At 43.9% G+C, this 113,161-nt stretch carries 120 protein-coding genes and 10 tRNA genes (2 of these 130 cut by a window edge); 41 read left to right on the forward strand and 89 right to left on the reverse strand.

Annotation, left to right across the window (positions count from 1 at the left end):
* From COPRO5265_RS03845 to COPRO5265_RS03940, 20 genes are all read left to right on the forward strand, one after another.
* Positions 1–572, forward strand: partial view of a hypothetical protein gene (locus COPRO5265_RS03845; protein WP_236608181.1) — the 3' portion only. It extends 1 nt beyond the left edge of the window; only the last 572 of its 573 coding nucleotides appear in the window; its start codon straddles the left edge of the window (only 2 of its three bases are visible, at positions 1–2); the stop codon is at positions 570–572.
* Positions 572–1,846 carry a MiaB/RimO family radical SAM methylthiotransferase gene (locus COPRO5265_RS03850; RefSeq protein WP_012543454.1) on the forward strand — a complete coding sequence of 425 codons (1,275 nt, stop codon included), beginning with the start codon at positions 572–574 and terminating at the stop codon, positions 1,844–1,846. Before COPRO5265_RS03845 ends, COPRO5265_RS03850 begins: the two co-directional genes overlap by 1 nt.
* A gap of 13 nt (positions 1,847–1,859) precedes the next feature.
* Entirely contained in the window at positions 1,860–2,240 is a 381-nt protein-coding gene (locus COPRO5265_RS03855) for a CinA family protein (RefSeq protein ID WP_234397947.1), read from the forward strand.
* Positions 2,237–2,761, forward strand: coding sequence for an RNA 2',3'-cyclic phosphodiesterase (gene thpR / locus COPRO5265_RS03860; protein WP_012543778.1), 525 nt, complete (start codon positions 2,237–2,239; stop codon positions 2,759–2,761). The genes COPRO5265_RS03855 and thpR overlap by 4 nt, the downstream gene beginning before the upstream one ends.
* Before the next feature lie 23 nt (positions 2,762–2,784).
* A complete protein-coding gene (gene recA, locus COPRO5265_RS03865; RefSeq protein ID WP_012544648.1) occupies positions 2,785–3,819 on the forward strand; it encodes a recombinase RecA in 1,035 nt (344 codons plus the stop codon).
* A 4-nt stretch (positions 3,820–3,823) separates the two neighbouring features.
* A complete protein-coding gene (locus tag COPRO5265_RS03870) occupies positions 3,824–4,234 on the forward strand; it encodes a regulatory protein RecX (RefSeq protein WP_012543768.1) in 411 nt (136 codons plus the stop codon).
* Positions 4,234–5,799: a ribonuclease Y gene (rny, locus tag COPRO5265_RS03875; RefSeq protein WP_012544472.1), complete on the forward strand. Its 1,566-nt coding sequence runs from the start codon at positions 4,234–4,236 to the stop codon at positions 5,797–5,799. Before COPRO5265_RS03870 ends, rny begins: the two co-directional genes overlap by 1 nt.
* Complete coding sequence (locus COPRO5265_RS03880; protein WP_012543495.1) at positions 5,796–6,551, forward strand: TIGR00282 family metallophosphoesterase; 756 nt, start codon at positions 5,796–5,798, stop codon at positions 6,549–6,551. The genes rny and COPRO5265_RS03880 overlap by 4 nt, the downstream gene beginning before the upstream one ends.
* 14 nt (positions 6,552–6,565) lie before the next feature.
* Positions 6,566–7,846: a tRNA (N6-isopentenyl adenosine(37)-C2)-methylthiotransferase MiaB gene (gene miaB / locus COPRO5265_RS03885; RefSeq protein WP_012544275.1), complete on the forward strand. Its 1,281-nt coding sequence runs from the start codon at positions 6,566–6,568 to the stop codon at positions 7,844–7,846.
* Positions 7,827–8,765, forward strand: a complete 939-nt coding sequence (gene miaA / locus COPRO5265_RS03890) for a tRNA (adenosine(37)-N6)-dimethylallyltransferase MiaA (protein WP_041735695.1) — start codon at positions 7,827–7,829, stop codon at positions 8,763–8,765. Before miaB ends, miaA begins: the two co-directional genes overlap by 20 nt.
* Positions 8,737–9,828, forward strand: coding sequence for a methionine gamma-lyase family protein (locus COPRO5265_RS03895; protein ID WP_012544820.1), 1,092 nt, complete (start codon positions 8,737–8,739; stop codon positions 9,826–9,828). Before miaA ends, COPRO5265_RS03895 begins: the two co-directional genes overlap by 29 nt.
* Before the next feature lie 23 nt (positions 9,829–9,851).
* A tRNA-Val gene (locus COPRO5265_RS03900) sits at positions 9,852–9,926 on the forward strand.
* A gap of 25 nt (positions 9,927–9,951) precedes the next feature.
* The gene (gene thrS / locus COPRO5265_RS03905) at positions 9,952–11,850 is read left to right on the forward strand and encodes a threonine--tRNA ligase (protein WP_012544816.1); all 1,899 of its coding nucleotides are present in this window, start codon (positions 9,952–9,954) and stop codon (positions 11,848–11,850) included.
* A complete protein-coding gene (locus COPRO5265_RS03910; protein WP_012544130.1) occupies positions 11,847–13,238 on the forward strand; it encodes a hypothetical protein in 1,392 nt (463 codons plus the stop codon). Before thrS ends, COPRO5265_RS03910 begins: the two co-directional genes overlap by 4 nt.
* Before the next feature lie 25 nt (positions 13,239–13,263).
* The gene (gcvH, locus tag COPRO5265_RS03915) at positions 13,264–13,647 is read left to right on the forward strand and encodes a glycine cleavage system protein GcvH (RefSeq protein WP_012544449.1); all 384 of its coding nucleotides are present in this window, start codon (positions 13,264–13,266) and stop codon (positions 13,645–13,647) included.
* Positions 13,648–13,677: 30 nt separating this feature from the next.
* Entirely contained in the window at positions 13,678–15,063 is a 1,386-nt protein-coding gene (gene rho, locus COPRO5265_RS03920) for a transcription termination factor Rho (protein ID WP_012544022.1), read from the forward strand.
* 19 nt (positions 15,064–15,082) lie between these two features.
* On the forward strand, positions 15,083–15,772 hold the full coding sequence (thyX, locus tag COPRO5265_RS03925) for an FAD-dependent thymidylate synthase (RefSeq protein WP_012543950.1): 690 nt from the start codon (positions 15,083–15,085) through the stop codon (positions 15,770–15,772).
* A complete protein-coding gene (locus tag COPRO5265_RS03930) occupies positions 15,760–16,356 on the forward strand; it encodes a thymidine kinase (RefSeq protein ID WP_012544187.1) in 597 nt (198 codons plus the stop codon). Before thyX ends, COPRO5265_RS03930 begins: the two co-directional genes overlap by 13 nt.
* A gap of 32 nt (positions 16,357–16,388) precedes the next feature.
* Positions 16,389–17,444: a peptide chain release factor 1 gene (gene prfA / locus COPRO5265_RS03935; RefSeq protein WP_041736087.1), complete on the forward strand. Its 1,056-nt coding sequence runs from the start codon at positions 16,389–16,391 to the stop codon at positions 17,442–17,444.
* The gene (locus COPRO5265_RS03940) at positions 17,431–18,231 is read left to right on the forward strand and encodes a N5-glutamine methyltransferase family protein (RefSeq protein ID WP_012544809.1); all 801 of its coding nucleotides are present in this window, start codon (positions 17,431–17,433) and stop codon (positions 18,229–18,231) included. The genes prfA and COPRO5265_RS03940 overlap by 14 nt, the downstream gene beginning before the upstream one ends.
* A gap of 201 nt (positions 18,232–18,432) precedes the next feature.
* Here COPRO5265_RS03940 and COPRO5265_RS03945 read toward each other — a convergent pair whose 3' ends face one another.
* The 3 genes from COPRO5265_RS03945 to COPRO5265_RS03955 are packed head-to-tail and all read right to left on the reverse strand — an operon-like array spanning position 18,433 to position 22,298.
* Positions 18,433–19,623: a sugar ABC transporter permease gene (locus COPRO5265_RS03945; RefSeq protein WP_012544157.1), complete on the reverse strand. Its 1,191-nt coding sequence runs from the start codon at positions 19,621–19,623 to the stop codon at positions 18,433–18,435.
* 15 nt (positions 19,624–19,638) lie between these two features.
* Positions 19,639–21,162: a sugar ABC transporter ATP-binding protein gene (locus COPRO5265_RS03950; protein ID WP_012544331.1), complete on the reverse strand. Its 1,524-nt coding sequence runs from the start codon at positions 21,160–21,162 to the stop codon at positions 19,639–19,641.
* A 23-nt stretch (positions 21,163–21,185) separates the two neighbouring features.
* Positions 21,186–22,298, reverse strand: coding sequence for a sugar ABC transporter substrate-binding protein (locus COPRO5265_RS03955; protein ID WP_012544846.1), 1,113 nt, complete (start codon positions 22,296–22,298; stop codon positions 21,186–21,188).
* Between the two features lie 137 nt (positions 22,299–22,435).
* Here COPRO5265_RS03955 and rd point away from each other — a divergent pair, with 137 nt between their 5' ends.
* The 4 genes from rd to COPRO5265_RS03975 all read left to right on the forward strand — a co-directional run bounded on the left by rd (position 22,436) and on the right by COPRO5265_RS03975 (position 27,502).
* Positions 22,436–22,594: a rubredoxin gene (gene rd, locus COPRO5265_RS03960; protein WP_012544518.1), complete on the forward strand. Its 159-nt coding sequence runs from the start codon at positions 22,436–22,438 to the stop codon at positions 22,592–22,594.
* A gap of 140 nt (positions 22,595–22,734) precedes the next feature.
* Positions 22,735–25,215, forward strand: coding sequence for an ATP-dependent Clp protease ATP-binding subunit (locus tag COPRO5265_RS03965; protein ID WP_012543635.1), 2,481 nt, complete (start codon positions 22,735–22,737; stop codon positions 25,213–25,215).
* Positions 25,216–25,321: 106 nt separating this feature from the next.
* Positions 25,322–26,440: a DUF4388 domain-containing protein gene (locus COPRO5265_RS03970; protein WP_012544103.1), complete on the forward strand. Its 1,119-nt coding sequence runs from the start codon at positions 25,322–25,324 to the stop codon at positions 26,438–26,440.
* Positions 26,441–26,443: 3 nt separating this feature from the next.
* Complete coding sequence (locus COPRO5265_RS03975; RefSeq protein WP_012544562.1) at positions 26,444–27,502, forward strand: DUF4388 domain-containing protein; 1,059 nt, start codon at positions 26,444–26,446, stop codon at positions 27,500–27,502.
* Positions 27,503–27,622: 120 nt separating this feature from the next.
* Here the strand turns inward: COPRO5265_RS03975 and COPRO5265_RS03980 are convergent, their stop codons facing one another.
* Both COPRO5265_RS03980 and COPRO5265_RS03985 read right to left on the reverse strand, forming a co-directional pair.
* Complete coding sequence (locus tag COPRO5265_RS03980; protein ID WP_012543461.1) at positions 27,623–27,925, reverse strand: PTS sugar transporter subunit IIB; 303 nt, start codon at positions 27,923–27,925, stop codon at positions 27,623–27,625.
* A 12-nt stretch (positions 27,926–27,937) separates the two neighbouring features.
* Positions 27,938–29,293 carry a PTS ascorbate transporter subunit IIC gene (locus COPRO5265_RS03985; RefSeq protein ID WP_012544796.1) on the reverse strand — a complete coding sequence of 452 codons (1,356 nt, stop codon included), beginning with the start codon at positions 29,291–29,293 and terminating at the stop codon, positions 27,938–27,940.
* A gap of 180 nt (positions 29,294–29,473) precedes the next feature.
* On the opposite strand from COPRO5265_RS03985, the gene COPRO5265_RS03990 reads away from it, so the two are divergent.
* Genes COPRO5265_RS03990 through COPRO5265_RS04000 form a run of 3 tightly spaced genes read left to right on the forward strand, consistent with a single transcriptional unit; the run spans position 29,474 to position 31,710 of the window.
* Positions 29,474–30,469 (forward strand): thiamine pyrophosphate-dependent dehydrogenase E1 component subunit alpha, encoded by a 996-nt coding sequence (locus COPRO5265_RS03990; RefSeq protein WP_012543651.1) that lies wholly within the window; start codon positions 29,474–29,476, stop codon positions 30,467–30,469.
* Position 30,470: 1 nt separating this feature from the next.
* On the forward strand, positions 30,471–31,481 hold the full coding sequence (locus COPRO5265_RS03995; RefSeq protein ID WP_012544225.1) for an alpha-ketoacid dehydrogenase subunit beta: 1,011 nt from the start codon (positions 30,471–30,473) through the stop codon (positions 31,479–31,481).
* Between the two features lies 1 nt (position 31,482).
* A complete protein-coding gene (locus COPRO5265_RS04000; protein WP_012543475.1) occupies positions 31,483–31,710 on the forward strand; it encodes a lipoyl domain-containing protein in 228 nt (75 codons plus the stop codon).
* Between the two features lie 65 nt (positions 31,711–31,775).
* Here COPRO5265_RS04000 and COPRO5265_RS04005 read toward each other — a convergent pair whose 3' ends face one another.
* The 4 genes from COPRO5265_RS04005 to COPRO5265_RS04020 form a co-directional block, all read right to left on the reverse strand.
* Positions 31,776–32,462 (reverse strand): lipoate--protein ligase family protein, encoded by a 687-nt coding sequence (locus COPRO5265_RS04005; protein WP_012544514.1) that lies wholly within the window; start codon positions 32,460–32,462, stop codon positions 31,776–31,778.
* Positions 32,463–32,471: 9 nt separating this feature from the next.
* Positions 32,472–33,464, reverse strand: coding sequence for an ATP-NAD kinase family protein (locus COPRO5265_RS04010; protein ID WP_012543698.1), 993 nt, complete (start codon positions 33,462–33,464; stop codon positions 32,472–32,474).
* A 57-nt stretch (positions 33,465–33,521) separates the two neighbouring features.
* Positions 33,522–34,307: a dihydrolipoamide acetyltransferase family protein gene (locus COPRO5265_RS04015; RefSeq protein WP_012544694.1), complete on the reverse strand. Its 786-nt coding sequence runs from the start codon at positions 34,305–34,307 to the stop codon at positions 33,522–33,524.
* Between the two features lie 99 nt (positions 34,308–34,406).
* Positions 34,407–35,042: a hypothetical protein gene (locus COPRO5265_RS04020; protein WP_236608182.1), complete on the reverse strand. Its 636-nt coding sequence runs from the start codon at positions 35,040–35,042 to the stop codon at positions 34,407–34,409.
* A gap of 57 nt (positions 35,043–35,099) precedes the next feature.
* Between COPRO5265_RS04020 and COPRO5265_RS04025 the strand changes: the two genes are divergently transcribed.
* Positions 35,100–35,909, forward strand: coding sequence for a TIM barrel protein (locus COPRO5265_RS04025; protein ID WP_012544463.1), 810 nt, complete (start codon positions 35,100–35,102; stop codon positions 35,907–35,909).
* A gap of 57 nt (positions 35,910–35,966) precedes the next feature.
* Here COPRO5265_RS04025 and COPRO5265_RS04030 read toward each other — a convergent pair whose 3' ends face one another.
* The 4 genes from COPRO5265_RS04030 to COPRO5265_RS04045 form a co-directional block, all read right to left on the reverse strand.
* Positions 35,967–36,845, reverse strand: a complete 879-nt coding sequence (locus COPRO5265_RS04030; protein WP_049750678.1) for an ABC transporter permease — start codon at positions 36,843–36,845, stop codon at positions 35,967–35,969.
* 1 nt (position 36,846) lies between these two features.
* Positions 36,847–37,983 (reverse strand): ABC transporter permease, encoded by a 1,137-nt coding sequence (locus COPRO5265_RS04035; protein WP_012544077.1) that lies wholly within the window; start codon positions 37,981–37,983, stop codon positions 36,847–36,849.
* Complete coding sequence (locus COPRO5265_RS04040) at positions 37,980–39,515, reverse strand: ABC transporter ATP-binding protein (RefSeq protein WP_012544370.1); 1,536 nt, start codon at positions 39,513–39,515, stop codon at positions 37,980–37,982. Before COPRO5265_RS04040 ends, COPRO5265_RS04035 begins: the two co-directional genes overlap by 4 nt.
* A 255-nt stretch (positions 39,516–39,770) precedes the next feature.
* Positions 39,771–40,922 (reverse strand): BMP family lipoprotein, encoded by a 1,152-nt coding sequence (locus COPRO5265_RS04045; protein WP_012543922.1) that lies wholly within the window; start codon positions 40,920–40,922, stop codon positions 39,771–39,773.
* A gap of 171 nt (positions 40,923–41,093) precedes the next feature.
* On the opposite strand from COPRO5265_RS04045, the gene COPRO5265_RS04050 reads away from it, so the two are divergent.
* A complete protein-coding gene (locus COPRO5265_RS04050) occupies positions 41,094–42,128 on the forward strand; it encodes a 6-phosphofructokinase (protein ID WP_012544741.1) in 1,035 nt (344 codons plus the stop codon).
* A 3-nt stretch (positions 42,129–42,131) separates the two neighbouring features.
* Positions 42,132–43,082: an ATP-dependent 6-phosphofructokinase gene (locus COPRO5265_RS04055; protein WP_012544261.1), complete on the forward strand. Its 951-nt coding sequence runs from the start codon at positions 42,132–42,134 to the stop codon at positions 43,080–43,082.
* On the opposite strand, the gene COPRO5265_RS04060 is transcribed toward COPRO5265_RS04055, so the two are convergent.
* Genes COPRO5265_RS04060 through pyk form a run of 10 tightly spaced genes read right to left on the reverse strand, consistent with a single transcriptional unit; the run spans position 43,046 to position 54,212 of the window.
* Complete coding sequence (locus COPRO5265_RS04060; protein WP_012543520.1) at positions 43,046–43,762, reverse strand: TrmH family RNA methyltransferase; 717 nt, start codon at positions 43,760–43,762, stop codon at positions 43,046–43,048. The two genes, COPRO5265_RS04055 and COPRO5265_RS04060, sit on opposite strands and share 37 nt — an antisense overlap.
* A gap of 4 nt (positions 43,763–43,766) precedes the next feature.
* On the reverse strand, positions 43,767–45,149 hold the full coding sequence (cysS, locus tag COPRO5265_RS04065) for a cysteine--tRNA ligase (protein ID WP_012544380.1): 1,383 nt from the start codon (positions 45,147–45,149) through the stop codon (positions 43,767–43,769).
* On the reverse strand, positions 45,146–46,234 hold the full coding sequence (locus tag COPRO5265_RS04070) for a 2-C-methyl-D-erythritol 2,4-cyclodiphosphate synthase (RefSeq protein ID WP_012543892.1): 1,089 nt from the start codon (positions 46,232–46,234) through the stop codon (positions 45,146–45,148). Before COPRO5265_RS04070 ends, cysS begins: the two co-directional genes overlap by 4 nt.
* 3 nt (positions 46,235–46,237) lie before the next feature.
* On the reverse strand, positions 46,238–47,242 hold the full coding sequence (locus COPRO5265_RS04075; RefSeq protein WP_012544893.1) for a PIN domain-containing protein: 1,005 nt from the start codon (positions 47,240–47,242) through the stop codon (positions 46,238–46,240).
* 21 nt (positions 47,243–47,263) lie between these two features.
* On the reverse strand, positions 47,264–48,487 hold the full coding sequence (locus tag COPRO5265_RS04080; protein WP_012544062.1) for an ATPase domain-containing protein: 1,224 nt from the start codon (positions 48,485–48,487) through the stop codon (positions 47,264–47,266).
* Complete coding sequence (locus tag COPRO5265_RS04085; RefSeq protein ID WP_012543583.1) at positions 48,484–50,901, reverse strand: ATP-dependent Clp protease ATP-binding subunit; 2,418 nt, start codon at positions 50,899–50,901, stop codon at positions 48,484–48,486. The genes COPRO5265_RS04080 and COPRO5265_RS04085 overlap by 4 nt, the downstream gene beginning before the upstream one ends.
* Before the next feature lie 14 nt (positions 50,902–50,915).
* Positions 50,916–51,845: a thioredoxin-disulfide reductase gene (gene trxB / locus COPRO5265_RS04090; RefSeq protein ID WP_012544247.1), complete on the reverse strand. Its 930-nt coding sequence runs from the start codon at positions 51,843–51,845 to the stop codon at positions 50,916–50,918.
* Positions 51,838–52,323: a DUF501 domain-containing protein gene (locus tag COPRO5265_RS07385; protein ID WP_083760222.1), complete on the reverse strand. Its 486-nt coding sequence runs from the start codon at positions 52,321–52,323 to the stop codon at positions 51,838–51,840. Before COPRO5265_RS07385 ends, trxB begins: the two co-directional genes overlap by 8 nt.
* Positions 52,292–52,582 (reverse strand): hypothetical protein, encoded by a 291-nt coding sequence (locus tag COPRO5265_RS04100; protein ID WP_012543464.1) that lies wholly within the window; start codon positions 52,580–52,582, stop codon positions 52,292–52,294. Before COPRO5265_RS04100 ends, COPRO5265_RS07385 begins: the two co-directional genes overlap by 32 nt.
* Positions 52,563–54,212 (reverse strand): pyruvate kinase, encoded by a 1,650-nt coding sequence (pyk, locus tag COPRO5265_RS04105; protein ID WP_012544536.1) that lies wholly within the window; start codon positions 54,210–54,212, stop codon positions 52,563–52,565. Before pyk ends, COPRO5265_RS04100 begins: the two co-directional genes overlap by 20 nt.
* A gap of 80 nt (positions 54,213–54,292) precedes the next feature.
* On the opposite strand from pyk, the gene COPRO5265_RS04110 reads away from it, so the two are divergent.
* A complete protein-coding gene (locus COPRO5265_RS04110) occupies positions 54,293–56,212 on the forward strand; it encodes a DNA translocase FtsK (protein WP_012543437.1) in 1,920 nt (639 codons plus the stop codon).
* A 14-nt stretch (positions 56,213–56,226) separates the two neighbouring features.
* Here COPRO5265_RS04110 and purB read toward each other — a convergent pair whose 3' ends face one another.
* The 5 genes from purB to COPRO5265_RS04135 all read right to left on the reverse strand — a co-directional run bounded on the left by purB (position 56,227) and on the right by COPRO5265_RS04135 (position 59,272).
* A complete protein-coding gene (gene purB / locus COPRO5265_RS04115; RefSeq protein WP_012544662.1) occupies positions 56,227–57,525 on the reverse strand; it encodes an adenylosuccinate lyase in 1,299 nt (432 codons plus the stop codon).
* Positions 57,500–57,964, reverse strand: a complete 465-nt coding sequence (locus COPRO5265_RS04120) for a fumarate hydratase C-terminal domain-containing protein (RefSeq protein ID WP_012544334.1) — start codon at positions 57,962–57,964, stop codon at positions 57,500–57,502. The genes purB and COPRO5265_RS04120 overlap by 26 nt, the downstream gene beginning before the upstream one ends.
* Positions 57,957–58,652 carry a fumarate hydratase gene (locus COPRO5265_RS04125; protein ID WP_236608183.1) on the reverse strand — a complete coding sequence of 232 codons (696 nt, stop codon included), beginning with the start codon at positions 58,650–58,652 and terminating at the stop codon, positions 57,957–57,959. The genes COPRO5265_RS04120 and COPRO5265_RS04125 overlap by 8 nt, the downstream gene beginning before the upstream one ends.
* Positions 58,653–58,768: 116 nt before the next feature.
* Complete coding sequence (rpsU, locus tag COPRO5265_RS04130; RefSeq protein ID WP_012544522.1) at positions 58,769–58,915, reverse strand: 30S ribosomal protein S21; 147 nt, start codon at positions 58,913–58,915, stop codon at positions 58,769–58,771.
* 27 nt (positions 58,916–58,942) lie between these two features.
* Positions 58,943–59,272, reverse strand: a complete 330-nt coding sequence (locus COPRO5265_RS04135) for an HIT domain-containing protein (RefSeq protein ID WP_012544156.1) — start codon at positions 59,270–59,272, stop codon at positions 58,943–58,945.
* Between the two features lie 70 nt (positions 59,273–59,342).
* Between COPRO5265_RS04135 and COPRO5265_RS04140 the strand changes: the two genes are divergently transcribed.
* Together COPRO5265_RS04140 and COPRO5265_RS04145 are read left to right on the forward strand one after the other, a co-directional pair.
* The gene (locus tag COPRO5265_RS04140) at positions 59,343–60,290 is read left to right on the forward strand and encodes a FecCD family ABC transporter permease (RefSeq protein WP_236608184.1); all 948 of its coding nucleotides are present in this window, start codon (positions 59,343–59,345) and stop codon (positions 60,288–60,290) included.
* Entirely contained in the window at positions 60,274–60,933 is a 660-nt protein-coding gene (locus tag COPRO5265_RS04145) for an ATP-binding cassette domain-containing protein (protein ID WP_012544636.1), read from the forward strand. The genes COPRO5265_RS04140 and COPRO5265_RS04145 overlap by 17 nt, the downstream gene beginning before the upstream one ends.
* On the opposite strand, the gene COPRO5265_RS04150 is transcribed toward COPRO5265_RS04145, so the two are convergent.
* The 4 genes from COPRO5265_RS04150 to COPRO5265_RS04165 are packed head-to-tail and all read right to left on the reverse strand — an operon-like array spanning position 60,921 to position 64,550.
* Positions 60,921–62,087, reverse strand: a complete 1,167-nt coding sequence (locus tag COPRO5265_RS04150) for a radical SAM protein (protein WP_012543963.1) — start codon at positions 62,085–62,087, stop codon at positions 60,921–60,923. The two genes, COPRO5265_RS04145 and COPRO5265_RS04150, sit on opposite strands and share 13 nt — an antisense overlap.
* Positions 62,084–62,812: an RsmE family RNA methyltransferase gene (locus COPRO5265_RS04155; RefSeq protein WP_012544800.1), complete on the reverse strand. Its 729-nt coding sequence runs from the start codon at positions 62,810–62,812 to the stop codon at positions 62,084–62,086. Before COPRO5265_RS04155 ends, COPRO5265_RS04150 begins: the two co-directional genes overlap by 4 nt.
* Before the next feature lie 3 nt (positions 62,813–62,815).
* Complete coding sequence (locus COPRO5265_RS04160) at positions 62,816–63,607, reverse strand: 50S ribosomal protein L11 methyltransferase (RefSeq protein ID WP_143708100.1); 792 nt, start codon at positions 63,605–63,607, stop codon at positions 62,816–62,818.
* Positions 63,573–64,550, reverse strand: coding sequence for a LexA family protein (locus COPRO5265_RS04165; protein WP_012543492.1), 978 nt, complete (start codon positions 64,548–64,550; stop codon positions 63,573–63,575). Before COPRO5265_RS04165 ends, COPRO5265_RS04160 begins: the two co-directional genes overlap by 35 nt.
* A 61-nt stretch (positions 64,551–64,611) precedes the next feature.
* Between COPRO5265_RS04165 and COPRO5265_RS04170 the strand changes: the two genes are divergently transcribed.
* The gene (locus COPRO5265_RS04170) at positions 64,612–65,094 is read left to right on the forward strand and encodes an adenosine-specific kinase (RefSeq protein ID WP_041736102.1); all 483 of its coding nucleotides are present in this window, start codon (positions 64,612–64,614) and stop codon (positions 65,092–65,094) included.
* A 254-nt stretch (positions 65,095–65,348) separates the two neighbouring features.
* On the opposite strand, the gene COPRO5265_RS04175 is transcribed toward COPRO5265_RS04170, so the two are convergent.
* The 6 genes from COPRO5265_RS04175 to COPRO5265_RS04200 form a co-directional block, all read right to left on the reverse strand.
* Positions 65,349–65,422 (reverse strand) — tRNA-Cys (locus COPRO5265_RS04175).
* Positions 65,423–65,428: 6 nt separating this feature from the next.
* Positions 65,429–65,503 (reverse strand) — tRNA-Gly (locus COPRO5265_RS04180).
* A gap of 115 nt (positions 65,504–65,618) precedes the next feature.
* A tRNA-Phe gene (locus COPRO5265_RS04185) sits at positions 65,619–65,694 on the reverse strand.
* Positions 65,695–65,701: 7 nt separating this feature from the next.
* A tRNA-Asp gene (locus COPRO5265_RS04190) sits at positions 65,702–65,778 on the reverse strand.
* Positions 65,779–65,782: 4 nt separating this feature from the next.
* Positions 65,783–65,857 (reverse strand) — tRNA-Val (locus COPRO5265_RS04195).
* 4 nt (positions 65,858–65,861) lie between these two features.
* Positions 65,862–65,949: transfer RNA gene (locus COPRO5265_RS04200), tRNA-Leu, on the reverse strand.
* A gap of 117 nt (positions 65,950–66,066) precedes the next feature.
* On the opposite strand from COPRO5265_RS04200, the gene COPRO5265_RS04205 reads away from it, so the two are divergent.
* A tRNA-Ala gene (locus COPRO5265_RS04205) sits at positions 66,067–66,141 on the forward strand.
* Between the two features lie 13 nt (positions 66,142–66,154).
* Here COPRO5265_RS04205 and COPRO5265_RS04210 read toward each other — a convergent pair.
* The 43 genes from COPRO5265_RS04210 to COPRO5265_RS04420 all read right to left on the reverse strand — a co-directional run bounded on the left by COPRO5265_RS04210 (position 66,155) and on the right by COPRO5265_RS04420 (position 100,698).
* Positions 66,155–67,015 carry an ABC transporter permease gene (locus COPRO5265_RS04210; protein WP_012544424.1) on the reverse strand — a complete coding sequence of 287 codons (861 nt, stop codon included), beginning with the start codon at positions 67,013–67,015 and terminating at the stop codon, positions 66,155–66,157.
* Entirely contained in the window at positions 67,012–67,935 is a 924-nt protein-coding gene (locus COPRO5265_RS04215; protein WP_012543774.1) for an ABC transporter ATP-binding protein, read from the reverse strand. Before COPRO5265_RS04215 ends, COPRO5265_RS04210 begins: the two co-directional genes overlap by 4 nt.
* A 309-nt stretch (positions 67,936–68,244) precedes the next feature.
* On the reverse strand, positions 68,245–68,589 hold the full coding sequence (locus COPRO5265_RS04220) for a carboxymuconolactone decarboxylase family protein (RefSeq protein WP_012544030.1): 345 nt from the start codon (positions 68,587–68,589) through the stop codon (positions 68,245–68,247).
* A gap of 200 nt (positions 68,590–68,789) precedes the next feature.
* On the reverse strand, positions 68,790–69,218 hold the full coding sequence (gene dtd, locus COPRO5265_RS04225; RefSeq protein ID WP_012544817.1) for a D-aminoacyl-tRNA deacylase: 429 nt from the start codon (positions 69,216–69,218) through the stop codon (positions 68,790–68,792).
* A complete protein-coding gene (locus COPRO5265_RS04230) occupies positions 69,215–71,332 on the reverse strand; it encodes a RelA/SpoT family protein (RefSeq protein WP_322785166.1) in 2,118 nt (705 codons plus the stop codon). The genes dtd and COPRO5265_RS04230 overlap by 4 nt, the downstream gene beginning before the upstream one ends.
* A complete protein-coding gene (locus COPRO5265_RS04235) occupies positions 71,320–71,847 on the reverse strand; it encodes an adenine phosphoribosyltransferase (RefSeq protein ID WP_012544278.1) in 528 nt (175 codons plus the stop codon). Before COPRO5265_RS04235 ends, COPRO5265_RS04230 begins: the two co-directional genes overlap by 13 nt.
* Before the next feature lie 2 nt (positions 71,848–71,849).
* Positions 71,850–72,737 carry a protein translocase subunit SecF gene (gene secF / locus COPRO5265_RS04240; protein ID WP_012544447.1) on the reverse strand — a complete coding sequence of 296 codons (888 nt, stop codon included), beginning with the start codon at positions 72,735–72,737 and terminating at the stop codon, positions 71,850–71,852.
* Positions 72,734–74,011, reverse strand: coding sequence for a preprotein translocase subunit SecD (locus COPRO5265_RS04245; protein ID WP_012544623.1), 1,278 nt, complete (start codon positions 74,009–74,011; stop codon positions 72,734–72,736). Before COPRO5265_RS04245 ends, secF begins: the two co-directional genes overlap by 4 nt.
* 64 nt (positions 74,012–74,075) lie before the next feature.
* Positions 74,076–75,170: a tRNA guanosine(34) transglycosylase Tgt gene (gene tgt, locus COPRO5265_RS04250; protein WP_012543948.1), complete on the reverse strand. Its 1,095-nt coding sequence runs from the start codon at positions 75,168–75,170 to the stop codon at positions 74,076–74,078.
* A gap of 17 nt (positions 75,171–75,187) precedes the next feature.
* A complete protein-coding gene (queA, locus tag COPRO5265_RS04255) occupies positions 75,188–76,219 on the reverse strand; it encodes a tRNA preQ1(34) S-adenosylmethionine ribosyltransferase-isomerase QueA (protein WP_012544593.1) in 1,032 nt (343 codons plus the stop codon).
* Positions 76,216–76,689, reverse strand: coding sequence for an epoxyqueuosine reductase QueH (locus tag COPRO5265_RS04260; RefSeq protein WP_236608185.1), 474 nt, complete (start codon positions 76,687–76,689; stop codon positions 76,216–76,218). Before COPRO5265_RS04260 ends, queA begins: the two co-directional genes overlap by 4 nt.
* A 46-nt stretch (positions 76,690–76,735) precedes the next feature.
* Complete coding sequence (gene ruvB / locus COPRO5265_RS04265) at positions 76,736–77,698, reverse strand: Holliday junction branch migration DNA helicase RuvB (protein ID WP_012544296.1); 963 nt, start codon at positions 77,696–77,698, stop codon at positions 76,736–76,738.
* On the reverse strand, positions 77,665–78,213 hold the full coding sequence (gene ruvA / locus COPRO5265_RS04270; protein WP_012544330.1) for a Holliday junction branch migration protein RuvA: 549 nt from the start codon (positions 78,211–78,213) through the stop codon (positions 77,665–77,667). Before ruvA ends, ruvB begins: the two co-directional genes overlap by 34 nt.
* The gene (locus COPRO5265_RS04275) at positions 78,197–78,676 is read right to left on the reverse strand and encodes a crossover junction endodeoxyribonuclease RuvC (protein ID WP_012543634.1); all 480 of its coding nucleotides are present in this window, start codon (positions 78,674–78,676) and stop codon (positions 78,197–78,199) included. Before COPRO5265_RS04275 ends, ruvA begins: the two co-directional genes overlap by 17 nt.
* Positions 78,676–79,422: a YebC/PmpR family DNA-binding transcriptional regulator gene (locus tag COPRO5265_RS04280; protein ID WP_012544537.1), complete on the reverse strand. Its 747-nt coding sequence runs from the start codon at positions 79,420–79,422 to the stop codon at positions 78,676–78,678. Before COPRO5265_RS04280 ends, COPRO5265_RS04275 begins: the two co-directional genes overlap by 1 nt.
* A 63-nt stretch (positions 79,423–79,485) precedes the next feature.
* The gene (locus tag COPRO5265_RS04285) at positions 79,486–80,910 is read right to left on the reverse strand and encodes an aromatic amino acid ammonia-lyase (protein ID WP_012544637.1); all 1,425 of its coding nucleotides are present in this window, start codon (positions 80,908–80,910) and stop codon (positions 79,486–79,488) included.
* Positions 80,911–80,916: 6 nt separating this feature from the next.
* Positions 80,917–82,110, reverse strand: a complete 1,194-nt coding sequence (locus tag COPRO5265_RS04290; protein WP_012544527.1) for a sodium ion-translocating decarboxylase subunit beta — start codon at positions 82,108–82,110, stop codon at positions 80,917–80,919.
* Between the two features lie 9 nt (positions 82,111–82,119).
* Complete coding sequence (locus COPRO5265_RS04295) at positions 82,120–82,569, reverse strand: biotin/lipoyl-containing protein (RefSeq protein WP_012543678.1); 450 nt, start codon at positions 82,567–82,569, stop codon at positions 82,120–82,122.
* Position 82,570: 1 nt separating this feature from the next.
* A complete protein-coding gene (locus tag COPRO5265_RS04300) occupies positions 82,571–82,906 on the reverse strand; it encodes an OadG family protein (RefSeq protein WP_012543822.1) in 336 nt (111 codons plus the stop codon).
* A 12-nt stretch (positions 82,907–82,918) separates the two neighbouring features.
* Entirely contained in the window at positions 82,919–84,463 is a 1,545-nt protein-coding gene (locus COPRO5265_RS04305) for an acyl-CoA carboxylase subunit beta (protein WP_012544207.1), read from the reverse strand.
* 3 nt (positions 84,464–84,466) lie between these two features.
* Positions 84,467–84,871 (reverse strand): methylmalonyl-CoA epimerase, encoded by a 405-nt coding sequence (mce, locus tag COPRO5265_RS04310; protein WP_012544033.1) that lies wholly within the window; start codon positions 84,869–84,871, stop codon positions 84,467–84,469.
* Complete coding sequence (meaB, locus tag COPRO5265_RS04315; protein WP_012544889.1) at positions 84,861–85,775, reverse strand: methylmalonyl Co-A mutase-associated GTPase MeaB; 915 nt, start codon at positions 85,773–85,775, stop codon at positions 84,861–84,863. Before meaB ends, mce begins: the two co-directional genes overlap by 11 nt.
* Positions 85,754–86,146, reverse strand: a complete 393-nt coding sequence (locus COPRO5265_RS04320; RefSeq protein ID WP_012543886.1) for a cobalamin B12-binding domain-containing protein — start codon at positions 86,144–86,146, stop codon at positions 85,754–85,756. The genes meaB and COPRO5265_RS04320 overlap by 22 nt, the downstream gene beginning before the upstream one ends.
* A gap of 20 nt (positions 86,147–86,166) precedes the next feature.
* Positions 86,167–87,825 (reverse strand): acyl-CoA mutase large subunit family protein, encoded by a 1,659-nt coding sequence (locus COPRO5265_RS04325; RefSeq protein WP_012544401.1) that lies wholly within the window; start codon positions 87,823–87,825, stop codon positions 86,167–86,169.
* A gap of 2 nt (positions 87,826–87,827) precedes the next feature.
* Positions 87,828–89,645 (reverse strand): ATP-dependent zinc metalloprotease FtsH, encoded by a 1,818-nt coding sequence (gene ftsH / locus COPRO5265_RS04330; RefSeq protein ID WP_012544657.1) that lies wholly within the window; start codon positions 89,643–89,645, stop codon positions 87,828–87,830.
* Positions 89,646–89,713: 68 nt separating this feature from the next.
* On the reverse strand, positions 89,714–90,262 hold the full coding sequence (hpt, locus tag COPRO5265_RS04335) for a hypoxanthine phosphoribosyltransferase (protein ID WP_012543820.1): 549 nt from the start codon (positions 90,260–90,262) through the stop codon (positions 89,714–89,716).
* Positions 90,262–91,206 carry a tRNA lysidine(34) synthetase TilS gene (gene tilS / locus COPRO5265_RS04340; RefSeq protein ID WP_012544814.1) on the reverse strand — a complete coding sequence of 315 codons (945 nt, stop codon included), beginning with the start codon at positions 91,204–91,206 and terminating at the stop codon, positions 90,262–90,264. Before tilS ends, hpt begins: the two co-directional genes overlap by 1 nt.
* A 24-nt stretch (positions 91,207–91,230) precedes the next feature.
* Positions 91,231–91,305, reverse strand: a tRNA-Met gene (locus COPRO5265_RS04345).
* A gap of 13 nt (positions 91,306–91,318) precedes the next feature.
* Positions 91,319–91,395: transfer RNA gene (locus tag COPRO5265_RS04350), tRNA-Met, on the reverse strand.
* Positions 91,396–91,439: 44 nt separating this feature from the next.
* Positions 91,440–91,658 (reverse strand): hypothetical protein, encoded by a 219-nt coding sequence (locus COPRO5265_RS04355; RefSeq protein WP_012543570.1) that lies wholly within the window; start codon positions 91,656–91,658, stop codon positions 91,440–91,442.
* Positions 91,639–92,190, reverse strand: coding sequence for a 4Fe-4S dicluster domain-containing protein (locus COPRO5265_RS04360; RefSeq protein WP_012544198.1), 552 nt, complete (start codon positions 92,188–92,190; stop codon positions 91,639–91,641). Before COPRO5265_RS04360 ends, COPRO5265_RS04355 begins: the two co-directional genes overlap by 20 nt.
* A gap of 1 nt (position 92,191) precedes the next feature.
* Positions 92,192–92,665, reverse strand: coding sequence for an NADH-quinone oxidoreductase subunit B family protein (locus COPRO5265_RS04365; protein WP_012544189.1), 474 nt, complete (start codon positions 92,663–92,665; stop codon positions 92,192–92,194).
* A 13-nt stretch (positions 92,666–92,678) separates the two neighbouring features.
* On the reverse strand, positions 92,679–93,629 hold the full coding sequence (locus COPRO5265_RS04370; protein ID WP_012544863.1) for a respiratory chain complex I subunit 1 family protein: 951 nt from the start codon (positions 93,627–93,629) through the stop codon (positions 92,679–92,681).
* Positions 93,626–96,700, reverse strand: a complete 3,075-nt coding sequence (locus COPRO5265_RS04375; RefSeq protein WP_012544061.1) for a proton-conducting transporter transmembrane domain-containing protein — start codon at positions 96,698–96,700, stop codon at positions 93,626–93,628. The genes COPRO5265_RS04370 and COPRO5265_RS04375 overlap by 4 nt, the downstream gene beginning before the upstream one ends.
* The gene (locus tag COPRO5265_RS04380; RefSeq protein ID WP_012543670.1) at positions 96,697–97,038 is read right to left on the reverse strand and encodes a sodium:proton antiporter; all 342 of its coding nucleotides are present in this window, start codon (positions 97,036–97,038) and stop codon (positions 96,697–96,699) included. Before COPRO5265_RS04380 ends, COPRO5265_RS04375 begins: the two co-directional genes overlap by 4 nt.
* On the reverse strand, positions 97,039–97,461 hold the full coding sequence (locus COPRO5265_RS04385) for a Na(+)/H(+) antiporter subunit B (RefSeq protein ID WP_012544584.1): 423 nt from the start codon (positions 97,459–97,461) through the stop codon (positions 97,039–97,041).
* Positions 97,458–97,838, reverse strand: a complete 381-nt coding sequence (locus COPRO5265_RS04390; RefSeq protein ID WP_012543501.1) for a hydrogenase — start codon at positions 97,836–97,838, stop codon at positions 97,458–97,460. The genes COPRO5265_RS04385 and COPRO5265_RS04390 overlap by 4 nt, the downstream gene beginning before the upstream one ends.
* On the reverse strand, positions 97,835–98,086 hold the full coding sequence (locus COPRO5265_RS04395; protein WP_012544280.1) for a Na(+)/H(+) antiporter subunit B: 252 nt from the start codon (positions 98,084–98,086) through the stop codon (positions 97,835–97,837). The genes COPRO5265_RS04390 and COPRO5265_RS04395 overlap by 4 nt, the downstream gene beginning before the upstream one ends.
* Positions 98,079–98,429: a monovalent cation/H(+) antiporter subunit G gene (gene mnhG / locus COPRO5265_RS04400; protein ID WP_012544790.1), complete on the reverse strand. Its 351-nt coding sequence runs from the start codon at positions 98,427–98,429 to the stop codon at positions 98,079–98,081. The genes COPRO5265_RS04395 and mnhG overlap by 8 nt, the downstream gene beginning before the upstream one ends.
* A 1-nt stretch (position 98,430) precedes the next feature.
* Complete coding sequence (locus COPRO5265_RS04405; RefSeq protein WP_012544158.1) at positions 98,431–98,685, reverse strand: monovalent cation/H+ antiporter complex subunit F; 255 nt, start codon at positions 98,683–98,685, stop codon at positions 98,431–98,433.
* Positions 98,682–99,191 carry a Na+/H+ antiporter subunit E gene (locus COPRO5265_RS04410; protein ID WP_012544205.1) on the reverse strand — a complete coding sequence of 170 codons (510 nt, stop codon included), beginning with the start codon at positions 99,189–99,191 and terminating at the stop codon, positions 98,682–98,684. Before COPRO5265_RS04410 ends, COPRO5265_RS04405 begins: the two co-directional genes overlap by 4 nt.
* 18 nt (positions 99,192–99,209) lie before the next feature.
* Positions 99,210–100,292, reverse strand: a complete 1,083-nt coding sequence (locus tag COPRO5265_RS04415; RefSeq protein ID WP_012543586.1) for a hydrogenase large subunit — start codon at positions 100,290–100,292, stop codon at positions 99,210–99,212.
* Between the two features lie 10 nt (positions 100,293–100,302).
* Positions 100,303–100,698, reverse strand: a complete 396-nt coding sequence (locus tag COPRO5265_RS04420; RefSeq protein ID WP_012544304.1) for an NADH-quinone oxidoreductase subunit C — start codon at positions 100,696–100,698, stop codon at positions 100,303–100,305.
* Between the two features lie 141 nt (positions 100,699–100,839).
* Here COPRO5265_RS04420 and hypF point away from each other — a divergent pair, with 141 nt between their 5' ends.
* Genes hypF through hypB form a run of 6 tightly spaced genes read left to right on the forward strand, consistent with a single transcriptional unit; the run spans position 100,840 to position 106,352 of the window.
* Positions 100,840–103,131 (forward strand): carbamoyltransferase HypF, encoded by a 2,292-nt coding sequence (hypF, locus tag COPRO5265_RS04425; protein WP_049750681.1) that lies wholly within the window; start codon positions 100,840–100,842, stop codon positions 103,129–103,131.
* The gene (locus tag COPRO5265_RS04430; RefSeq protein WP_234397962.1) at positions 103,064–103,276 is read left to right on the forward strand and encodes a HypC/HybG/HupF family hydrogenase formation chaperone; all 213 of its coding nucleotides are present in this window, start codon (positions 103,064–103,066) and stop codon (positions 103,274–103,276) included. The genes hypF and COPRO5265_RS04430 overlap by 68 nt, the downstream gene beginning before the upstream one ends.
* A complete protein-coding gene (gene hypD, locus COPRO5265_RS04435; RefSeq protein WP_012543489.1) occupies positions 103,254–104,297 on the forward strand; it encodes a hydrogenase formation protein HypD in 1,044 nt (347 codons plus the stop codon). Before COPRO5265_RS04430 ends, hypD begins: the two co-directional genes overlap by 23 nt.
* Positions 104,290–105,249, forward strand: a complete 960-nt coding sequence (gene hypE, locus COPRO5265_RS04440; protein ID WP_012544832.1) for a hydrogenase expression/formation protein HypE — start codon at positions 104,290–104,292, stop codon at positions 105,247–105,249. The genes hypD and hypE overlap by 8 nt, the downstream gene beginning before the upstream one ends.
* Before the next feature lie 12 nt (positions 105,250–105,261).
* Positions 105,262–105,621: a hydrogenase maturation nickel metallochaperone HypA/HybF gene (locus COPRO5265_RS04445; RefSeq protein WP_012543990.1), complete on the forward strand. Its 360-nt coding sequence runs from the start codon at positions 105,262–105,264 to the stop codon at positions 105,619–105,621.
* 8 nt (positions 105,622–105,629) lie between these two features.
* Complete coding sequence (gene hypB / locus COPRO5265_RS04450; protein ID WP_012543819.1) at positions 105,630–106,352, forward strand: hydrogenase nickel incorporation protein HypB; 723 nt, start codon at positions 105,630–105,632, stop codon at positions 106,350–106,352.
* On the opposite strand, the gene COPRO5265_RS04455 is transcribed toward hypB, so the two are convergent.
* The 8 genes in view from COPRO5265_RS04455 to COPRO5265_RS04490 are tightly spaced (at most 20 nt apart) and all read right to left on the reverse strand, a layout consistent with a single transcriptional unit that may run on beyond the window.
* On the reverse strand, positions 106,304–107,239 hold the full coding sequence (locus COPRO5265_RS04455) for a riboflavin kinase (RefSeq protein ID WP_236608186.1): 936 nt from the start codon (positions 107,237–107,239) through the stop codon (positions 106,304–106,306). The genes hypB and COPRO5265_RS04455 overlap by 49 nt on opposite strands.
* Before the next feature lie 5 nt (positions 107,240–107,244).
* Positions 107,245–108,117, reverse strand: coding sequence for a tRNA pseudouridine(55) synthase TruB (gene truB, locus COPRO5265_RS04460; RefSeq protein ID WP_012543850.1), 873 nt, complete (start codon positions 108,115–108,117; stop codon positions 107,245–107,247).
* Complete coding sequence (locus tag COPRO5265_RS04465) at positions 108,105–109,340, reverse strand: DHH family phosphoesterase (protein WP_012544567.1); 1,236 nt, start codon at positions 109,338–109,340, stop codon at positions 108,105–108,107. The genes truB and COPRO5265_RS04465 overlap by 13 nt, the downstream gene beginning before the upstream one ends.
* Positions 109,282–109,695 carry a 30S ribosome-binding factor RbfA gene (gene rbfA / locus COPRO5265_RS04470; protein WP_012543979.1) on the reverse strand — a complete coding sequence of 138 codons (414 nt, stop codon included), beginning with the start codon at positions 109,693–109,695 and terminating at the stop codon, positions 109,282–109,284. The genes COPRO5265_RS04465 and rbfA overlap by 59 nt, the downstream gene beginning before the upstream one ends.
* A gap of 20 nt (positions 109,696–109,715) precedes the next feature.
* Positions 109,716–109,997, reverse strand: coding sequence for a DUF503 domain-containing protein (locus tag COPRO5265_RS04475; protein ID WP_012544641.1), 282 nt, complete (start codon positions 109,995–109,997; stop codon positions 109,716–109,718).
* The gene (gene infB, locus COPRO5265_RS04480; protein WP_012544148.1) at positions 109,998–111,752 is read right to left on the reverse strand and encodes a translation initiation factor IF-2; all 1,755 of its coding nucleotides are present in this window, start codon (positions 111,750–111,752) and stop codon (positions 109,998–110,000) included.
* Positions 111,742–112,773 (reverse strand): transcription termination factor NusA, encoded by a 1,032-nt coding sequence (gene nusA / locus COPRO5265_RS04485; RefSeq protein WP_012544801.1) that lies wholly within the window; start codon positions 112,771–112,773, stop codon positions 111,742–111,744. The genes infB and nusA overlap by 11 nt, the downstream gene beginning before the upstream one ends.
* Positions 112,733–113,161, reverse strand: the 3' portion of a protein-coding gene (locus tag COPRO5265_RS04490; protein ID WP_012543579.1) for a ribosome maturation factor RimP. 81 nt of this gene lie beyond the right edge of the window; 429 of the gene's 510 nt are visible here — the last part of the coding sequence; its start codon lies beyond the right edge, outside the window; it ends in the stop codon at positions 112,733–112,735. The genes nusA and COPRO5265_RS04490 overlap by 41 nt, the downstream gene beginning before the upstream one ends.

Below are 113,161 nucleotides of genomic sequence, written 5' to 3' on the forward strand. Positions count from 1 at the left end.
TGGCTGGAAATTTTGCAAAGACGAAAATTGTTGAAGCAAGTAGACCTGTGTACACGGTTCTATTACCTTACGACACATACATGGGGAATCTTTGGCAGGTCAGACAATTGCCTGATATAATTCAGAGTTTGACAGATAAAGGGGTCGTCGCTCTCGTGTACTATCCTTTTCAAGATGTGGGAAGAATAATAGACGGGATAGGTGGCAACGTGATATTGATTTCTGAGAGCCCAATTCATCTATCAGAGAGGGTCTTATGGGTAAACATCGGAGTTAATTCGGATGCGAGTGCCTATCTGGATCTGTCCTATGAATCATTACTAAAAGACCAGAACACTGTAAACGTTGTAAAGAACAAGAAGGTTTGCGCACGCGATGATCTGCTAGCACTGACCACGCAATACCTTTGGTCAGGAACGCAGGGCGTGTTTTCTGTAAAGGAATGTCCAAATGAGGCAATGATTATCGGCTATAGTGAGTCTAATGGTCATGTTGTTGTATCATATGATGTTAAAACCTCACTGGACAACCTAATCCAAGGTAAAAGGGCTAGAAAGGTGACGACTTATTGATGAAGAGAACAAAGATCTACGTGGAGACTTTAGGCTGTCCTAAAAACCTTGTTAGAACACAAGATTTTTACAGGCAACTAGACTATAGTAATTACGAAGTTGTTTACTCACCTGAAGAAGCTGACGTGATTGTGGTCAATACCTGCGGTTTCATTGCAGATGCCGTAGAAGAATCGCTGACTGTGGCATTACAACTTAAAGAGGAGTATCCGGACAGCGTTTTGGTGTTTGCAGGATGCGTTCCTTTGCGGTTTGGGACAGAGCTGGTTCAAAGCGAATTGCCGGAATTTGATTATGTTGTTCCAGGATTTAACATGCCAAGTGCTTTTTCTGAATATCAAGGGCCGCTACAGACTTCTGTTCTGACGTATCCTTATGCGTACGTTTCCATAGCTGAAGGGTGCAACGGTAGATGCAGCTACTGCACAATACCGAAGTTCTGGGGAAGTCTAAAGTCACGGCCGGCTGTTGAGATTGTTGATGAAATCAATGAGCTTTACGAAATAGGTATCAGAGAAGTAATCCTTGTCTCACAAGATACTGGTGCTTGGGGCACAGATCTTTATGGTAGACCTTCATTGGAGCTTTTGCTAAGGGCTCTGCGAGATACACAAATTCCTTGGATTCGTCTTATGTACGTCAATCCTACGTTCATAACCGAAAAACTACTTTTAGCTTGGAAAGACACTGGCAGGGTTCTACCTTACTTTGACATACCTGTGCAGTCAGGTTCGGACAAGGTGCTAAGGCAGATGCGTCGAGGCTACGACAGAAATCAGATTCTACAAGCTTTAAAATTGATTGACGGTGTCTTTGCTGAGAATACAAAAAGAACATCAATAATGGTTGGATTTCCAGGCGAAACTGAAGACGATGTACAGGCTACCTTGGACCTGCTGATTCAAGGGGAGTTTCATCACGTAGGAGTATTTGGCTACTGCGACGAGGAAGAAGCTGATTCTCATAAACTGGTGCCCAAAGTTGATCCTGAGATCATTAATACTAGAAAGACAGCTACAGAAGCTGTAGCTCTTGAGTTGCATCGTCTTTGGGAGGAGAAGTGTGTGGGGAAAACATACCAGTGTCTGGTAGAAGCATCAAGCGGGAGCGAATTCATAGGTAGAATTTGGGGACAAGCACCAGAAATTGACGGAATGTTCTTGGGAAAAGGGGAAGTTGAACCGGGGGAGATGGTAGAAATTGTTGTGGAAAAAACAAAACCTGGCCAGCTCATTGGCCGTAAAAAAGTGCAAAAAGCTACTTCGAACACATAAAACATTTGTTACTGTGGAATCATGTACCGGTGGTCAGCTGGCCAGTTGGCTAAGCATGTTACCTGGTTCTTCAAAAAGTTTCTTTGGCGGGTACGTTGTGTACACCAGTGAGGCGAAGGCGGGCTTTTTGGGAGTTCAGACTTCGCAGCCAACGTCGGCGGACACTGCTATTCGGTTGGCCCGAGCGCTACCGAGAAAGGATGTTAGAGTGTCTGTGGTGGGAAATCTCGGACCTTCATGCGAACCTGGTAGTCCAAAAGGCTCAGTTACAGTTTGTTTGATAACCGAAAAGGCAGAGAAACTACTGGTCAAAAAGTTAAATCATGGTCGAATTAGAAACCGCTGGATCAGTGGTTACTGGGTCTTGAATGTTTTGGCGAGGGAGGTACAATGAGACTCTTTTTTGGAATACCAGTTTCCGAAGAGGTTAGAGCGTTTTACATAGAAACCTTAAAACCTCAACTGGAGGCAGAATTTATCGGGAAATTTGTTGAAACAGAGAATTTGCATATCACCATGTTATTCTTGGGGGAAGTTGAAAAGGTAGACTTCCTAAATGAAGTTAAGGAAAATCTGAAAGCTATTACTCATTTCCAAGTTACTGTTGGCGGTTACGGGTATTTTGGACGGCCACCACGCGTTTTGTTTATGGATGTGACTCGCGGCATAGATGACTTAACTGTTGTTCATGATGCTATATGCCGTAGCATGAAGATAAGAGATACAAGATTTGCTCCGCATGTGACTTTGGCAAGAATAAAAAAATCGCCGAGAGACATTGATGCAGTACTTGAGCTCATGCCACATAAAGAGTTTTCCTGGCTTGTACCAAGTGTAGTGCTATATGAATCAAAATTGACAAGTAAAGGCCCGATTTATACGGTTTTCGAAGAAATTCGGCTCAAGGCCTTATAATCTAACTAAGGAGGAAATGCTCTATGGAAACAACTGATAGACAAAATCAAGACGATAAACAAAAAGCATTGGACATGACTGTCCAATATGTGGAAAAACGGTTTGGAAAAGGTTCTTTAATGCGTTTGGGTGAGACTGGAAGCAGGATGCAGGTGGAAACTATATCCACTGGCGCTCTGACTTTGGACTTGGCTTTAGGTATTGGTGGAATTCCCAGAGGCAGAATTGTGGAGATTTACGGACCAGAAGGGTCTGGTAAAACAACGCTGGCTCTGCATATTATCGCCAATGCGCAGAAGAATGGAGGAACAGCAGTCTTCATTGATGCTGAGCACGCGCTTGACCCGGTCTATGCAAGGAAACTTGGGGTAGATGTGGAAAACCTTTACATTTCTCAACCTGACTACGGTGAGCAAGCGCTAGAAATTGCTGAAGAACTTAGTAAAAGCGGCGCAGTAGACGTCATCGTTATTGACTCCGTTGCTGCCTTGGTACCGAAAGCCGAACTCGACGGTGAGATTGGCGACTCTTTTATGGGGTTGCAGGCTCGATTGATGTCACAAGCGTTACGGAAACTCACTGGTATAGCCTCAAAAACAGGGACAGCCATAGTGTTCTTGAATCAACTGCGTGAAAAGGTTGGTATTACTTTTGGAAACCCCGAAGTTACCCCGGGAGGCCGTGCACTGAAGTTTTTCGCTTCAGCAAGGATCGAACTAAGGAAGTCTGAGAACATTGGCGGAAGCGGGGATGCAAGTGAGGGAGCAGTTATCAAAGCTAAAATTGTGAAGAATAAGTTAGCTCCGCCTTTTAGAACGGCTACCTTTGATCTTTATTTTGGTAAAGGCATATCTTGGACAGCTTCAGTAGTTGATGCAGCATTGATCGCAGGTGTTATACAGAAAAGCGGAAGTTGGTATTCCTACAACGACATAAGACTAGGACAGGGTAAGGAAAACGCTGTGAGCTTCTTGGAGGAGCATCCAGAAACTCTGGCTGAGATAGAAAGTGCCGTTAGGGGAACCCTGCAAGAGCTTCCAGTGGAGATCGAAGAGTAGATGCATGAATTCTTGCGAAAAATTCTGGGCGGAAGCCTTGAGGCGGCTTTCTCGAAAGGACTATTCTGTAGAGGAAATACTTTCTAAGGTTTCGCCTGATTGTAGGAATTTTGTCTTAGAAAGAATTAATTCATACTTTCCTGATTTAGATGAAAGGGTTTATCAGAGCGAACTTAGGCGAACTGTGAATCATGGTAAAGGTCCTTTGTACTTGAGAAACCGTTTACGAGAAAGAAAATTATCCACTGATGAAGTCCGTGAAGTGGACTACGAGGTTTGGCTAGATAGCCTACAAAAAGCAATGGAAAAAGCAAGAAGGAAGTATTCTGACAAAGAGAAAGTATTTCAATTTCTACTCAGACAAGGGTTTACTTATGAGATGGTTTCACGATTCATGAAGGAGGTAGAGATGTGATGCAATTGATTATAAGGATAATTCTAGGTTTTGTAGTTGGTGCCGCAGCTGGCGGTTTGATTACCTATCTTTACGTAACGACTTCTGCAAAATCTAAGATACAAGAAATGCTGGATAATGCCGAAAAGGAAGCTTCTTCAATCATAAAGTCAGCTCGTGAAGAGGAGAAGAAAGCGCAAGAGCGCTCTGAGGCATTGCTGAAACAGGCTCAAGAGCAGGTTTCTTCGATGCTTTCTGAAGCAGGTAAAGAGCTAAAGTCCAGGCGTGAGCAGCTTGAAAAGTTGGAACAACGTTTATCTCAAAGAGAACAACAGCTTGATCGACGTCTTGACTCGGTAGAGGCAAAAGAAAGAAAAGCAGAACAGAAGCTACAGCTTGCTGAGGAGAAATTAAGGTCAGCAGAGGCCTTTGAGCAGGAAGCTGTAAAAAAGCTTCAGGAAATCGCTGCCATGAGCACCGAGGAAGCAAAACAATTTCTGTTCTCGAGATTGGAAGAGGAACTAAGAGAAGAATTCGGTGAAAGGATTAGACGTTTCGAGGAGAATTTCAAGGAAGAAGCAGATAGAAAAGCGTCAGAGATGATTGTCGCGGCTATGCAACGTGTCATAATGGAAAAACCTGAAGATCCTGTGATTTCGGTAGTGGAATTGCCATCTGAGGAGATAAAAGGGAGAATCATAGGTAGAGAAGGAAGAAACATTAGGACCTTTGAACGAATAACGGGAGTTGACCTAATCGTGGACGACACTCCTGAGGTAGTGGTGTTGTCCTCTTTTGATCCAGTGCGCAGAGAAATCGCAAGAAGAACACTTGAAAAGCTCATCCTTGATGGACGTATACAACCTGCTCGTATTGAAGAAATCTTCACGAAAGAGAAAGAAGCCATTGAGCAAGAAATCATTGAAGCTGGCGATAAAGCTGTTCGTGACTTAGGCATACGTGAAATGCATCCTGATTTGAAGCACTTAGTGGGACAGTTGAAATTCCGCTCGTCCTACGGCCAAAATGTATTGCACCACTCCATAGAGGTTGGTTTTATAGCGGGTATGTTAGCTAGTGAGCTTCATTTGGATACTCAATTAGCAAAAAGGGCTGGCCTTTTGCACGATATCGGTAAAGCTCTAGATCATAATGTGGAAGGCAGTCATGCTTTGATAGGGGCTGAGGTGGCTAGGAAATACAGAGAGAATCCATTGGTAGTAAACGCTATAGCTTCGCATCACAATGAAGTGGCACAAGAAAGCATATACGCTGTCATAACACAGGTAGCTGATGCTATAAGTGCTTCTAGGCCCGGAGCTCGTCGAGAAAACTATGCTGCATATATCAAGAGAGTTCAGCAACTAGAGGAGATAGCAAAGGGTTTTGATGGTGTTGAATCAGCATTTGCCATACAAGCTGGTAGGGAGATCAGAGTCATAGTTCACCCAGAGGTAATCGGTGACAATGAGGCTTTCGCTTTAGCTCGTGACATAGCTAAGAAAATTGAAGAGGAATTGATTTATCCTGGTCAAATAAAGGTTACAGTGGTTCGCGAGACTAGGGTGGCCGAATACGCAAAATGAGGATACTGTTTTTTGGGGACGTCGTAGGCAAAAGCGGTCGCCAAGCTATTCAAAAGTATTTGAAGAAGTTGAGAGATGAACTAAGCGCTGACGTAGTGGTCGTCAATGGAGAGAACTCAGCTGGAGGATTGGGTATAAACCGTAAATCCATAGAGGAGCTTCTTGACGCTGGAGCGAACGTTATAACCACTGGAAACCATGCGTTTCACTGGAAGGAATGGAAAGAGGTTTTTGATAACTACCCCATGGTGCTCTTTCCTGCAAATTATCCTGGGCTCTTGGAGCGATCGCATTACACCACAAGTAGCGGTCTCACAGTTATGAACATACAAGGGCGAGTTTTTATGGAATGCATTGACAATCCTTTCTTAGCAGCTGACAGGCTTCTAGAGGTTGTACCAAAAGACACCTTTAAGCTGGTGGACTTCCATGCCGAAGCAACCAGTGAAAAACTAGCCATGGGCTACTATCTCGATGGGCGCGTCCATGCTGTGGTAGGTACCCATACTCATATTCAAACGGCAGACGAACGCCTTTTGCCTAATGGAACTCTTTATATTACCGATGTAGGAATGACTGGCCCCTATGATGACTCAATACTGGGCATGCATAAGGATGCTGTAATCTCGAAGTTCCTCAACAACAGACCAGCACGCTATGAAGTTGCAAGCGGTAGGTGTACGGTAAATGCCGTATTGATAGAGATTAACAAGGAAAATAGGGACATTAAGCGTTTGTCATTTATCGAATAAGGAGCGATGTTCACGTGAAATACTACATTTTTACTTACGGTTGCCAAATGAACAAGAATGATAGCGAAATGGTTAGCGGTATTCTAAAAAGCTCCGGCTGGGAAGAGGCAAAAAACGTCGTTGATAGCGACTTAGTTGTTATCAATACGTGTTCGGTAAGGTTACATGCAGAAGAAAGGGCTATCGGAACAATTTCAGCTTTAAAAAAACTTGGCAAGAAAGTGGTAGTGATGGGCTGCATGTCTGAAGTAAGGGGAAACGAGATTATGAGTCGGTTTCCTCATGTTCAGGCTGTGCTGGGCCCGTCCTATGAAGCTCATATTTTAGATGTCTTAAATGGTGAAAGACGAATTCTTGTTGGAGATGAGAAAGTCGACTTTGAAAAATACAGCAGCGCAAACAGAAAGGAAAAGCATTCTGTTTATGTAAGTATAATGAAAGGCTGCGATGATTTTTGTACTTACTGCATAGTCCCGTTCACTCGAGGCCGCGTTCAATCGAGGGATCCAGAATCCATACTAGAGGAAGTGCGCGTGTGTGTAGACAACGGCGCTGTGGAGATTACTCTTCTTGGCCAGAATGTCAATGATTATGGTAAAGACCTCAGCGGGTGGGATTTTGTTTCCTTGGTTGAGCGAGTTGCCACTATCGACGGCGTAAGAAGGATACGGTTCATGTCGCCTCATCCAGCCAATTTCAAAAAAGATGATATTACCCGTTTGGCTAATCTTCCTCAGGTAGCACCGTATTACCATCTGCCTTTGCAGTCTGGCGATGATGAAATACTGAGGCGTATGAATAGGAAGTACACAACAGGTGAGTTTGCGGAATTAGTTGGTTTTATAAGAGAAAGCGTGCCTAATGTGGCGATTGGTACAGACCTCATCGTTGGCTTCCCAGGAGAATCTGATGAGCACTTTCAAAACACCTTTAAATTTCTCGAAAAAATGCAGTTTGATGTTGTCTATATGGCGATTTACTCTCCACGACCAGGTACTGCAGCTGCCCGCCAAGAGACTTCCTTTGTGCCTGCTGAGGTGGCTAAAGCTCGCTATGATGAGCTTCTCAGACTTCAAGAGAAAATTTCCTATAGTATCAACCAGCGATACGTAGGAACCTTGCAAGAGGTTTTGATAGACCGTGAAGACAAAACCACTGGTAAATTCATAGGTAGAACTCCTACAAATAAGACTGTAGTCTTTACGAGTATTCGTCATGTTTCACCAGGCGAGTTTGTTGACGTCAGGATTAATGAAGCAAAATCATGGGTGTTGTATGGGGAAGCCGCTGATTAGTATTCTTGGCCCAACTGGTGTCGGAAAAACAGACTTGGCTTTTCGCTTAGCATGTTCTTTGGATAAGGCTAATATCCTCTCCGTGGACACTGGATCCTTTTACAAAGCTGCCACCATTGGAACGGCGAAGCCACCTAAAGAGTTCACGAGCCGTGTGAGGCATTGGTTTATCGATATACTTGAATGCCAAGAAGTGTACTCTGTGGGAGCGTTCGTTTCTGATTGCTCTTCTATCTTGCAAGATCTTTGGGCTGAGGGAGTAACGCCGATTGTTGTGGCTGGAACACTGTTTTATTACTACGCACTTGTTGGGGAACGTTCTTTCTCTGCCGTCCCTAGTGATAGCACTGTTAGGGAAAAAGTGGAAGAAAAGGCAAGAGTCTACGGTGAAGAATACCTCAGACAGGAACTTCGAAAAGTTGATCCAGAAAGAGAAAAAAACATACTTCCCGGGGACATTAGAAGACTGACTCGAGCTTTGGAAATAGCCGAATTGGGATTTAAACCAACGGAAGCTGTTGTTACTAATAAACTTGATTTTGATATAAACCTAAAGATAGGTTTAAAAATGCCGAGGGACCTTTATCGCACTAGACTGAGGGATCGCGTGGAGTACATGATCAGCGCTGGACTCATAGAAGAAGTGCAAGATATTTTGAGCAAGACTGGTAATAGTAGTCTTCCATGTCTTAACCAAATCGGATATAAAGAAGTTTGCTCTTATTTGAAAGGTGAGATAAAAAACAAGGATGAACTGGTTGAAAGGATCTTTCTGAGCCATTGGACATACGCTAGAAAGCAAATCAAATGGCTTAAGAAAGACAAAACAATAGTCTGGTTTGATGTGTCTGAAAAGTCTCCAGACACGCTAGTCGAGGAGGTTTTAACTCTTGTTCAATCAACTTTGGAAAACTGCTGAATCAAATTCTGTGAAGGTACTAAAGGCTCTTAAAGAGGTTCGTCTTGCAGAATCAGATCTTTGGGGAAGTACAGGCTATGGTTTAGATGACTTTGGACGTGAAAAACTTGAAAAGGCATACGCTTATTGTTTTGGGGCTGAAGCCTCACTGGTCAGACCGAACATTTCTTCTGGCACTCATGTAGCATACCTGGTAGCCATGAGCCTGGATTTAGCAAAAAAGAAGGTTGCTTTTTCCCCTTGTGAGCCTTATGATAGTGTTTTTGAAAATATTAAGCACCTGCTGTGGAAGTGGGTTGTTTGGGATTTAAACGATGAACCAATCAATGCTGATGTTCTGTGGCTACAAAGGTCTGGAGGCTACAGATGGCACGAAGGGTTGAACATAGATGAGCTAAGGAAGGCTATCGACCTGTTTAGGTCGTTAAACCCTGATGCTGTCATTGTGGTGGACAATTGTTATGGCGAGTTCGTTGAAGACTTAGAACCATCTCAGGTGGGGGCAGATATTGTGTTTGGTTCCCTGATAAAGAATTTAGGAGGTACTGTGACGCCTACTGGTGCCTATGTTGCTGGCAAGAAAGAACTAGTAGACAAGGTTAGCGAAGTCTTATTTGGCCCTGCCCTAGCAAAAGAGCAAGGAGCAACTGGTAATTTTCTTAAAGGTGCTTTTCAAGGATTGTTCTTGGCTCCCATAATGGTTTATAACGCTTTGCTCTCTAAGCAGCTAATGTTAGAACGCTTGAACAACACACTTAAGGAACGCTTTCCTTTTTCGGACATCATAGTGCGTACCAGATGGGATGATGAAGAGCACATGCTGGCCGCCGCTCACATCATACAATCGACTGGTCCAGTGAACAGTCATGTAACTCCCACACCATTTGAGATGGGTGGCTATGCAGACCCGATTGTAATGGCATGGACCGGCTTTATACAGGGCGAGTCGTTGTCTTTAAGTGCAGATGGCACTGTCAAACCGCCTTACGAACTGTTTATCCAACCTGGTGTTAACCCTTTCATAATCGAAGGGTTATCGGCAGAGTTGAAGTCGTTGCTCTGAGTGTGTTATCATATAATCCAGTTGGGTGCGTAGCTCAGTGGTAGAGCGCTACTCTGACACAGTAGAGGTCGAAGGTTCGATTCCTTCCGCACCCACCATTTAACTGCTATTGGGGTGATGTGAATGGACTCCGTAAAAATCAACGTGAACCCAGGCGAAACATATAAGGTAAAAGATCTGATTTCGAAGGCTGATGTGGATGCCTTTGGTATAATAACCCGCGGTTTACTATTTACTGCTGATGAAAGCGCTACCGTGGGTGAAGATGGCGTTGAGTTTATCTCTAAAGAAGAGGCTTTATCAGTACTAAGGCACTCCGCATCTCATCTAATGGCTCAAGCTGTCAAAAATCTTTTCCCAGGTACTAAACTAGGCATTGGCCCTGCCATCGAAAATGGTTTCTATTACGACATGCTCATACCAGAAGGTTTGACTGAAGCCGATTTGACACGGATTGAAGAAGAAATGGTAAGGCTTTCTAAAGAGAGTTTGCCCGTAGAACGTCAGGTGATGACTAAGGAAGATGCTAAGAAATTGTTTCAGTCTCTAAATGAACCATTCAAAGTTGAACTCATAGAAGAAATTGAAGGCGATTATGTCACCGTTTACAGACAAGGAGAGTTTGTGGATCTTTGCCGGGGTCCGCACGTTAACAATACGGGGCTCATTAAACACTTCAAGTTACTTAGTATAAGTGGCGCTTATTGGCGTGGTGACGAAAACCGTGAACAGCTTACTAGAATCTATGGAACCTGTTTCTGGACTAGCGACGAACTCGAGGAGTTCTTGCATAACTTAGAAGAAGCCGAAAGAAGGGACCACCGTAAACTTGGCAAACAACTCGATTTATTCTCCATAAACGAGGACATTGGCCCAGGCCTCATACTCTGGCACCCCAATGGTGCTGTTATTAGAAAAGAAATTGAGGACTTTTGGAGGCAGTCACACATCGACAACGGATACCAACTTGTCTATACACCTCATGTTGCTCGAACTAAGCTTTGGGAGATCTCAGGGCACCTCTCCTTCTACAAGGAAAACATGTTCCCTTCGATGGAGCTTGAGAATCAATCGTACCTGGTAAAACCAATGAACTGTCCGTTCCATGTACAAATTTATAAAACGAAAACAAGAAGTTACAAAGAGCTCCCCATAAGGTTTGCTGAGCTTGGAACCGTATACCGATTCGAGAGAAGCGGGGTGCTACACGGCTTACTAAGAGTCCGTGGTTTTACGCAGGACGATGCACACATCTTCTGCGCTCGTGAACAGGTCGAGGAAGAAGTGGAAAAGGTCTTGGACATGGCATTGGGAATTTACAGATTGTTCGGTTTTGAGGACTTGAGAATTGAACTTTCAGTCCGTGATCCGAAGAACAAGGATAAGTATGTGGGTGACGACGATGTTTGGGAACTGGCGGAATCAGCTTTGTCGGGTGCACTCAAAGCAAGAGACTTAGATTTCACAGTAGCTGAAGGTGAAGCTAAATTCTATGGGCCAGCTATTGATATCAAAGTGAAAGACGCACTGGGCAGATATTGGCAGGGGCCAACCATACAAGTGGATTTCAACTTGCCTAGAAGGTTCAACATGAAATACACTGGGCAAGACGGTTTAGAACATGAGCCAGTCATGATACATCGTGCGCTTCTCGGTTCATTGGAGCGGTTCTTTGCACTTCTCATCGAGCAATACAGTGGTTGGTTCCCACTGTGGGTAGCTCCTGAGCAGGTTCGCATATTGCCCATAACAGAAGACCAAATGCAGTATGCTCAGAGCGTTGCAGAGGGTTTGAAGGAGTTTAGGGTGAAACTAGACACTGACACTGGCTCGAAACTGGGATATCGCATCAGAAGAGGTCAAACGGAAAAGGTGCCCTACATGCTAGTTGTAGGTTCTAAGGAAGTCGAGTCTGGTGTTGTCTCGGTCAGACATGGTGTAAAAGGTGATCTGGGACAAATGTCCTTAGACGAATTCAAAAGCATGATAAAAGAGGAAATAGAAAACAAGGTTCACTTATGAGAACTTTAGTAAACATTGAAATTTCAATTGAATCTGCAGTTTATAAAGTTGCGCATAAGGCATTGCCAGACCCTAATGCCCCAGAACGCCATCTCATTGTTGTGAGCAAGAATGAAAAACTGGCAAATGTACTTCTTCGAGAGCTGGAAAACCGAGAGACTCTGGAGGAATACAAAGAAATAGCTGACTTTTATGAAAATGAGCAACCATGGCTTTTCATCGCTATTTACGGGATGAATCTGCTGGTCATAAACAACTCCAACCTGGTGGTGTATCATGAACAATCAGGCAAAACCACCTGTTTGACAGACCCTCTGTTTGATTTTACTCACAGGCTGACATGGCAAGAGGAAGAAGGAAGCAGGGTTAAGACGGTTAGCCAAGCTACTGCTCATGAAGACGACGTACTACGTATCGAAGAGAATGGACTTAGAGTGGGTAGGATTTTTATACGATACATCGAGCAGTTATTCGATGAAGAAATGTATGAGGAGTCTTCGGCAACTCGGGTTCACGTCAGTCCGCTTAGGTCAAAAGCTGCTCCCTTAATCTTGGTGGCAGTAATTCTTGTTACAGTCATGGGCCTTCTAATTGGATTCAACAGTTCTCATTTCATTGGATGGCGAAAACCAACTCCAGTCGTTCCTGAAACTCCCACTACTTCTACCACCAATATAGGTAGCGAAGTTTTGGAATTCGTAAAAACTGCCACGAAAGCAAGTCTGGGAAACGTAAGTGGAAAGTGGGTTGCAGTAAAGAATAGTCATTGGTACGTGTCAGATGGCTCCTATCTTTATACTGACTATGGGAAGAATGCCGTGAGTTCGTCGAAAGGAATTTACGTTGGGAAGCTGTGGTATGTGGACAGTATTTGGTTCTTGGAGTACAGCGATGGCATGGTTCATCTTAGCTCCCTTAAAGGTAACCAGGTTTCTTTAATAGGAACAGACAAGTCGGATTTTGATAACATTGTTGACTTTACAACTTATTCTTCAGAAAAAACTGCTACAGCTTTAGTGCTCGTTGAGGATGGAATGCACATTTACAGTGGTGAAAACTATTTGTCACTAAAAAGAAGTGTTGGCTATCCTAGCGGCTATAAGTACTTTGGAACAGTAGGTAGAGATCCTTTAACGTTTTTGGTGAGCAACGGCAAGGATGTCAAAATCTTGCGTGTAAAAGGTGAAGTTTTGGAGAACGTCGGCAGCGTTGATTCTTCTCGGTGGGCAATGCTTTATGGCAATCAGGTGTATACTATTGACGGTAACGTATTTCATACTCAGTCAGTTGATTTACAACTTCCGTTTACTGCAAGTCGCATAGCTGCCATCGATGGAAATAACGTATTGCTGAAACAACCGTGTGAACTATTGGAAGTAAAACCATAACACATATCCAAGGAGGTAGGTAAAGATGAAAGTTTTGGAAGGTTTAAAGTATTCGAAGGAACACGAGTGGGTAAAGGTCTTGGAAGACAACAAGGTTTCAGTGGGTATTACGGACTTTGCCCAGGACGAGCTGGGAGATATTGTATTCGTTAACCTGCCAGCAGTGGGTCAGGAAATTAAGGTGGGAGAGACGTTAGCTTCATTAGAGTCTGTGAAGTCTGCAAGCGATGTATACAGCCCTGTTTCAGGAAAAGTGGTAGAAGTTAACGAGAAACTCAAGAACTCTCCAGAAATCATAAATGATGATCCTTATGGAGAGGGATGGATTGCGGTTATTGAACTGAGTGACGTCAGTGTATTAGACACATTGATGAGCGCTGAAGAATATAAGCAATTCATCGGAGAATAATCAACGAAAGTGTATGTAGGAGGGAAATAAGTGGATTTAGTTACGATACAGAAGGAGATTCAAAACAAGAAGATCTTCGAGCTGCGTCAAATAGCGAATCAGCTTGGCGTTAAAAACGTAAAGACTATGACAAAGCAAGAACTCATTGATGCCATATTAAAGTTGGCTGAGGCAGAACTGCAAGGTGAGCAAAAGCCAGGGGAGACTAAACCTCAAAGTTCTGCTCAACCTATAGAGGTTAAAGACAAGAGCACTGCTCGGGCGGGAGAAGAGGAAAGTGCACCTACTGCCACTACTGAGCATAGAGGTTCTGGCATACTGTATTTCCCCGATGAACAGCAGGGTTACGCGTTGCTTAAGAGCAAATTTGGACCCACAGGTGTGGACATTTACCTGTCCATATCACAGGCGAGGAAATTTAAGCTCCGTGAGGGTGATTACGTAGAAGGTATCATCCGTCCACCACGCGAAAAGGAAAAATACCCGGCTTTACTTCGCATTGAAAAAGTGAACGGAATCCCTGTTGAGAAGATAGCAGATCGTGTCAAGTTCGATGAACTTGTTCCTGTATTCCCTCATGAACGCTTTAACTTGTATTTGGGGCCTCAAGAAATAACTAACAGAATGATTGACCTGTTTGCACCCATTGGTAAAGGGCAAAGGGGACTCATCGTTGCACCGCCAAAGGCTGGAAAAACCACAATCCTGAAAAAAATAGCTCAAGCAGTTACTACTAATCATCCCGAAGTCCATGTGATCATTCTTTTGGTAGACGAAAGGCCCGAAGAAGTAACAGATATGATTAGGTCTGTACCAGGAGCAGAAGTTGTGGCATCGACTTTCGATTTACCACCGGAAAACCATATACAGGTGGCTCACATTGTCCTGGAGAGAGCAAAGCGTTTGGTAGAACTTGGTAGAGACGTGGTTATTCTACTTGACGGTATAACTCGTCTGACTAGGGCATATAACCTTGTTATCCCGCCTTCTGGAAGAACTTTGTCAGGAGGGCTTGACCCAGCATCTATTAGGGGTCCGAAACATTTCTTTGGAGCAGCTAGAAAAGTGGAGAGTGGAGGTAGCTTAACCATATTAGCCACGGCTCTAGTAGAAACGGGATCTCGGATGGACGAAGTAATCTTTGAAGAATTCAAAGGTACTGGTAATATGGAGCTCATATTGGACAGAAAACTCGCTGAACGTAGGTTATTCCCTGCAATTGACATTAAGAGGTCAGGAACTAGGCACGAAGAAAAACTTTACACACCTGAAGAGCTTGAAGCCATTTGGAAACTTAGAAGAGCCATAGCTGGTCAAGAGCTTGAAAATGCCGTCGAGGAAGTTATAAAGTTTTTGGCTAGAACAAAGGACAATTCTGAATTCTTGGAACAGATTAACAGGCTCCAGATTCTCTAAAAAGAGGTTGAAATCCACTGTGAGTGATATCAAAGTAAAACTGCTTTCATGGACGAACGATCCCGAGAAGATAGTTGGCTATGCAGCAAGGATTTGCTATAGCGCTGAGGAGCCCTTGAAACTTCTCGAGAACCTAGGGTCAGAGCAAATTCAAAAAAGCATTAGAACAGTGAAGAAGAGAGGACATCTTAGTGTGCTGGAACATGCTTCTTTTACTTTTCTCATAGATGGTTGCTCAAGGGTCTGTACCCACCAATTGGTAAGGCATCGGCTAGCCTCGTATTCTCAGCGTTCACAACGCTATGTGAACGAAGAAGATGAGGGATACGTGGTACCTAATACTATTGCGAAGGACTCAGGTGCTCTGGAAGCTTATCGAAAGCACATAGATGAAAGTAAAGAGCTTTATAAACAGCTTTTGGCTATGGGTATACCAAAAGAGGATGCTCGGTTTGTTATACCTCAGAGTGTAAAAACAACTATCGTTGTTACCATGAATGCGCGGGAGCTATTGCACTTTTTTGGTTTGAGGATGTGTCGAAGAGCACAATGGGAGATAAGAGAAGTTGCAGCATTGATGCTAAATGAGGTTAAAAAAGTGGCACCGACAATATTTGAGGATGCAGGTCCAGAATGCATATCGAAGGGATTCTGTCCAGAAGGTAACATCAAATGTTACGAAGAGGTAAAACAGCAATGGAAATCATAACTCAGGATGGATGGTTAGAAGTAATAACTGGATGCATGTTCTCAGGAAAAACCGAAGAATTAGTAAGAAGACTCAGAAGAGCAGTTATAGCCAAGAAGGAGACCATCGCTATAAAGCCAGCTTTAGACACGCGATATGATCTGGTAGCTGTGGTTTCTCATTCAGGTTTTAGCTTCAATGCTATTCCAGTTGAAGATCCCAAAAGTATTCTAGGTATGGCAAAGGATGCTGAAGTGGTAGGCATCGATGAAGCTCAGTTTTTCACGGGAGAGTTGGTACCTGTCATACGAGAGCTGCTGCAGAACAAAAAAAGAGTTATCGTAGCTGGCTTGGACCTAGATTTTAGGGGAGAGCCTTTTGGGATTATGCCAACCTTGTTGGCATTAGCAGACGAAGTCACCAAACTTCATGCCATATGCAGCGTTTGTGGAAACATTGCCACCAAGACGCAAAGGCTTATAAATGGAAGACCAGCTCGATATGATGACCCCACCATCTTGGTTGGTGGACTGGAGACGTATGAAGCAAGATGTAACTTGCACCATGAAGTTCCCGGTAAAACGCTTACGCTTTTCAAGGAGTGATAGTTTTGGCCCTAGATAATATCATTCGTGCTATGGAAGAACGTTACGAATCTTTGGTAAGAGATCTTGAGAATCCTGAGATTGCATCGGATCCGGAACAGCTGATGAAACTCATGAGAGAAAAAAGTCAGCTTGATCCGATTATAGAGAAAATCGCAGACTATAGGAAGCTGATTAGGGATATTGAATCAGCAAAAGCTATCCTCGAAGAACCAGGAGAAGACGAGCTTAAAGAACTAGCAGAAGAAGAACTTCGAAATCTAGAAGACATTCTTCCTCAAAAAGAAAAGGAACTAAAGCTGCTGCTGGTGGAACCTGACCCTATGGATGAGAAACCAGTCATTGTAGAGATTAGAGCTGGTGTGGGCGGTGAGGAAGCAGCTTTGTTTGCAGGAGATCTTTTCAGAATGTACACTAGGTATGCTGAGAGAAAGGGTTGGAAGGTAGAACTAGTTGACTCTAACCCCACAGATCTTGGTGGATTCAAAGAAGTTGTCTTCTCAGTGGAAGGGGATAGGGTATATTCGCGGCTCAAATACGAATCCGGGGTTCACCGCGTTCAAAGGGTGCCTGAAACAGAATCCTCTGGAAGGATTCACACGTCAACTGCGACGGTAGCAGTTTTGCCTGAAGTAGATGAGGTAGAAATTGAAATAAACGAGGAAGACTTGGAAATAGACACTTTCAGAGCAGGTGGACATGGTGGCCAAAACGTGCAGAAAAACGAAACCGCCGTCAGAATAAAGCATAAACCAACAGGTATAGTGGTTACTTGTCAAGACGAAAGATCTCAGCTACAAAACAAAATGAAAGCACTCAAAGTGCTCAGGGCAAAACTTTACGAGCGTCAGCTCGAAGAAAGACAAAAAAGCATGTCAAGTTTCCGTAGATCGCTCATCGGATCAGCCGAACGAGGAGAAAAAATACGGACGTACAACTTCATGCAAAATAGGGTAACAGACCACAGGATCAATTACACAATCTACTATTTGGACAGGTTTTTGGACGGAGACTTGGACGAGATGATCGACGCATTGGAAACAGCAGATAGGGAAACCAGACTGCTGGAAATGGATGAAAGCGCTTGATTTATTCAAGACGCTAAGACGTTCTGCTTCATCTGATGTTCCAGATTCTACCATCTACAACTTAATAAGTTATGTTTTCGGTGTTAGCAAAATAGATGTTGCTCTTGACAAAGACATTATTGTTGACGAAGGTGAGTTCAGGAGGGTTATTTACTTACTTGGTGAAAACGTTCCCTTTGCCTACATCACAGGCTACGAAGCTTTTTATGGAAGAGACTTTTATGTATTGCCAGGCGTTTTCATCCCACGTAATGAAACAGAGCTTCTAGTGGAGCTTGCACTAAAGGAGCCGTTCAATTCTTTTCTGGACTTCGGAACCGGCAGTGGTGCAATTGCTATCTCTTTGCTTTTGGAGAATCCTAAGAGCCAAGGCGTTGCAGTTGAAATATCACATGTAGGTCAACTGTGTACGAAATACAACGCAGAGAAATTTGAAGTTCAAAACAGACTTGCTATTGTTAGTACTTTGCCCGAAAACGGTATGTTTGACCTTATCATTTCCAACCCACCGTACGTTGCTTATGAATTGTTTGAAGAGGTGGATTACAGCGTGAAAGCTTTTGAACCTCTTCAAGCGGTATTCCCAGAAGATCCTGTTTTGGTTTTCCGTGATATTTTGACCTACTCTTTGTCACACTTGTCTGATGCAGGCAGAGTAATACTCGAAATAGACAGCTATGTTGAAAGCGACCTGCAGAAGCTTGCTTCATCCTTAGGTTTCTATTACCAAGTTACTAAGGACCTTTCACAATTCGATCGCATCTGTATTCTTTCTCGAAGTTCGTGATTCTTTGCTAGATACAGTAAGAAAGGAACTCAAGTATTACCTAAAATCTCCGCCATCCTTGTTCTTGTTGTTTTCCGTCCTTAAAGATGGTGAAAATGTTCATTCTGCTAAGTGGTTTAAAGAACCTAAAGGAAAAGGTTTTTAGTGAAAACAAGGCGGCAATCCTATGCCGCCTTGTTTTAGCTTCTAATATGGACTGATTTAGTGCACCCGAGAACGTGTAGCTACGTCAAAGATAACGGCAATGGCAAGAACTACACCTAAGATGATGTATTGAAGTGAAACGTCTACTCCCAGCAACAACATGCCATTCTGCAATGTTTGCATGACGAAGGCGCCTATAAGTGAGTTAACGACTTTTCCTACACCTCCTGCAGCTGATACACCGCCTATGTATGCTCCAGCGATAGCGTACAGCTCGAACATTGTTCCTGCAGTGGTAGTGGCAGATTTTAGTCGTGAGGCGAACAGAATACCAGAAAGGCCCGCCAGCATCCCCATGGACGTGAAAACGATGAGGATGATCTTTTTCACATTGATACCACTGAGTTGAGCAGCTTCTGGGTTACCTCCAACAGCATAAATGTGGCGACCAAGCACTGTTCTCTCGGTTATAAAGTAGTAGATCATCGTTACACCAAGAACTATGAGTAGTGTCCAAGAAATCCCGTTGTAGGCTGCAATTTTCAGTGTTATATAAAACAAACCAGCTGTAATGAATATCATTTCTAGTATGAACATGTCAAAGGGTATGGGCTCAATGCCTCTCTGAATTTGGCGACGGCGGCTGGATATGGAAGAGAAGATTATGGCAATAATGGCAACAATACCAAGAAAAAGCGTAAGTTTATGGTAACCAGGCAAAAAGTTTTCAAGACCAGGTATGTCTGGTATGAACCCGTTTCCTATGGCATTAAAGGTTTCATTTTTTATGATTATGGTACCCATACCACGAGTTGCTAAGAGTAAAGCCCCACGGTATGCCATCCACCCCGCCAATGTGGCAATAAAAGAGGGGATACCCAAATAGGCAACCATGGATCCATTAAGTAAACCAGCTAATGCACCTAAAAGTAGAACTACCAGAATTGCTGTAAAAGCGTTGAAGTGATAAAACATCATCAGATTAGCTGCCACAGCTCCGAGAAATCCTGACAAGAAACCAATGGACAGGTCTATGTGTCTTATAACTATGACTAGGGTCACACCAATAGATAGAACTGCAAGATATCCTGTCTGGTTAATCAAGTTTGTTATGTTATCAGGAGAAAGGAATGTCCCACCAGAAAGCACTTCGAAAACGATCATTATTGCAATCAGTGCTACGAACATCGCGTAGTCACGTACATTTTCCACTAAGAATTTCTTCAGGTGCTGCCCAAAAGAATTCATCTCTGACACCTCCTCTTAGTCGATGGCATATTTCATCACAGTTTCCTGATCAGCTTGGTCAGCTGAGAGTTCTCCAGTAATACGACCACGACCCATAACGTAGATCCTATCGCTCATTCCGAGTATCTCCGGCAGTTCAGAGGAAATAAGTAAGATCGCCTTTCCTTCCTTTGCCAGTTCTCTCATAAGGGTGTAGATCTCAAACTTTGCGCCAACGTCAATACCTCGTGTGGGCTCATCCAAAATAAGCACCTTCGGCTCAGTAAATAGTCCCTTCGCTACTAGCACTTTTTGTTGCGTTCCTCCACTTAGGGTAGAGATCTTCGCCTCCACATTGGGAGCTTTTATGCTCAGTCGTTTAACAAAATTATTAGCTACTTGAATTTCTTTTTCATCATCCACTATCAGACCTCGAGAAACAGCTTCCAAATTTGCCAGTGCAATGTTCTTCCTTATGGTTTCTATGAGGATTAGGCCTCTTTCTTTTCGGTCTTCAGTTAAGTAAAAAATACCGTTTTTTATAGCTTCAGCGGGTGATCTTGGGTTCACCTGCTTACCTTCAACGAACATTTCACCTTGCACAGTGTAGCCGTAAGGATTCCCAAAAATGCTCAGTCCGAGCTCTGTGCGACCGGCTCCTATTAACCCAAAAAGCCCAACAATTTCGCCTCTGTGGATTTTTAGGTTTACGTCTTTAGCTAGGTAACGTCCGGTACTCGGATTTATCACGGTCCAGTTCTTTAATTCAAAAACAACTTCATCGGTTGGCTCTGCTATTTTGGGTGGGTAGAGATTCGCGATCTCGCGTCCCACCATGTATTTTATTATGGTCGCTTCATCCACTTCCTGCTCACGTCGGTCAAAATATGCCACAGAGCGCCCATCGCGGAGCACAGTAATGGAATCAGCTACTTGCAGCACTTCTTTTAGACGGTGACTTATAAGTATTATGGTCATGCCTCTCGCTTTTAGTTCTTTGAGTAGGTTAAGTAGGTTTTCACTTTCTAGTTCACTCAAAGCAGAAGTCGGTTCGTCCAATATGAGAGCTTTTGGTTTACTACTTAAGGCCTTGGCTATCTCAACTAACTGCTGCATACTTACACTGAGGTTTTTCACTTTTGCCGTGGGACTGATGTAGTCGGCCTTAACCATTTTTAGCAACCTTCCTGCTTCGTCGATTTCCTTTTCCGTATCTACAACCAGCCCTTTTCTGATTTCGTTGCTCAAGAAAATGTTTTCATAAACCATCATTTCGGGAACCAAGGAGAGTTCTTGATATATTATGGAGATTCCAGCTTTTTCACTGTCTCTTATTGAGTGAAACTGGACGGGGTGCCCCTCAATGAGTATTTCTCCGCTGTACTGTCCATAAGGGTACACCCCACTCAGGATCTTCATCAGAGTGCTCTTTCCTGCGCCGTTTTCACCGACTAGGCAGTGAATTTCGCCTTCCTTGACTTTCATATTGACATCAAAAAGAACTTGGACTTCGCCAAATGACTTGCTTATGTTTCTAAGCTCTATGAGTGGGGTGTCCATCTTATCTCACCTATTTCTCTTTGCTACTCAGTGGGCCAAGTGAAATCACTTTCACTGTAGTACCCAGAATCTATTAGAATTTCTCTAACATTGCTCTTGTCAACTACTTGAACTTCAGAAGGCTTAGAAGGAACATCTTTAACGCCATTGTTGTATGTGGTAGTAGCTTCAGGCTCTCCGCCTTCAAGATAAGTTATGGCAGCGTTAATTGCATCTCTTACCAAAACGCGTACGTCCTTAAATACTGTCATGGATTGCTTTCCATCGATAATGTACTGCACTGATGGCTTCTCAGCATCCTGACCGGTAATCACATAGGATGTGATGTCTGGATCTGCGGCAAACGTGTCAGCAATAGATCTTGCAGTTCCGTCGTTAGGGGCAAGTATGAAGACATTACCTTTAAGGGTCTTTGGAGCTGATGACAAGTTCGCCTGAGCAAGGTTCTTAGCAGTATTGAAGTCCCAGTTAGTAGTTATTTGACCAATAATATCAGCTATTTCGTCTCTAGTGAGGCTATTCTTGTCTTTTAAAGCCTCAGCCTTAGTGGAGTTGGCAATCACGAATGTGCCGTCAGCTATCTTCGGCTGCAGAACTTCCCAAGCCCCCTGGAAGAACAAGAATGAGTTGTTATCAGATAGAGCACCAGCATACAGGTACAATGGGTTATTCTGTCCCGACGCGTGGTCTACGAGATATTGTCCCTGTTTGCGACCAACCTCAACACTGTCGAACGTTACATAGTAATCAACAGCATCAGTGTCAAGAATGAGCCTGTCGTAAGAAATCACTTTGACACCAGCGTCTCGTGCTGCTTCGGCAGATGCTGCTGCTGCAACAGCATCGTGAGCACAAAGAATTAACACTTTTATGCCTTGTCCGATTAAGGTCTCCACATTCTGCTTCTCACGTGCAGGATCGCCCTGACTGAACATGATTTCAGCACTGTAGTCTGTGTCCTTTAGTGCATCATTAAACCTTGTTTCATCCTGAATCCAACGTGGTTCGTCTTTAGTGGGTAGCACAATACCGATGACCTTTTGCTTTGCTGCCTGCTTAGGAGCACACCCAGCGAGGATGCTAACTACCAGCAGTAACGCTACGAGGACTAACGCTGTCCCTTTGAACCGTTTCATATACACACCTCCCAATATTAAACTAAATACATTGTAGGTCACGGCTAGGCAAAATTGCCGTTAAAACCAGGTTAAAAATTCACTATGTGCAACGTTAAAAACAAATTCGGTATAATCTTCATAGGAGGTGGAAGAATATGAAGTACGTTTGCCAAGTTTGCGGTTTTATTTATGATCCAGAGGTTGGCGATCCAGACAATGGTGTAGCACCAGGAACCCCCTTTGAAGAGCTACCAGAAGACTGGGTTTGCCCAGTTTGTGGTGCATCCAAAGACATGTTCGAACCTGCAGAGTAGTTTGTAGATCAAGTTTAATTTGAGGTAAAAGAGGCGAGCATCTGCTCGCCTCTTTGCATATTAAGAGCGCATATTGGGTATATATTAGTAGGCCTTAAAAAAGTCAACCTATTCAATTTAAAGGAGGTGCAAACGAAAATATGTTTGATGATATATTCCAACAGTTTTTCGGAAACGAGTTTTCAGATTTGTTTCCAGAGTTTTTTGAAAGGAGAAAAAGAGATATAACAGATTATCTATCATCTTCTTCTTTGTCCATCTTGCAGAATGCAGCAAACCTAGCAGGGGCTGCTGGTTATGATGAACTTACGCCTGAGCATTTGGCCTATGCTTTACTCCAATACGAGCCTTTGGCAAATGTACTTGTGGAACACGGCGTTAATGTCGAAAAGATAAAAGAAGAGCTAGAAGAAAGCCTAACCCCAAAGGGTGAGGCAGTTAGCGAGGTAACAGTTTCGCCGCAGCTTAAGTCGGTCCTAGAAAGAGCAGCAGATATGGCACGAAACACATTCCGTGGTGAGGCTACTCCGGAACAGCTCTTGTTTGCCATTCTAGAAGATGGAGGATATGCCGCAAGCATCTTAGAAAGAAACAACCTGAAGCTGAACAATTTAATGGATATTATCGAGGAGGAAAGTCGCACACGTCCTTCTGCAGGTGCTTCACCTTACCAAAGAGGAACACAGACAGCGACCACGGAACTAGAAAAGTTCGGAAGAGATCTTACAGAGCTAGCTAGACAAGGGAAACTAGATCCTATAGTAGGTCGAGACTCCGAAATACAAAGGGTTCTGGAAATTCTTTCCCGTCGTACTAAGAATAATCCCATTCTAATAGGTGATGCTGGTGTTGGTAAAACGGCCATTGTAGAAGGCATTGCCCAGAGAATTGCCTCTGGGGATGTACCTGATGCTTTAAAAGGTAAAAGAGTAATCCAATTGGATATCGGTTCTCTGGTGGCTGGTACTAAGTACCGTGGCGAATTCGAGGAAAGAATGCAGAAAATACTTGATGAGGTAATCAAGCAAAAGGACAAAATCATACTGTTCATAGATGAAATTCACACCATAATTGGCGCTGGCGGTGCAGAAGGCGCAGTAGATGCGTCGAATATGCTAAAACCTGCTTTGGCTCGCGGCGACCTACATGTCATAGGTGCAACAACCATAGATGAATATAGAAAGTACATTGAAAAGGACCCAGCTTTTGAAAGACGTTTCCAACCCGTGTATGTACCAGAGCCATCGTTAGAAGATACCATTGCCATACTAAAAGTTCTAAAAGACAAGCTTGAGGCGCACCATAAAGTAAAGATCACCGACAACGCGATAAAGGCTGCAGTTTATTTGTCTGATCGCTACATCTCAGACCGCCATCTACCTGACAAGGCTATTGATTTACTAGACGAAGCATGCGCAAAAGTACGGTTAAGAGCTTCAAGTGTTCCCAAAGAACTTAAAGAATTGGATCAAAAGATTGATGAATTGCAGAAGCAACTGAGGTCAGCTGTAGATGCTAATGAATTTGAAAAAGCTGCACAACTTCGAGACGAAATAGCCAAGCTCAAAGAGGAAAGAGAAGAGTTTGAAAAGAAGGTAAGGCACGCTTCCTCTAATGATCTTACAGTGACAGACCAAGAAGTAGCAGAGGTTGTGTCAGCGTGGACAGGAATTCCTGTAACCCAGCTAGAGGAAAGCGAAAAGGAAAAACTAGCTAAACTGGAAGAAATTCTTCATCGTAGGGTAGTGGGCCAAGATGAAGCCATTTCTGCTGTAGCTCAGGCAATTAGGCGCGCTAGGACGGGCTTGAAGGATCCAAAGAGACCCATTGGCAGTTTCATATTCTTGGGTCCGACGGGCGTTGGTAAGACAGAACTGGCCAAAGCTTTAGCTGAAGTACTTTTTGGCGATGAGTCGGCGCTAGTACGCTTTGACATGTCTGAATACATGGAGAAGCACACCGTAAGCAGACTCATAGGTTCTCCGCCTGGTTACGTGGGATATGAAGAGGGAGGGCAACTCACCGAAGCAGTTCGCAGGCGTCCTTACAGTGTCATCTTATTCGACGAAATCGAGAAGGCTCACCCCGATATTCACAATTTGTTGCTGCAAGTGTTAGATGATGGACGGCTCACCGACGCGAAGGGCCGTATCGTAGACTTTAAGAACACCATCATCATTATGACTAGCAACTTAGGAAGTCACATTCTAATGAATGCTGCTCAAGAGGGTAGGCCTTTTGAGGAAGCTGAAAAAGAAGTTATGGATCTGCTCAAGAGTTACTTCAGACCAGAATTCCTAAACAGGGTAGATGACATCGTGTTCTTCAAGCCGCTTACTATGGATGAAATAAAGGAGATCGCTAAGTTGCAGCTCTCATATGTGGCTCAGCGCCTTTCACAGCAACAGATATACGTGGAATTTACTGATGCCGCCATAGAAAACCTTGCTAAGGTAGGGTTTGATCCAGAACTTGGAGCTAGGCCTCTTCGGAGAGCAATACAGAAAGAAATTGAGAACAGAATAGCCGAAAAAATGGTTCTAGGAGAAGTTGCGCCAGGTGACCACATAAAGGTGGATTTCAAAGAGGGAAGTTTCACCGTTCAGAAAATTAGTAGCTAAGCTTTTTTCCCAGCTTGGACCAGCGTAATAAAGACTTGAACGCGGTTCAGGCTGGGAAATTCTTTTTTAATAACTATGTGGTATTATGAACAAAAGAGGTGGGAAGATGCTTGTAGATTTAAAAGAGTTTTCTATGGCTGAAATTCTTGGTATTGCTGAAAAATCCAGAGGTGACTTGGTTACTCTAAGAATGACAGATCCACATCTTTTCATGGTGTACGGCGACGGTCATGTTATCTACGCATCCTACCGAAAGCTCTTAGGAGAAGAGGCGTTTCTTTCCGCTTTGTTACTTGATGAGGGTGTTGTGGAAATAACACATTTGGCCCTAGACATAAGGATCAGGCCAAATATTACCTATGTTTACGACGAGTTGCTTCAAGAAGGTTCAAAAAGAGTGGAAGAATTCAGATCCATGATGGCACAGCTTGGGTCTTTGAAAGTTGTCCCTAAGGTCTGCAGACAGCTTAAAGTAGAGGAATTGTGCATAAATGCGTTACACTGGGGGATCATAGTTGGCGCGTTCAAAGGTTTAACTGTTTACTATCTTGCTGATGTTCTTCGGGTTTCAGAGTACGACTTAGCCAAGGCTGCACTAGATTTAGTGAATGTGGGCGCTATAACAATGTCTGAAGGGAGTCATGAACCTGTTGTTGAATCTGTCTTAGTTGAAAAAAGATCCTTAGGAAGCCAGCGACTTAGTGAAGTTAAAAAGCCAATACATCAGGTAAAGGAGGGGTTGGGGACAACTCTCCTAGTTGGCCAACCCCATGGGAGACTTAAGGAGATTGATTTCGCAGAGGAGAATGTTAAATCAGAATCTGCAAATAATCCTAAAGGTGTGCCTATAAAAACACCTGAGAACAAAAAAGCCACGCTCCATACGAAATTACCTGACTCAAATGGTATTGAAGTCACAGTGACTGTACTTCCATTCGGGGCCAGCCTAGGAACTAGTGATACCATTGATGACGGTTGTTTGGCTTTAAATGCCGACCTGTTTCAGATGATTCAACAGTCAGTAGGTGAGAACTCAACTCAGGCTTACATATTAAACCCCGAGAAAGAAGACATAGAACCTCTCTTGGTTAGATTAGTCCCAACTAAACAAGTTCTGTCAGCTGCATTGACAGTAGGTGCTTTTTTAAAGCTAGGAGCAAGAAACGGCCAAACTGTGAAGGTCTTGCCACTAACAACAAATTCTTCAAACAGTAAAGAGGAATAAAGTATGAAGGCATCTCTTTCCGAGTTTAGTATGGCTGAACTCATGGGATTAGCGAGAAGAGCCAAAGACAAAGTTGTTGCTCTAAAAATGGAAGATCCATTTGTGAGGATAATTTTCGAAGCGGGAGAGCCTGTTTTTGCTGTCTACAGAGGTCTAAAGGGTAGGGAAGCCTTTTTGGCGTCAATGTTTGTTGAAGATGGTGAAGTAGAAATAACTCCCATAGTAACTCAGGCTAAGATTAGAAGCAATTTGGATGCGTCTTTTGACCAGCTGCTAAGTGAATTCGCTTCTGAACAAGAAGTTTACGCGGAGGCTCGTTCTTTGATCGATAATCTAGATAACACAGTTGGCGCCACCCTTGCGATAGAAAAGGATGAGACGATACGCGTGGGTCAAAAAGAATGGAGTGTCCTCATTTCACTGTTAAAGGGACTAACTCTTAAAGAAGCTGCTGTAGATTCTGGCACTGCTGAATACATAGTTGTTGAAACGGTCTCGAACTTCCTTAGACTAGGCCTATTGTCGGTGAATACTTTTAAGCAAACTGAAGATGAGCAGGCGTTTACGCAGGAAATTGCTAACCAATCTTCGCAAATCGATTCGTCAGTAGCTACGCTAGATGCAGATGTTGATGCCATGAGTTGTGATGTATTAGAAAACAATGTGGAATTTACTGATACCCAGACTTTTCAGGCTGAATCTAACATTAAAGAAGGTATAGTAGAGGACCGGCACCACAGCGCTCAGCTAGTAGAGGATTTCGAACTAAAGGTTACGATGCTTCCTATTATAAGCGACTTCCTAGATAACCCCGAGATTGATGACGAAACTATAGTAATTAACGAAGCACTGTTTCAAGATCTTGTAGCACGATGTGGTCGAAGTTTTGGCCGCTGTATGGTTAGCAATTTGAAGGACGAGCACACTGACCCCTTGATAATGAAGATATATGTCCATAGTGCTGTAGAGGAAACTGCTATAAGCACTGCGGCGCTTTTCAGACTGAAAGTGTGGAGTGGCTCAGCCGTGAGGGTAAAGCCACTATTTGAGGAAATTGGTTAACCATCATGCGTATTTTTCGTTCATTTATCGCTTCCGATAATGTGCATTATGTTTCAAAAAAGAGGGCCTGGAGTCCCGCTTTGAGCTCCAAGCCCTCTTTGCCGCTAGTTTTTCGCTCTCTTATTTCTGAAGCTCTTCGAGCGCCTGCTGAAGCTTTTCTTTCATTTCATTAGCGTCAACGTAGTTCTTTATGAGAACAAGTTTTTCTTTTGAGCTAGAAAAAGAACTTGCAAATTCGGGTGAAGTCACTACAATGTCCGCACTTTGAGATTTGGCACTGCTTACGTCTGAAACATTAACAATGGCGCTGATACCAAGTTCCTTTAAGACCTTTTCAATTGTCATTTTTAGAACAACACCAGAACCCAAACCCATACCACATACAGCCAGTATTGATAGTTTCTTACCTTGGTTTAAAGACATTAAGAATTCCTCCTATGCTACTGATTTCCTCGCGCGGACAGAAACAATACTAGCAATAGCCAGAAGTACCACGCTTACTAAGATTATACCTAAGTAAGCCCCGGTAGTGCCTAATCTTGATATGCTTCCGCCTAGAATACCAGCCCAGCAAAAATCACTATCTCCAAAGGTTGTATTGGCTAACCCAAGGTTACCCATGAATGACAGCAGCAAGGCTGGTAAGAACGTTATCAAAAGCCCGTTCACGAAAGATCCCACAACAGCACCTGTTAGTCCTCCTGTAGAGTTGCCATAAACCCCTGCTGTACCACCGTCAAAAAAGTGTGGAATCATGCCTGGGATAATCAATGCTAGTCCCAAGGGGCCCACCAAAAACATACCCACAATTCCACCTATGACACTGAATATGAACCCAATAACTACAGCATTCGGAGCATAAGGAAATACCGTGGGACAGTCAAGTGCAGGTACCGCGTTTGGAATTAAACTCTGAGCAATACCTTGGAAAGCTGGTACCAATTCAGCGAGTATCATCCTTACACCATAGATAATGATACCTATGGCAGCTCCAAATGTTAGGCCTTGCATAATTGCATACATAATGTAATTTCCACCCTCGGCGAACTCCTCAAGTACGGCTGGTCCCGCCATTAACGCAAGAAATACGTAAATTATTATCATGACCACGCTAGTAATAACCAAGGGTTCCTTTAAGAAAGAGAGGTTCTCTGGCACCTTTATGTCTTCTGTGGACCGACTCCCCTTCCCCACTAAGCCGCCTATGAGTGCGGAAACTAGATATCCTAGTGAGTTGTAGTGACCTAAAGCAAAACCAGCATCATTAGTGAGTTTCTTAGTAAACGGATGCAACAGAGCTGGCATAACGGTGGCTATGGTACCTTGAAGAATGGCTCCCAAGATGATCAAATTTGCCCCTTTTATACCTGCGCTGCCAATAACCACAGCTAAAACTGTAGCCATGTAAAGCAAATGATGCCCTGTTAAGAAAACAAATTTAGCAGGCGTAATCAAAGCAAATATAAGGTTCACAACGAAACCAAGTGCCATTATGGCAGCCACTTCTGTGGCAAAGTCCTTAAGTGCAAGCGCTACAATTGCTTCGTTTGTGGGAATTACACCGTGAAGGTTGAACGCCTCCTTTACCATAACTTCCAATGGGCCCAATGTGGAAATGACCACGCTGGCTCCAGCAGACAGAATGAGAAAACCCAAAATGGTCTTTACCGTGCCACTAAGTACATCACTAAAGGATTTTCTCAAAGCCACAAGCCCGACAAAGGACATCAAACCTACTAATAATGCAGGTTTGCTGAGAATCTCGTTGACAATAAAGTTTAAAACAGACATTAACTGACCTCCTCCTCATATCTATTCCAGCAAGAACTGGTTAAGAACATTATACACTGAAGCTTATCTTTCCTTAAGTGACAGTTTTCCGTATTTTGACTGTTTCTATTGTGCAAAGATAATTATGCCTGCTTTCTTCAACTTTGTGCTATCATTTTCCATAGGAGGTGATACTGAATCATGGAGATTTCTGAGCAGGTACTATTATCTTTGTACAGAACCATGTATAAGATTCGGTACTACGAAGAAACACTGGGTAAGATTTACTACGAAGGCAAATCCCCCATTTTCGACATTTCTGCAGGACCCATTCCAGGTGAGTTGCACCTTTCTAGCGGTCAAGAATCCTCCGCTGTGGGTGTCTGTGCTCATTTGAAGCCGGAAGATGCAGTGGTAGGGACCCACCGTATCCACCACTTCGCCATTGCAAAAGGCGTGGATCTTAGAGCCATGACCGCCGAAATCTTTGGAAAACGCACGGGGCTGTCTGCTGGCAAAGGTGGACATATGCACCTGTTTGACCCAAAGGTGAATTTTAGCTGTAGCGGTATTGTGGGCGCAAGTTTTCCTCAAGCGGTAGGTGTAGGCATTGCTGCCAAACAGCAAGGAGCTGACTATATTGCTGTGGCAGTTGGTGGAGAAGGTGCTGCAAATCAAGGTACGTTCCATGAATCCCTAAACTTAGCAGCGCTCTGGAAGCTACCTGTGATCTTCGTAATCGAAGACAACTCTTGGGCTATATCAGTACCAAAGGATAAATCTACGTCCCTTTCAAGAAACAGTGAAAGAGCTAAAGCGTATGGCATTCCTGGGGTGTATGTGGATGGTAAAGACGTCGTTGCTGTGTACGAGGTAGCCAAGGAAGCAGTCGACAGGGCTAGAAATGGCGAAGGGCCCAGTCTCATTGAAATAAAAGTTTATAGGCTAAGGGGACACTTTGAAGGTGACGCACAGATTTACAGATCAAAAGAAGACTTAGAAAAAGCCATGAATAATGACCCGGTGAAGTATTTGGAAAAACAATTACTTGATAGAAATTTAGTTAGTGAAGAAGAACTGCAGAATCTGCAAAAAGCTATAATGGCTGAGATAGATGAAATTATCGAGTACGCGAGACAAAGCGAGTACCCCGAGGAGCATGAAGCTCTTGAAAATGTTTTCATAGGGGGTGAGTAGAATGGCAAGAAAGCTACCCATGTACATGGCTATAGCGGAAGCAATTGCGCAGGAAATGGAGCGCGACAGCTCAGTATTTGTTATGGGTGAAGACATTGGAGCATATGGTGGCATATTCGGAGCCACCACCGGACTTCTTGATAAGTTCGGCCCCGACCGAGTAAAGGATACGCCTATAAGTGAATCTGCCTTCATAGGAGGAGCTTTAGGTGCTGCTTCAAAGGGAATGAGGCCAGTTGTAGAGCTTATGTTTGTGGACTTCTTTGGTGTCGCTATGGATCAAATATACAACCACATCGCCAAAGTCACCTACATGTCCAATGGAAATGTAAAGGTTCCAGTGGTAATTATGACTGCCATAGGAGCTGGATATAGCGATGCTGCACAACATTCTCAAACCTTGTATGGTATTTTTGCACATGTACCCGGACTAAAGGTGGTTGTTCCGTCCAACTCTTATGATGCAAAAGGTCTTATGATATCAGCTATAAGGGACGATAACCCAGTCATGTATTTCTTCCACAAAGGACTCCAAGGGCTCGGTTGGATGCCTTCACCTGAGGAGGCAGCTGTAGAAGTTCCAGAAGAACCTTATACTATTCCCTTTGGGCAAGCTAAGATCGTCCGTGAAGGTGGCGACATTACCATAGTTACCGCGTCTAGGATGGTATATGAAGCACTGTGGGCTGCACAGGAACTGGACAAAGAAGGAATAAGCGTTGAAATTATTGATCTTCGAACACTTGTGCCCCTTGACAAGCAAACCATTCTGAACTCCGTTGCAAAAACTGGCAGGCTCCTAGTTGTAGATGAGGATTATCTAAGCTATGGATTAACTGGAGAAATAATCGCGGTGGTAGCTGAAAGTGGTTTAGCTAGCCTTAAAGTGCCTCCAAGAAGAATAGCTGTACCTGATGTGCCACTACCCTACAGCAGACCTCTGGAAAAGTTCGTGTTGCCATCTAAAGACAAGATTGTCAAACTTGTAAAAGAAATGTGTGAGGAGAGTTAATATGGTGGAAATAAAAGTACCTGTCATTAGTACCGAAGGCAAAGTAGGTTACGTAGTTAGGTGGTATAAGAATGATGGTGATGAAGTAAAAGAGGGTGAAGAAATAGCCGAGGTTATGATTGAAAAAACCACGCTGCACATACAGGCTCCTCTATCGGGAAAATTGAAAATCGTTAAGAATCCAAACGAGGAAGTCCGCGAAGGAGAAATCATCGGATACATAGAATAGCACCCTACAGGAAACAAAGCAAAGCAGGAGACGGGACCTTCAATACACCAAAGTCCCCTCTCCTGCTAACCTAGGAACATGACGTCCTTTGGTGCTAAAGTATGAACGAACTCACAAATGATTGCTTCTTTGACCATGTTTAATGTGACGTTCGGTGCATATTCTGACAAATTCGCTACTTGAGATCTTTTGCTTTTGACGAAATCGTGTTGATCCTCGGGATATGTCTCTTCCCATCTCAGGCACTCTTTAAGCGCCTGCAAATCAGAATTCACAAGCAATGTCGAGTGATAGAAAAACTTATGTGCCGTAATCGCTGTGCTAGAGCCTGATATTTTTCTACCTTCTATGAAAATGCTGGCACGGTCGTCAACCACCACGGGAGCTTTAGTCAGTTTCCTAACTGTTTCTGCCAATATGTTAGCTATGGCTTTTGCTTCGTCCAGGACGTAATGAGAAAAAACAATGTTGTCTTTCTCCTTACATAAGGTGATGTTAAGATTCCCTAAGTCTTGGTACACCGTTCCACCGCCGGTAAACCTGCGAATAACCGGTATTTTTCTTGCATGCACGTAGTCCAGGTTAACTTCATAATCGGGATTCTGGAATCTGCCCACAACTACGCAACATTCGTTTTGCCATAGCATCAATACCACATCACCATGTAGTTCGAGCTCTAAAAGGTTTTTCTCAACAGATAAATTCTCCAAAGGGTCAGTTCTATCGTTTCTTAGTATTCTGAGGGTGTTCATTGCTCAAAGTTAGTTTTTAAACAAGCCTTCCTCTACGCCTAACTCCAAGGCTTTTGGGACATTCACTGTCAAAGGGCCTTGGCAGGAAAGCTCTATGGCAAACTCTGTTGGGCGAAAGACTTCAATTTCTCTTTCACCATCCAAAGCTACAGTCCCGTCACGCAAAACGAAAGTGAAAGGTTTGTTTTCTTCGAAATGGCCGTACTCCCCTACTTGCACGCGTTCAATCTTCCCTGGAGCCATGGGAAACAATATTGACTCTCCAGATGAGTCTAATATGGCGTAAGAACCGTACGGGTCGTACTGGTTAGATGGACAGAGAAAGCCCAAAAGCGAAGAAAAACCAACGTTCTCAGGTCGGGCTCTGGAGCAAAATACCGCGCTTATGGATTTTGGATCCCAAACAGCTCTGGAACCTACAAAACGTTCCTTCGTGAAAGCTATATCTATCAAAGCTATATCCTCATTGCCGTCCCATGAAATTTTGAGGAATTTTTCTTGATTGGTGACCTGCTTTTGATCTATTATTTCTGAGGTCATAGTCCAAGCAGCGAGAGCAGCAATAGTTGCTTCGACCATAGAAGGAAAGACATTATTGGTTCCCGTTGATATGCTAACAATTGGGGTGGAATCCTTTGGATTAAGCCCTTTGATCGCTGCTCTGTTTGTTCCATCTCCGCCTATTACCACGATGGCGTCCACGTTTCCTTGCATTAGTGAAGCCGCCATTAATGTATCTTTGTCTGTAAAAAGTGGTTTCATGTCAAGCTGCTCAAGATTAACTCTTAAGTTTCTAATACGTTCTGCTGCTCTGTAAACAATGTTGTAGGAATCTGGCATGAACAGCACAGAACTTAGCCCCATCGTGTTCCAAGTGGCTAGAAGCCTCTCCACAATGTTGACTTTTTCCTCGTTATCAAAGACAGAAGCGTGAGCTACTAGTCTCCTTATGTCTCTACCTGACTGGGGATTGGCAATGATGCCAATAGAGTGTTTCTTCATAGTGGCTAAAAACTCCTTTCAACCTTAAGAACTGATGCCGCTCTTCGCGAATCTTGGCTACTCAAGTGCACTCGCATTCTCAAAATATTCTTTAACTTTTTGTAGAAAACGAGCTCCTGGAGCGCCATCTACAACTCGGTGATCAACGCTCAAAGAAAGTGTCATGCTTTTTGCTAAGCGTGGTTCATTGTTTTCAAGTACCACAACATCCTTGATTCTGTTTATACCGAGAATAGCCACCTGCGGTGGGTTAATTACTGGTGTGAAGGAATCCACTCCCAGCATACCCAAGTTTGTTATTGTAAATGTTCCACCCACAAAATCCTTTTCTTTTAGCTGGCCTGCTCTTGCTCGTGAAACCACATCCTCGTATTCCGTTACTAGGTCTGCAACGCTTTTCTTGTCAACATCTCTTATTACAGGTGTAACCAACCCATAGGGAGCATCCACTGCTACACAGATGTTTACGGAATCATACACCTTTATCACATTGTCTTCCAAAGTAGCATTTAAATTTGGACAATCCTTTAGTGCAAAAGCAACTAGTTTTAGCATTATTACAGTCAAGCTCGGGTTACCCTGTGTTTTCTCTTTTAGAACAAGCAAATTAGTAGGATCGATATCCATGTTAATTGTCACGTGCACGGCATTCCTATAGCTTTCTGATAGCCGCTCAGCTATAACTTTTCTAAAACCTAGTACTTTCTCCTCTTTCTGAATTCTCGGATAAAAGTGCTCGACAATATACGCTTGAAGCACTTCTAAGCTTACCTCTCCCTTCTCAACCTGAAGCTGCTCTAGATCGATGTCGTATTGATCTGCTATTGCTTTTAAGTCAACCACAAAGCACCCCTCCCAATTTATGGACAACTCAGATGCCGTCCATTGTAAGTGTATGGATATTATAACACTTAAACGAAAGAAAAATACAATAGTTAAAAATTATATTGTTGGCCTTTTCTCTGTCTTCTGTGGCCTTACCGATCTACCTCTATATAGCGTTTTGAATAACTTTGAGAATTGTATGAGATCAGCGTCGGTACCTTTAAGTCCGTTAAGACCATTGCGAGCTACCTTAAAAGAAATAGCGTTGTTCTTATTACCGTCCTTGAGTAGGCTCTGACCATCAACGGTTAAAGGAGCCTTAACTACTGATATTACTAAAGCAATAGTTGGTAGAAAGAACCAGATCCAGAGAATGGATGTCACATGTAAAAAGTAAAAGGGCACCCAGCCCACAAGACTTATAAGCCACATCCACAAACTCAAATTGTTGAGCAAATTCTCAATATCCCACCTAATGTAAGGTTCGCTGCTTTTTATAACCCAAAGGAAGAATTTTTCACGCAAAGAAAATGCGAAGTCTGCTAAATCAGTAACATTTGCTGATGAACCGATGACATCAAACACTGGATGTCCAATAATCTCATTGCTCTTTCTAACCAGACACAACTGGTTGTCCTCATGCTCTAGTGAGAAGGTACCGTTCTCCAAGAGGAATAACATGTCTGCAAGTATTAAATCTTCATTCTCTTTTCTGCTTCTAACGAAGGCATATAATGACGGCCAATAGTTCATAATCATATTATAGTAGACACGATACCAAACGATAAGAAAGTGCAGGTTCAAAACGTTATGGTTTACACAGGTATACATCTCAACATAAGCGATGGGACAGACGCAATCCTAAAGCAAATAGACGAGCTGCAAATAGATTCGTTCCAGATTTTTCTGGAAAGTCCACTGTCATGGACTCCTATGAAAGGACTTTACCGCTTTGAGAGTCTCATAGAGAGGGCAAGGAACGATTTTGGCGTGAAGACTGTGTTTGTGCATTCACCTTATCTAGTACACTTAGCAAGTCCTAGGGGGTCTGTCAGGACAAAGTCATGGAAAAAACTTAAAGAAGATCTTTCATTGGCATCAGACCTTGGTATAGATGGTTACGTAGCTCACCTGGATATGCAACACCCAGAACAAGAGCTTGTTTTCCTTGAAGAATACTCGCGATACCTCTCGATGATATCATCCAATATTCCACTTCTCTTGGAAAACGTTGCAGCGGCAAAGTTTGTTGGCGCGGATCCTTATTTCGTTTTGGATGTAGCTCGTCAGGCATCTACCTCATATCCTGCCGCCATATGTCTAGATACTGCACATCTAGCTGCAGCTGGGTTTGACATTTTGCAGATTCTCGAAGACAAGCGATTCGAGGAGTTAGCTCTCCGCATCCGAGTAGTACATTTGAACGATTTGAAAACGCCTATTGGTTCATCTAGGGATGTACATGAAAACTTGGGCGAAGGCTCCATTGGATACGGCCCGTTAAAGAAAATGGTGAGGGCTCAGAACAACGGCACATCGATAATACTAGAAACACCCCAGGACAAACCCGATAACAATAGAAAAAACGTTGCGGTTTTAAAAAAGATGTTGGTCGAATAAGAAAAGGGTCCAAGCCCCCAAGGAAGCTTGGACCCTTGTAAAATTAAATGTTTATGCTTAACCTTCACCTTTTTCAAAAATGACACCGTCAGCCTTAGGCGGTTTTGTCTTTCCCAAGAACCCGGCCAGAACAATAAGAGCAAGGACATACGGGAAAGCCTTAATCAGTATGGGGGATATGCCACTCAGCAGAGGTATCTGGTTTTGGAAGTACGTGAGCGTTTCAGCATATCCAAACAACATAGCCGCTAACACAGCATACAGTGGATTGTAGTTACCAAAGATCATTGCTGCCAACGCTAAGAAACCACGCCCTGCAGTCATGGCATCGATCCACTGATGTGGATAAAGCGTTGCAGCAGCAAGGCCAGCGAAAATGCCAGACAAAATGACACCAGCATACTTGTATCCATAGACATTCACTCCAAGGGAATCTGCCGCCCAAGGATTCTGCCCACAGCTGCGAAGACGCAAACCAAAACGCGTCCTATTAAGCAACCATACGGTAAATATGGCCAAAGGTATGAAAAAATAAGCAATTACGTTTATTCGCAGAAATGTGGGGGGTGTATAAGGATTGACAGCACTCTGGGTTTCCATGCCGAAGACTTGCATGCTAAGGAATCTTGTAAGTCCTGATGCCAATATGTTTAATGCAGTGCCGCTTACAACATGGTCAACCTTGAAGGTTATAGTGGCCAATCCATGAATCAGTGATATGAGGACAGCTCCTACGATTGCAAACAGTAGTCCGGCTATCCAGCTCTTAAAAAGCGTTGCTCCCCAGACGAAGAAGAAAGTACCGGTGAGCATCATACCTTCTACTGCAATGTTCACTACACCGCCAGTTTCAGAGTAAACCGCACCTAAAGCACCATATGCCATGGGTGCGCTTAACTGTAAGCCCCTCAACAAGAAATACCAAAAGTCGAACATGCTAACCAACCTCTCTTCTTCTTAAAGTGCGTGCGTAACGCCTGAGAATTTGGTCAATAACTACCACGGAGAGTATCATAAGCCCTGAAATAATGCCAATTAGAGAATTAGGAACTTTAGTGTACATTTGAAGTCCATACCCGGCACGACTCAGGAAAGAGAAAAGCAAACCTGAGAGGATGACACCAAGAGGATTGTTTCTAGCTAGGAGTGCTACCGCAAGCCCTGTAAAACCAAGCCCTCTGGTTATATTCGGAGTGAAAAATTTCGATATGTAGGCTACTTCCTGTAAGCCAACTAGACCACCGATGGCCCCTGATATGAGCATGGTTACAAGGAGTGTTTTCTTTACATCTACGCCCGCGTAAACAGAAGCTGATATGTTTTGTCCCACCCAGCGTACTCTAAGTCCAAAAGATGTCTTAAACAGCACAAACCACATAAGGAGTACTACAATAAGGGCTATTAGCCAGCTTAAGTCCACCGCAACATAATGCGGAAATTCAAAGCCGAAAAGACCAGTAATACTGTTTATGACGTTGTGCAAAGATGGAAACACTGCAGTGGGTTTTAGGTAAGGCGTACGCAAATTGAAAGACTGCGCTTCACCCCTAACTCCGTTAAAAGGGCCATCTACTAGGTACAAAATGACTGCAGAGGCTATTTGGTTCATCATAATAGTGCTTATGACTTCGTGCACGCCTTTGTACACCTTTAGCAGAGCGGGAATCAGGATCCATATCATACCGCCGAGCATTCCAGCCAGAATAACCACCGGAATATGAATGTACGTAGGGAGATCTAGATAAGCTCCAGCCACCCCCGCACAAAGAGCCCCAAATAGGTACTGGCCCTCTACACCTATGTTGAAGACCCCCGCCTGAAAAGCGATGGCGTTCGCTTCACCAGCTATTATTAGCGGTATGGATTGAGAAACAATATAAGCTATGCCAGCTTGACTGAAAGAAAAGGTCAAGATGGCACTTAAAGCCTTAATCGGACTTTCACCTATGAACTGAACTGTTACCATCATTACTACCATGGCAAACAAAAAGCCTAAGACTGGAGCCGAACCTTCAATAAGTCTGTATTTCCACTCCATACTTTTGGGTTGCGCTTTTACCTGTTCTTGTGTCATTCTTCCTTCACTCCCAGCATATACAGTCCAATGATTTCCGGTGTCGCTTCTTCTCTCCTGAACTCTTTTATTATCTTTCCTCTGTAAAGAACTCCAATACGATCAGACAAAGCCAAGATCTCTTCAAGGTCCGCGGATATAAGCAGAATGGCTTTCCCTCTGACTTTTTCATCTATGAGTTGCTTGTATATGAATTCGGTGGCCCCTACGTCTACGCCTCTGGTGGGGTAAGCAGCCAGCAAAAGGGTTGGATCAAAGCTTATTTCACGTCCCACAACAAATTTCTGCTGATTTCCGCCACTTAAAGCACTGGCAGGCACTTCCACAGAAGGAGTTCTGACGTCGAAATTCTTTACTACGGTGCTTGCAGTAGACCTCATTGCCTTGTAATCAAGAATACCCCTTTTTTGAAATTCCTGTCGCCAATGCCACCCAACCACCACATTTATGTACAAAGGCATATCAATGAATAAACCTTGTGCCTGTCGGTCTGCTGGGATGTGACCCACGCCAAGTTGTCTGCGTCCCAAAGGAGGGATTCTATTGACTAACTTATCGGTAATACGTATTTCACCAGCTGACGGGTAAATCTCACCTGAGACTATTTTAAGAAGCTCTTCTTGCCCATTGCCTTCAACGCCAGCTACCCCGTAAATCTCACCAGCATGAACAGAAAAGCTGATCCCATCAAGTTTCTTGACACCGTTTTCTTCATAAACAACATCTTTAAGCACCAAACAATCTTCGCCAACTTCAACCCGAGGGTTTTCTACCTCCAGCACCACTGGTTTGCCCACCATCATCTCGGCGATTTTTTCCTTGCTAGCTTCCTCAATGGGCATTTCACCCACTACTCTGCCCCTTCTAATAACAGTGATTCTGTCAGCTATTTCTAAAACTTCGTTTAGTTTATGAGAAATAAATATTATGCCCCGTCCCTGTTCTTTAAGAGCCTTAAGCGTTTTAAACAGCTCTGTTGTTTCCTGTGGAGTTAACACAGCTGTTGGTTCATCAAGAACCAGAGTTTCTGCACCTCGGTACAGCAGTTTAAGTATTTCAACACGCTGCTGTAGTCCCACTGGCAAATCCTCAACATAGGCATCAAGATCCACAGGCATAGCGTTCTTTTGCATAATGTTTTCGATCTTCTGTCGCGCCGATTTTGTGTCTAAAACCGCATTCTTTACAGGTTCACTGCCCAAGATGATGTTTTCAAGAACTGTTAAACCCGGCACCAGCATAAAGTGCTGGTGCACCATACCTATGCCAAGTGCCACTGCTACTGATGGATTCGTAATTCTTACAGGGTTCCCTCTTACCAAAATCTCACCTTTGTCTGCACGGTATTCCCCATAAAGAATTTTCATAAGCGTGGTCTTACCAGCTCCGTTTTCACCAACTAATGCATGAATTTCCCCTTCGTAGAGCGTCAGATGAATGTCATCGTTAGCCACAACGCCTGGAAAAGCCTTTGTTATACCCTTCAATTCTATCAGAGGAATCCGTTCTTTGACTGTGTCAACCTTGCTCATCTTTATCACCCATTTCTTACGTTTTGAGCAGATAAGCCAAATGAATACGAACCAGCTTCAAAGACTTTTACGAGCTCGCGCGTAACTAGGAACGTGGTACAACACTCACTACAAAATGATTGCAGAAACAACAACTACATCACCTCTGCTTATAACTTACTTGACATTCCGCTTTTTCATTATAACATTGAGAAAAAACAAAAAGGGCTACCCGCACGGTAGCCCTTAAATCTTAATTGTGAGAAATGCTAATACTTAGGGTAATTGGAACGTTTGTAGTTCTTCGTTGTTGGTTGGAACAACAATCTCGCCATTTATGATCTTCTGTTTAAGTTCATCTACTTGGGGCATAACATCCTCAATAAGAGATCTATTGTAGTCGTTAACCGCATATCCGACGCCTTCTACGTCTAATCCAAAATCTCTATATCCACCCTTCCACTGGCCTTCCATGAACTCTTTTCCAGTAAGATACACAGATGTATCGACCCTCTTCAGCATGGAGGTCAGAATACGGTCACCAATAGCCTGCTGTTCGGGATCGTCGCTGCTCTTATAAACCAAGCCTTGGTCACTATCTACGCCAATGGCCCACACATCTTTACCATTCTTGTAGGCATCATAAACTGCTTGGAACACACCAGCACCTGACGCACCAGAAGCGTGGTAAATAATGTCTGCGCCCTGATTAAGGAACGTTGAAGCTATTTCTGTCCCTCTAGCGGGGTCTTTAAAGGCGTCCCCAGTAGTACCTATGTACTGGGAGAGAATGCTTCCAGCTTGTCTCAGATTAGGATTGACGTACATGGCTCCTGCCTTATAACCAACCTCGAACTGCTCAATTAGTGTACTCTGCATACCACCCACGAAACCTACTTTGTTTGTATTGGTCTTGAGGCCTGCAATAGCCCCTACTAGGAATGAGCCTTCATTCTGCTTAAAGTTCAAGCAGACGATATTGCTCTGCTCATTAAGCCCCTCAATGCTACCGTCTACAATGGCAAACTTTGTGTCTGGGAAGTCTTTTGCAACATTGATCATGGGGTCAGTGAACATGAAACCGATACCAAAGATAAGATCATAACCCTCTTCAGCTAAAGTACGAAGAAGCTGTTCTCTGTCTTGGCCACCCTCTTTAGGTTCCAAGTACTTAAGCTCCACCTCGGTCCCGTAGTTAACATTGTCTGGGTCGTCTTTGATGTAACCTTTGAACTCTTCTGCCAAACGAACTAGCCCGTTATAAGCAGAATCGTTAAAAGAGTGATCTCCTCTTCCACCGATATCAAACACAAGACCGATCTTGTACTTCGGTTCCGTAGTACTTGGCTGTGAAGGCTGTGAACAACCGCTCAAAACCAGTGAGACAGCTAATAGAGCGACTAAAATACCAACTGTAAACTTTTTCACCTCTGCTCCTCCCCTTTCGTCATTTTTAGCGGAAGTTTCCCTTCCGCTTCCGTAATATTATACTACGTTTAAGTGAGTGTCAATTGTTGCCATAACAAACTTTTAAACACGCTTTCTTCAATGCTGGCGTAAAATATGGTGGACTAGTCTGCATATAAAGGAGGTACTAATGTGGATAACATAAAGCGACTTGGCGTTTTAACCGGTGGAGGCGACGCACCTGGACTAAATCCAGCTATTCGGGGAGTTTTCTACAAAGCTGTGGAATTGGGATATGAGGTCATAGGTATTAAGGATGGTTGGAAAGGCCTTTTAGAAAAAGAAACCATAGTGCTATCCAAAGCTGATGTAGACAGTGCTCTTACAAAGGGTGGTACTATTCTGGGCTCAAGCCGTACCAATCCTTACAAAAGAGAAGGCGGGAAAGAAATTGCCTATGAAAACTTCAAAGAACTTGGGCTCAGTGGTCTTATTGCCATAGGTGGCGAAGATACCTTAGGCGTTGCTGGGCAGCTTGTCAGAGATTACCAACTACCCATAAACGGAGTGCCAAAGACGATTGATTTTGACGTTCCCGAAACTGATTTTACGTTAGGTTTCTTTACAGCTCTGGAAGTTACCACGGACATACTTGAAAGGCTGCAAGACACCGCTAAGAGCCACCATCGTGTCATGGTATTAGAAGTTATGGGACGTCACGCAGGATGGCTGGGTCTTTTTACTGCCGTAGCTGGCGGCGCCGATTACGTGTTAGTTCCTGAAAAGAAAGCTGACATAGAAGAGCTTATTGCGAAGACAAAAAGAGCTCTCTCTGACAAAGGGTTCGCTGTAGTAGTGGTATCAGAGGGGGCTGTTTTAGACGAAAGCATGCTCAAAGACAGACCTGTTGATGAATTTGGCCATGTTCAACTGGGTGGCATGGGAGAAGTGGTTGCGCAGTTCTTAGAAAAAAGCTTGAATACGGAAGTGAAATGCGTTATTCTAGGCCATGCTCAAAGAGGTGGTAAACCTTCTGTGATAGACAGAATACTTCCACAACTTCAAGCGCTTAAAGCGGTGGAATGGTTAGACAAGGGACAGACTGGTGTCTTAGCTGCATACAAAGAAGGTACCATTAAGCCGGTTGATCTTACACTGGTTGTGGGGAAAAACAGGCCTCTTCCTGAGTCTTTAATAGACGATTTTGGAGTCTTTTTCAAAGGATAAATCATGAAAAGAATCGGCATACTAACGTCCGGGGGTGATTCCCCCGGAATGAATGCAGCTATTTGTGGAGCTGTCATAGCCGCCGAACAGAGAAATATTGAAGTCATAGGTGTGCGCAATGGTTTTGATGGGCTTCTGGAGGAGCAATTTTTGCCCTTAAGTTCCAGCCGAGTCAGAGGAATAAACTCTCTCGGCGGGACTATTCTTGGGACGTCTCGGAGTGATAGATTCCTGCTTCCTGAATGGAGACGGCGAGTGCCAGATACGCTTTCCTCTACTGGCATCGACGGGCTCATAGTAATTGGGGGAAATGGGTCCTTGCGAGGTGCAATGGCTTTAGAGGAAGCAGGCATCCCCACTGTGGGAATCCCAGGGACTATTGATAATGATTTGGGAGGCACTGACTTCACACTGGGATTCATAACAGCCGCTGAAACAGCGGTAAAAGCAGTTCGTCGGCTAACTGATGTGGCGTTGTCTGAAAGGGGAATTTTCTTTGTTGAAGTTATGGGACGAAATTCTGGTTATATAGCCATGTTTGTAGGTCTGGCAACCGGAGCTGATTTTGTCAATATACCGGAAGCCCCAGCAACATCTGAGGAAATCTATACAAAGATAAGCCAAGCCGAAGGTAGTGCCATCGTCATATGGGCTGAAGGCTGCGGAGATCCATCACCGCTTGCGGAGTGGCTAAGAGAAGAATTGAATAGAGACATAGAGATTTCTCGCATTGGTCATTTGCAGAGGGGTGGTACTCCGGCAACCTTAGATTCTTTCCTAGGTTTTACCATGGGAGCAGCTGCGCTTTATACCATATCTGAAGGACGCCACTCTATTATGATAGGGACTAGAAATCTACAGCCTGTTGAAGTACCTTATGAAGTGGCAATTGAGCCAAACCCACTTCCTCCCTACCTTCAGTCCATGCTACTACCGCTTTTAAACTCACGTTGACGTTTTGCTTCATACAAGGCAATACTAAGGGCAACGTGAACATTAAGGCTCTCGAAGTCAGTTGGTATGTTGCCAAAATGGTCACATAGTGTTCTCACGGTTGTACGGATACCTTTATCTTCAGACCCAACGACTAATGCAACTTTTCCTGTTAAATCCAAATGATAAACTTTTGTTCCATGGTGTGCTTCCAGTCCTACTACTGAGAAACCGTTCTCTTTAAGCCTCGGGATAGCCTGTTTAATGTTTAATCGCCATACGCGTGCCCTTAAAGCTGCTCCACGGGAAATCTCAACAACCTTCGGCGTTACTGACCCAGTGTTGTGAAGATCAAGGATTATATTGGGAGATGAAAGTGCCACCGACGCCCGAAAAATGGCCCCCAGATTTGTGCTGTCTGTTACCCCATCCACAATCACAACCATGTTTCCTATTTCAGGCAGTTCTTCCCATCCTAAGTAGTCAATTTCCGAAGGGAGAAAACCGACCCATTCTTTTTCAGGAAAGAATTCCTTAGGAACAGCTACTAAAGGAATTGGTCTGTTCTTCTCTAGTCTATCCACTAGCTGCTTAACCTTTGACATTTTGTCTACTCGTACCCAGATTTTTTCAACCTTGCCAGATCTGAGTGCTTCTTCCAAAGGACTAAAACCGTATGTAAGCTCTTTCTTTAGACTCATCACATTACTCCCTTATCCATCGGGTACCTTCTTTGGTATCCTCCAACACTATGCCGTGTCTTAGGAGCATATCCCTTATGGCGTCTGCCTCGGAAAACTTCTTTTGCTTTCTAAAGTCATTTCTCAACTCAACCATATCTTGAATCAAAGATTCATCTACCTTTCCGTTTTTAGTTAATCGCAGTCCAAATACGGTTCTTAAGCCATGGGTAAGGAATTGTTTGACTATGGAAGCTTCGCTGGTGTTTAGGTCTTCCACTCTTAGCTGAGCAATCAGCTTGTGCACCTCAGCCAATGCCGCAGATGAGTTCAAATCATCTTCAAGTGCGCTATGAAAAGTTTCTTTTGCACTTGCTACGAGGCTAACTACTTGAGTTCGAGCTTCCCCATCTCTACTCACCCAATCAAGTCGCTCGAAATAGGATCTGAGGTTGTTCACCGTGTTTGCTGCCTGGTTATAGACTTCTTCGGAGAACGTGACAGGATCTCTGTAGTACGTTGACAGGAGCAAATACCTCAACACATCTGGGTCGTACTTTGCCATGATTTCGGTGGCACCTATGAAATTACCCAAGCTCTTGTGCATCTCTTCTTTGCCGATGCGTAGCATACCAGTATGCATCCATGCCCTTGCGAAAGGTTCTTGACCCATGAGAGCTTCTGACTGTGCCTTTTCATTCTCATGATGAGGAAATATCAGATCTGAACCGCCCCCATGGAAATCCAATGGAAACCCGGCGAATTTAACAGAAATGACAGTGCATTCAATGTGCCACCCAGGACGGCCGTCTCCCCACGGGCTATGCCACCAAACAGTCTCATTCGGTTTCCTACTCTTCCACAGTGCGAAGTCCCTAGGATCTTTTTTAAACGGCGAAGGCTCTACTCTAGATTCAAGTAGCGATATGTCTTCGACTTTTCTGCCTGAAAGTTCACCGTAATTCGGGAAACTGGGCACTGAGAAATAAACCCCATCAGGAGTCACATAAGCATGCTTTTTATCAATGAGTTGTTTTATAGCTTCGATTATGTCTGGAATGACTTGAGACACTCTGATGTATGCGTACAGCGGTTCTACGTTAAGAAAATCCATGAGTTTGTAATAAAGCCTTTCATAAATCTCGGCCAAGGCAAAAGGATGAATGGATAGCTGTACTGATCTTTCGATGATTTTATCGTCGACATCGGTGAAATTTGAAACAAATACTGGCTTGTACCCTTGAGCTTTAACATAACGATGAAACAGGTCAAACACTAAAGCTGTTCTTACATGGCCCAAATGAGGTTCATCGTATGGCGTTATGCCACACACATATCCTGCAATCTTTTCTCCGGGCTTCTTTTCAAGATCAACGAATTTTCTACTAAGGGTGTCATACAGCTTCATCTTTTCACCTCAACACAATTCACAAAAGATAATGAAATCATGCCATTCAGATCTTTTCCGATTATCCCCTCGCTTCGCGTAACTGAAAGGTAGACTGGGGCGTTCAATAACGAGGATAAATTTCTCGTGATAGGATCTATCCAGTGTTTCAACATTGGTTTGTCTGCTAACAACAGAACTGTGGCTTTTTCCAAAAGAACATGTTTCTTTCTCATTCTTTCCATTACATCAGCCAAAATGTCGGTAGAAGAACCACCTTTCCATAGCTGGCTATTGGGATAGAGGGTTCCTAAGTCACCTTGTCCTAAAGTTGATAGAAGAGCATCAGCAACGGCATGAATTATTACATCGCCGTCAGTCCAAGATTCTAGGCCCACATCTGCATCTTCTATCCTGACTCCACCAAGAATAAGAGGTGCGTTTTCACTAAACCTGTGAAAATCCCACCCAATCCCTTCTAGCCGCCTAAACATGAGCTCTTGTAAAAAAACGTCCTCGGGGAATGTAACCTTTAAGTTTTTCCTTTCCCCTCCCACAACGTGAATTTCCCATCCAAGCCGCTGTGCCACACTTGCTTCATCAACATCTTCATCTGATGTTTCTAGCACCGCTTTTAGTACCTCATACCTGAAACCCTGTGGCGTTTGTACTCTGATGAGATCCTCTCTAGGAAAAGGCACCGTACTACTTCCCTCTTTCTTTCTTAAAGCGTCTTCAACATCTATAGCTGGAACCACCACTGGAAAAAGGTCTAGCCATGCCAATACACGCTCAAACAGAGTGTCAGTCGCAAGCGGCCGTGCAGCATCATGGACTAAAACCTTATCTACTCTTGCAAGTTTCTCAAAACCATTTGCCACAGATTCTTTCCTTGAACTCCCTGGAAGTGCGACTTTTATGTTCTCTAAGTCCATGGGACTATCGGTGACTACGACAACATCTTGAAATAAGTTTTTTAGCGTTTCAAGGCGAACTTGCCAATAATCCAATAAAGACCAACCTTTAAAGACTCTTAGCTGAGCCTTTCCCTTGCCGCCGGAAAATCTTTGTCCCTTACCACCAGCAACCAAAATCAGGCCGTTCATGATTTAGTCAGCAACCTTGGTAAATATGATTTTCCCCGTGTCACTAACGTGGACGTTGGTGACCACAACACGTACTGTGCTTCCAATTAGGTCTGCTGCATCCTCAACTACGACCATGGTGCCATCGTCCAAGAACCCTACTCCTTGCTGACGAATTTTTCCTTCTTTTACAATCTTTATGGTAAGTTCATCTCCTACGTTAATGTTCGGGCGCAGAGCTAAGAACACTTCACTGAAATTAATCACATCTGTGTTATGTAAACGGGCAATCTTTGCTAAATTAGAGTCCAAGGTCACAATGGTGGCTTTCCTGTCACGAGCATATTGGATTAACGCGTCATCAACGCCCTTTACCCCTCGGGGTGTATAATCCACCAGTGCAAGACGCTTGCTCGACGCCTTTAGTTGTTCTAACACTTTCAATGCTCTTTGACCTTTATCCCGCTTGACTGGGTCTGTGCTGTCAGCCAGTTGCCTTATCTCATCAACAACAAAGGAAGGTACCACAACTCTACCTTTGAGCAAGTCCAAATTCATGATATCCAAAATACGTCCATCTACTAGTACAGATGTATCCAAAACAAATTCGGGCTGGTCGGTTGTTATTCCTTCTCTTCGTTCTCTAACTCTAAAGATAAAGATTGCGCCCCATATGGCCAAAACATCAAGTACCACCAAGATAGCTACACCCAAGGCATGCTCGCCAGCATATATGAGAGGTATCAAAATAGGTACTCCAACTATGTTCGCTAAAATAATGCCAACACCAATGTACTGGAATTGTTGAAAAGAGAAAGAGGCAGCTCGCTGAAAAGCCTGTTCAATCCATTTGTCAAAGGTGGATAAGAAGCCGTACCCTACTGCAAGTGCTATCGCAGCCAAAACACCTAGCACAATATTTTGGTTTTCCTTTAGAAGCTGCAAAGGAATAAAACCAACTAGAACATAAAGCAAAATAAATGCGATGAAAGAATAGAATAAACCTCTAAAAAAACGTAAAAAACGCATCAAAATCACCTCACAATAAGATTAGAAAAGTTCTTTAATTAATTCTACAACAGTGGAAGCGTTTGTTCTTTTCAACTGAGCTCCTCTGACTAATCGGTCTAGTTGTGTCTCAGGGTGAGGAGACCTTATATCACCTGTTAGCAAAACTTCCCCATACACTAATGTATTTCCAGAAATCGGCATTTCCTTCAAACTGGAATAAACTGCTGCTACTATTGCGGCATCAACACCATAATCGTTTACAAAAAAATCCGTAGTGAGATCTACATAGATGTCGTATTTGTACAGCGGGAGCCTAAGATATTTTTGCATAACTGCCGTTAGAAGCAACAACCGATTATTTGGGTACCTTGAGCTTAAACGCTTAGGTATTTGCCCATAGGAATCAGTTACCAGTGCGTGCACCTGTACGAACTCGAATCTAGTCCCTGTGTTTACAGCACTAAGAACTAACCCTGTTTGGTTCCTATCTAATCCACTAACCTCTACTTCGGAAGGAGTTAAGCCTGAACTTTGCATCTCGAGCAAAATCTGGTCTGTACTAGGCCCAAACCTGTTTTTAACTAACTTAAGTAGGCGCTTGTCACTAGTTCTGTCGCCTTCTAGGTACAGCACCACATCTACCATATGTTCCACCGTGCGAGGGCCTGCTATTACGCCTTCCTTTGTAACGTGTGCGACAATTAGTGCAATGCCGTTCGATTCTTTTGCCCATTTTACTAAATATCCAGCTATTTCTTTTACCATGGCAGGTGATCCTGGAGCACCCATGTCCCCAAAACGAATGGTCTGAAGGCTGTCCACACAGATCAAGCCGTAATTATCTAAATCAACAGCGCCAAGGTCAGATTCTGACACCACATTTATGTTTCTCAAACCAATACGTTCAGCGCGTTCAAGAACTTGCTCTCTTGTTTCCTCCGAACTAACATATACAGCATCCGTATCTGCATTGCCAAGGATTTGCAGTGCCAGTGTTGACTTACCTATACCAGGTTCGCCACCAAGCAGCAACACTGAGCCGCTCTTGAGACCTCCTCCCAAAACAAAATTGAGCTCAGGTAAGAAAGTTGGAGTTGTTTTTTGAGGTTTCTTTGTGTAACTAAAATTTACTTTCCGCTCTTGTTCGGCTATGGGTTTTCTTACAATAAATGTACCAAATTGGCCGCACTGCGGGCACCTTCCCAGCTTAACTGAGGAAACGTACCCGCAGTTTGAACATTCGTACTGACTTTTCTCACTCAAACTCTACTAACTTCCTCGTCTGGTACCTTGTTGATTGTAATTTCGCCATCTACGAAATCCATAAACAATGTTCCACTGATGTTTTCGTGTTTGAGCATGTACTCGGCCAAAGGATCTTTTACAAGCCTCTGAATAGCTCTTCTCAATGGTCTAGCACCGAACCTTGGTTCATATCCTTCTGTGATTATTTGATCTAACATTCTGTCAGAGATTTTAACCGTAAGGTTTTGAGAACGAAGCTGTTTGTTTAGTTCGTCCATCATGATACCCACGATTTGTCTTAGATCGTCGTTTGTTAAGTGATGGAATACTACTATTTCATCGATCCTGTTTAAGAACTCGGGCTTAAAAAACTTCTTCACGGCATCCATGACAAGGTTTTCCATGTTTTCAAATTTGACTTGATCTTTTAAGAATCCTATGGTTGTACCTGCGCTTATATCTCTGCTACCCAGGTTCGAGGTCATTATTATGATCGTGTTCCTAAAATCTACTACACGACCTTGACCATCGGTTAGCCGGCCATCTTCGAATATTTGAAGCAATATATCGAAGACATCTGGATGTGCTTTCTCAATCTCATCTAGAAGCACAATACTGTGCGGTTTCCTTCTAACCGCTTCAGTAAGCTGTCCTCCTTCTTCGTATCCCACATATCCTGGAGGAGCGCCGACCAAACGGCTCACATTGAACTTTTCCATGTACTCTGACATGTCAATGCGTATCAGGGCCTCTTCTTCACCAAACATGAACTCGGCTAAAGCACGCGCAAGTTCTGTCTTTCCTACTCCTGTGGGGCCAAGGAAAAGGAAGACACCGATGGGTCTTCGATCATCTTGCAAGCCCGTTCTGCTTCTTCTAATAGCTTTAGCTACAGCAGTAACCGCTTCGTTCTGTCCAACAATTCTGCGGTGCAGATAATCTTCGATCTCTAATAGTTTCTTCTTATCATCCAAGCGCAGTTTTGCCACAGGTATGCCAGTCCAAGAAGATATGGTGTACGCAACGTCATCGAAAGACACCGTGGGCTGATTCTCATCCATGCTACGTTCATAGAGCCAAATCTCTTCCATCCTTGAGTACTCTTCTTTGAGAGCTTTTTCCTTATCTCGCAATGCAGCCGCTTCTTCAAACTGTTGAGAGTCAATAGCCAACTGTTTCTGCAATCTAACATTTTCAATTTCGTCAAGCAACGCCCTGAGATTGCTAGGCAAGACCTCGTTTGCAAGCCTTACTTTGGCACATGTTTCGTCCAACGCATCTATGGCTTTATCAGGCAGGAATCTTTGCTTCACATATTTTTTCGTCAATATGGCAGCTGCTTCTATGGCGTCATCTGCTATCTTTACGTTGTGGAATTTTTCGTAAATGGGACGTAACCCAATAAGAATTTGCTTAGTTTCTTCCAGGGAAGGTTCTTCTACTTGAACTGGCTGGAATCTACGTTCAAAAGCGGGGTCCCTTTCAATGTACTTTCTGTAGTCATCATAGGTTGTTGCACCAATAACCTTTATCTCACCACGAGCCAAAGATGGTTTCAATATGGATGCAGCATCGATGGCACCTTCAGCAGCTCCAGCACCAATGACGGTATGGATTTCGTCAATAAACAAAATCACTTGACCATTGGTGCGCTTCACTTCATCAAGGATCTTCTTCATGCGTTCTTCAAATTCGCCTCTGTACTTAGTTCCAGCAACTATGGAAGAAATGTCAAGCTGTACAACACGCTTCTTCTTTAGCGAATAAGGCACCTTACCAGAGGCAATTCTTTCGGCTAACCCTTCAACTATGGCCGTCTTACCCACGCCAGGTTCTCCAAGCAATATGGGATTGTTCTTAATTCTGCGGCTCAATATCTCAATGATCCTGTTGAGTTCGGTTTCACGACCTATGACAGGATCCAACTTTCCTTTTTCAGCCAAAGAAACAAGGTCCTTGGAGAACTTGTCCAGAACAGGGGTTTTTGTTTTTCCCTTTTCCTCTGGTTCTTGCTCGCCCATTTCTATGACCTTTTTTCTTACGTCGTCATAAAAAACACCGTTCTCATTAAGTATGGAGCTAACTCTGGATGGTTCCTTGAGTATTGCCAGTAACAAATGTTCTGTGCCTACATAGGAGTGAGCAAGCTTGCGTGCTTCTTCACTGGCAATATCCAAAAGTCTTCTAGCTTCACTAGATAGTTCGGGATACTGCAAACTTGAAGCCATGGGCATTGGAATATCTTCAATAGAACTCCTTATATTATCGGCATCCGCACCTAAAGAATCGATTATTGAATATGCCCTCGTATCTTCATTGAGCATAGCTAGGACTAGGTGCTCTCTGCCAACAAAACTACTGTTAAGGCGCCGCGCTTCTTCCTGGGCATCCTTAAGTGCTTTTCTTGCTTCTTCAGAAAATCTGATAAACAAACTTTACCCTCCTTTTACAAACCTTTCTCATTTATATAGCGAAACGCGCTTTCAGCTGCTATTGCACCGTCAGCTGCAGCAGTCACTATTTGACCAAGTGCTCCTTGCCTTACATCACCAGCTGCGAATATCCCTTCTTCCGACGTCTTCATATCCTCGCTAACTTTTATATACCCATTTTCATCCATGTTTACTAATCCCTTTGCCAAATCCGTCTTTGGTACGTGACCTACCTGAATGAAGACACCGTCAACAGGCAAAACAGACTCTTCTTTGGTGACAACATCCTCTAGAAGCAAGCTCTCGACCTTGTTTTGTCCATTGATTCTTTTTACTACTTTGTTAAGAAGTGGTTCCACTTTCGGGTGTGAAAGAACTCTGTCTACTAGTACCTTTTCCGCCCTAAAACCAGAGCGTCTATGCACCAAATAAACCTTAGAAGCTATATTCGCCATGTATTCAGCGCTGGCAAAAGCAGAACTTCCTCCTCCTACTACAGCTACCACTTTGTTTCGGAAAAATGCACCGTCACATGTAGCGCAAAACGATACCCCTCTTCCCAACAGCTCCAGCTCACCAGGAACACCTAATTTTCTGTAGTCAATGCCCATGGCCAATATAACAGCCTTTGCCGTGTAAGTATCGTATCCGTGCAGCACAAAATACTGCTCTTTTTTTTCAATCTTTTCAATCTTTTCCTCCAGCAGTTCCGCTCCAGCATTTAGGGCATGCTGCCTAAAACGGTCGGCGAGCTCAGCACCTGATACACCTTCAGGGAAACCAGGGTAATTTTCGATAATAGCCGCGTTGTTCAGCGTGCCACCAAAAATATCCGCAGATGCAACAGCAACACGCAAACCATTTCTGGCGCAGTAAATAGCAGCACTTAATCCTGCAGGTCCACCACCTACTATGAAAACATCGAAAAGCCTTGATTCATTCATGTCTATGCTCACACCTCTTATCTTTACAATATGTTCTCTCTAATTCGGCAAGCACCAATTGCGCGGCAACGCCTCTATGAGAGACAAGATACCACGCTATTAAGGCATGTATGCACTTGAATGTTAAAGGAAATCTACTACCGCCGACATATAACTCTCTGTTAAAACCTTGCCGTTTCAAATATTCAGAATACAACTTTTCGCTTTGCAGCTCCTCAGTAGAGGCAGCTCTGTCCTGACGAATTCGCTTCATGATGTCTACTTTCACTGGACCACTTTCCATTCTTGAAATCTCTTCTTTTAGGTAAGGGCAAGTGAGCCAAAATAACGTAGGAAAAGGTGTGCCATCTTCAAGAAATGGTTCAGTCTCAATTACCATTGGAAACCCGTAGGGACAAAAAACCCTTGGCCACCAATTGCCTCTAGGGGGCCGGTCCAGTTGGTATTCAACGATTGAATCTAATGACCGTTGCACCATCAACGTTTCTCTTTAGAATGTCTACAATGATCTTCTCATTGTAATACTCGCTTTCAACAAAACGAACTTCGTTTTGAAGCGCCTCTTTCTGATCCTGAAGTACATTTAGTGTAGTTTCCAGCTGTTTTAGCTGGCTCTGCACTGACACATCTACGAACACCAACAATACCATTAGCACACATAATGTGACAGCAGTCACACTGAGCACTTTTATGATGTGTCTTAGTTTTTTATCCTTCTCACAAAACGTAGTGTCCATTGTAAATCTTTCCTGTTTCTAAGTCCACGGTTATAACTGCTCCGTCGTTGGGCTCCTGTATCCAGACAACCTTACCGAACAGGTCGCCCTCCTTATCACCTTTACCAAAAAACTGCTTTTCGCCTTTTCCTGACTCATAGTACGCAATACCGTTGAGTCTTTTTAAATAGTGGCCCACCATGTACCCTTTGCTTGGCTTTAGGATTTCCACATTTCCGATGACAGTAGGTATCCTATATATTTTAACAGAGTTCGTGCTTCCAGCCACGCCAGTTAAGTCCCCAAAAATATAAAGCAGTAAATCTCCCTTGTTTGCAATTCTATGATCCAACGACCATTTAACACTAGTCTTTAGAACTTCTTCTGCTGATGCTGAAGCTTCCGTTTTTATGGGTATTACTGCCCTACTGAGGCATAGCTGACGTTGCAAGCGATCGTTGTGAGTGACAGCAAGTATGGGGACCACAGAACGAAAGGCAGAAGTAATTCGCGCAGAGGCCCCAGTCTCAGTAGCAACCACTAGAAGTTCTGCTCCACTACGTTCAGCAATCCGTACTGCGCTTTCCACAAGTGCCTCTCTTACGGATTTTGGCGTTAGAAAATTAGGTGTTCTAAACGGATATGTCTCAGCAGTTTCGATTATACGTTTCATGGTTTCAATAGCTAGAATGGGATACTTCCCAAAAGCTGTCTCACCAGACAGCATTACTGCATCGCTTCCATCCATGACTGCATTAGCAACGTCCGTTATCTCTGCTCTACCTGGGAAAGGTCTTTCTATCATGGAGTCAAGCATTTGCGTTGCTACAATAACAGGCTTGCATTTTTCAACACATATCCTTATAATCTCTTTTTGCACCAAAGCCAAGTCTTCCAATGGAATGTCAAGAGCTAGATCGCCACGAGCAACCATGATCGCGTCTGACACATCCACGATTGCATTCAAATCTTCAAGTGCTTCATGCCTTTCGATTTTTGCAATAATACCAACGTCATTGCGTCCAGCTTTGTCAAGTCGTCTACGAAGATCCATTACATCTTCGGGCTCTCTAACAAAACTCAGGCCAACAAAATCGATATCCTGCGTACACAGAAAATCTAGGTCTTTCAGATCTTTCTCTGTCAGTGCCGGAAGACGCAGCCGAGCACCTGCAAAGCTAATACCTTTGTGGGATGTAACAATACCTCCTGCAACTACTTGAGCTGTTAGTTCATGATTATCTTTTGAAATTACTCGAAGCTGAATCTTGCCGTCGTCCAAATAAACCAAAGAACCAACTTCCACATCTTCTACCAAGTAAGGATAATCTACATACAGAACTTCTCCAGTGCACGCATCTGAACCGTAGCGCAGCTTAATGTCCTTACCTTCTTGTAAAGCAATCCCCTCTTCTGTTACAGTGCTTGTAATCCTGATCTTTGGCCCTTGCAAATCAGCTAAGATGGCTAAAGGCCTTTCTATCTCTTTTTCAACAGCTCTTATATTCTCAATCCTTTTAATATGCTCATCGTACGAACCGTGAGACAAGTTGAGTCTGAATACATCTGCACCGGCCTTAGCTGCTTCCCTTATTTTATCCAGATCTTCTAGGGATGGTCCCGTAGTAACAACGATTTTTACCAGCTTCATCTTGATCACCTCAAGGGTATTATAAGTCAGAAGGCTCTCTTTATGTGATTATTATGTCAAAAGTGGGTTAAAATACCGACATGGCACGAGGTAAATCTAAATCTACCAATCAGAAAAAGGTTGTAGTAAATGAGCCAAGAAAAAGAACAATAAAAACAAAAGCAACCACTAGATCTAAACGGAAAAAGAAAAACAACAGTAAAAAGCTTTTCGTTGCACTAATAGTGATACCCAGTATCCTGGTCTTCCTAAGCGTGGTCTTTTACTTTATCGGAAAGATTCTTCTGCAATCTGTGGTTGTATGGCAAGAGCTCTTTACAATAATAGGATTACCTGCTTGGTTAGTAAGCCTTATATTAGCGGCTGCTGTGCTACTCATTATCATGGGAGTTGTGTCAGTGAAGCGTATACCCCAGCCTACCATACAAGCGCCGTTCCGTCCAACAGATGCTTTTGAAACAAATAACAGTCAACAGACCCCAGTAATCATAGACGTTAAAAGGGAGAAAAGCAAAGCAAATGACTCCAAACTTTCTCCAAAACCAATGCCCGAACCAACAGATGAAGGCCTGCTAAGTCACACCTCTAAACCTGAACAAGCCACAGCTGACACCCGGAGAAAGTTCAAAGGGCGTACGTTCTTACCTCCTGTAAGTCTTTTAGAGGCACCCACAAAGCTATCGTTTGGTGCTACTACGGAGACACAGACTCTAGCAAAGAAAGTCCAAGAGGTTCTAGATACTTTTAGCATAGGAGGAAAAGTTGTTAACTTCATAACAGGCCCTCACGTAGTAAGGTTAGAGATTGAGCTTCTAGCAGGGACTCGTGTGTCTACTGTAACTGCTAGAAGTCAAGATTTTGCAGTGCGTTTGGGTATACCTGAACTACGTATTGACGCACCTGTAGCGGGAAAACCCAATACGGTGGCGATAGAGGTGCCGAATCCCAGAAGACAAATAGTAAGACTTTCCAACCTAATGGGAGCCTTGGCTGATAAATATGCCAACATTGCGCTCCCGATTGGACTCACCGTGGATGGGAAGCCCATAATCGAAGACCTCACCAAAATGCCACACTTGCTGGTAGCAGGTGCTACTGGCGCGGGTAAAAGTGTGGCTCTTCAGAGTTTCATTGTGTCGTTCTTGATGAATTTCAGTCCTGATGACGTACGTTTAGTTTTAGCTGACCCAAAGCATGTAGAATTCTCCTTTTATCAAGGCCTTCCTCATCTTTTATACCCGGTGATTAATAATCCGCAGCAAGTACTAATCGTTCTTAAAGAATTGGCCGCAGAGATGGAAGAAAGGTATCAAATACTCGCGCAATCCAAGTCCAGAAGCATTGTTGATTACAACAAAGCAAACCCGGAGGAGAAAATACCCATCATCATAGTGGTAGTTGACGAATTGGCTGATATCATGCTTACAGCACCCTCCGAGATGGAACAAGTAGTAGCAGTATTGGCTTCTAAAGCAAGGGCAGCAGGCATTCATCTCATCATGGCTACCCAGAGGCCTTCGGTGGATGTTATCACAGGACTGATAAAAGCAAACATCCCCCATCGTATTGCGTTTGCCGTAAGTAGTCAAGTGGATTCACGGGTAATTCTAGACGTCACTGGAGCAGAACGGCTAATAGGAGCTGGTGACTTTCTGTATTCAAACCCTGCCGTGATGAAGCCCATAAGAGGTCAAGCTCCTTTCATCTCAGATGTGGAAATCATGCGTGTGGTGGAGTACTGGAAGTCGCAGCCTTTGGAAACCCAGCTTCGAGAAATCCCAATGATGGAGTCTATCTCAGGAAACTTTGATAGTTCTGATCCCATAATGAATGACGTGATTAACATGATAAAGAACATGGATAGAGTTTCTACATCTCTCATACAGCGACGGTTTAAGATTGGCTACAATAGGGCCGCACGTATTTTGGACGCACTAGAAGAACAGGGTTATGTGGGTCCATTGGAAGGCGCCAGAGGCAGAAAAGTCATAAAACACTAAAAGAACTGGAAGCCTCAATTGCCTAAAAACGCTGCTGCCCTTTCGTAAATTAGATCTACCTTTGCGTGAAGATCTGAAACATCTGTTATGCTTTGCAATTCTTCTTCTGAAAGCAAACCAGAGGAGCGAAGAGCTTCGATGAAGTCTTCTGCTTCGCCATCCAAAACCTGCCTAGACAAATCCTGAACACGCTTATATGCCGCTTCTCTACCAAGCTTCTGTTGAATCAGAGACAATGCCCTGGACGAATAAAGCAAGTTCTTAGAATTAGACATGTTCGCTAGCATTCTTGAGCTGTCAAAAACACTATTACTAACAAGTGATTTGGTTTCTTTTAGCATGAAAGCAATCAAATCAAAGCACAACGGGTACACTATTCTTTCAGTACTAGAATGAGAAATATCTCGCTCAAACCATAATGAAACATTTTCCAGCGCAACGTTAACTTGCGAACGCAAAACCCGGCTTAGACCCGAGATACGTTCCCACCGCACCGGGTTTCTTTTGTGCGGCATAGCAGAAGAGCCCGCTTGACCACGTTTAAATTCCTCTTGGGCTTCACCTATTTCCGTAATCTGAAGAATTCTCATGTCCTGAGCAAGCTTATCTAGAATACTCGCTTCTAGCGCCAAGTAGAACAACACGGGTGCATAAACGTCACGAGGTACTATTTGAGTACTAACTGGAAGTGCACTGAGACCCAGAATTCTGAGAAATTCCGATTCTATATCCGGGTCCAAATTAGTGTAAATACCCAGAGCACCTGATAGTTTCCCAGGTATGCTCTGCTCAAGAGCAGCAAGCATGTTTAATGACCTTTTGAGAGCCACAGCAACAGTTAAAAAACGGAGTCCAAAGAAATAAGGCTCTGCGTGCACGCCATGAGTCCTACCGGCGCACGCGTTGTGTTTGAACTGATCTGCCTTTTCTGTTAAGACCTTTATGGTTTCATCGGTGAGTGCATTTATGTGGCGTAAAGACTGCTTTATCTGAAGAGAAAAGACCGTATCCATGATATCAGAGGAGGTAAGCCCTCTGTGGAAATACTCGGTGTACTTATCAAGTTTACGACTTACTACATTTATGAATGCGACTACTTCATGGCGAGTAATCTTTTCTTCATTTTCTATCTCTTCTGCACTGAAGGATGGCCTGTTTCTCTCCAAATAATCTGGGATGTCAGCTGGAATTTTTCCCAGCATCGCTTCAGCCTTCAAATAAGCCAATTCCACTTCGTAAAACAGATCATACCTGTTATCTTCGTTCCAAATATTCTCAATAGATGAGTCACGGTATCGGCTCAAAATATCCATCTACATCACCACCCACACAAACATAAAATGGAAAATCCTGAACTTCTGCAAGGAAGAACCCTTCTGCTCCCAAAGATTCATATTTTCTACTTAAGACTTGCTTTATTTTGGTACCGTAGAATGCACCAGCACCGCCCACAGCAATACCATATGAAAGACCAATACGCCGAAAAGTTTCTAGAACGCCATCGCTAACACCTTTCGCTATGACTAGTTGAACCCCAAGCCTATTCATAGCCTCTAAAAATGGCAACATCCTACTAACGCTGGTAGGTCCACACGATCCCAATGGCGCTTCTTTCGCAGCCATTAAAGTCGGACCGGCTAAAAAAACTACCCCTGGAAGGTGTTGACCCTCTTCGCAAATTGTCTGTAAACCTCTATCTCTGGTTATACCTATTACGCCTCTACAACTGTACCACTGCTTTTCTCTAAGCACCAAGGTCAATCCACTCCGCTCTATATGGCCAACACATAAAGCTCATGCTCACAGGTACTGCCGACATATGAGTAGGAAGAATCCGTAGAAAAACATCTCCCGCCCAGCTTTCACCGTTTTTTAGCGGGTCGACTGTGCTCGCTCTAAGAGCGTTGACAAGTTCTTCATAAGCATGCTCATAGCAGGTTGGAAAATTGTTTCCGAAAAGGAAACTCAGTTTGGACTGCTTAACGGCTTCAGCTGCTGTACCGCCTACAGCCACGCCAAAATGAACTGGAGGGCAAGCCAGAGAGGCCCTTTTCGAAGACCAGCCCTGCAAATCATCAACTACTGTTTCCCAAGAAGCTGTACCTGGGTATACCTTTAGAAAACAATGCGTTTCCGTACCTGCTCCTGAAATAACCGCACCTAAACCCCTCTTATCACGGACTTCCTCAAGAAAGCATACTTGGTGTCGCCCTAACGGATGTTGCCCGAAAAAGGGTGAAGAAAGCATTGAGGGTCGTGCAAGATCGTTGAAACAGTTTTCAAAAGCAGTTTTAATTTCCAACAACTCATCTCGCGTTAATGAGTCATGCCCCACTACAAGGGTAACTACTCCTGTATCTTGGCAAACAGGCAGGTTCAACCTATTACTTAGGTCAAGGTTTTCTTCAAGCACCTCAAGAAACGTTTCATCTTTAACCAATGAAAGAGATCGCCCTACTCGTGTGGGGTGCAAGAGTAAACAACGAACAAGATTTTCTATATTTTCCAAATAGGCATTCATGGCAAATTAAAAGAGAGGGGAGTAATCCCCTCTCTTTATTTTTTCTTTTTCTTCTTTGTCTTCGGCGTGTAAATCTCGTGTTTCCTGAAGTCCTCCAATATTTTATCCTTTTCTACTTCTTTACGAAACCGTCGCAGCATGTCATCCAAAGACTCATTTTCTCGCTTTTTTACTTCGGCCATTGCGCTCCCCTCCTTTCGGTATCTGCTTTATCCTGGAGGCCAACCAAAAGGCCTTCCTCCCAGTAGATGAACATGAGCATGATAAACAGTCTGACCGCCATCGGGACCATTGTTTATGACAATTCTATAACCGTTACTAAAGCCTTCTCGTGTAGCCAAGGCTTTTGCTGTCTCCAACATTGCTAGTAGTATATCATTTGGAACGTTGTCAATGCTGGGGAAATGTTCTTTCGGCATAATTAATAAATGTATCGGAGCTTGAGGATTAGTATCCCTTATAGCAATAACCTTTTCATCCTCCCATTCTACCGTGGCAGGACTTTTTCCTTGAACAATGTTACAAAAAACGCATTCCATTTCTACCTTTCGGCACCGCCTTTACTCCTAACCATTTTACCACAGTTTGACCCTACTATATAATGGTACTGTGAAGGACGAACGAAATGTCTTGGCATTGCTGCTACTGCTCTACGTGATAACGTTCTTTGTATCTTTGTCATGGGGGCAGGTCAAGGTAAGTTTGATATCGCCAACGCAAGACGAACTTACACTTCTTTATTACCGTTTGAATAGGTTCGTTACAGCGTCCATAGTTGGCGCGGTACTTTCGTGTACTGCTTTGACGCTGCAAACCGTGACGCGGAACTACTTAGTTGACAGTGGGTTACTCGGGGTAAATTCAGGTGCAGTACTTGGAAAGGTACTCTCAATGTTCTTAAAAGTTGGGCCAAGCCAGTTGATTGCGCTAGCTGGAAGCATGATCGCACTGATTGCAACCTTCACCCTGGGAAGTTTGGGTGGGAGTGATATTTTAAGGCTTGTAGTAGCTGGAGTTGTGGTTAACTCTGTCCTCTCCAGTGCCATTTCACTAATTTCTCTCTACCTCTACACATCTGCAGCTAGCGTTTTGTCATGGACTCTAGGGCATATTAGGACTGTGAGCACCAGTGAACTGATTATCATGGTTGTTTCTTTAGTGCTCTGCTTCGTTCTTGTGTCCCGTAGTAAACAACTGGACATCCTGACCTTGTCAAAGGAAGAAGCAATGAGCTTAGGTGTGAATTACAAGAGTGAAGTGTTCTTACTCATTGCAGTTTCCGCATTAGCAGGTAGCTTAATTTCATCCATTTTTGGTGTATTCAGTTTCGTTGGAGTGGCAGCTCCCAATATGGCTCGTCGCATTGTTTCAGGCGGTCACTTAAAGCTGTTCTTATTTTCGAGCATCATTGGAGCATTGCTTATGGCTGTTTCTGATGTGATTGCAAGAACATCACTAGCAGGTATTGAAATCCCCACTGGTCTCGTGGTTAGTTTTGCTGGCGCAGTCTTTTATCTGTATTTCTTCTGGAGTATGTCTCGTGATTATAGTTCCTGAAACAAGCTTTTCCTATAACGCACATTTTAGTTTGTCTTTACCTAGCACTACCATTGATACTTTTCCCACGTTTCTCATAGGACCAAATGGTTCCGGAAAAACTACATTACTAAAGATTTTGGGTGGTTTTTTCAAGGTATCGCCTCCTGTGAAGGTAAAATGGCAAGGTACTCTCCGTGAAACAAGACCAATCTACTTCGCGTACATGCCAGCAAAGCCCACGTATGATCCTAACTTTACTGTAAGAAATTACTTGATGCTCTCTGGTAACAAAAGACAACTTGAGACTATAGCTAAAGAACTAGAGCTTACCAAGTGGTTAGGACGCAGGATGGGCACGCTTTCTTCTGGTTGGCTGCAACGTGTGTTCATAGCCAGAATACTCCTTCAAGATACACCCTATGTACTAATGGATGAACCTACAAGCTTCTTGGACCCTGAAGCGAGAAAGGATCTCATTGAGAGCTTATCTAGGCACCCCGAGAAACATTTTGTGATTTCATCGCACGACTTGTCTTTTCTATCAAGTTTCGGCAAATTTGTGATTGGGCTGCGTGATGGTAATGTAGTTTTCCGCGGTTCCACAATAGACTTCTTTGAAAGAGGTATAGAGGACGTTTTTGTCACAGGCTACATAATGTAGCTGTTTTCTACAATGGGCACGTGTTTAATGCCCGAAAAAGGTTCACTTGGGACATAAATGTAATTGTCCGTCAGTGCCAGGTTCTCACTTCTTAAGTACACAGCCGGCCTATAGCTTTTTTTCTGCGATTCTATGAAACTCTTCTTAAGAGTTTCACCCAGTTCATTTAGTAATGCAGCGCGTTTTCTAACCACAGTACTCGGAAGTGTCCTCATCTGCGAAGCTGGAGTGCCAGGTCTCACTGAAAAAGGAAACACATGAACTTTCGAAAAGCGTAAATCCGAAAGAAAACTCATAGTCATAAGAGAATCCTGCACTGTTTCGGTGGGATAGCCCACTATGATGTCAGCTGTGAAAGCAAATCCGCTATCCAGATTCCTAAGCTGAAGCAACATCTGAGTAAGATCTCCCAAGGGGGCTCTGTTCATGCTTTTTAGAACCTTATCTGAGGCGCTTTGCAAGGAAATATGAAGATGCCTAGCCAATGGATAAACACAAAAGAGCTCAATCATTCTAGCATTAATCATTTCCGGGTATACTGAGGAAAGCCTGACCCTCATATTGTATTCAGCAGCTACCTTTGATACACATTCTATTAGATCGAGATAATTCTTCTCCCCTTCTCGCCATAACATTAAGTTTGTGCCTGTCAATACAACCTCAGAAATGCCTCTTTCTGACATCAAACGTATCTCCTGCAGTATTTCCCCCAGAGGCCTGCTACGTACTTCTCCTCTTTCCAAAGAACTTACGCAGTATGTGCAACGCCAATTACAGCCTTCTTCCACCTTAACGAAACCACGACTACGATCAGGATAGAAAGGTATAACCTTAGGTGCCGAAAAACTCCCCAACTGCTGCATAAAACTATCTAACTGGTCCACACGTACTAAAGTGACACTCTCATCTGCCAGATCCGTAAGGGTGATGTTTGTTCCGCAGCCCGTTAGTATGATTTTCTTGCCTTGAGCTTTCCATTTTTGCACAAAGCGTCTTACTTCTGCTTCTGCTTTGTGTGTTACAACGCAGCTGAACAAAACAATGATATCGGCGTCATTAGGCTGAGCCACATAGTTTTTACCCAAACCAATAGTCCAGCGTGCTGCATCATACTGGTTAACTTTGCATCCGAAAAAATGAACTGCAAACTTCATCCTACAAGCCCTTTGATAAAATCAATAGCCATTACGGCAACGGAAGCTGCCCACCTGCTTCTGAATATGACTGCACCCAAGCTCGTAGTAATTGCGCGTTTGGAAAGCTCCTCTGCTTCAGATGGGTCGAAACCCCCTTCTGGACCTACCACTAGTGCAATATGATTAGCTCTTTCAATTTCCGTAGTGTAGTTTCTTAGGTTAGCTTCTGCGTTTTCGTACAGAAAGAGTACCAAGTCAGCTTCATTGAACAGCGCCAGAGCATCTCGTAGAAAAAGCGGCTGCTTTATCTCAGTTGTACTGCAAAATCCACCTACTTTGCAAGATTCTAAAGCAATACGTTGCCAACGCATCAGTTTATTGCTACCCACTTGTTTTACAGTGGTTCTAGCTGTGATCATTGGGTATACTTGATCAACTCCAAGCTGCGAACAGAGAGCTATGATGTCATCCATTGCAGTGCCTTTTGGAACAGCCTGGAACAGTGAAATGGAGAAGCTTTTTTGTATACAATTAGAAACCACATCTTCAATGACCAAAGACTTAGTTTCGATGTCGTATGTGGTGATATACTCTTTTCCACTACCATCAAACACCACTATTTTACAGTCCTGAGCTCCTCTTAAAACCTGTTCTATGTAACGCTGCAGACTCTTGTCAATGGTAACGACTCTTTCGTCCAGATCAATGAGGCTGTTTTCTACAAAGACTCTATATTTGCGCATAGTTTATGTTCTTCTATAGAGAAAAGCAATCCAGTCTTCCCCAAAAACGGCTAAATAAGGCTCACCAAAGGATTCCACGATTCTATTGTAATCTTCAAAAGGAATTCCAGAAAGTACTAAGAATTCTCTTGCCAAAGGTTGTAAAACCTCTCTGAGGCCCAAGAGAAGATCAGTAACTAAGTTAGCTGACACAACATCGTACTCACCCTTTAATTCGTAGGCGTCAGCTACTTCAAAGCTTATGTCTACATCGTTTAGTTTTGCGTTGTCCAAAGCGTTCTCTACGGAAATGGGATCAATATCTACGCCTGTCACCTTAGAGCATCCTCGTTTCTTTGCGTAGATAGCTAATATACCGCTTCCCGTTCCAACGTCAAGAAGGCTTTTTCCCTGCAGTGGAAGAATACTAAGAAGAACCAAAGCCAGTTGTGTGCTCGCGTGTTCTCCGGTTCCAAATGCCATGCCTGGATAGATTAGTAGGTCATCTTCACGATGTTCTTCCCATGGTGGTAAAATTCGAGTTCCAGCCACACTAACCCCTTTGAATTTACCCCTTAGGTCATCTAGCCATTGCTGGTTATCATAACCCAGCTCTTCTATGGGCCAGCGTTGGGAAATATCTTCTGGCAGTTTAGCATCTTCAGGAAGGTACAACTCGACTATGCTTGTTCCATTTGCATTTTGCACGAGATAACCCATGTTAGGAAAACGTTCATGTAGGTCAGCTAATAACTTCTCAAAATCTTGTTCGTCTTCCACCTTAATCGCATATCTTTTGAATTTCTTTTCTGGCAATATCCTTCACACCTTTCAAAGTATCAATTACTTTTTCTAAATCTTTATCGCGCCTTACAAAAGTACCCATGAAACTCATAACTTTGCTAGTACTTATGTCTGCAAACATGCCAACGCTTTGATTCACCAAAACTTTATCCAAGAGAACACCAAGATCTATCCTCCACAATATTCTGTTATAGACATATGCAGGATTCTGTTTAGCTACCTCGAGTAGCGTGTTTATCTCTTTAATGGTTTCGGGCGAGGGATTGTCGCCTAGAAAGTATACTGCCTTCGGGTTACCAGCATTTTGTTTAAGTAAACGGTATAGTACATCCCTTACAGGTCCGTACTTTTTGTCAAATAGGTCTGTTTTATCTTTTATGATATCGGCGGCGTCAGAACACGATTTATTCTTAATCAGCTCATCTAAGAGAGAGCTAAGCAGTTCCATACTTGCTTCTGTAACTGCCATCTCAAGGTTCGCTATACCTGATTCCACAGTACCATCGTCAAAAACTACTACCAGCGCAACCTTTGTAGCAGTTATAGGGATAAATCTAACAGTAGAGACCATCGGCTTTGCAAAGGCTATACCAATGGAGGGAGAACCGACGTCTTCGCTAACCCACTGAACACCATTTACTAGTACATCTTCTACTGTAGCTGCCTCCATTTGCCTAAATTCTGTGTTAGTTTCATATGTATTCTTTAAGAGAGCCTCAATTAGTTTCATGCCAAAGTACAGACTTACTCCTTCTTCAGTAGGCTCATAAGGAGATACCCTTGTGTCCTGCTTTAGATATCCTTTTTTAGCAAGCACTGCCAGTTCATTACGTATGGTGGCACTGCTCCACTGTTCGTTTAGCATTTCTGACAACTGCGCAGAAGAAGGCGCACGGCCATTTTTTAGGTAAGAGTCAACAAGAGTAATCAATATGTTTCTTTGCCTTTCTGTCATAACTTTGATTTATTATATCAATAATAGGAACAGACAACACTCTGAGGAGGTGGCAATTTTGGTGGAAATCCTATTAGTGCCTGTGGAGAAGGAAGAGCAGCAAAATGTTATTTTAGGACAAGCACATTTTATAAAAACGGTTGAAGATCTCCATGAAGCCATAGTAAACAGTAACTACAATATACGTTTTGGGCTCGCATTCAATGAAGCTTCTGGCCCACGGCTGATCAGGTTTAGTGGCAATGACGACAAGCTAATCGAATTAGCTAAGAAGAATGCCATGAACATTGGTGCAGGTCACTTTTTTATCATCGTCATGGAAGAAGGTTACCCAATCAATGTGCTAAATGCCATTAAGAATGTCCCTGAAGTGGCTCACATTTATGCTGCAGGCGCTAATCCTATGCAAGTAATAGTTGCTAAAACTGACATGGGGAACGCTGTTCTTGGAGTGGTTGATGGCTTTTCTCCACTTGGTTTTGAAGACGAGGAAGCCGTAAAAGACCGTAAAGATTTACTTAGAAAGATTGGCTACAAGCTTTGAGTAGTATGTGAATGTGACATCCTACTTCAAAACGAATACAATCCATACAAAGGGCGCAACAGGGTGCAAACGGGTGCAAATGTATTTTACCTCTTTCGTTTCGTTGTGTTATTAGTTCAGCGTTCCATATCGCTAGTATGAAGAGAATCGAGCCAGGCAGGAAAAGCCGGAAATTTGGGCTTTGAAATAGCTTCTTGCACCGTTTTGTCCTATTGCGAGAAATGAGCAGAGATCCTGAAGCACGAGGCATTTTATGGAGGCGCCTGGCGGAGTCGAACCGCCCTACAGGGATTTGCAGTCCCGTGCCTAACCGCTCGGCCAAGGCGCCACTTTTTGGAGCGGGCAACGGGATTCGAACCCGCGACCCTCAGCTTGGGAAGCTGATGTTCTACCACTGAACTATGCCCGCACCCAATAAATTATACCAAAGCCCGGAAGTTCTACAAAGGTATGCCTAGTACTTTGTGTTTTGGAATAATCGTTTTATCATTTTGGGAAGGCCGCGTAAAAAGTGGCAAAAAAAATGGTGCCGAGGGACGGAATCGAACCGCCGACACGGGGATTTTCAGTCCCCTGCTCTACCGACTGAGCTACCTCGGCACTAAAATGGCGGGCTCGAGGGGATTTGAACCCCCGATCTCCGGCTTGACAGGCCGGCGTGTTTGGCCCCTACACCACGAGCCCGCTTTGGTGGGCGGTAGAGGTTTCGAACCTCTGGCCTCTTGCTTGTAAGGCAAGCGCTCTACCACTGAGCTAACCGCCCACCATGGTGCAGGGGGCGGGACTTGAACCCGCACGGTCTCAACAACCACAGGACCCTCAATCCTGCGCGTCTTCCTATTCCGCCACCCCTGCTTTGGGGTCTTTTTCATTATATCTTATGGCTGTTAGTTATGTCAAGTAAGGTAATTCTGGCGTTTTCCTTGCTATGTCCATACAAAACCATGGGGCTTAAGGTAAAATAGAATACGTGGGGATGTAGCTCAGTGGGAGAGCGCTTGCTTCGCAAGCAAGAGGTCGCCGGTTCGAATCCGGTCATCTCCACCAATAGCTTTCCTCATTAAGTGAAATTCTTAGTTCTGGAAACGATAACAACTCCCAATGAGAAAAAGAGCACGGCAGTTCCTAAAATCACTAGCACATGCATCCAAGGTTCCATTGGTTGCCCTCCAAAAGAAAACACCACTCCAAGCGTTTCCTTCACATCAAGTACTTTGTCCACAGGAACTGCGCCAAATCCCAGCGACAACGGTTTATCCATGATAATCTGCCTAAGCAATGCTCCTGCATGAGAAACTGGAAACAACTTTATCACCCACTGCATAGAGTTGGACAGTACCCCAGTAGGAACATAAATGCCAGTTATAAAACCAATTAGGGTTCCGACAAGGGTACTAGCAGCAGAAAATGAAACAGGAGTGGAAAAGAAAGATACAAGTACAAACAATAAACTGTTATTCATCACCGAAGTGATTATCAGAGCTCCGATGACCTCTATGAAGGAGAAAACATCCAACCATTTACCTCCGTTAGATACAATGTAGACTTCGCCCAGCACCAATGTAATCACACCTACAATAAACCCTGTAACAAGCGCTGACAGTACATAACCTGCCACTATGTTTTTTCTACTAACCGGGCTGGCATAAAAATCCTTTGAGATTCCTCTTGCTTTGTCTTCCACCATGACCCCATAAGCGCCCATGGCCGAAGTAAAAGAGGTGATTGTCAAAAGACCCGCAATGAGCCAACTATCCATGATCTCTTGCCCGTTAACTATGCTTTCAAGGTTTGAGGTCCACAAATCTCCGAGAAAGAATATATAAAGACCAAATACAATCAAAGCAGATAAGAGCGAAAAGAAAACAGCTGCCTTATCACGGAAAAACACTGTTAAGTTTCTTCGAGCAAGCATGATCATTCCCTTATCTCCTTCCCTGTAATTGCTATGAATGCTTCGTCCATGGAACCCAAGACAACTTCAAAGGAAAGTAAATACTGCTTACAAAGCTCCAATAATGGCAATGCATCAAGCGATGTTTTTAAAGCAACACTGATTTTGTCACCATTCACGGCAAAGTCAACACCTCTGGTGCGAAAGAGCTCTACAACCTTGCTAGTGTTTGAACTCACTAAGATTAACCTGTCAGAAGCGTACTTTTCTTTTAGTTCCAAGGGGGTGCCTTTAGCAACGATTTGTCCATCATCGATGACGATAACATAGTCAGCCTGTGCTGCCTCTTCCATGTAATGAGTAGTTATAAACACAGTAGTGCCAAGCTGTTCCTTCATATGAATAATCAGGTCCCACATTCTTTTTCTGGTTTGAGGATCCAATCCCGTAGTAGGTTCATCCAAAAAAAGTACCTTCGGTGTATGAACTAGCGCCCTGGCAATGTCGCATCGCCTACGCTGCCCGCCAGAGAGGTTTCCATAGGGGCGGTTAACGATCTCGGTTACTGCTGCCAACTGGCAAGCACGTACCACCGCTTCTCGAGCAGATGCCATGTCAAGCCCATATAAGGAAGCCCTGAACATTAGGTTTTCCCATACTGTCAGCGTTTTATCTAAAACACCATATTGGAACACCACTCCTATGGACTGCCTTATGGCATCATCTTCTTTTCCCAAAATGTTGCCGTCAATGACCACAGTCCCGCTATCGGGCTTCAGTACAGTGCAGAGTATGTCAACAGTTGTAGATTTCCCAGCTCCATTGGGACCAAGAAAGGCAAACAGCTTCCCTTCCTCAACATAGAAACTGATTCCTTTGACTGCATGTACATCCCCATACGATTTTTCTAAGTTATCCACTTCAATGATCTTTGAATTGCCTAACAATGCATCACCTCTTGTTCGGGAATGATTCACTTGCTTGCAGACCATTCCGGTCTTTTTGTTATTCAGGCTGCTCAACGATGCAGATTATGTTATTTTCGATATTAGCAAGATTGTGGCAATATACAACAAAATTGGATAAGGAGTCCTAAAATACCAGCGTCAAAACTCCTGTTCTCCTTTGTTGTAGTTGTGCTACTTAGCCTTCAATCAACAGTATAATGAATTTGCTGTCAGTACCTTACCCAACAGGTCCGTAATAATTTGAAGTACTTCACATCTAAGTAGCTACCAACATATTGTTACTGTTGCTCACTGCGTCAAGCCCTCAAGAACCTCCATGGCTTCAACTGAATATGCAACTCCAGGACCGCCACTCATCATAATCGCCACACCTAAAGCTTCCATTATTTCTTCTCTAGTTGCACCGGCTTGTAAAGCTGATCCAACGTGAGCTACGATGCAGTGAGAACACCTCACTGCAACAGCAATTCCCAAGGCAATGAGTTCCTTTTCTTTCGTGGAAAGTGCTCCGTCGGCTGTTGCAGCATGATGAACTTCATTGAACCCTTTCATAACCCCTGGGATCTCGCTCGCCAATTGAGCCATTCCCTCGTTGAGTTCCTTCGCTTCCTCTTTAATATTCCTCTTTGCCATGCATACCCCTCCTCTTATGTGTTGCGCCTGCATCTCTTGCTAACCCAACCTGCCAGTCAGCGCAAATTCCGCCCAGCACAACCTACGCATGATTATACTATAGAAAAGGTACGAAACTTAACAGATTGTATTCGTTATTGGTCAAATTAACTATGACCCTGAGCTGGTTTACTAGAATTAAATGAATCAAAAGTTTGTCTTTATATCCTAAAAATAACATTAACAGGACCGTCGTGCTTCATCGTTATTTCCATGTACGATCCGAACACACTACAAACCTTTTTCTTCGCATCCAAACTGTTACAAAACTCCTCAAACAACGATTTCGCCTCTTCAAAAGGCAAAGCGTTATCAAAAGACAGCCTTCTACCTTCTACAAAGCCAGCCAAGGTAAAATTACTTACAGCCATTACACTGCCGTCAATGTCCTTCAAAGATAAGCCTAGCCGCCCATTCTCATTCTCGAAAATTTTGATGTCACTAACCTTTAAAGCTCCTCTTCTAACGTTTTCAGTGTTGTCTCCTTTTTCCAGACCTACAAAACATACAAGTCCCTTGTCAATAGATCCGATCTCTTTCCCATCACAAGTAATAGATGCACTGCTCACTCGAGAGATTACAAGTATCATTGTTTACCCTTCACCACCTCAATGATCTCTGGCATTTCAGACAGTTTGTTAAGTATGACCTGAAAATCGTCTTTGTTCTTCAGTTTTACTTCAACCAAGATCTTGATCTGTTCAATCCGTTGTCTCCTTTGAACAGTGATCTTGTCTATGTTCAGACCAGCCACGGCGAAAACAGAACCGATGTCAGCCAAAAGCCCTAAACGATCCCTAGCAGTGATTTTGATGTCCACAGGATAGCCATCCTTATTCTTGGCTCCATGCAGCTGATCCCAACTAAGTGAAATAGTCTTGCTAGCATCACTTACATTCTTGCAGTCAGCGGCATGGACCACTATGCCGTGGCCACTCTCTACAACGCCAACAATGTCCTCTGGAGGAAGTGGGCTACAGCACTTTGCAAGGCGGTATGGAATACCAGTCACACTGCTAACGGATGTTTGCTCTTTTGTGGCTACTGTTTTGCTTTCCTCGTCTTTAGCTAATTCGGGCGCAATAAGTCCCAAATTTCTAAGGACTAAATCCAGCGAGGACTGGTTCTTTAAGATATTGATTAACGTTGATTCCACATTCATGTTCTTGGATTTTAGTGTGTCGATGAATTCTTGGTATGTGAGATCGTACCTTTTTAGAGATTCTTCCAGCAGCTTTCTTGAATCTTCAATGATCTCTTGTCTATCTCTCTTACGGAACCAGCTATTTATTTTATCTGCAGCGTGAGCAGTCTTAACTATTTTAAGCCACTCTATGCTAGGGCCAGAACGATTCTTGCTCGTTATTATTTCTACACGATCGCCCATTTCAAGCTGTTTATCTAGTGGAACCCATGCACCATTTACCCTTGCTCCCACAGCGTGATGTCCAATCTCCGTATGTATGCGGTAGGCAAAGTCAAGAACAGTAGCACCCTTGGGTAGTGAAACTACGTCCCCTTTTGGGGTGAAGACCAGTATTTCTTCTTTAAGGGTGTCCATCACCGCCTCAGTTATTTCGTCAGTACTCTTCACCTTCTCATCTTCAAAAGCGAAGACCTGCTCCAGCCAATTTATCCTCTCCAAAGTGGATTTAGGAGTGACGCCCTCTTTATAGGCCCAGTGTGCAGCAACACCGTATTCAGCGACTTGGTGCATGTACCATGTTCTGATCTGAACTTCTAGTGGTAACCCTTTAGGACCGATGACGGTAGTATGTAAACTCTGATAAAAGTTTGGTTTCGGTAAAGCAATATAATCTTTTAACCTTCCAGGGATAGGTGGCCACACAGCATGAACTAATCCCAGAGTAACGTAGCATTCCTCTTCAGTATTTAGGATTATCCTTAGTCCCATTAGATCGAATATTTCGTCAATGGTTTTGTTTTGAGTAAGCATCTTGGTGTAAACAGAATACAGGTGCTTCATTCGCCCTTCAACTTTAGCTTCCATGCCACGCGCTCTTAACATGTCTTCAACTTTAGTTCTCGCCTCTTCAATAACTTCTCTCTGACCTCTTAGCTTTTGATTTACCAAAGTCGAGATATACTCGTATTGTTCTGGATAAAGTGTCTTGAAAGCAAGATCTTCTAATTCCCATCTAATCCTGTAAACACCCAAACGGTGAGCTAAAGGAGCATAGATGTCCAGTGTTTCTTTGGCCACCCTCTTTTGCTTATCAGCAGGTAGATATTGTATGGTGCGCATATTATGGAGCCGATCTGCCAGTTTTACTATGACCACACGAGGATCTTGAGCTGCACTTAAGAAAAGCTTGCGCAGATTCTCCTTTTGAGCACCTTCCCAGCCCGTACCTTTTGGTAACTTTCTTAGTTTTGTCAAACCGTCTACAAGAAGCGCTACCTCTGTACCAAAGTTTTCTTCAACATCCCTTAGCGTTACAGGCGTATCCTCCACCACATCATGTAGAATTCCAGCAATTATAGATTCTTGGTCAGCATACAACTCAGCTAAAATCAGTGCGACTCTGAGGGGATGAACCATGTAGTCCTCACCAGAGCGTCGTTTTTGACCACTATGAGCTACGCCAGCAAACTCAATAGCTCTTTCAATCTTTTCTGGATCACCTATGTAAGAAGAAACCTTTGTGACAAGCTCGTCTTTCAGCTTTTTCAGACTGTCAATAGATAAAACACCTTCTTGCCTAGTTTACTTAGTCGTTCGTAACCATCCATGGTTCCGAGACGTAAGAGGAAGCAAAATCCAGCTACGTCCGCCCCCAATGTGTTTACGAGGTCAGCTGCGGCCTGGGCCGTGCCACCTGTTGCCAACACATCATCTACTATGAGAATAGAATCTCCTGGGCCTGCAGCATCCTTGTGTATTTGAAGAACATCTTTGCCATATTCGAGTTCAAATTCTTTCTCCACTACCTCAAAAGGCAATTTACCAGGCTTTCTAATGGGAATGAAACCCACACCCAGACGGTAAGCTAAAGTACCACCCCATATGAACCCACGAGCTTCCACAGCGGCTACAGCAGTGACGTTCAGTGAGCTCACTGCTTCTGCCATCAGGTCAACCGTTGTGGCAAATGCATCAGGATTCTTCAGCAAAGGTGTTATATCTCTGAAGATGACTCCCTCGGTGGGGAAATTAGGTATATCCCTTATATATTGTCTCAAATCATCTACACGCACAACTACTCACCCCAATCGACCAGTAAAGATGCCGCTATGAAAATACTTGAATACGTTCCTGTTATTAGTCCGACTGTTAAACCAGTAGTAAAGTCAGGCAGGAATCGATACGCAAAAATCATTAAGCATAAAGCAGCTATGAGAGTGGTAATGGATGTATTCAATGACCGCCTAAACACAGAGTGTATAGCCGACTCAACGACTTCTGCTGTGGAAGCCTTGCTGTTAAGCTTTCTATTTTCACGAACCCTATCTAGTACTACTATGCTGTCCTGCAATGAATAACCTACCAATATGAGAAGCACAGCCACAAACGGACTGTTTATTGGTATGAAGAAAATGGCAAAGATACTTATGGTGACCAAAACGTCATGCAACAATGCCAGCACGGCTGCTAGACCATATTTGAATCTGAACCTGACAGAGATGTAAACCAGTAGTGCTAAGAGCGCCACAGTCAAGCTCAAAACAGCATTCTTTATAAGTGAACTAGCTACAGAGGGGCCAACGAAATTCTCATCAGTTACACTAGCACTAGCCTGTAATGATTCTCTAACAGTGGGAAGTGCGGCCTCATCTATTTTTGCCCTAAGTTCATATTCGTTTGCACCGGACTTTCTTACTATGGGATCGTGGATGCCTGCCTCTAAAGCTATTCTGGTTAACTCCGAAGCATCCTTGTTCTCAGGGAGAGTAACGGTAAACACTACACCACCGCTGAAGTCAACACCCAGATTTAACGGTTCGTGATACCTAGCGTAATTTATACCCATAAACAGGAAGCCAACAAGTATAACAACAATGGACGCAGTGTAAAACTTCTTTCTATTCTTAACAACTTCCACAGGAAGCTTAGAAAACAAAGGGAAACCAAACCAAACGTTTTTCATGCTTGCACCTCCGCTTTCTCAGACCTAGACGAAACAAAGGATTCTAACAGGGGATCCAGTAGGAGCCAAGGTAGAACAATGTTCAGCACTCCACCCAACCCAAGTGTTATTGCAAAACCTCTCAGAGTGGGGGCGCCAAGGTAGAAAAGAATAAGGGATACTACTATTACGGATACGTTTGAGTCAATTACTGTTACAAAAGCATGCCTAAAGGCATCTTCAACAGCTCTACGCGGTGTCTTCCCCTTGTTTAACTCTTCCATAAATCGTTCATACAAAATGATGTTACTGTCGATTGCCATACCCAAGGTCAAAATGAAACCACCGATTCCTGAAAGTGACAAGACAGCCTTAAACATACCAATATATATAGCTGCATCCAAGATAACAAAGCTGAGTAAGCTCAGAATTGACATTCCTCCTAGCGCACCGTAGTTTATTATCATGTAGAAGATTATGGCTATGGCTGCAGCAATACCTGCGAGTTCCATACCTTCCAACGCCTGTGAGCCCACAGAAGGTCCTACATTCCTTAGTGCGCTCACTTTAATCTGAGTAGGTAAAGCACCACCTTGTAAGAGAGCCGCCAATTGGCGAGCTTCAGCTATGGTGAAACTACCGGTTATGGAAGCTTTGCCACCGGAAATAGCTTCCTGAACAGTAGGAGAGGAGATCACCTGACCATCCAACCTTATCTCGATTGTTTGACCCACCCACTTGGAAGTAGCATCATAGAACTTCTTAGCGCCTTGCGAGGTAAATTCAAGCCCCACGGCAGGTAGACCAGCCTGGTCCGTAGTCACATATGCACTTTTTAAATCGGCCCCAGTAATTACCACGTTGCCCTCCGGATCGACGAATTCTAGTTTAGCTGGTTTACCCAAAAAATCTACCACTCCTTGTGCATCCATTTCTTTTTCGCTAAGAACATCTGCAGGAATCTCCACCACTACTCGTTTCCAATCACCCGGATCATCATAAATCTTTATTTCTCCCAATCCAAGTGTATTAATTCTGTTTTCTAAAACCGTTTTCAGCTGATTAACATCATCTTGCGTAAGCGTTTGGTTCTCGTAAGGCACTGCTTCTAGAGTGATCTGAACTCCGCCTTTTATATCCAAGCCAAAGCGGAATTTTATACCCCACTGATCGCGAACGACCTTTTGCATATCATAGCCAATACCCGGCAAATTCACCGGCAACGCCAAAATCAAAAACAACAGGCTCACCACTACAAGAGCCGCAGCAATACCAATTTTCCACTCTTTGCTCATCCTTTGCCCTCCTTCATTTATAACGTGCATGCCTTACGCTGTACTACCACATAGATTTTCTCTCTTACTCACCTATTATACGTTTTCTCCATTGGTAACGGATTTCCTCTTTCAAGCTATCAACGGAGCCACCTTCAATAGCTGCTCGTAATTTCCGCGTTAAATCAGCCATGTAGGAAAGGTTTTCCACTGTGGCAACGAAAAGCCCTAGCGGTTCCCCAGCCTTAAAAAGGTGATGCAGATAACCGTAGGTGTATTGCGGCTGATACTCTAAGGGTCTAAAATCAAACTTGTATTTTCCTCGAACAATGACCTGAGGTCCATCTTGCCAAGAGTAAACCCAGCCATGCCTTGCATGTCTTGTTGGCTGAACACAGTCAAACATGTCTATACCCATACTAGCGAGTTCAACAATTTGCACAGGGTCGCCTACTCCCATCATGTATTTAGGTGCCTGTTTAGGTAACGCATCCAGCACCTCGTAAGTTAGCTCATACATGAGTTCTTCTGGTTCGCCCACAGACAGTCCACCAATGGCGAATCCATCAAAAGGAAGAGAAGCAGTCAGTGCTGCGCTTTCACGTCGAAGACGTTTGCTGAAGCCACCCTGAACGATGCCAAACCGTTTTTGACCTTGTAGCGGCTCCACAGACAAGAATCTTTCTCCCCACCTAAGTGTCACATCCATCGCTTTTTTAGCTTCACTTTCACTAGCAGGATAACCCAAGCACACATCTAGCTGCATGGCAATATCGCTGCCTATAATGTTCTGAGCTCGAGCAACGAATTCGGGAGTAAAGAAGAATTTTGTTCCATCTATGGGAGATCTGAATTCCAAGCCATTGTTCCTAATCTTCATGGAATGCTTGAGTGAATAGATCTGAAAACCTCCGCTATCAGTTAACACGTTTTTATCCCAGCCCATAAAGCGATGGGTCCCGCCGATCTTCTCCAAAACTTCAAGCCCTGGTCTAAGGACTAAGTGATAAGTATTGTTAAGAATCAAACTGTACCCTAACTGCTTAAGTTCATTAAGGGGTGCAACCCTTATGGCCCCTCTGGTAGCAACTGGCATGTAGACTGGCGTTGTTACAATACCATGATTTAAAGAAAGTTGCCCAGTTCGTCCCTTATCTGTTTCCTTGAATATCTCAAACATATCGAACACCCTAACTTTCAAAGTATGAGCATGGCATCGCCTAAGCTGTAAAACTTGTACTCTTCCTCAATGGCGTGCCTGTATGCCTTTAAAATAAGATCCGGTGTTGCAAAAGAGGATACCAACAGGAGCAAACTGGTCTGGGGAAGGTGAAAATTCGTCACAAGCTTGTCAACGACCTTCCAGCTGTAACCAGGCTTAATAAACAATGATGTATCCGAAAACACCGAATTTAGTTTCCCGTCATCACATGCTGCTGATTCCAAGCTTCTAACCACCGTTGTTCCCACTGCAAAAACGCTGTGCCCGGATTCCTTCGCTTCATTGACAGTTTTGGTCGTTTCAGCGGAGACGAAGAACGTCTCTTGATGAAGTTCACTCTTCTCTTGCCAATCCGATGCTAGTGATTCAAAGGTACCGAGCGCCACATGTAAAGTTACGTAAGAGATTTTTACTCCCATGTTCTTCAGATCTTGCAGCAGATTTTCAGTGAAATGCAGACCTGCAGTAGGAGCTGCCACAGCACCAGGTTTCGAGGCAAACACTGTTTGATATTCTTCGGCTGGCACTTTTCTTCTTATATAAGGAGGAGTCGGTACCTCTCCCCAATCGTCCAGATAACTATCAAGCTCTTGAGCAGACATCCCCAGTTCAATGATCGCTGTTCTCTCTGTACGTTCCAAGAGCTTGACTTCTGCTCCGCCGTTTAACAAGAGCACCTCGCCAATTTTGATTTTTCTAAGCGGTTTAAGGAGGCACTCCCATACATTATCTCTTAATGGTCGAACAAGCAGAATTTCCACTGCGCCACCAGTTTTTCTGCGTCCCTTTATTCGTGCTTTTAGTACCTTTGTGTTATTAAGCACTAGTACATCACCAGGCTTAACGTAATCCTTGATCTGATAAAAGCGCTTGTCCTCCAAAGTACCAGTATCACGATGAACCACTAGTAGCCTACAAGCATCTCTGGGGTCACTTAACTTCTGAGCAATAAGGTGTTTTGGCAGTTCGTAATTGAGTAGTTCCTCCAAAGCTGACAAACGTTTCACCTCCACAGCTGCTCAAACCTTTGCACTTCTCGCTCTAAAAGCGAGCCGTAACAACCACAGTAATTTTGAACATAGATGCCCATATCCTTCAGCTCTCTCATCTTATTCATATACTCTTCATGGGTCACCTCAAAATAATACACCTGTATGGAAAGCTTGCTTTCAATGGCACTTAATATCCCGCGCAGTAAGTCTTGGTTTTGAGTAGGAGAACTTAGCAATGTAGTGGTAAACATGTCAAAACCTCTTTGCTTTGCGCTGTTTGCGGCTTCAGTTAGCCTCAAGTCATAACAGAAAGCACATCTTCTACTGAAAAGCAGTTCATGAAGCTCCTTCTTTGGTAACTCCGGAATAACTTCTCCACTTACAGACAAAAGCTCACACACATTCAAGAAAGACTGGGCTCTATTTATCCACTCGCTAGGTGGCTCAATATTGGGGTTAAAGAAACTTCCCAACATTGTGTCCACTTGGGGCAAATGTGAAAAAGAAGCATATAGGCATGGCCCACAGCAGCTATGAACAAATAACCTTTTCGTATGCTTTCCATCCTTTGTCAGTTAACTTTCTTCCACGGCTTGTGACTGTCACGAATCCGAGCATCATCAGGTACGGCTCAACAACCCCTTCAAGGGTTTCTACATCCATTCCCAGAGCTGATGCAAGTACTCTGATGCCAGAAGGACCTCCCTTAAATGTCTCTGCTAGCGTTCTAATGTAATCTTTGTCTAAGGGAGACAAGCCATATTCATCAATGTTAAGTAGATTAAACAAATCAATGATTGCTCCTACGTCTAACGTTTCAAGATGATTGAGCGCGGCATATTCCACCACTCTTCTGCAAATCTGTAAAGCCTCGCGCGGGGTTCCTCTACTCCTTTTAGCAATCTCCCGCAAGGCTTCAGCAGAAATATCCAACCCTTGCTGTGCTAGTTCTTCTTTTATAATCTTCCCTATTTCCTCTTCGCCGTAGTAGTTAAAAGAGATCTTTATGGAGAATCGACTTAAAAATGGCTTACTTAAGAAAGAAATCTTTGTCGTCGCTCCGATTAGAGTGAAAGGCTGAAGATCAAACTTGATTATGCGAGCAGTCTTATTCTTACCAACCATGACTCTGATAACTTGCTCATCCATGGGAGCATAGAGAAGCTCTTCTACCGATTTTGGTATGCGATGAATTTCATCTATAAAAAAAACCGTAGGACGTGAAAATGAAAGAAGTATGTTTAGAACATCTTTCACATTGGTTAGGCTATTACCTGTGGTCTCAACAAAATTCGCTGCCACTTCCTGAGCCACCAGCCTGGCTAGAGTGGTTTTACCCAAACCAGGAGGGCCAAAAAAGAGCATATGATCGGGCATTTTGCCAAGCTTCTTAGCTGCTTCCACACTAAAGGATACTGAGGATACGGCAGTTGTTTGGCCAACAAACTCTTTAAGTTCCATTACGCCTTCTTGTTGAGTTCCCTTATTACCCATCTTAATGCATCTTCCAATGTTTTATCTCGCCATTCACTACTACCATTTAAGAGCTCTGTTACCACATTACGTTCATAGCCCAAGTCGCAAGCTGCATTTACCACTTCCATAAAATCATTGTCGAAGTCGTGGCGGGTATGTGTCAAACGACCACTAAGTTCCGCCACTATTCTTTTGGCCGTTCGTTCTCCTATACCAGGCAGTAGTGCCAGCTCATGCTCATCGCCAGCTTTGATCATGTTTAGAAGTTGCTGTACATCATACAACGAAAGTATTCGAGAAGCTTTAATGTTTCCGACGCCCTTCACATTCTTAAGTACCTGAAAAAGACCAAATTCTTCCTTGTTAGAAAAAACAAAAACGCGTATATCATTGTCAAAAGAAACAAAAAACAAGTATTCGCCATCTCCGGCCCTAGTGGTACATCTGGTTACTTCGATGGACAAACCCGTTTTCAAAGAAAACCAATAAGACTCGTCTTCCTGACTAAGTGTTCCACTAACTTTCAACAGCACGGTTATTCCTCATCAGAACATGAATCCAGGCAATTGCCATGGCATCCGAGGCATCATCAAACAAGGGCAACAGGTCAAAGCCTGTTTCAGCCTGCAGAGTGCGAACAATACCCGCCTTTTCCTCGTGACCATAGCCAGTAGTAAAGGATTTGACCTCAGTAGGAAAGTACTCAAAAACCTTTATGGCTCTCTTGTATGCCACTAACTTCACTACACCACGACATTCGCTTATTTGGAGCAAGTTATTTCTGTTCTTGCCCCAAATAAGCTTCTCGATAGCCATCTCTTCGGGATTGAACACGTCGCACAAAGCGCCCACATAGCGCTCTATGGTTGTGTATCTCAAATGCTCAGGCAGCCCTGTTAGTTCTAAACACTGCACATGTAGCCAATTTCTACTTTCGTCATCTAGCAAAGCCAAGCCCACACGTGTACTACCCGGATCAACACCAAATACAACCACTATTCTTCAGCCGTTAATACCTCTGGCAAGTCGGCATTTGTATAGACTTCCTGCACGTCGTCATTGTCATCCAACTCTTCAAGCATGCTGAGTATTTTCCGTCCCTCTTCTTCCGACACAGAAATATAGTTTTTCGGTATGAACTCCAATTCCGCTCTTGAGACTTCAATGCCGACCTCATTTAGGTGATCCAATACTTTCGACAGCGCATCGGGTTGCGTATATATGGTTACCGAATCATCTTCCTCTAAAACATCATCTACTCCGAAATCGATAAGTTCCAGCGTAAGTTCGTCGATAGAGGGAACCTGTTCTTTGTTCAGTTCAATGACGCCCTTCCTTTCGAACTGCCAACTCACAGCTCCACTCTCTGCGAGAGTTCCACCGTGACGACTAAATATTCTGCGTACATCTGCCGCAGTACGATTCTTGTTATCGGTGGTGACCTCGACTAGAATGGCAACGCCTCCGGGACCGTAGCCCTCATAGAGAGCCTCAACAAATTCTTGACCTTCTAAATTCCCAGCTCCCTTGGCTATGGCTTTATCAATGTTGTCCTTTGGCATATTTGCCGCTCTAGCTTTGTCTATAGCTACGCGTAGTCGCAAGTTTGTATCAGGGTTCGGGCCACCTTCACGTGCAGCTATGACTAATTCTCTTGTCAACTTAGTGAAAATTTTGCCCCTTTGGGCATCCATCTTACTTTTTTTAGCTTTTATGTTGTGCCACTTCGAGTGTCCAGACATATCTATACCTCCTCGTACCTGCTCTATTATAACTCAGAAAGTCTAAGAGTTTGAAAGACTAAATTAAAGCTGATCCGCGAAAGCTTCTATGACATCAGAAAAAGAACGTTCACCCCCCACATCTGTCTGCAAGTAGAACTCCAATGCCTCTTGTATGGCAGTTGAAACCTCTATGTTGGCCATCCTAGAAGCCCTAACGGTAACAAGCAGTGTGCTTGCAAGCAGGTATTTGTACAGTTCTAATTGCCTTTCAAGTAGTCTGTTAGATGTTGGAGCAAAAGATACTACGTCTTCTTGCCCCGTAGACATGGTTTGGTTCATTATTGTTATGGGACTCGCCAGCATAGAGATTTCGGAAAGCAAATCTGCTGATAAGTATTGAACAATCATTAGACCAGAGTTAAGGCCTGGTACTTCAGCTAGAAACGCTGGCAGACCACGACTAAACTCAGGGTTTAGCAGTTTTTCCTGCAGCTGATATAAGATATTGCCCATAAGAGGCAAGAGAGCCCTTAGCTGTGAAGACATTACAGCAATACTTTCAGCATGGAAATTGCCTTGAAAAACAGGCTCACTATCTTTGAACAGTGGATTATCGCTAACAATGTTCATCTCTTGCTCCAGCCAAGAATCGACATTGTCTAGTGTTCTTATGACAGGCGCATAAAGCTGCGGGAAACACCTTATTACATAGGGCTCTTGAACCTCAGGACCTGACCTTCTGACCGCAGAAGAATCCTTGAGCACTTCCCTTAGCCAAGAGAGTAGCTGCTCAAAGTATGGATCTGGCTTGGCTTGACTAACCAAAGGATCGAGAAATGAAACAATAGCTTTCCTTGTCTCCAGATGAAGGGCGTAGGTCCACCTCGTCATCTTTTCGAGCCTCTTGAACTTTTCTAACAAGTGAATCATGTGAGAAAGAGAAAAATGAGTGCCGTTTATTACGGCAAGGCCTTCTTTTTCTCTCAGTGCAAATTTCTCGAGCACGTGGGGATTACCTGAAGCATCGTACACAGGTTTCTCACCAACAATACCTAGCATTAGTGTGGCCAAGAATGACAAATCACCGCTGGCACCCACAGAACCGAAGCAACCTACTCTGGGTATGTAGTCCATGTTGATTGCAAATAGGATTCTTTCCAGCAGTTCGGGACTGACCCCAGACAATCCTTGGGCCAAGCTATGCGCCAAAAGTACCATGGCACCTTTGGTGACTGACCTTGAAACTCTTTGTCCCACCGACTCCGCGTGGCTTCTTATTAGGTTAGCCTGGAACTCCTCGAGCGTGTCAGCTTTAAGTGCCACATCCTTTAAGGATCCAACACCCGTATTAACTCCGTAGATAACCTTCCCCTCTTGCAAAATACTCAGCAGTTGTTCACGCTTTTGCTCCAGCTCATTTCTTGTGTTAGAGCCTAGGTACAACTGTTCTTTTCCTTCAACTACGCTCCAGAATTTTTCCCACGTTAAATGCTCTGACACCTCCATAGACTACTAACCTCCTAAGAGTGCGAGGAAAACACCAGCTGCAACAGCTGTCCCCACAACTCCTGCTACGTTGGGCCCCATAGCATGCATCAGCACAAAATTGTCTGGATCGTAGGACTGTGCTACTGTTTGAGAAACTCGGGCAGACATGGGTACGGCTGAAACCCCTGCCGAGCCAATGAGAGGATTCACCTTTCCACCTGTTATGTAATACATAAGTTTCCCCAAAAGCAAACCACCGAACGTAGCAAATGCAAAAGCCAATACACCGAGAACCACAATCTCCAACGTTTGCAAAGTGAGGAACGTATCTGCTTTCATAGAAGCTCCTACTGCCAACGCTTGGAATATAGTAACAATGTTTATGAGCTCGTTTCCGGCCGTCTCAGCGAGCCTTCTTGTTTCGCCAGCCTCCTTTAAGAGATTCCCGAACATTATGGCTCCTATGAGTGGTGTCGACGCAGGTACGAAAATAGAAGTAACCACAGTTATTGCAATCGGGAACAGTATTCTTTCAACCTTGCTTACAGTCCTAAGCTCCTTCATTCTCACTTTCGCTTCTTTTTCCGTTACCATTAGACGCATTATGGGAGGCTGTATGATAGGAACAAGGGACATGTAAGTGTAAGCAGCCACAGCAATGGGTCCAAGTAAGTGAGGGGCTAATTTTACTGCCAGGTAAATGGCAGTGGGCCCATCTGCACCTCCTATGATTCCTATGGCAGCCGCTTCCTTTAAATTGAATCCCAGTACAACAGATATTATCAGTGCCGCGTACACGCCAAATTGCGATGCAGCCCCCATCAGGAACGATGAAGGCTGTGCGATCAATGGTCCAAAGTCAGTCATAGCCCCTATACCGATGAAGATTAGTATGGGATAGATTTCGTTTTTCACGCCGAAATAAAGGATGTCCCCTAGCAATGGTAAACGTGGACTGACAATTTGATTTAACTCACCAACCTGTTTAACGTATTCCAGAGACAAAAAATACCCACCTGCCACCGGTAGGTTAGAAAGCAAGGCACCAAAACCGATTGGAACGAGTAGCAACGGTTCTATTTTCTTAAAAATACCTAAATAAAGAAGTATCAGCGCTACAGCAACCATGATCCAATCTTTCCATTGAGCGGCACCTGCGGCAGCAATGCTGGTGCTTTGCCAAAGGGTTTGAAACAGATTAGATATCGTTAGTTCCATATGCTGCACCTACTTCAGCACTACTAAGGGATCGTGAGTATTTACTGTTTGGTTTGGCGAAACTAGTACGCTGTCCACAACTCCATCTACTGGCGCCAGGATTTCGTTTTCCATTTTCATTGCCTCTAAGATTAGGAGCAGGTCACCTCGTTTTACCTGACTTCCCGCTGACACGTTAATTCTGAGAATCTTACCTGGTAGTGGAGCCTCCACCACTGTACCTCCAGTCTTAGATGGAGTAGCAGGCTTTTGAGGTACACTAGAAGTAGTAGGTGCTGAAGTGCCTGCAGCGGTAGGCGCTGGCTCAACCTTCTGAGTACTTTCCTCCCGTCGTGTTTGTGTTTCGCTTGTGGCGGCTCTGGTCACGCTCTTAAGAAAAATCTCTTCATTTTCAGATTCGATCTCTACATTGTATTCTTTCCCATTTACTCTAACCACATATTGGAATACTTTGCCCATATCACAGTCCCCTCCTAACATCAGTGCGGCGCACAACGCCGTAATTCACCCTTGACATTCTTAACATGTGATAATGCAAAGCGGCTGCAATAGCCGCCACGACTTCTGGTTCAACTTCTTCCAAGGTCTCTCCCTCTTCCTCTGCCTCTGGTAAACCTTTTGTTGACTCCTGCTCAAATAATGTTCTTTGACTAGGCGGTGGGGTAGCTACTTCTTTCTTCTCTCGGCTTGCAGACTTTAGCAATGAGGTTACTAAAGCGTCTATGGCGAGAACAAGGAAGACGACAGCCAATCCCACGACAGTGAGTACTAAAGCGTCAAGAAAGCTTGCCATCATATCTCATCGCCCCTACAGCGGAATATTTCCATGCTTCACACCTACAGAGCCTTTCTTCGAAAACGTAAGTTCAAGGCCATTGTAAATAGCTAAACGCACAAACTGAGGCTCAATAACGTCATCAACATAAAGCCTGGAAGCGGCCACATAGGGATTTGCAAATTGTTGCCTATACTCGCTTATCTTTTCTGCTCTGACTTGATCAGGATTCTCAGCACTTTCTATCTCTTTCCTGAAAACGATGTTGGCTGCTCCTTCAGCCTCCATGACAGCAATCTGTGCTGATGGAAGAGCCAGCACCATGTCAGCACCAAGATGCTTGGAACCCATCGCAATGTAGGCTCCGCCGAATGCTTTTCTTACTATGAGAGTAATCTTGGGAACTTCTGCCTCAGAATAGGCATAAAGCAGCTTTGCTCCGTGACGTATTATGCCACCGTATTCCTGCTGGGTTCCAGGCATGTACCCAGGTGTGTCCACTAATGTCACAATGGGAATATTAAAAACATTACATGTTCTAACAAATCGAGCAGCTTTATCTGAAGAATCGATGTCCAAAACACCAGCCATGTACGAAGATTGGTTTGCCACAATGCCAATCACGTGACCACCCAACCTGGCAAAGCCAGTCACCATGCTTCGAGCGAATTCCGGCTGTACTTCCAAGAATTCTCCATCATCCACTATCGCTTGTATAACCTTTTTTATGTCAAAAGCCTTGTTAGGCTCAGCAGGTATGATGTCCGCAAGCTCTGGAACCAACCTGGTTGGATCATCTTTTGGTTCTATGTACATGGGTTTTTCGTAAGCGCTGTTCGGTAAATATGAAAGTAACCTACGCGTCAAATCAATGGCTTCTTCATCTGTGTCTGCAACAAAATGTATGTTACCAGATTTTTGGGCATGAACCAGAGGACCACCAAGCTGTTCATTTGTTACCTTTTCGCCAGTCACTGTTTCTACTACCTTTGGCCCTGTTATAAACATGTATGCATTGGAGGTCATTAAAACAAAATCCATGAGTGCGGGCGAATAAACTGCGCCACCAGCGCAAGGCCCAAAAACTACAGCTATTTGTGGAACTACACCTGATGCTTTAACGTTTCTGTAGAAAATGTCACCGTACCCTTTTAAGGCGTCTACGCCCTCTTGAATACGTGCACCACCAGAATCATTCATTATGATCACAGGGGCTTTGTATTGCAGTGCCATATCCTGCACTCTGGCTATTTTAGCTGCGTGCATTTCCCCCACAGAACCACCCAATACTGAGAAATCCTGTGAAGCTACAAAAACCAAACGGCCATTAATGGTTCCAAAACCCGTGACAACGCCATCTGCAGGCGCTTTAGTTTTATCCATACCCAAAGCCGTCGCACGATGTTCCACAAAAGCGCCAAGTTCTACAAAACTGTTTGGATCTAGCAAATACTCAATACGTTCCCGGGCGGTCAGTTTACCAGCATCTTTGATTTTTTTAATACGCTCCTTACCGCCCCCTTCAAAGATCTTCTCTTTTCGCTGCCTGTACTGCTGTAAAAGCTCTTCCCAATCCATGGTTTACTCTCCTTCTACCAGTTCCACTAAGACTCTACCTGTGCTTTTGGGGTGTATGAAAGCGATTCTTGTTCCCTCTACACCTTCTCGAGGACTTTCATCTATCATACGCACACCTTTTTCTTTAAGTTCTTGAATGGCTTCTTCAACACTGTCAACAGCAAAGGCAAGATGGTGCAGCCCTTGCCCGCGATCGGATAAAAACTTAGCTATGGTACTGTCTTCAGACGTTGGAACCAAGAACTCTATCTTCGTCTGTCCAACTCTGTAAATATAGGTCTTAACCTTCTGTGAAGACACCTCTTCTACTGTATCAGGCTCCCTCCCAAAAAGGAGTCTTCCCAGCTGCAATGATTCTTCTTCAGAAGGCATCGCTATACCTATGTGCTCTACATGTTTAATGTTCATCCAAGCACCTCCCTATGCGATCCACAAAGGTCTTTGCCGCAATATAAGGAACTTCTCCCTCACTGTACCGTTGGTCTACAATGGGTTCAAGCATTTGCATCATCCATGAGTGGTACAAAGCTTTGTTTCGCTCTTTACGTATTTTTTCGAGCTCCTTTGTTTCTTGCTTTTTCTCATAGCACTTATCGATTTTAGAAAGAAGAACATCAATATTGCGTCGTTCAATAGCTGAGACGGGCACCACTGTTGGTGGTTCATCAAGTAGCCTGGCATAGGCTTCGAGAGCCGCCAAGCTAATATTGGCACTGGGCATATCCATTTTGTTCATTACCAGTATGTCAGCAATTTCCATAATGCCACCTTTCAAAAACTGGATTTCATCGCCTAATCCGGGTGAAAGCACCAAGACCACCACGTCAGCAAAGTGAGTTATATCCACTTCACTTTGTCCAATACCTACAGTTTCTAAGAATATGTAATCGAAACCAGCTACTTCCAGGATCTTCACAGACTCCATCAAAATTGGGCTTAAACCCCCAAGAGCACCTTTATTGGCAAAGCTTCTAAAAAACAAATTCTCATTAGGGAAAAGATGTTGAAGCCTTATTCTGTCCCCCAGCAAAGCGCCGCCGGATCTTGGAGATGTGGGGTCCACAGCCATAACACCTACTCTTTTGCCCTCTTTGAGTAAAGCTTCTGCCAAAGCTCCAACTAGACTGCTTTTGCCCGCTCCACCAAAACCCGTTAAACCAATCAAAGGAGCAGGGCTCGTGTGTTCTCGATAAAGCAAGTCTAGAAACTCGGACATGTCCTCCCCGTTTTTTTCAATCAAAGAAATGGCTCTGGCTATGTCAGCCTGCGAACCATTCCTAAGTGCCTTTATCAGGGATTGGCTTGTTCCCATTTTTTAATAGCTTCCACTATGGTCTGAGGAGGAGTGCCAGGTCCAAAAACAACGTCTAGACCTTTTTTCAAAAGCTCTTCTTGGTCTTCAGGCGGTATAACCCCTGTCCCAATGATAAAAGGATTTAGACCAAGTTCACGTATTTTCTTAGCCGTTTCAGGAAAAAGTTCTAGGTGGGCTCCGCTTAGGTTGTTTAGCACAACTACTTCTGCTGATTCCTGAAGAACAGTTTGCGCAATTTGACTAGGCGTTTGCCTGATACCTGTGTAAACTACATCGTAACCATTGTCTTTTAACACTCTCGCAATAACCTTTGCTTGCCTATCATGTCCATCCAGACCAGGCTTAGCAACAACAACTTTCCTTCCCATGATCTATTTGCACCCCCCTTTTAGAAAACCACAGGCGGTCTGTATTCGCCAAATACATCCCTAAGAGTATCCATTATTTCTCCTAAGGTGCACCTATTTCTTACAGCATCAATTATGAGTGGCATCAAATTTACGTTCTCAGTTGCAGCCGCTTTTCCAAGTTCTTCCAAAGATTTCTCAACCTTCACGTTGTCGCGGTTGCTCTTTACCGCCTTTATAGATGCAATTTGTTCTTCCCTAATCTTTGGATCTACCCTGAGAACTCTAAAGCTCTGATCTTCTTCCGAGTCTGCGAATTTGTTCACACCAACTATGACCTTTTCTCCGTTAGCCACTCCCCTGTAATACTCGTATGCGCTCTCAGCTATCCTCTTTTGCATGTAGCCCGACTCGATAGCAGCCACAGCACCACCCATGTCGTCAATGACTTTCAATTCCTTCGCAATATGTTCTTCAAGTTCGTTGGTCAACTGCTCAATAACGTAGCTTCCGCCAAGCGGGTCAACCGTGTCAGCCACGCCAGACTCATATGCAAGTATTTGCTGCGTCCTCAACGCCACCTTCACCGCTTCCTCTGTGGGCAAGGAGAGAGCCTCATCATAAGAATTGGTATGCAAAGACTGCGTGCCACCGAGTACTGCAGCCAATGCCTGCAAGGTTACACGAATAATGTTGTTCAGAGGCTGCTGTGCTGTCAAAGTGGAGCCCGCAGTTTGCGTATGGAAACGAAGCATCATTGCACGCTCTTTTGTTGCTCCGTACTGTTCTTTCATGATCTTCGCCCAGAGCCGACGAGCAGCCCTAAATTTAGCAACCTCTTCCAAAAGATTATTATGAGCAGCAAAGAAGAAAGAAAGCTGTCCCGCAAAATCGTCCACAGAAATATTTCTCTTTAATACAGCATCTACATAAGCTTTTGCATTGGCAAAGGTGAACGCGATTTCTTCAACGGCATTGGCTCCTGCTTCACGTATGTGGTAGCCACTTATGGAAATAGGATTCCATTTTGGCATTTCTTTTGCACAGAATTCTATGGTGTCAGCAATGAGCCTTAAAGAAGGTTTTGGAGGAAATATGTAGGTTCCGCGAGCCACATATTCTTTAAGAATGTCATTTTGAATAGTACCAGAAAGTACCTTGCGGCCCAAACCGTTCTCTTCCGCTACAACAATGTACATTGCCAAAAGTACAGCTGCAGGTGCGTTTATTGTCATACTTGTAGAAACCTTGGATAGGTCGATTTGGTCGAAAAGAACGTGCATGTCTTCCACTGTATCAATGGCAACGCCAACCTTTCCCACTTCACCCATGGAAAGCTCATGATCTGAATCGTAGCCAATTTGCGTAGGTAAGTCAAAAGCCACAGATAAACCTGTTTGACCTTGTTCCAACAAGTACCGAAATCGCTCGTTGGTTTCCTTTGCTGTACCATAACCCGCATATTGCCTCATGGTCCAGAATCGACCTCTGTACATGTTAGGTTGAACCCCACGTGTGAAAGGATACATACCAGGCCAGCCTAAATCCTGTTCGTAGTCCACATGTGAATTGGTAGGGTCATAAACGGGCTCTAAAACTAAACCACTGTCAAGAACAAACTCCTTTCGCCTTTCAGCATACTTGCCGATGTGCTTGTTGTAAAGCTCCATCCATTTTTCTTTTCCTTCCTCCAGTCCCATATTCACCCCTCCGCTAAAAGAGTCAAAAACTCATCGGAAGACATGGTTTCAACTTCCATGAGTCTTTCTGCTAATTTGTGAATTCTGTCAATCCGTTCAGCAAGTGTTTTCTTAGCCATTTGATAAGCTTCTTCAAGAATTTCTTTAATCTTTTGGTCGATCAGCTGAGCAGTGGCTTCACTGTAGTTCTTATTCCTAGTTATTTCCCGCCCCAAAAACACCAAGTCTTGACGCTCTTCCAAGGTTACTGGGCCCAGTTCGCTCATGCCCCACTCTACTACCATGCGCCTTGCGATATCAGTAGCGCGCTGCAAATCATTTTGTGCTCCTGTAGTCTGAGTTTTAAGGAATTCTTCTTCCGAAGCTCTTCCACCCAAGAGAACAGCAATTTTCCTAATAAGCTCCTCTCTGGTATACATGACCTTTTCCTCACCACTACCGCCGAACACATAACCTACGGCCATACCTCTGGGCACTATGGATATCTTATGTATTTCTTTAGGGTCATCAAGGACTGCGGTACAAACGGCATGACCTATCTCGTGATAAGCAGTTATCTTCTTTTCTTCAGCGCTTAGCACACGACCACGCTGAGGACCCAGCATGACCTTCTCAACGGCTTCCTCGAACTCTTCCATGGTTACCAAATTTCTGTTCTTTCGAGCAGCTAAAAGCGCTGCTTCATTTACAAGGTTAGCCAAATCAGCTCCGCTAAATCCTGGAGTAAGTTGAGCTAGCCTATCTACATCCACATCCTGTGAGATGGGTTTGCCTCTCATATGTATTAGCAGTATTTGTTTTCTCCCGTTTACGTCAGGCATGTCCAATATTACTTTTCTATCAAATCTGCCTGGCCTTAGCAGAGCAGGATCTAGTATATCAGGGCGGTTCGTAGCAGCAAGCACAATGATTCCAGCATAAGGGTCAAAACCGTCCATCTCTACCAGTAACTGGTTCAATGTCTGTTCTCGTTCATCATGACCTCCACCTATGCCTGCTCCTCTTTCCCTTCCCACTGCGTCTATCTCATCGATGAACACAATGCAAGGTGCAAACTTACGAGCTTGTTCGAATAAATCTCTTACACGAGCAGCACCAACACCCACAAACATTTCTACAAACTCCGAACCGCTGACGGAGAAAAATGGTACGCCTGCTTCACCTGCAACAGCCTTAGCCATTAGGGTTTTACCAACACCTGGAGGACCTACTAAGAGTACACCCTTAGGAATTTTGGCACCGATAAGCTGATACTTCTTTGGATTTTTGAGAAAATCAACAATTTCCAAAAGGTCCTTTTTAGCCTCCTCAGATCCTGCTACGTCTTTAAAAGTGACGGTAGGTTTGTCCTCCATATAAAGCCGCGCTTTTGACCGTGTAAAAGAGAAAACCTGGTTGCTCCCAGCAGAGCTTTGCCTAAACATGAACATGAGGAAAAAGATCATAGCCAAGATGGGAATCCAGTTTCCCAAAATTGTTATCCAAATGCTGGTTTTTTCTTGTTGAACACTAAACCTAACCGGCGTAGGGCTGTTCTTGGTAGCATCTAGGAGTAAACCTTCCGCGATCAGATCAATATCAGCAGTGTAAACTTTTCCATCTTTTGTCGTAGCCTTCACATTGGAGTTCGAGACAATGATCATGGATTCTATTTCACCGTTTTCGATCATGTCGACAATTTCACTAGTTGTTACCGTAGTGGGAGCAGTAGATGGAATTAAACTACTTCCTAAGAATAAGGGTCCTATCATGGTAACAATGATTAGAGCTACCATTATGAACACCAATAAACCCAAATCCGGTCTTTTATTGTTCTTCATTCTTTTCTTTTCAACTCCTTTAACCCCATTTTATCATTGTAGGGTTTATCGAATATACCCACTTGCTTCTATTCATAAACTTCCTTATAGGGAATACCTATAAAAGGAAGATTCCTGTAAAACTCAGCGTAATCCAAACCGTATCCAACCACAAACGCGTTAGGTATTTCAAAACCCACATAGTTCAGATGCACATCTACTATGCGTCTTTCTTTTTTATCCAACAATGTACAAACAGCCAAGCTTGCTGGCTTACGTGCAGACAGCAGTTCCAGTAGATGCTGCATGGTTACTCCAGTATCAACAATGTCCTCCACAATGATCACATGCCGATCTTCAACTGATATATCCAAATCCTTCAGGATCTTGACAATACCGGAGGACTCTGTACCACTGCCATAGCTGGAAACCTGCATAAAATCAACATGGGCAGGGATCTTCACATGCCTGATCAAATCTGAAAGAAAGACAAATGCTCCTTTTAAAATGCCAACAAACAAAGGGTTCTTACCTTCGTAGTCAATGGAAATCTGGTTGGCCAACTCTGCAACTTTCGCTTGTAACTGGTTTTCATTGATGAGTATTCTTTCGATAGTTTCACTGGTACCAAGCTCCATCAAAGCACCTCCACAACAAAAATTTCTTTATTGACCTTTAAAGCAAAATTGCCAAAATCCCTATCGCTGATCTTACTTACGCAGTTCACTGCATCCTCCAAGTGACCGCGGCTTCTTATGTCTCCTTTTAGAGACTTCACCGCCAAGTAAAACAGCACAAGCTGTGCACTGCGCGAGTAAGAAAGAAAAGCTTTACGTCTCAATTTTAGCATTTTAGGTACTCTTTCTACCGTTAATTGATCAAGTAGACATAGACCTTGCTCCTCCACGAATTCTCTAAACACTGACATCGATGTCAAGCTGGAAAAGAGAGTCTTTCTTACATCGTAACCTAGTAATTCTGACCAAAACGGAATGAGCTCAAGCCTAATCTTGTTGCGTTCATAATCAGTGAGTAAATTGGTACTATCTTCTCTAAAGGGAACACCGAAGCGCCTTCTAAACTCTTCTATATCCTCACTAAAGACTGTTAAGAGCGGCTTTGCCCAGGGATCATCGTAAAGCTTAGGACTAGTAGCCCCCATCAAGCCAGCACCGCGCCCAAGCCTTAGAACCATTGTTTCCACAGCATCATCGGCGTGGTGAGCAGTCCAAATCCGGTCAGCCTTCACTTGATCCATAACGTCAAGCAGAAACGCTCTTCTATGGCTTCGCAAGGTATTTTCATCACAAAAACTTTTTGGACTTAAAGAGCCTACTATTACTGGGAATTCAAGGTTTTGTGCACATTGAACCACTAATTTTACATCTTCTAATGCGTCACGCCTAATTCCGTGGTTAAGGGTCGCTACTACCACATTGTTGGGAAGATGGTGTTCAAACCTTTTTGCAAGATGCAATAAAACCATGGAATCTTTTCCACCAGAAACAGCTAGCACAATTCCTTGAGTTCCAACTATCTCGGGGTTACTTTTAAGCGTGCTGATAAAAGTTCTTTCAAGCATAACAAGTATATATTAGCAGTGTTTTGGTGGCGGCGCAGGGAATCGAACCCCGGACACGGCGGGTATGAGCCGCCTGCTCTACCTCTGAGCTACGCCGCCATATAAAAAAACATGGTTGCGGGGGCAGGATTTGAACCTGCGACCTCCGGGTTATGAGCCCGGCGAGCTACCTGGCTGCTCCACCCCGCGACCTCATCATGAATTATAGCAGCGAGCACTTATGTTGTCAAGTGTCAAAAAGGCACATATAACCATTTATGCCTGAAGAAAAGCATAGCGCCATTCTTGTCCAAAGACATGAGACACTTGCCACCATGTCGAAAGAACGCGTTGACCACCGACGCAGATATCTTCTGATGAATCACAATAACGTCTGCGTTCAAATCAGAAGTAATCGTGCCTTCAGAAACTGCTTCATCGAAGTATTTCAACCTAATCTCTGGATATTCCATGGTCCTCCAGATATTTCTGAACTGCAGATTCTATTTCTTCGGGAGTCTTTTCTCTTCTGCACTTGGGGCATACTGATGCTCTGACCAATGTCTCAGGCGTGTATTTCTTGAATTGTCTAATGACCAATGTCCTAGCAGGCCTCAATACCTTCGAACCGCATACTGGACATTCCACATAAGGCACACCACTTTCAATCCTCTCTTGAGTCCGATCAGTGCCCACATAAAGGCCCGTTTTGTCATCACCTGTTAGTGCCGTGGTAGGACAAGCATCAATGCAGTACCAACAGTATATGCACACACCATAGTCAATCTTGTAATGAAAGAACTCCCCTTTTTTATCCTCAATAGTTATTGCTCCCGGTGGGCAGACCCGCTCACACTGACGACAACCAGTGCAATCTTCAGCGTCGTACAACGGCTTCCCGCGCCACTTGGGAGGAACTTTTACAGGCTCTTTTGGAAAAGGTTTTACCACGGGTCCACCAACAAGTGTATCCATGAGTTTTCCGAATATTTCGCCGAAAGGCATCTTACAATACGCCTCCTGTCTCTGTAATCTTTACCACGTCTTTCTGGTAAACTCCTTTGCGTTTTAACTCAAGAACCTCAGCAGCTTTCAATATCCCTACCATGATTCCTTCTGGCTTCGGTGGGCAGCCGAAAACGTAGACATCCACTGGAACCAATGTATCTAGTGGTCCAGCTATGCTGTACCCGCCCCTAAAAACACCGCCTGTAATGCCGCAAACACCTACTACCACGATAGCTTTTGGTTCAGGAACCTGATCGATAACGCGAAGAACGCTTTCTTTTGCTACTGCGGTAACGGGACCAGTAGCTACAATGATGTCAGCGTGCCTTGGACTACCGACTAGTTTCACACCAAAACGTTCTGCGTCATATTTAGGCGTTAAAGCTGCGAGTATTTCTATGTCGCACCCGTTGCAGCTTCCAGTGTTCAGGTGGTATATCCATAAAGATTTTTCTGGTTTAAACACGCTCATGCGATATTCCCTCCTATACCAATGTTAGTAGCAGCAGTAGAAGTGAAGCTAAACCAGGACCCAAGAGGTAGAACTTTGCACCTTGATCGATCCTAAATCGACCACTAACTGCTCTTGGAATGGTGTTAATGATTATGGCAACAAGTAGCGTTCCAAACAGAGTACTGAGCAAGTTGACAAAGACGTTTCCTGAAGCAGGACTAACAAAAACCATCCACAAGAAATAGCTGTATGCTATCAGTTTCATGTGCTTAAGGCCAAACAACACAGCTAAGCGTGGTCCATGAAGTTCAGCACCGTAACCATCCACGATCTCTGTTTCAGCCTCTGGAATGTCAAAAGGTACAGAACCCACAATAGCTGGGCCTAACACCAGTAGAACAAGAAAAGTGCCAAGGAATATGGGGTCCATCAGTAGCGTACCTAGCTGGCTTTTAGCCACTAATAAAGCACTCATGGAGAATATCGACTCCACAGGTAACCCGGTAACAAACACTGCTCTATATCCCAATGCAACTATAAGCAGTATGAAAGGTACTTCATAACTCAAAAGCATGGAGATTTCTCTTGAAGCACCTACTAACGTATAAGGGGATTTTCCTCCAAATCCGATGAGTACATAAACCATGGCCATGAGAGCAAAGGCGTAAGCGAAAATAATCAAGTCACCATTGGTCGATAGGAGTTGGAAATACCCTCCTGCCATGGGAAAAGGCAACACGCTTAGTGCTAACACCGCAGCTACAATTCCCATGACCAGAGCAGCATCCACAACCATGAGGGCACTTCTGCTAGCTACTTTTCCTTTTTTGTAGAACAGTTTCACAAAGTCAGTGATGTTTTGCCAAAAAGGAGGGCCATATCTTCCTTGTAGACGAGCTACAATTTTTCTATCGATACCGCCCACTAAAAGCGCCCATATTGAGAGCAGCAAAATCCACAGCAACCAATACACAACTTTCACATTAACCACCCCCTACCAATAACAAACGCAGCAATGAAGAAGATCACTATGTATGTGGCATAATCGTTTATTACTCCAGTATAAGTAGACCTTACCACATCTGCCATGAAGTCGAAAAATGACGTCAAGTACGTGTAACCAGCTTCTAAAGCATGTGCAGCCGCCTTGGATAACCACAAACCATAAGGATAGAAAAGGTCTTCAAATTGCATGGTGGCACGTTCTGGCTCAAACAACGCACTACCGGTATAAACTTCACCTTCTTGCCTAGCTTTACGGAAAAATGGTACAAGCATGACAATAGTAGCCAACAGTGTTAGTAGCACAATCCAGAAAAATGCACCTGTCCATGAAATTCCAAGTTGAATGAAACTGGTACCGATCAAAGCCAGTGCGCCAACCAAAAGAGAGACGTTTTCTACACCGCGCTTCGTGACTGATGTACTACCGAGCCACAAGATAAACCATTTCGCCGTGTATGCAATACTCAGTATGGTTCCCAGCATGAGCACAGCCGTTAACAAGGGCGAAAACGCGTAAATACTGCTCATGTACACACTCCACTTTGCTAAGAACCCTGAGGTCAAAGGCATAGCGGCCGATGCCAGTGAAGCTACAACTACAGACAAGCTGAGTAAAACTCCTTTGTTGCTCCTTTGGTAGCTGGTACCCAGGAACAGAACAGATTCGAAAAGCGCGTAGGCAACGGCAAAAATAAATGGAGCATAGCTAACGATGGCATTGGAACCTAAACCTGCTCCCTGAAGAGCTTTTGAACTTAAGAAGATAGCAATTATCAAGAAGCCCATGTTTGACAAAGATGAATAAGCCAATATTTCGCGGAGATTCTCCTTGCCCAATGCAATAAGCCCACCATATATAATCTGAACTCCTGCCAGAATGACCACAGGGAACATAAGATAATTCTCCACGCCATACTTAAATGTAACCACCACCGCTCCCAAAGACAGGATTCCGCTAAAGACTGCTCCCACTACTGGAGAGCTTTCGCCATACACCTTTATCATCCAACCGTGGAAACCAAACATACCAAGTTTTATCAATACACCGAGAGTCAATGCCAAGAGCCACCAGTTCTGACCTAAAGCCTGACCTGCCACTGCAAACATAAATGCCAGCCCAGAAGCCATAGCCCAGCCATAGTACGAGGAAGCTAATTCTCTGTTACCTTCTCCTACCACCATCATTAGACCGCTCCAGCTCAGAACCTCCCAAGCTACCAGTGTGCTGAGCAGACTGTTTGACGAAATTAACCAAAGAAGGCTGATAAAACCAAGCAAAGCAGCGTTTATTTGAAAGCTCTTGTTTTTACCCCAACCTGTTCCTGAGAGACATACCATGCTAAGCACGGCTGATCCCACAGCCAAAAGCCCTAAGAGGATCGTAGATGTAACGCTACCTGCACTCAGCCCTAAGAGCTCAGCCGCGTTTTGTGGGAAAACTAGCACAAGCACCGAAATCAGCAAACCTGCATAACCAACAGCGTGCAAACTCAGGTTGGCTAAAATGAACAAGGCAACAATGCATAACCACATCCAACCGTTATTAATGAGCCATTCAGCAACATTAAAAACTGCATGATCAAAACCCATTTGAGTTCCGGCGGTAAAGTTGAGTAATCCCTGAGAGAAATTATCTACAAACGGCGATAAGAACGAAATAGCTACAAGACCAGAAGCAAGCAGAATATAACCAACAGTGCGCCAACTCACGCGATCCCACTTCAGAGGAGAACCGCTAGTGATTGCCAAGTAAGAACCGTAATAGCTAGCTTCCACTATGCTGCCGATGGCTAACACTGCTGCTGCCCAGTAGAACTGTCTTTGAACCAATCCTATGATTATGAACAGTTTTGAGAAAAATGTCAAAAACGGGGGCATGCTTGAAAGACCAAGTACGGCAACCAAATTCGAATAGGCAGTGCTAATCCCACTCAAAGAACCTCCAGCCTTATTCAGATCCCTGTCTGGTACTTTGTCGGTAATCTCGCCACTAAGCAAGAAGGCAAGCGCTTTACTTAGGCCATGGCCAAAAACATGCAGTATACCACCCACAAATCCGATGGGGCTGCCTGAAAAAATGCCTAGTACCATGTAACCGACTTGGGCGGTGGATGAAAACGCCAAAAGCCTTTTTACATCGTGCTGCCTATATGCAGAAAATTCTCCCACAAGTACGGTCAAAGCGGCAATTACCATAAGAAATACCGAAAACTGTTTGGTCGTAGCAATAGCACCAGTGAAGACGATGTACATAAAGCGCACCATGGCCAAAATACCTATCTTAATCACTGCACCTGAAAGTAAAGCGGAAATGGAAGCCGGTGCAGCGGGGTGAGCATCTGGAAGCCAACTGTTAAGAGGCCAGATTGCTCCTTCCACACCAAAACCCACAAAGAGCGAAGCAATCGCCAGCCAAAGGGTGCCCGTAGGCATGGAACCAATCTTGAAAGAGATGTCCCACATGTTCAGCGAACGAGTACCTTGGTAGATCAGTATCAAAGCAAATAGAACAAATGAAGTAGCTACTGAACCAAGAATTAGGTACTTCATGCTCGCTTCCGCAGTTTCTGCAGTCCTGTACGCGTTGACCAAAGCGTAGGCACTAATACTTGCAATTTCTAAGAACACGTACATGTTAAACAAATCATTCGTAAGAGAAACACCCGTGGCTCCCGTCACCATGAGTATGGTAAGTATGATGAACCGCATCTCGTCGTGCACATGAAGATAGGAAAGGTTATATATGAATGCAGCTAAAGCAATAAACCACAACAACATACTCAGACCCGCACCGAAAACATCTATCCAAAGAGCAATTCCCAGCGGGGGTTTAAACCCGGACATAAACACGAAGATGGGTTTATCCATCGCTTTTGGTAACACTACAAGAAGTCCAAATAGTAATTGGAACAATGCAAGACCTACGCCCACAAAGGTCGCAAGAAACTTCCTTTTTCCGAAAAGTAGGTTTATAAAAGGAAGCAAGAAAGCAACTACCAAAGGTATACCAATTAATAAAGCTGCCGGTTGATATGTTTGCCAGGTCATCCTTTCAGCCTCCTCACCTTATTCATGTCAAAGGTGCCAAAATGTTTGTGGATCCAAAGTGCAATACTTAAAGCCATGGCGGTTACTGCAACATCAATGACGATGGACGTAAGCGTTAAAGCGTGTGGAACAGGATCTGCTACTGAGAGTGTTGGTTCTATATCCAAAAAGATGGGAGCTGTGGCACCAATGCCCCAATATCCCAAAGATACAATCATCAAGTTTAAACCTGAAGTTACCACAGACAAACTTATGATGATTTTTATCAGATTCTTTCGGGCCAATATGCCATAAAGCCCAGCTAGGAACACACCAGCCATGAGTAAGAATGCAAGCATTTAAAACTCCCCCTCCTTAGTCTCAGCCATGGCACCGATAACTTCAACGATGCCTCCAAAAACTTTAACGCCAACGAAAAAGTTCATTAAAGCAACTACTCCAGCACTAAGGATCTTACCGGTTATGCCAACACCAAGAAAGTCGCCCATAAAAAAACCGGTCTTCCACAACCCTATGATAGCCGCGCCTGCAAAACCAATACCACCCAAAGCTTCCATGAGAGTGTACTTCTCCAAGTTGAATCTGTGTAACACAACGTCAGCTCCAAAGACGAGGAACACCAACGCTGCCACACCACCTAGAATAACTCCGCCCTGGAAACCTCCTCCCGGACTGAGATGGCCATGTAACACCACATAAGCTCCCAGTGTCATTACTATTGGAGAGATAAACTTTACGATGACTTTTGGTACCATGGTCATTTTTCTTCGCCACCTTTCAAAGCCGTAACCATGTAAACCAGACCAGTTATGGCAACGAACAAGATTGTGGCTTCACCTAATGTATCGTATCCTCTGTAACCAAACACAATGGACGTTACTACGTTGGCTGCATTTACACTGCATTCACCACCGGCAAACTTGCAATCAGGCTTATTACCGGTCTGCTGTGCTATTTCATACTCGGTTATGGTTTTACCAATATTTGGTATGGGCATAAGAGGATCAGGTGTATCCTGCAGCGTAGAATACTCAGAAAGAGGCGTATTGAAAAGGCTGTCGTTGCCGTGCAGCGATAAGAATATGCCGAAAAACAAAAAAGCCACTATGACAAAAGCCAGAAAATCTCTAAATTTCATTCTTCCACCTCCTTGGTTCTTTGCAGAACCACGAAGAAGATAATTGGTACAACAACAACACCCACTGCAGCTTCTGCAATTGCAACGTCGGGAGCATTTAGAAGAAGGAACTCCAAAGCAACAAATGAACCCATAACAGCTTGACCAATGACAGCTCTGACAAGATTCCTCTGCAAAACCGTGAACCAGGCGCTAATTAGTGCCCCTACGAGGTTAATCACGTGGAGCAAAAGGATGCCATTACTCATCTGCTTTAGCCTCCTTTCTGCTCTTCAAATGGTCCGTTACAGATTTCTCCCAAAGTGGAACGCCCGCGTAATAACACGCTCTAGCTAGTACATGAGAAGCAGTGGGGTTTGTAATGAGCATAAAAAGTGAGAGTAGTAATGCCTTCACTCCAAAGCTAGAAAGCAAACCCAAATGAATCTCTCTTAGAAAAACGCCAAGCATTATGCTTATACAGCCGAGTGTTACATTCTTTGTAGAAGTCTGTAACTTGCAGAAGGGATCAGGCATACGAAGTATACCTACTACACCAGCAAAATTGAAAAAAGCACCTATGGCATAAAAAACATAAGCTACATAATCCATGCTATAGCTCCCCCCTTATGTAGCGTGCATAAGCAACTACCATGATAAAGTCCAGTAAGGCCAGTACCAAAGCTATGTCCAGGTAAATACCACGTCGCATTTCCAAGCTCCAAAGAGCTAATACCACCGCAATAATAGGAGAGATTGTCGACATCGCAACAATACGATCCATGTCCTGGGGCCCTATTACAACCCTGTACAGAAGAACCACAGACAAAATGATAAGGAATAACATGAGCAGTAATTCAACACTCATGGGAAAAGCCTCCTCGCAAACGGGGCGGCAAAACCATAGATGATTTCCGCACCCTTTTTAGGATCCTCCGTATCAACGTGGATCCAGTGGATGTACATTTTCTTCTCGTCTTTATCTATATCAACTGTTATGGTACCTGGGGTCAATGTTATGGAATTAGCTACCAGCGTATATGCCTCGTCTGATGGGAAGTCCGCTTCTATTTCCACTATGCCAGGATAAATAGGCAACCTTGGATTCAACGTCCGTAGAGCCAAGTCAATATTGGCTTTTACCATTTCTTTTAAGAGCACAAAGAAATAAACTATGAGCGTTGGCCAATTTAACGGGTTCAACACATTCAAGAATTTCGTATCTAACCAAAGGTCGTATGTGAAAAGCGTAACCACAAACGTTAATATGAGCCCGAAGATTAATTCTTGAGCATCTAATGACCAAGTAAACAACAGCCAAAAGACCATGCTAAGAAACCATACGCCCGCGAAAGTCTTAGCTTTATTATTCACATGCCATCACCTACCCATCTATCGATCCATGCAACTCATGCAAGGATCAATGTGACCAACTATAACAGGAGCGTCAGCCAAGTTAGATCCACGCATCATGTGCTCAGAAGCAGGCAAGTTAATCAAAGTAGGTGTTCTGATCTTTAGCCTACCTGGCTTGTCAGTTCCATCAGTGATCAGATGGTAAGCTAATTCACCTCGTGGAGCCTCTACACGGCCAATGACATCATTGGGTTCAATCTTCAAAACCGGCTTCGGATTCTTTATTTGCCCTGCAGGCATCTTGTCCAAAACCTGTCTGATGATTTTAATGGATTCTAATACCTCGAGAACCCTAACAAACGTACGTGACCAAACATCACCGTCATCTAATACTACTAGGTCAAAATCCAACAATGGATAAACAGCATATGGCGCGGTTTTTCTCAAATCCTCTCTAATGCCTGAACCTCGAGCGGTGGGACCAACCACGCCTAGCAAATGAGCTTCCTTCCTACTCACAATACCCACATTTTTTGTCCTAGCTAATATGCTCGCATCTTTGCTCCACGTGTCCTTAAGCTTGAGCCCAAGGTCTTCAAGGGTTTCTAGAGCAGCCTTTATTTGACTAGAAATACTCTCATCGACATCACGCCTTACACCACCCAAAGTGTTTATTGCGTAGTTAACACGATTACCTGACAACAGCTCCAGCATGTCCATCACAGCTTCTCTTCCAGACCACGTGAACATGAACAGCGTATCAAACCCCATCTTGTGAGCCATTGCTCCCAAGTACATTAAGTGGCTGTGTATCCTCTCGAGCTCAGCTGTTAAAACACGAATGTATTCGGCTCTTTCCGGAACTTCCAAGCCCGCCGCCTTCTCTACCGCCAGACAGTATGCCCAGCTGTGATGAAAAGAGCAAATACCGCAGGTTCTCTCCACTAAGCCTAGATCGCGAATAAAAGTTCTTTTGGTAGCGCTTTTCTCAATGGCTCTGTGAATGAAACCAATCTTGATTTCAGCATCGACCACCATTTCTCCCTCGAGCTGAAGTTCGATGTATTCCCCTTCCTCGAAGGCCGGATGATAGGGTCCCAAAGGAAATTTATAGCCCATTATGCACCTCCTAAAAGTCTAGATAGATTCCGCGCTTAGCATCATCCGGGATGATTAGCCTTTTTGGACGCGGATGGTTGGAGAACTTGATGTCAAACAAATCCATAATCTCTCTTTCTGCCCAATCAGCAGCTGGTAGTAAAGGTGTTATAGAAGGAACAGTTTTGTCTTCAGGTACCGGCAGTTTCAGCGAACACACCCAATTCCCATAGGAAAAATGATATTGCATAAATAGGCGATCTTCCTCAGGATATGCAGTTATGGTGATAAAGCGCAATACATCTTTGAAATCTGTGATGAACTCTAAAAGCTTAAGTACGTCCACATCTACTATTTCTCTTTCACCTTCTCCGTTCAAACCGTAACGTTGTAACTTAGATTGTTCTACACCAGGTAACAAACTCACACCCCCTCACTTTTTGGAAAGCATTTTTTACCGTCCGCTGTATCACTTCTTCTAAATTCAGTTAGACATTTTAACACTATTCAGTCCAACTAGAACCAACATCGCAAACAACTTAATTATACCTGCTATAATTCAATCTTGATGAGAAAAGCTTTCAGAATCAATGGGATTGTACAAGGCGTCGGCTTCCGACCCTTTGTCGCGAGAATCGCTAAACAATTGAATCTAACTGGATTCGTCCTCAATAGTGGACACGGCGTATATATAGAAGTTCAGGGAGAAGAACATCTCGTAAAGGTGTTTGAGGAAAAATTGAATAATGAAAAACCTCACGAGTCCATATATATCGAATTTGACACGTGGGAATGCGAAGAGATTCAAGATGAAAAGGACTTTGTTATACTAGCTTCTGAAACCAACGCAGACGTATTCACATTCATCCCCCCTGATTTAGCTACTTGCCATGACTGCGTTGAAGAGATTCTTACGCCAAGTAACCGGAGATACTTGTACCCATTAACCAACTGCACCAATTGTGGTCCAAGGTACACTGTCATAGAAAAGCTACCTTACGATCGCCCTAATACTTCAATGAAGCCTTTCCCCTTATGTGCTGAGTGTTACAGAGAATACACTAATCCAAAGGACAGAAGGTATCATGCGCAACCAGTGGCATGTCCAGACTGCGGTCCACAAACATATATTGTTTCCAAAGACGGTGGAATGATTGCCGACCCGGATCTAAGGAAAACAGTAGATATTCTTAAGGACGGAAAGGTTGTGGCTATTAAAAGCTTAGGGGGTTACCTCTTGGCTTGCGATGCTCTCAATGAGACAGCAGTTAATAGACTAAGAAAACTAAAGAGAAGACCGCAGGAACCTTTCGCCCTAATGAGCACACTCCCAAATATTGAAAACTTTTGCTACGTAAACAGTGCTGAAAAAGATCTTCTTGAGTCACCGGCAGCACCCATTGTACTCTTGCAAAAGAAACCTTATGGTAGCTTACCCGAAGTTGTAGCCCCTGGACAAAATTATTTGGGGTTCATGCTGCCCTACTCCCCCCTTCACCACATAATTTTTTACCATTGGCCAGAAGCAGTCTTGGTAATGACGTCAGCAAACCTCCATGGTGAAGTAATCTACTACGAAGAATCAGACTTGCCAAAGCTTCTAGAAATGGCAGATTACGTACTGACGCACGATCGTGCAATAGTAACCCACGTAGATGATTCTGTAGTTCAAATGCTAAGCGATGGGCCTCATTTAATAAGACGAAGCCGCGGCTACGTTCCGCTACCCATAAAGCTTTCAAACCAGTGCAAGGTTCCTATTCTAGCCACAGGTGGAGATGAAAAGGCGACACCAGCGCTTGCGAAAAACGGATACGCTATTTTGGGCCAATACGTGGGCGACTTGAAGAACGTAAGAACCATGGATACCTATTTAAAGGTCATCGATCACTTGAAGGAGCTTTTTGAGATAGAACCCCAAGTAGTAGTTACCGACAAACATCCAGGATATCTTTCACACAGGTTCGCCTATTCAACGGGCTTACCAGTAATTGAACTACAGCACCATGTAGCACATGCACTTTCTGTCATGGAAGAGAACCAACTTTCCAAGGCGATAGCCATTGTATACGATGGAACAGGATATGGGGACGACGGAACATTATGGGGTTCAGAAGTGCTCCTTGTTGAAAATGCAGACTACCAAAGGCTGTTTCATTTTGACTACATGCCTTTAGTTGGTGGCGAAAAAGCTATTGAAGAACCCTGGCGGTTAGCTGCTAGCTTGCTTCAAATAGACCAGGCTGAGAGGTTTTTTGGCGAAAGAGGAAGAAACATTGCCCTTCTCGGTGCAAAAGGACGTTTCCCTTTGGCTTGTGGAATGGGCCGCATTTTTGACGCTGTTTCCGCCCTTCTGGGGGTTTGTTCCATGGCAACATACGAAGGTGAGCCAGCCCAAAAGCTGCAAATGATAGCTGAAAACAGCTTAGAAAAGGGCAACTTTGCAGATAACATCACCATACATGAGTCGACGGTTTCAACCAGAGATATAATTCAAAACATAGTAGAGCTCTTAAATAAAGGCTACGAGATAAACGACATATCGAGGATTTTTCATAACACGGTCGCAGAATTGACCGTAAGGATGGTCATTAAGTTTGACTGGGAAAATGTAGTTTTAAGTGGTGGATCATTCCAAAACAATATTCTTTACAAGTCCGTTCGTGACCGGTTGGAGAAGCTGGGGCTGAAAGTTTTTAGAAATAGGCAAGTCCCCATGAATGACAATGGCATTGCCTTGGGGCAAATTGCATATGTTTTGAGGAGGAGCGACAATGTGTTTGGGAATACCCATGTTAATAGAGAAGATCCAGGACAACAAAGCAGTAGCATCATTCATGAACGTACGCAGAGAAATTAGGATTGACGTGGTACCAGAGGTAAAACCTGGTGATTACGTCATGGTGCATGCAGGAATGGCCATAGAAATCTTGAATCAGGAAGAAGCACAGGAAACATTGGAAATGTGGAAGGAATTGGGTGATGAGAACGTTTTCCTCAGATAACCCTGCTACTATTATGGAGGTATGCGGCACGCACACCCATGAGCTTTTTAGAACAGGGATCCGTTTTGCCCTACCTAACTGGGTGAAGCTAATTAGCGGGCCAGGTTGTCCTGTGTGTGTTACTGATGACAAAGACTTAGCCAAGGTCATATTAATGGCAACCAACTACGATTTAACCGTTATCACTTTTGGCGACATGATCAAGGTACCAACACCTTTCGGTTCTTTGGCTTCATTACGCAGCGAAGGGAAAAATGTTCAAGTTGTTTATTCACCTGTTGATGCTGTAAAGTACGCCATGGAGCACCAAGAAGAAACGTGCCTCTTTTTTGCTGTAGGATTTGAAACCACCATGCCAGCCGTGGCTGCCGCTATTAAGGATCGTTTAGCAAGAAACGTTGATAACTTATTCTTCTTAGTGAACCATAAGCGCATTGTCCCTGCTTTATATGCCTTATTTGGGTCTGGGCGAGTAAAAATAGACGGCCTTTTGCTACCTGGCCATGTTTCTGCCATCATAGGATCCAAGCCCTATGAGCCAGTATTAAGTAAATACGACGTGCCTGGCGTAGTGACTGGTTTTAGCAAAGACCAAATGCTCAGAGGGATAAACATCCTCCTTAAACTCATTGTGAATGATAAGTTCGACGTGATAAATGCATACCCCGAAGTAGTGCGTGAGGAAGGTAACAAGAAAGCACAGGCACTCATAGAAAGCTATTTCGAAGTAGGTGGAGCATTTTGGAGAGGGTTTGGCTTCATTCCAGATAGTGCCATGGTGCTCAAAAAAGAGTTCTCTGATTTGGATGCAGAAACACAGTTTCCGGTTGAAGAGCCTAATGTAAGCCCTCCACCAGGGTGCAGATGCGCAGACGTGGTGCTGGGTGCGGCAGACCCACCCAGTTGTCCTTTGTTTGGCAAAACATGTACTCTGCAGAATCCCGTAGGACCATGCATGGTATCATCAGAGGGAACTTGTGCTGCATGGCTCAGGTACGGAGGTGCAACCTCAAATGGATAAAATCACACTAAGCATAGGTACTGGCGGAGAAGAAATGACTCAGTTTCTTCAAAAGACTGTTTTCCCCATCCTTGAGGAAAGCATTTCTGGTGATGCCGCACTGGTTAACCATACTGCTTTTACGATCGACAGTTTTGTAGCAGAACCTCCTTTTTTTCCAGGTGGTTCTATTGGAACACTAGCCGTGAGCGGAACAGTAAATGACTTGGTAGCTGCAGGAGCTAAACCTTCAGCGCTGGCGCTGAGTTTAATCTTGGAGGAAGGTTTGGACATGGAAGTGGTACGAAGAATCTTGCAGGACGCCAAGGAGACAGCGAAGTTGGCACAAATAAAGATCGTTACTGGAGATACTAAAGTAGTCCAAAAGGGCGCAGCCGACAAAGTATTCGTAACTACCTCAGGCATTGGCCAGAAAGTACTTGATTTTGAATCCCCAGCGCCCGGAGACGCAGTTGTGGTAACAGGCGATATTGCCAGACACGGCGCAACCATGCTACTCGCGTCAAAAAAGTTTGAGCTTGAGAGTCAGCTAACTAGTGACTGTGAACCACTATGTTGGTTAATCGATGTTTTGAAGCCTTTTGAAGGTTTTTTAAAATGGATGAGAGATCCTACTCGCGGCGGCGTGGGTACCATTCTTCATGAGTTCTGCAGCCAGTTTTCCCTGGGCGTGAGACTCTTTCAAAAACAAATACCTATCATGCCCGAGGTTAAAGGTATATGCGAACTTCTTGGCCTAGAACCTCTTCACCTGGCATCAGAAGGAAGAATGGTAATCGTAATAAGCCCTGATAAAGCCCATGAATTCCTTGAGTCCTTGAAGCCCTTTGCACCAAATGCATCGGTCATTGGAGAAGTAGTAGACGATCACAAAACGCTGACTCAAGTAGTAGATGGTTACGAGACTTATGTACCACCCTTAACAGGTGAGATACTGCCAAGAATATGCTGAGCGGAGCTAACCATGCATGAGTATTACGTGGCAAAGCACACAATCTATCAAGTGAAGAAGGAGCTCGGAGAAGTGCATCCAAGCCTGGTTAAGAAGGTTGGTCTTGAAATTGGGAAAATGTCAGGTATCATACCAGAGGCTTTGGAGATGTATCTTGGTTTGATAGCGCCCGAAGAAGGCTTAACTAATGCGAGCTTTGTCATCACTCTCGCTCCGGTCCTTTTTAGGTGTAATGATTGCAATACTCTTTTTGAGCCTTCACGTGAACTGTTTTGGTGTCCAAATTGTAACAGTAGCAATGTTACATTCGTAAGTGGCAACGAATTGAAGATACAATACATTGATGTGCAGAATGAAAGTAAGGAGGTATAAAGAAGAACATGAGGCGAATACATGTTTTCGAACACTTGGAAGGCCATGGTGCACCACAGGACCTTACACGCATTAACTTGGGAAAAAACATATTAGAAGCCAACGAAGAGGTGGCTCATGAGGTATACCATTTGTACACGGACCGGGGTGTATTCCTTACCAATGTAATGGGATCACCCGGAAGCGGAAAAACCACACTTATAAAAGCTTTAGCACAGCATCTAAAGATTGCCGTGTTGGAGGGAGATATAGCTTCATCAGTAGACTCCATCGAGTTTGCCAAAATGAATGTACCAGTAGTACAAGTAAACACAGATATTTATGGTTCCGCTTGTCACCTGGAAGCCCCCTGGGTAGCAGATAAACTCCGACTGCTAATTGAATACAAGCCCGAATTTGTTTTCATTGAGAATGTAGGCAATTTGGTCTGCCCTTCTGATTTCAACTTGGGCGAACACGAAAGATTAGTCGTATACTCCATTCCCGAAGGCTTTGACAAACCTATTAAGTACCCGCCCATGTTCACTAAAGCCACCGCAGTAGTTTTGACCAAAGTCGACTTAGCGCCTGTCATGGATTTGGACGTTGAAAAATTCGAAGAAAGCGTACGGAAGATTAATCCTCACGTTCAAATATTCACTTTTTCTGCAAAGGATGAAAAAAGCATCCAGCCAATTGTGGCCTATCTGGAAGGCAAAAGGCAGGCCCTGCTAAACAATAGAAGCAATTGATTCATTTCAGCTTCAATTAAGGGTGCGTCCTTAGCCAAATCGTTTTCGTCTTCTCTGATCTGTTGCACTAGCGAGGTAGCATCTGGGAACTTCTTTTCTTCTCTGACGAACCTGTGGAAGCCGTAAAGCACGATTTCGCCTGCCCCAATATTTAAATCAATTCCGGGAACATATATCTCCAAGAGCACATCTTTGCGGTCAAAGGTCGGAGCCTTTCCAAAAGAAGCCAAAGCAGGACCTGACCACTGATTACTTAGCAGGAATCCATCATAAACCCCGTAGGGGGGTCGGGTCTTTTGTTTACTCCAGTGAAGGTTTACGGTAGGAACGCCTATTTTACTGCCAATTCTGTTTCCGTGAACCCTAGGTCCCCTTATAAAATAAGGATAGCCCAACAACTTCATTGCCCTTTCCATGTTGCCATGGTGAATGTAGTTCTTTATCGCCTTCGTACTAACTATTTCCCCATCCACCGAGACTAAAGGCTCCACTATGAGATTCTTTCTATTAAGCTGACACCACTGTTTTAGTAGTGAAATATCTCCTACGGCGTTACGCCCAAAACGAAAGTTTTCGCCCACCACGATGGTTTGAACATCCTCAAGGTATCTGGAAAGGAACGTTTCCGGTTCTAAGTCTTTAATCTTTTCAAAAGGCAGCTTTATTATCTGATTTATACCCATGCTCTCAAAAGCGCACAACCTTTCATCATCAGTAAGAACCCTGCTTTCACTGTAACCTAAGGCTTCCTTTGGCAAAGGTTCGAAGGTCAGCACCCCACCGTCGTTAACTCCAGAGACATGTGAAAGCAATCTTCTATGTCCCAAATGTATGGATTCAAATCCACCAAAAACGATCGTTACGACTTTTTCAATCTTGTCATCCACAACAGTTACCACCAACGCTCCATCACCAACTCTCCTGTGCTTATCCTGCCAACACCCAAGAAACCATGAGTTCCCCATATTCTGTAGTACGAAGACGCACTACTCACGCTCATAGAATAATCCACTCTGCCCGATTGCCTCAGGCGCTTTTCTACGGCGCCCTGTACAGGTATGTCTGGCAAGAAAGATAAAGCTTCATCGGTGGATATAACTTTTCCCGGGTCAACGTCCTGCAAGGGAACCCCTGCGCTTATGCTTATGTGTCCGATTTTTACACGCGCCAGCTCCGATACCACACAGGGAACATTTAGCATGTCGCCAATTTTCTTTGCCAGTCCTCTAATGTAAGTGCCTTTGCTAACTTCGAATAACAGAGTGGCTTTTTCGATTCCCTTCTCATTCGACTCCAATACTTCAAGTAACAAACTTTTGCTAACGTGAGCGATACCCTTAAGGCCTGTAACGGGTTTGCCATCATAGAACAGGTAGTAAAGCCTTTTACCATTTACTTTTTTTGAAGAAAGAGGTGGAATGGGATACTCTACCTGTCCCCTTAACGTGTCTAAACACTCCTTTAATGCTTCCACGCTTGGTCTGTGTTCTGAAAGATTAATAACGTTTCCAGTTATGTCCCAAGTGTCCGTCTCTAAACCAAACTGAAGTACACATACATAGGTCTTAGGTAGAGAAAGAAAAAAGTCAGAAAACCGACAAGCTCTGCCTATACAAACAGGCATAAGACCCCAGGCAAAAGGATCCAAAGCTCCCACATAGCCAGCTTTTTTTACGCCAAGCGCTGACTTCACTTTGGACAAGAATGCCATGGGCTTTAGTCCTCTGGGTTTTATTGTCCACAGAAAACCATCTAACTCTTGCACGAGAAGTCCACCTGTCTGTAAAACATGCGCTGAACAAGACTCTTAGGGCTCTTAAGGTCATCACTGCTCATAATCCAGTCAGACAACTGCTGCAAACTTTCCAAGTCAATGTTCTCCCGTACCTTCATAGCCGCTCTCTCAGCGCTGCCACCTTTAGAAACCAAATCACAGATGCTTAGCAGTAGCTCCTCAGTCACATCGACGCTCAAGAGTTCAGATTTCGCGTAAAGCTCAGCAAGCTGCAGATCAAGTTCATTCAAATTTGCTGGCTCATTACGTGTTTGACTTAAAGCATCTACATCAGCAGTGACCCAAGCTAGTACTGTCTCCATGACCTCACTTAATCGATTTGAAACCTTTGCTGCCGCCGCCATCCTGTGTCCGCCTCCATTTAAGCGTTTGGCATACGCTATAGCTTCCAAAGGATGCCTGGAACGAAACGATATATTCGTAACAGGCATTTGGTTATTGTTTTCTCGAGCTGAAATGAATAAGAGACCGCGACCAATCCATTGCATAATGGACAAAGCTATACTAAAATCATCATCGGTAAAACCTTGCTCTAATCTATCTTCTTTAGGAACACTCAGAACGAAAACCCCAGGCTTGTATTCATATACCTTTCTGAGGAGCCTGGCAATGCGTTTTGCTTGCTCCATACCGCAAATCTTAGTGGCTTCAACATAGGCAGCATTCCAGTTAGCGCCTGCTTGTACCAACCTTATAGCATCGTTCAAAGCACGTTCATCAACATTGCTGTAAGATAACACACCAGTGTCAGCCAGCAACCCAGCCAAAAAGCACACTGAGGACTTGCTATCTAGGTGATCAGAAAACAACTCAGACAGCAAGGCAGAGGTTGCGCAGCAGCTTGGATCAATAAGGTGCATGAAGGGCACATCCTCTACCGCATGATGGTCAATAATCAGTGTTTCTAAACCTTTGTCATAACCAAAAGCCCTCTTGGGGTCGGAAACATCAAGCATTAGTTGAACGTCCACTTCTGACGCTGATACTAGAGGTCGCAGCTCTGTAAAAAACGACAACCATGATTCCACACACACGGAAACCGGTACACGCATAGAATTAAGTACCCAGCTCATGCCAGCTACTGAACCTAACGCATCCACATCTGGTCTTTCGTGAGTGATAATCTTGATTCCCTTACGGCTCTTCGTTAGTCTCTTCAGTATGGTCTGTGGATTCGTCTTCGTGAGATTCATCTTCTTTTACTTCATCTTTCTTTTCCAAATCTTCTAGCAATTTCACCATGCGGACTCCTCTCTCGATAGAGTTGTCCAATTCAAACTTTATCTCTGGCGCAAACCTCAGTCTCAAGGTTCTTGCTACTTCACCACTAACATACCCTTTTACTCTTTCCAAAGACTGTAGTATTTGTTCTGAATTTTTTCCTGGCATGGTAGAAAAGTAAACCTTCAAATACTTTTGATCATCAGACAACTCCACGTCAGTAATGGTCACGAATTTGAGACGTTCGTCATTCATGTCTTCCAGCAGAATTTTGGACAATTCCTGCTTTATTGCTTGCTGTAGCCGCTCTTTTCTGAGAGGTTTCATATCAATCACCCCTTGAACCGTTAGTAAACGGTAATTTCCTGTTCTAAAATCTCTAAGTCGTAATTATCTTGGATAAAGTTAACAATCCAATCCACGGACTCTCTTACTTTGTTCATTTGCCCATTTACTGTAGCAAAACCAAGCTCTGCCACAGAAGTGTTGTCTAAACTCCCCACCTCTGCAGCAGCCACGTTTCTCCGAGACCTCACCGTATCTAAAATAGACCTTACAACTTGTCTCTTGTCCTTCAATGTTCGAGAACCATTTATTAGTAGTTTCAACCTCAAACTACCAACAAACAACTAAGCCACTTCCTCCTGAATTGTATAAACCTCCAGTATGTCGCCTTCCTTGATGTCATGGAAGTTCTCCAAACCGACACCGCATTCAAATCCTTGAACCACTTCTCGTACATCATCTTTGAATCGCTTTAAGCTACCAATGGATGTCTCGGCAACGATGACACCGTTTCTAAGAACTCTGACTCGACCATTTCTCACTATCTTCCCGTCAGTCACATAACAACCAGCCACGGTGCCCACACGAGGTACCTTGAAGGTTCGACGAACCTCAGCATGTCCAAGCACTACTTCTACTTCTTTGGGTTTTACAAGTCCTTTTAGGAGGTTAGCCATATCGTCAACGAGATCATAAATGATACGATACGTCAAAACCTTAATACCTTTTTCTTCAATGAGCTTGTTAGTCTTACCCACAGGACGCACGTTGAAGCCAACAATGAGAGCCTTTGACGCCTCAGCCAAAATGACGTCGCCATCTGAAATGGCACCAACACCAGCATGTATTATGTTCATATCGACTTCGCCTTTTTCCAATTTCAACAGCGCATTTTGTACGGCCTCCAGGGAACCTGCCGTATCAGCCTTCAATATTAGGTTAAGAACAGGCTTTTCTTCTTCAGATGAACTCAGGATTTCCTCTAACGAGAATTCCTTCCTGGTTTTTTGTTGTTTATCACGCTGCAGATCCGAGTTGGATTTTGCAATTCTTTCAGCTTCTTCTAAAGAATCTACCCTTTGCACCAAAGTACCTGCCTCTGGAACATCCTGAATCCCCATTATCTCCGCAGGCATTGAAGGACCTGCAGATGAGATTGGGTCTCCTTTGTCGTCAAACATGGCCCTGATCTTGCCGTAAGTTGTCCCCACGACAACAAAATCACCGACTCTGAGTGTTCCTTCTCGAACCACCACTGTTGCCAGAGGGCCTTTACCTTTGTCCAAGCGTGATTCAATAACATAAGCTTTTAAAGGTGCTTCAGGGTCTCCCCTAAGGTCTAGCAAATCTGCAATTAGGATGATCGCTTCGAGAAGATCTTCGATACCTTCACCTTTTATGGCTGAAACAGGTACGTAAATCGTGTCGCCACCCCAGCTCTCAGGTATCAATCCCATGGCAGCAAGCTGATTCATTACTCTGTCTGGATTAGCACCAGGACGATCCATTTTATTTAGAGCTACAATGATTGCAACACCTGCAGCTTTTGCGTGATTCAAAGCCTCTATGGTTTGGGGCATAACGCCTTCGTCAGCTGCCACTACAAGTACAACTATATCTGTTACCATGGCTCCTCGAGCACGCATTTCAGTGAAAGCTTCGTGCCCAGGAGTATCTATGAAAACAATCTTCTGCCCTTTATAATTAACCACCGAAGCACCTATGGATTGCGTGATTCCACCAACTTCTCTTTCTGCCACACGAGTGCGCCTTATGGCATCGAGCAATGTAGTTTTTCCATGGTCTACGTGCCCCATAACAGTAACTACTGGTGGCCGCTTCGGCGCAAGCTCTTTTTCACTCTTACCAGCTTCTGCAGTAACTGTTTCTTCCTCAGTAGATTCAACCTTACTTTCTTTACCGCTTTCAGCTACCTGCAATGGTTCGGCCTTAAGCAGCTCTCTGAGTAAATCTGCCGTTTCTTCATCTACTGTTGACTGATATGAAACAATATCCACTCCAAGTTTTTTAAGCTCTTCAACTAGCTGTTTTGAAGGGACACCTAATTCTTTCGCCAGTTGGTAAACTCTAATCTTCATCAGGACCACCCTCCCTCACATCAATTGTCCATCCTGTTAGCTGTTCAGCTAGCTCCACATTCTCGCCATCTTCTCCCACCACTACTTTTATGTTATCGGGAGTGGTGTAAACCAATGCTCTTTTATTCTTTGGATCTAGAACCTCTACTTTATCCACCTTTCCTGGCGAAAGAACGTTTGCAATCAACTTTGCTGGATCAGTATCCCATCTCACCACATCAATTTTCTCGTTGGCCAGACTTCTTGAAATCGCCTGAATACGTTGCCCTTTGTAACCAATACATGCTCCTTGAGGGTCAAGTCTGGGATCAATACTCATAACTGCCACTTTTGATCTCCGTCCAGGTTTCCTTGCAATACCCATGATTCGTACCACCCCATCAGCCACTTCTGGTACTTCCAAAGTAAACAACAGCTTTAGCAAATCAGGAGAAGAACGGGACAATGCTACTCCTTGACCGTACATGGGTATGTTCTTCGCACCCAGGACTAAACACCTTAGGGAATCACCTGGAGCATACCTATCAGTAGGTAGTTGTTCACTGGGCTCCAGCACACATTCAACACCATCCACGTCCATGTAGATCAGTTTTGTCTTAGGATCTCTTCTTATGACCCTTGCTGTGACAACTTCACCAGAAAACTGAGCTATTCGCTTAATGGCCTTTTCCTTACTCTTTTCATTCATTCTGTTCTTTAACGTATTCTCTGCAGTCTGTATGGAAACACGGCTCAGATTGGACAGAGGGAACTCAATCCAATCTGATACGGCCTCATCTTCAGGTATTGTTTTTACGAAATCCTTATTTACCAGAAACTTCAAACTGCTCCCGTTCTCTTCAATCTTGATAGCCGATCCCACAGCCTCTTTAGGAATATCCAGTTCTTTCCTTATAGCAGAAACTAAAGCGTCTTTTAACGCTTCAATTATTTCTTGAGGTGTAAGATCCAGATCACTAGCTATTTGCCTTATATATTCATTAAGTGCCTTTTCTATGGCTTCGCTTTTGTTTTTTTCCATGCTCTTTCCCTCCTTCGTCGAATACCAGTTTCGCCTTTCTAACTTGGTCGAAGGGAATGCGGAAGTAATTTCCTTCATACTCGATTACAACGTTTTCATTTTCCCTACCCACAAGCTTTGCACGAATTGTTTGCGATTTACCATCTCTATCGAAGGAAATATCAATAACCCTTCCTTTAAAAATTTCATATTCCCATTCTCTTTTTAGAACCCTATCCAATCCCGGGCTGGTAACCTCCAAATGATCATTGTCGCCGTACCACGGAAAGCTTTCCAATAAAGGCAAAATGGCTCTGGTTAGTTTTTCGCAGTCGCCAATGGTCACCGACGGTTCCCCGTGAACAACAACAGAGATTATATGAGCACCTTTTTCCATACGCTCTTCCAA

Origin of the sequence: Coprothermobacter proteolyticus DSM 5265 (genome assembly GCF_000020945.1) — a bacterium.
Taxonomy (GTDB): Bacteria; Coprothermobacterota; Coprothermobacteria; order Coprothermobacterales; family Coprothermobacteraceae; genus Coprothermobacter; species Coprothermobacter proteolyticus.

What these genes read in the sequence shown, in the direction of transcription:
- COPRO5265_RS03850 (WP_012543454.1), top strand. Translation starts at nt 572, where the DNA reads ATGAAGAGAACAAAGATCTACGTGGAGACTTTAGGCTGTCCTAAAAAC.
- thpR (WP_012543778.1), top strand. Translation starts at nt 2,237, where the DNA reads ATGAGACTCTTTTTTGGAATACCAGTTTCCGAAGAGGTTAGAGCGTTT.
- recA (WP_012544648.1), top strand. Translation starts at nt 2,785, where the DNA reads ATGGAAACAACTGATAGACAAAATCAAGACGATAAACAAAAAGCATTG.
- COPRO5265_RS03870 (WP_012543768.1), top strand. Translation starts at nt 3,824, where the DNA reads ATGAATTCTTGCGAAAAATTCTGGGCGGAAGCCTTGAGGCGGCTTTCT.
- rny (WP_012544472.1), top strand. Translation starts at nt 4,234, where the DNA reads ATGCAATTGATTATAAGGATAATTCTAGGTTTTGTAGTTGGTGCCGCA.
- COPRO5265_RS03880 (WP_012543495.1), top strand. Translation starts at nt 5,796, where the DNA reads ATGAGGATACTGTTTTTTGGGGACGTCGTAGGCAAAAGCGGTCGCCAA.
- miaA (WP_041735695.1), top strand. Translation starts at nt 7,827, where the DNA reads ATGGGGAAGCCGCTGATTAGTATTCTTGGCCCAACTGGTGTCGGAAAA.
- thrS (WP_012544816.1), top strand. Translation starts at nt 9,952, where the DNA reads ATGGACTCCGTAAAAATCAACGTGAACCCAGGCGAAACATATAAGGTA.
- COPRO5265_RS03910 (WP_012544130.1), top strand. Translation starts at nt 11,847, where the DNA reads ATGAGAACTTTAGTAAACATTGAAATTTCAATTGAATCTGCAGTTTAT.
- gcvH (WP_012544449.1), top strand. Translation starts at nt 13,264, where the DNA reads ATGAAAGTTTTGGAAGGTTTAAAGTATTCGAAGGAACACGAGTGGGTA.
- COPRO5265_RS03930 (WP_012544187.1), top strand. Translation starts at nt 15,760, where the DNA reads ATGGAAATCATAACTCAGGATGGATGGTTAGAAGTAATAACTGGATGC.
- prfA (WP_041736087.1), top strand. Translation starts at nt 16,389, where the DNA reads ATGGAAGAACGTTACGAATCTTTGGTAAGAGATCTTGAGAATCCTGAG.
- COPRO5265_RS03940 (WP_012544809.1), top strand. Translation starts at nt 17,431, where the DNA reads ATGAAAGCGCTTGATTTATTCAAGACGCTAAGACGTTCTGCTTCATCT.
- COPRO5265_RS03945 (WP_012544157.1), bottom strand. Translation starts at nt 19,623, where the DNA reads ATGAATTCTTTTGGGCAGCACCTGAAGAAATTCTTAGTGGAAAATGTA.
- COPRO5265_RS03950 (WP_012544331.1), bottom strand. Translation starts at nt 21,162, where the DNA reads ATGGACACCCCACTCATAGAGCTTAGAAACATAAGCAAGTCATTTGGC.
- COPRO5265_RS03955 (WP_012544846.1), bottom strand. Translation starts at nt 22,298, where the DNA reads ATGAAACGGTTCAAAGGGACAGCGTTAGTCCTCGTAGCGTTACTGCTG.
- rd (WP_012544518.1), top strand. Translation starts at nt 22,436, where the DNA reads ATGAAGTACGTTTGCCAAGTTTGCGGTTTTATTTATGATCCAGAGGTT.
- COPRO5265_RS03965 (WP_012543635.1), top strand. Translation starts at nt 22,735, where the DNA reads ATGTTTGATGATATATTCCAACAGTTTTTCGGAAACGAGTTTTCAGAT.
- COPRO5265_RS03970 (WP_012544103.1), top strand. Translation starts at nt 25,322, where the DNA reads ATGCTTGTAGATTTAAAAGAGTTTTCTATGGCTGAAATTCTTGGTATT.
- COPRO5265_RS03975 (WP_012544562.1), top strand. Translation starts at nt 26,444, where the DNA reads ATGAAGGCATCTCTTTCCGAGTTTAGTATGGCTGAACTCATGGGATTA.
- COPRO5265_RS03980 (WP_012543461.1), bottom strand. Translation starts at nt 27,925, where the DNA reads ATGTCTTTAAACCAAGGTAAGAAACTATCAATACTGGCTGTATGTGGT.
- COPRO5265_RS03985 (WP_012544796.1), bottom strand. Translation starts at nt 29,293, where the DNA reads ATGTCTGTTTTAAACTTTATTGTCAACGAGATTCTCAGCAAACCTGCA.
- COPRO5265_RS03990 (WP_012543651.1), top strand. Translation starts at nt 29,474, where the DNA reads ATGGAGATTTCTGAGCAGGTACTATTATCTTTGTACAGAACCATGTAT.
- COPRO5265_RS03995 (WP_012544225.1), top strand. Translation starts at nt 30,471, where the DNA reads ATGGCAAGAAAGCTACCCATGTACATGGCTATAGCGGAAGCAATTGCG.
- COPRO5265_RS04000 (WP_012543475.1), top strand. Translation starts at nt 31,483, where the DNA reads ATGGTGGAAATAAAAGTACCTGTCATTAGTACCGAAGGCAAAGTAGGT.
- COPRO5265_RS04005 (WP_012544514.1), bottom strand. Translation starts at nt 32,462, where the DNA reads ATGAACACCCTCAGAATACTAAGAAACGATAGAACTGACCCTTTGGAG.
- COPRO5265_RS04010 (WP_012543698.1), bottom strand. Translation starts at nt 33,464, where the DNA reads ATGAAGAAACACTCTATTGGCATCATTGCCAATCCCCAGTCAGGTAGA.
- COPRO5265_RS04020 (WP_236608182.1), bottom strand. Translation starts at nt 35,042, where the DNA reads ATGAACTATTGGCCGTCATTATATGCCTTCGTTAGAAGCAGAAAAGAG.
- COPRO5265_RS04025 (WP_012544463.1), top strand. Translation starts at nt 35,100, where the DNA reads ATGGTTTACACAGGTATACATCTCAACATAAGCGATGGGACAGACGCA.
- COPRO5265_RS04030 (WP_049750678.1), bottom strand. Translation starts at nt 36,845, where the DNA reads ATGTTCGACTTTTGGTATTTCTTGTTGAGGGGCTTACAGTTAAGCGCA.
- COPRO5265_RS04035 (WP_012544077.1), bottom strand. Translation starts at nt 37,983, where the DNA reads ATGACACAAGAACAGGTAAAAGCGCAACCCAAAAGTATGGAGTGGAAA.
- COPRO5265_RS04040 (WP_012544370.1), bottom strand. Translation starts at nt 39,515, where the DNA reads ATGAGCAAGGTTGACACAGTCAAAGAACGGATTCCTCTGATAGAATTG.
- COPRO5265_RS04055 (WP_012544261.1), top strand. Translation starts at nt 42,132, where the DNA reads ATGAAAAGAATCGGCATACTAACGTCCGGGGGTGATTCCCCCGGAATG.
- COPRO5265_RS04060 (WP_012543520.1), bottom strand. Translation starts at nt 43,762, where the DNA reads ATGAGTCTAAAGAAAGAGCTTACATACGGTTTTAGTCCTTTGGAAGAA.
- cysS (WP_012544380.1), bottom strand. Translation starts at nt 45,149, where the DNA reads ATGAAGCTGTATGACACCCTTAGTAGAAAATTCGTTGATCTTGAAAAG.
- COPRO5265_RS04070 (WP_012543892.1), bottom strand. Translation starts at nt 46,234, where the DNA reads ATGAACGGCCTGATTTTGGTTGCTGGTGGTAAGGGACAAAGATTTTCC.
- COPRO5265_RS04075 (WP_012544893.1), bottom strand. Translation starts at nt 47,242, where the DNA reads ATGCGTTTTTTACGTTTTTTTAGAGGTTTATTCTATTCTTTCATCGCA.
- trxB (WP_012544247.1), bottom strand. Translation starts at nt 51,845, where the DNA reads ATGAATGAATCAAGGCTTTTCGATGTTTTCATAGTAGGTGGTGGACCT.
- COPRO5265_RS07385 (WP_083760222.1), bottom strand. Translation starts at nt 52,323, where the DNA reads ATGGTGCAACGGTCATTAGATTCAATCGTTGAATACCAACTGGACCGG.
- COPRO5265_RS04100 (WP_012543464.1), bottom strand. Translation starts at nt 52,582, where the DNA reads ATGGACACTACGTTTTGTGAGAAGGATAAAAAACTAAGACACATCATA.
- pyk (WP_012544536.1), bottom strand. Translation starts at nt 54,212, where the DNA reads ATGAAGCTGGTAAAAATCGTTGTTACTACGGGACCATCCCTAGAAGAT.
- COPRO5265_RS04110 (WP_012543437.1), top strand. Translation starts at nt 54,293, where the DNA reads ATGGCACGAGGTAAATCTAAATCTACCAATCAGAAAAAGGTTGTAGTA.
- purB (WP_012544662.1), bottom strand. Translation starts at nt 57,525, where the DNA reads ATGGATATTTTGAGCCGATACCGTGACTCATCTATTGAGAATATTTGG.
- rpsU (WP_012544522.1), bottom strand. Translation starts at nt 58,915, where the DNA reads ATGGCCGAAGTAAAAAAGCGAGAAAATGAGTCTTTGGATGACATGCTG.
- COPRO5265_RS04135 (WP_012544156.1), bottom strand. Translation starts at nt 59,272, where the DNA reads ATGGAATGCGTTTTTTGTAACATTGTTCAAGGAAAAAGTCCTGCCACG.
- COPRO5265_RS04150 (WP_012543963.1), bottom strand. Translation starts at nt 62,087, where the DNA reads ATGAAGTTTGCAGTTCATTTTTTCGGATGCAAAGTTAACCAGTATGAT.
- COPRO5265_RS04155 (WP_012544800.1), bottom strand. Translation starts at nt 62,812, where the DNA reads ATGCGCAAATATAGAGTCTTTGTAGAAAACAGCCTCATTGATCTGGAC.
- COPRO5265_RS04165 (WP_012543492.1), bottom strand. Translation starts at nt 64,550, where the DNA reads ATGACAGAAAGGCAAAGAAACATATTGATTACTCTTGTTGACTCTTAC.
- COPRO5265_RS04210 (WP_012544424.1), bottom strand. Translation starts at nt 67,015, where the DNA reads ATGATCATGCTTGCTCGAAGAAACTTAACAGTGTTTTTCCGTGATAAG.
- COPRO5265_RS04220 (WP_012544030.1), bottom strand. Translation starts at nt 68,589, where the DNA reads ATGGCAAAGAGGAATATTAAAGAGGAAGCGAAGGAACTCAACGAGGGA.
- dtd (WP_012544817.1), bottom strand. Translation starts at nt 69,218, where the DNA reads ATGATACTTGTAATCTCTCGAGTGAGCAGTGCATCTATTACTTGTGAT.
- secF (WP_012544447.1), bottom strand. Translation starts at nt 72,737, where the DNA reads ATGAAAAACGTTTGGTTTGGTTTCCCTTTGTTTTCTAAGCTTCCTGTG.
- COPRO5265_RS04245 (WP_012544623.1), bottom strand. Translation starts at nt 74,011, where the DNA reads ATGAGCAAAGAGTGGAAAATTGGTATTGCTGCGGCTCTTGTAGTGGTG.
- tgt (WP_012543948.1), bottom strand. Translation starts at nt 75,170, where the DNA reads ATGTTTGAGATATTCAAGGAAACAGATAAGGGACGAACTGGGCAACTT.
- ruvB (WP_012544296.1), bottom strand. Translation starts at nt 77,698, where the DNA reads ATGGGTAATAAGGGAACTCAACAAGAAGGCGTAATGGAACTTAAAGAG.
- COPRO5265_RS04280 (WP_012544537.1), bottom strand. Translation starts at nt 79,422, where the DNA reads ATGTCTGGACACTCGAAGTGGCACAACATAAAAGCTAAAAAAAGTAAG.
- COPRO5265_RS04285 (WP_012544637.1), bottom strand. Translation starts at nt 80,910, where the DNA reads ATGGAGGTGTCAGAGCATTTAACGTGGGAAAAATTCTGGAGCGTAGTT.
- COPRO5265_RS04290 (WP_012544527.1), bottom strand. Translation starts at nt 82,110, where the DNA reads ATGGAACTAACGATATCTAATCTGTTTCAAACCCTTTGGCAAAGCACC.
- COPRO5265_RS04295 (WP_012543678.1), bottom strand. Translation starts at nt 82,569, where the DNA reads ATGGGCAAAGTATTCCAATATGTGGTTAGAGTAAATGGGAAAGAATAC.
- COPRO5265_RS04300 (WP_012543822.1), bottom strand. Translation starts at nt 82,906, where the DNA reads ATGATGGCAAGCTTTCTTGACGCTTTAGTACTCACTGTCGTGGGATTG.
- COPRO5265_RS04305 (WP_012544207.1), bottom strand. Translation starts at nt 84,463, where the DNA reads ATGGATTGGGAAGAGCTTTTACAGCAGTACAGGCAGCGAAAAGAGAAG.
- mce (WP_012544033.1), bottom strand. Translation starts at nt 84,871, where the DNA reads ATGAACATTAAACATGTAGAGCACATAGGTATAGCGATGCCTTCTGAA.
- meaB (WP_012544889.1), bottom strand. Translation starts at nt 85,775, where the DNA reads ATGGGAACAAGCCAATCCCTGATAAAGGCACTTAGGAATGGTTCGCAG.
- COPRO5265_RS04320 (WP_012543886.1), bottom strand. Translation starts at nt 86,146, where the DNA reads ATGGGAAGGAAAGTTGTTGTTGCTAAGCCTGGTCTGGATGGACATGAT.
- COPRO5265_RS04325 (WP_012544401.1), bottom strand. Translation starts at nt 87,825, where the DNA reads ATGGGACTGGAGGAAGGAAAAGAAAAATGGATGGAGCTTTACAACAAG.
- ftsH (WP_012544657.1), bottom strand. Translation starts at nt 89,645, where the DNA reads ATGAAGAACAATAAAAGACCGGATTTGGGTTTATTGGTGTTCATAATG.
- hpt (WP_012543820.1), bottom strand. Translation starts at nt 90,262, where the DNA reads ATGGAGCTTGGTACCAGTGAAACTATCGAAAGAATACTCATCAATGAA.
- tilS (WP_012544814.1), bottom strand. Translation starts at nt 91,206, where the DNA reads ATGCTTGAAAGAACTTTTATCAGCACGCTTAAAAGTAACCCCGAGATA.
- COPRO5265_RS04355 (WP_012543570.1), bottom strand. Translation starts at nt 91,658, where the DNA reads ATGGAATATCCAGAGATTAGGTTGAAATACTTCGATGAAGCAGTTTCT.
- COPRO5265_RS04360 (WP_012544198.1), bottom strand. Translation starts at nt 92,190, where the DNA reads ATGCCTTTCGGCGAAATATTCGGAAAACTCATGGATACACTTGTTGGT.
- COPRO5265_RS04365 (WP_012544189.1), bottom strand. Translation starts at nt 92,665, where the DNA reads ATGAGCGTGTTTAAACCAGAAAAATCTTTATGGATATACCACCTGAAC.
- COPRO5265_RS04375 (WP_012544061.1), bottom strand. Translation starts at nt 96,700, where the DNA reads ATGACCTGGCAAACATATCAACCGGCAGCTTTATTAATTGGTATACCT.
- COPRO5265_RS04380 (WP_012543670.1), bottom strand. Translation starts at nt 97,038, where the DNA reads ATGCTTGCATTCTTACTCATGGCTGGTGTGTTCCTAGCTGGGCTTTAT.
- COPRO5265_RS04385 (WP_012544584.1), bottom strand. Translation starts at nt 97,461, where the DNA reads ATGACCATGGTACCAAAAGTCATCGTAAAGTTTATCTCTCCAATAGTA.
- COPRO5265_RS04390 (WP_012543501.1), bottom strand. Translation starts at nt 97,838, where the DNA reads ATGAAATTTAGAGATTTTCTGGCTTTTGTCATAGTGGCTTTTTTGTTT.
- COPRO5265_RS04395 (WP_012544280.1), bottom strand. Translation starts at nt 98,086, where the DNA reads ATGAGTAATGGCATCCTTTTGCTCCACGTGATTAACCTCGTAGGGGCA.
- mnhG (WP_012544790.1), bottom strand. Translation starts at nt 98,429, where the DNA reads ATGGATTATGTAGCTTATGTTTTTTATGCCATAGGTGCTTTTTTCAAT.
- COPRO5265_RS04405 (WP_012544158.1), bottom strand. Translation starts at nt 98,685, where the DNA reads ATGAGTGTTGAATTACTGCTCATGTTATTCCTTATCATTTTGTCTGTG.
- COPRO5265_RS04415 (WP_012543586.1), bottom strand. Translation starts at nt 100,292, where the DNA reads ATGGGCTATAAATTTCCTTTGGGACCCTATCATCCGGCCTTCGAGGAA.
- hypF (WP_049750681.1), top strand. Translation starts at nt 100,840, where the DNA reads ATGAGAAAAGCTTTCAGAATCAATGGGATTGTACAAGGCGTCGGCTTC.
- COPRO5265_RS04430 (WP_234397962.1), top strand. Translation starts at nt 103,064, where the DNA reads ATGTTAATAGAGAAGATCCAGGACAACAAAGCAGTAGCATCATTCATG.
- hypD (WP_012543489.1), top strand. Translation starts at nt 103,254, where the DNA reads ATGAGAACGTTTTCCTCAGATAACCCTGCTACTATTATGGAGGTATGC.
- hypE (WP_012544832.1), top strand. Translation starts at nt 104,290, where the DNA reads ATGGATAAAATCACACTAAGCATAGGTACTGGCGGAGAAGAAATGACT.
- COPRO5265_RS04445 (WP_012543990.1), top strand. Translation starts at nt 105,262, where the DNA reads ATGCATGAGTATTACGTGGCAAAGCACACAATCTATCAAGTGAAGAAG.
- hypB (WP_012543819.1), top strand. Translation starts at nt 105,630, where the DNA reads ATGAGGCGAATACATGTTTTCGAACACTTGGAAGGCCATGGTGCACCA.
- COPRO5265_RS04465 (WP_012544567.1), bottom strand. Translation starts at nt 109,340, where the DNA reads ATGAATCTCACGAAGACGAATCCACAGACCATACTGAAGAGACTAACG.
- rbfA (WP_012543979.1), bottom strand. Translation starts at nt 109,695, where the DNA reads ATGAAACCTCTCAGAAAAGAGCGGCTACAGCAAGCAATAAAGCAGGAA.
- infB (WP_012544148.1), bottom strand. Translation starts at nt 111,752, where the DNA reads ATGAAGATTAGAGTTTACCAACTGGCGAAAGAATTAGGTGTCCCTTCA.
- nusA (WP_012544801.1), bottom strand. Translation starts at nt 112,773, where the DNA reads ATGGAAAAAAACAAAAGCGAAGCCATAGAAAAGGCACTTAATGAATAT.